The sequence below is a fragment of the Cellulomonas sp. GTC20042 genome (assembly GCF_055389595.1).
In genome coordinates, this window is record NZ_AP043678.1 from 2843081 (window position 1) to 2958423 (window position 115343).

A 115343-nucleotide genomic window follows, 5' to 3' on the forward strand; every position below is an offset into this window, starting at 1 on the left:
CATCGCCAGCAGCCGATACACCGCGAGCTCCTGGCGCCGGGACCACGACGTCACCCCGACGGCCAGTGCGACCACGACACCTCCGAGCAGTGCCGCCCACTGGCTCGTCCGGTGCGCGAGCGCCGACCGTGCGTCGGTGGTGAACGTGCCGACCGCCAGCTCCGGCCGGACCCGGAGGTCCTGCCCGGGGAACCATCCGGCGAGCGCCGCGGCGACGGCGACCTCCTGACCGGGATCGGCGCGCACCAGGCACTCCGCGACCGTGCCGGACGCGGGGACCGTGACGAGCACGGCGGCGTCGTAGGCCTCTCGCATCGCGCCGGACGACGCCACCGTGACAGCATCCGCCTGCGCGGCGACGCCGGAGTCGATGTCGCTCCAGGCCATCGCCGAGCCCTCGGTGAGCCCGAGGGTGGCTGCCAGGTCGCGACCGATCACCACGGACTCCCGGCCGGTCGGACCGCCACCGTCGTGGACGACCCGGATGAAGCCCGGCGTGACCTCCAGGATCGAGATCGTCGTGCCGGGGTCGGTGCTCGGGTGGGCACGTCGCACCCCAGACACCGCACCCGCGGACACCACCCCCGCGATCTGGCGGGCCGCCTCGCACCGGGCTGCCGGAACGCCGCCGGCCCCACCCTGACCGGCAGGGGTGACGGAGAGCGTCGTCAGCCCGGCGGCCACCTGGGCCCGCCACACCCCGCGCGCGGACCGCACCTCCGACATCGCGAACAGGCTGACAGCGGCGCCGAGCGTGACCGCGAGCAGAACCGTGAGCGCGGTGGCGACCGGTCGCGCCCGCAGGTTGCGCATGCCTTCCCGCAGGACCTCGACACGAGAGAAGCCGGCGGCCGGGCTCACCCGAGCAGCCTCAGACTCGTGTCGGCCCGCGCCGCGACGTGGGGGTCGTGCGTCGACACGATCACGGTCGTCCCGCTCTCCGCCGCAGTCAGCAGCGCGTCGACCACGGTCCGACGGTTCTCCTCGTCCAGCGACGCCGTGGGCTCGTCCGCGAGCACGATCGATGCCTGGTTCGCCAGCGCCCGCATGATCGTCACACGCTGCCGTTCGCCTCCGGACAGGTGGTAGGTGCGCTGCCCGGCCAGCGAGGACATCCCGAACCGCTCCATGAGGTCGGCAGCTCGCGAGCGCGAGCGGGCCGCCGACCACCCGATCGCCAGACCACCGAGCGCGATGTTGTCGAGCGCGGTCCGCGCCGGTAGCACCATCGGGTTCTGGGGGATGTGCGCGATCCGCCGGCCGGCCGTCCCCGCGACGGTGCCGCCGACAACGCGCTGACTGCCTGCGACCACGGCGAGAAGCGTCGACTTGCCCGCACCGGAGGGGCCGAGCACCGCCGACACCGAGGCGTCCGCGAAGGAGCACGACAGCGCGTCCAGCACGACCCGGTCACCGAAGGCCACGGTGATGTCGGTCAGGACGACCGGCACGGCTGCTCCGTCGAGGGTCCGGGCACGCGGACGCTCAGCCCTGCGAGGTCACCGACCACCACCACCGAGGCGGCATCACCCGAAGCCACGACCTCCACCTCCCGCTCCGCGGGCAGGCCGTCGCCTCGCGCACAGACGACCGTCATCCCCTCGACCGAGACCGCCAGCGCTGCTGCCGGCACCCCCGACCACCCGTCGGCACCCCGCGCGTGCAGGACCACCGGGAGGCTCGTCCCCTGCCCAGGAACCAGCCCGGAGATGATCCCGAGCCCGTCCTCGGCGAGCCGGTCACGTTCCGGCGCCAACGCGAGGGGCAGGTCTCCGTGACGCACCTCCTCGTCCGGACGCACGACGAGCAGGTCGATCGGCTCCCGAGCCGCGTGCTGATCGTCGTCGGCACCGAGGTCGACGACCGCGCTGCCCGCCGGCATGACGTAGGCGGCGGCGAGCCGTTCACGCTGCGCGGCAACCTCAGCGCCGGCAGCAGGTGCCGGTGCACCGACCTGCATCGGGACCGTGGCGACCACCACCTGCGTCGCGGGCAGGTAGACCACCCATCCGGGGTCGAAGACGGCGAGGTCACCCGCCCCGAGCGCGCCGGCGAGCGCCCGGATCCCCCGTTCTGTCGCCCGATCGGCCACCTCGCCCGGCGTCTGCTCGATCGCGGTCACGGAGGCGAGGAGGGTCTTGAGCCACGCCACGTCGGCACCCCGGTCGCCGCGCTGCACGGGCCGGTAGAACGCACCCGGGGCGTGCCAGGCGATCCGACGCACGCCGTCGATCGTCGCGACGTCGTCACCCGCAGCCAGGGTCGCACCGGGAGCGACGGCGACCGACTGCACGGTCCCCGTCCACGCGGGTGCGAGCACCGCTGGACCTGGCTCCCAACGCAACGAGAGGGTGGCGTGGCGGACGGTCTCCGCCGCCGGGGCCACCGGGACCCAGGCCGGTTCGTGCTCGACCTCGGACGCCCGCAGGTTCGCCTGCACGACGAGCAGCGCCGCGCACACCGGCAGCCCCACCCAGAGCGCGAGCCCGACGGCACCGGCGGGGCGCGCCCACCGGTGCCGTCCGACCGACCCGCTCACAGACCGAAGCCCATGACCGGGAAACGTTCCGGGTCGCCCGAGGAGCACACGTCGACCACCGCCGTCAGGCGGGCCTGATCCTCCGTCCCGAGCGGCACCAGGTCCTCGAAGCTGCGCTCGGTGCCGGTGATCTCCCAGCCCTGCGCGACCAGGCACTCCTGGATCATCGTCATCAGGCCCGGGTCCATCACGTCCTCGTTGACGAAGTCCCAGCCGACCGCCAGGTAGTGCAGCTCCTTGCGCAGGCAGTCGTCGGCCTCGCGGCCCGCGGTCACGCCGTAGAGCGGGTACCACCCGTCGACAGGGTTCGTGCCCTCGTCCCAGTACTCCAGCCCGTGCTCCGCGAAGCAGGCGAACAGCCGCTCCTTGGCCTGGCGGATCTCCTCGTGACTGATCTGCCCGTCTTCCAGCGCCGCCAGCTGCGCCGCGGAGGCATGGCCCTCGGCATCCCCGACGACGTCCGCGAAGGACTGCGGCGATCCGCCGACGATCCCACCGGCACCGCATGCCACCAGGACCGTGCCGAGCGCGAGGACGAGGAGCCCGGTGCGCAGCCGCCCTCTCACGAGTGCCTCGTGAACCAGCCGAGGTGGTGGTACCCGCCGGACGTCGCGGCGCCGTAGCGCTGCACGTGCGAGTAGCGGTCGGCGCCCGGCTGACGAGCGACCTCTGCCTGGTAGATCCGGAGCCCCGCGGAGACCGTGCACCACGCACCGTCCTCGGTCGTGGTGGCGTGGCTGTAGCCGTTGGAGTAGTACGACCGCCACGCCCAGCCCCCGCCGCACGCGCCACCGATGGCGTTCCCGGTCCCGAACGCGGCGGCCGGCACGATCGACGCCGCCACCAGCATGACCACAGCAGACGCGGTCCCGACGATCCTTGTCGCTCTCATGAGCGTGCTCCTCGCTGAACATGTGCCGCCTCGGTCAGCGGTCCGTCATCCAGGAGTAGCCAGGGCCACAGCACCGCTGCGCGCGAACCTGTGTGTTTTCCGTGGTCGCGCTGACCAGCGCACCCGCCGAGGAGACCGGAGAAGACGATCCGGCCAGGGACCGAGGTCCCTGATCACTGCGTCTGCCCGTCCGCCACCGCCCCGCCGGACCCGGCGCCCGGGCGACGAGGAGCCCGGGCGCCGGGTGCTCAGCCGCCCGTGACGGTGAACGTCGCCCGCAGCAGGTCCGTCGACCGCGAGGACCGCCCGACCCGCAGCTCGAACGCGCCGGGCTCGACCACCCGCCGGCCGCGGGCGTCCACGATCGTGCAGTCCGCCACCGGCACGGCGATCTCGACCTCGGCGTGCTCACCGGGGGCGAGCAGCACCTGGCGGTAGGCCTTGAGCTCCTGCTCGGCCCAGGACACCGAGGTCACGCGGTCGCTGACGTAGGCCTGCACGGTCTCGCGCACGGGCCGGTCGCCGGTGTTGCGCAGGGTGACGGTGGCGCGCACGACGTCGTCCGGCCCCACCTCGGCGGCGGCGAGGCGCAGGTCGGCGTAGGTGACCGTGGAGTACGACAGCCCCTCGCCGAACACGAAGGCCGGTCGCTGGGTGAGGTCGGCGTAGCGGTCGCCGTGCTGGCCGCGCACCTGGTTGTAGTACGTGGGCTGCTGGCCGACGTGCCGGGCGAAGGACAGCGGCAGGCGCCCCTCCGGCTCGATCAGCCCGAGCAGCAGCTCGGCGACCGCGCGGCCGCCCTGCATGCCGGGGCTGGCGGCCCAGACCAGCGCGGCGGCGTCCAGCGCGGAGCCCGGCAGCACCAGCGGCTTGGACGCGAGCAGCACCACGACGAGCGGCGTGCCGGTGGCCGCGAGCGCGTCGAGCAGGGCCGCCTGCCCGCCGACCAGCTCGAGGGTGGCGGTGGACCGGCCCTCGCCGACCAGCTCGATCCGGTCGCCGACCACGGCGACCACCACGTCGGCCCGGCGCGCGGCGGCGACGGCCTCGGCGATCTGCTGCTCGTCCGGGACCGCCGGCACCACCACCGGCGGGCGGGGCTGCCCGTCGGGGAAGGTGGCGCCCTCCGGGTCGGGCTCGAGGGTGAGGATCTCCGCGCCGGGGGTGTGCTCGACCTCCCAGCCGGCCGGCACGGCGGCGCGCAGGCCGTCGAGGACGGTGGTGATCATGTCCCGCGGCTGGCCGTCGGGCAGCCAGTCGGCCTGCCCGGAGGAGCCCGCCCAGTCGCCGAGCTGGGTCTGCGCGTCGTCGGCGAGCGGGCCGACCACCGCGATCCGGCGCAGCGGCGCAGGACCCGCGGGCACCGCGCGACCGTCCGGCCCCGCGACCGCACCGGGGTCGAGCAGCGGCAGCACGCCCTGGTTGCGCAGCAGCACCAGCGAGCGCCGGGCCACGTCGAGGTTGAGGGCGGCGTGCTCCGGTGCGGCGATCACCGCGGCCTGCACGGCCGGGTCGGGGCGGCGCGGGTCCTCGAACAGGCCGAGCCGGAACTTCAGCGCGAGGATCCGGGACACCGCGGGGTCGAGGTCGGCCTCGGTGAGCATCCCCTGCTCGATCGCCTGCAACGCGCCCTCGAAGAACAACGGCGTCGTCATGATCACGTCGTTGCCGGCCTTCACCGCGGCCGCGGCGGCGTGGGCGTGGTCCGGCTGCACCTGCTGCTCCCAGACCATCCGCCCGACGTTGTCCCAGTCGGTGACCAGGGTGCCGGTGTAGCCCCACTCGCCGCGCAGCACCTCGTCGAGCAGCCAGGAGTTCACCGTGATCGGCACGCCGTCGGTGGTCTGGTAGCCGAGCATGAAGGAGGCGCAGCCCTCGCGGGCGACCCGCTCGAAGGGCGGCAGGAACCAGGAGCGCAGCTTGCGCGGCGACAGGTCGGCCTCGGAGGCGTCCCGCCCGCCCTGCGTCTCGGAGTACCCGGCGAAGTGCTTGGCGGTGGCGAGCAGGGCGGTGCGGTCGCCCAGCCCGTCGCCCTGGTAGCCGCGCACCATGGCGGAGGCGAGCTCGCCGATCAGGAACGGGTCCTCGCCGAAGGTCTCGTCCACCCGGCCCCAGCGCAGGTCACGCGTGATGCAGAGCACCGGGCTGAACGTCCAGTGCGTGCCGGTGGCGGCAGCCTCCACGGCGGTGGCCCGGGCGACCCGTTCCACCAGCGCCGGGTCCCAGGTGGCGGCCATGCCGAGCTGGGTGGGGAAGATCGTGGCCCCGACCCAGAACGAGTGGCCGTGGATGCAGTCCTCGCCGATCAGCAGCGGGATCCGCAGCCGGGTGCGGTCGACGGCGGCGTGCGCCTGGGCGAGCTTCTCGGGCGAGGCGTGCAGCAGCGAGCCGGTCAGGCGGCGCAGCACGTGGTCGTCCACGTCGTCCCGGGCGTCGAGCTGGAGCATCTGCCCGACCTTCTCCTCGACCGTCATCCGGCCGAGCAGGTCGCGCACCCGCTCCTCGACGGGCAGCGCGGGGTCGAGGTAGCCGGCGACGGCGGCATCGGTACGAACGGTCACGAGGGGTCCTCCGGGGTGGGGCGGGACGGCTGGTCGGTGTGCGGGGCGGGATCGGGCGGATCACCCGGTCCGGCCGCGGCCGCGCCCGCACCGTCGGACCCCGCACCACCCGGGCGCGCCACCGCGCGCACCACGGTCGGCCCGCCGGCACGCAGCCCCTTCTTGCGCAGCGCGCGGGCGCGCTCCCCCGCCGACCGCAGCCGCGGGTTGACGTACTCGTCGATGCCGAAGTTGATCAACGAGAGTGCGGTGCCGAGCAGGGCGATGCACAGGCCCGCGGGCACGTACCACCACCAGAAGTCCGGGAACGCGCCGTTCTGCTGGGCCCAGTACAGGATCGTGCCCCAGTTGAGGTTGGTGATCGGGATGACGCCGATGAACGCCAGCGTGGTCAGCCCGAGCACGGCGGCGGTCACGGTGCCGACGAAGGACGAGGCGATGATCGCGGTGAGGTTCGGCAGCATCTCCACCGCGATGATCCGGTGCAGCGGCTCGCCGTTGGCCCGCGCCGCCTGCACGAAGTCCCGGTTGCGCAGCGACATGGTCTGCGCGCGCAGCACGCGCCCGCCCCACGCCCAGCCGGTGATCGCCAGCACCGCGGAGACCAGCAGCAGGCTCGGGTTGTCGTACTGCGAGGCCACGATGATCATCAGCGGCAGCGCCGGCAGCACCAGGAACACGTTGGTCAGCGCGGACAGCGACTCGCTCTTCCACCCACTGAGGTAGCCGGCGGTGACGCCGACCGCGACCGCGATCAGGGTGGCGATCACCCCGGCGGACAGCCCGACCACGAGCACCCCGCGGGTGCCGTAGACGATCTGGCTGAACACGTCCTCGCCCATGTGGGTGGTGCCGAGCCAGTGCGCGCCGGAGGGCGGCTGGCGCAGCGCGTCGAAGTCCTTGTCCAGCGGGCCGTAGGGGGCGATCAGGTCGCCGAAGACGGCCAGCAGCACGAAGAAGCCGAGGATCGCCAGGCCGGTCAGCGACTTGCCGTTGCGGAACATCGCGAAGCCGCGACCGAGCCGGGCGCCGAGGCCCTGCCCGCCCGACGTGCTCGGCGGGTTCGGCGCCGGGCCGCCTGCCTGGTCGGCGGGGGCCGTGGCGGTGGTGGTGGGGACGGTCATCGCTCAGCCCTCCATCTGCCGGGTGCGCGGGTCCAGGACGGCGTAGGCCACGTCCGCCAGGATGTTCGCGACCAGGACGGTCAGGGTGATCACCAGGAACAGGCCCTGCATCAGCGGGTAGTCCTTGGCGGTGGTGGCGTCGAGCAGCAGCTTGCCGACGCCCGGGTAGGAGAAGACGAGCTCCATCACCAGCGTGCCGCCGACGATGAAGCCGAGGGACAGCGCGAAGGACGAGAGCTGCGGCAGCACGGCGTTGCGGGCGGCGTAGCCGACCATCACCCGGCGCGGCGACAGGCCCTTGGCCTCGGCGACGGTCACGTAGTCCTCGTCGAGGACGGTCACCATCATGTTGCGCATGCCGAGCACCCAGCCGCCGAGGGAGGCGAGCACGATCGTCAGCGCCGGCAGCGTGCCGTGCTGGATCACCTGCCCGATGAACTCCGGGGTGAACGCCGGGACGCTGCCCTTGTCGTAGGCGTGCGAGGCGGGGAACCAGCCCAGGCCGGTGGAGAAGACCGCGATGGCGATCAGGCCCATCCAGAAGTACGGCACGGTGGAGAAGAACGTGGCGACCGGCACGATCGCGTCGGCGCGGGAGCCCCGCCGCCAGCCGATCCAGGAGCCGAGGCCGGTGCCGAGCACGAAGGACAGCACCGTGGCGATCCCGACCAGCCCGACGGTCCACGGCAGCGCCGTGCCGATCACCTCGGTCACCGGGGCCAGGCCCTTGGAGAACGACCGGCCGAGGTCGCCGCGGAGCAGCAGCAGCCAGTAGTCGCCGTACTGCTGGAGCAGCGACTTCCCGTCGTCCAGGCCGAACAGGGTGCGCAGCGAGGAGGCGGCCTCGGGGCTGATCCGCCCCTGGTTCTTGGCGAGGTACGCCGAGACCGGGTCGCCCTTCATCATGCGGGGCAGGAAGAAGTTGATCGTGATGGCCGCCCAGGCCGTGAACAGGTAGAACACGGTGCGGCGGAGGACGAATCTCACGGCGGTCAGCTCCTCGTGGCGGCCACGTCGCCGTCGGCCACCGGCCCGGCGAAGTGCGCGTCCGGGTCGGGCGAGGCGTCGCGCAGCGCGCGGGTGTACGGGTGGGAGGGGCGCAGGATCACGTCGTCGGCCGGGCCGCGCTCCACCACCGTGCCGTGGTGCAGCACCATGATCTCGTCGCTGAAGTGCCGGGCCGTCGCCAGGTCGTGCGTGATGTAGAGGACGCCGAGGTGCTGCTCGCGCTGCAGCTCGGCGAGCAGGTTGAGCACGCCGAGCCGGATCGACACGTCGAGCATCGACACCGGTTCGTCGGCCACCAGCAGCGCGGGACGCGAGGCGAGCGCCCGGGCGATGGCGACGCGCTGGCGCTGGCCGCCGGACAGCTCGTGCGGCCGGCGGTCCACCACCTCGGCGGGGTCCAGGTGCACCCGCTCCAGCAGCCGGTGCACCTCGGCCTCCACCTGCTCGGCGGGCACGACGTGGTCGAGCCGCAGCGGGCGCTCCACGTGGTGCCGGATGGTGTGGTAAGGGTTCAGCGAGGCGAACGGGTCCTGGAACACCATCCGCACCTGCTGCCGGTAGCGGCGCAGCGCGCGGCCGCGACGCGGGATCGGCTCCCCGTCCAGCAGCACCTGCCCGGAGGTGGCGCGCTCGAGCTGGGTGATGATCTTGGCGATCGTGGACTTGCCGCTGCCGCTCTGGCCGACCAGCGCGATCGTCTGCCCGGAGGTGAGCGTGAAGGACACGTCGTCCAGCGCGAGCATCTCGCCCGCGCCGCGCACGCGGTAGCGCTTGGTGACGCCGTCGAAGGTCAGGGTGCTCATCGGTCCTCGTCCCTCCCGGCGCCGGTGCGCACGAAGTCGCCGCGCTCGCCGGTCAGGCTCGGGAAGGAGCCGAGCAGGCGGCGGGTGTACGGGTGCTGGGCGTGGCGGTAGATGTGCTCGGCGGTGTCGAGCTCGACGATCCGCCCCTCGCGCATCACCGCGATCCGGTCGCTGATCTCCAGCAGCAGCGGCAGGTCGTGCGTGATGAACACGACCGAGAAGCCGAGCTCGCGGCGCAGGTCGCTGATCTGCTGGAGGATCTCCCGCTGCACCAGCACGTCGAGGGCGGTGGTGGGCTCGTCCATGATCATCAGCTGCGGCCGCAGGGCCAGCGCCATCGCGATCATCACGCGCTGGCGCATGCCGCCGGACAGCTCGTGCGGGAAGGACCGCAGCCGGTCCCGGCCCACGCCGACCATGTCGAGCAGGGCCGCGCACTCCTCGCGGCGCTCGGCCTTCGCCATCGCCGGCCGGTGCGCGCGGAACACGTCGTCCAGCTGCTTGCCGACCGAGATCACCGGGTTGAGGGCGTTCATCGCGCCCTGGAACACCATCGACACCTTGTCCCAGCGGAACGCGCGCATCTGCGCGTCGGTCAGGGTGGTGAGGTCCACGTCCTGCCCGGAGGCGTCGTGGAACACCGCCGACCCGCCCGCGATCACCGCCGGCGGCTTGAGCAGCCGCTGCACGCCGTAGGCCAGGGTCGTCTTGCCGCAGCCGGACTCGCCGGCCAGCCCGAGGATCTCGCCGCGGCGCACCGCCAGCGTCACCTCCTGGACCGCCGCCACCGGCGGGTCCACGTCGTACACCACGCTGAAGTCCGAGATCGTCAGCACGTCCGTCGTCACAGCACCGTCCTTCGTCGTCACCTGTCCTGACCGCAGGGCACGGCCGACCGGCAGCAGGGAGCCGGCCGGCCGTGCCCGCCGCGTCAGCCCGCGGCCTTCAGGCTGGTGAGGATGAGCGCGGCCGAGGGCTGCGTCGGGTCGGGGTTGGCGTACGGGTCGTCCTCGCCGGGCCAGCCCACGTAGGAGCGGGTGTTGTACTCGGCGATGAACGGGCGGGTGCCGATCGGCAGCGCGGGCACCTGCTCGACGAAGATCTTCTGCACCTCGGCCAGGGCCGCGGCACGGGCGTCGTCGTCGGTGGCGGTGGCGTAGGTGTTCAGCGCCGCGGTGGCCTCGGTGCTGTCGAAGCGGCCGAAGTTGAAGTCGGCGGTCTCGCCCATCGGGCGCAGCCACCGGCCGTCCATGATGTCGCTGTACAGGTCGTACGGCGTGGCGCCGGTGTCGGTCCAGTGCAGGATCGCCTGGAAGTCGCCCTCGCCCTTCATGGCCCACCAGGTGTCGGAGTCCGGCGTGTCCACGGCGGCCTCGACGCCGAGCGCGGCCGCCGAGTCGGCGATCAGGCTGATGCCGGTCACGTAGTCGCTCCAGCCCTGCGGGACGCTGAGCGTGAAGGACACCGGGGTGCCGTCCGGGTCGACCAGGGCGTCGCCGTCCCAGGTGTAGCCGGCGTCGGTCAGCACGTCCTTGGCGGCGTCGACGTCGACCTCGTAGGACTCGTCGGCGTACTCGTCCGAGATGAACGCGTCACCGGCCGGGGTCGGCAGGCCGGTCACCGAGGTCAGCTCCGGCACGCCGCCCTCGCGGGCGATCTGCTGGTGCTTGGTGCGGTCGACCACCAGGTTCATCGCCTGCCGGAAGGCCACGTCATCGAACGGCTTGGTCTCGGTGTTGACGAACATCGCGTCGATGCCCAGGCCCGCCGCCGCCCAGTAGACGTTGTCCTCGTCCTTGTCGAGGTACGCGGACTGCACGTTCGGGATGAAGGCCTGCGCCCAGTCGGCCTCGCCGTTGGCGAGCGCCGTGGTCAGCGCGGTGTTGTCGTTGTACGACACGTAGTACAGCGTCGGCACGGCGAGGTCGCCGCCCCAGTAGTCGTCCCGCGCGGTCAGCTCGACGCTCTGCGAGGAGAACTGGGTCAGCGTGTACGGGCCGGTGCCGACCGGCTCCAGGTTCTCGTCGGTGGTCGGGTCCGCCACGTCCTTCCAGATGTGCTCCGGGACGATCAGCTTGTGCAGCACCTTGTCCTGCTTGACGTACATCGAGGAGGCGAAGGTGATCGTGACCGTGCTGCCGTCGACGGTGACGTCCTGGACGCCGAGGGCGGCGTTGTCCAGCTCGGGGTTGTCGCGCAGCAGCGTGAAGGTGAAGGCGATGTCGTCGGCGGTGAAGTCCTCGCCGTCGTTCCAGGTGACGCCCTCGCGGGCCACCAGGTCGACCGCGGTGTAGTCGTCGTTCCAGGTGATCTCCTGGGCGAGCCACGGCGTGACGTCGGCGGTCGGGTCGACCAGGTTGACGATGCCGAGCGGCTCGAGGATCGCGTTGATGTAGCCGAGCTTCATGCCCGAGGCGTCACCCACCCACGGGTTGTTCGACTCGGTGGCGATGGCGCCGTCCGGCTTGGCGATGGTCAGCGCGGCTCCCCCGCCGCCGGTGCTGGTGCTGCCGCTGTCGTCACCGCCGCCGGAGCAGGCGGTCAGCGCCAGGGCGGCGGCCAGGCCGAGCGCGACCGCCGGGATCTTCACCCTCATGGTTTCTCCTTCGAAACGAGCCGTCCGCACCGGGTGGCCCGGACGGTCCTGCGCAGAGGTGCACGTCCACGTCACCACCGGGTGCCGCGCCGGGCCGTGCCGGGGACCACCGACCGGAGGCGACCTCGCCGCCGGCCTCAGAGCGTCCTCGCCCTGGTGATCCCCGTCGTCCGGGACCGTGCTGCTGGGAACCTTACTACACTGTCAGTAAGTCATTCCCCATCGGCAGGATCACGAGTTGGTCACGGGGTGGGACCCAGGGCGGGCCGACGGGCGAGCCCTAGAATCGCCCGGACGACCGCGCGGACGCCGACGTGCGCGGGGTGCCGGGTGCCCGGCAGGAGAGAGTGAGACAGCGATGACCTCGCAGAAGCGGGCCCCGCGCCCGCGGCCGGAGACCCTGGAGCGCCGTCGGCGCATCCTGAGCGCCGCCATGACCACCTTCGGCAGCAAGGGCTTCAACAAGGGGCCGCTGACCGAGATCGCCGAGCAGGTCGACATGACCCACGCCGGGATCCTGCACCACTTCGGGTCCAAGGACCAGCTGCTGCTGGAGGTGCTGAAGTTCCGCGACGAGTCCGACGTCGAGGGCTTCGACGAGAAGCGCATCCCGGACGGCGTCGAGCTGTTCCGCCACCTGGTGCGCACCGCCTTCGCCAACGAGCAGCGCCCCGGCATCGTGCAGGCCTACGCGGTGCTGTCCGCCGAGTCCGTCACCGACGACCACCCCGGACGCGCCTACTTCGAGGGCCGCTACGCCACCCTGCGCGGGGAGATCGCCGCCGCCTTCCGGCTGATGTGCGCCGAGCAGGGCGTCGAGGAGCCGGACACGATCGACCGCGCCGCCGCCTCGATCCTCGCCGTGATGGACGGGCTCCAGGTGCAGTGGCTGCTCAGCCGGGACGACGTCGAGCTCGCCCGGTCGTCGGAGTTCGCGATCGAGGCGCTGGTGGCGGCGGTGGTGCGACCGACGGGGTCGGTGCTGCGGGAGGGCTGAGGGCGGCGCGCGCCGCTCAGACCCCCTCGGCCTTGCGCGGCCGTCCGAGCAGCAGCCCGGCGAGGGCGTCCACGCCCAGCCCCTCGTGCAGCACCTGCACCACGGCGTCGGTGATCGGCATCTCGACCCCGGCGCGCTCGGCCAGGTCGAGCACCGAGCGGGAGGACTTCACGCCCTCGGCGGTGCCCCCGGTGGCGGCGATGGCCTGGTCGAGGGTCATGCCCTGGCCGATGTGCAGGCCGAGCCTGTGGTTGCGGGAGTCCGGCGAGGCGCAGGTCGCCATCAGGTCGCCCATGCCGGCCAGCCCGGGGAACGTCTCCGCGCGGGCGCCGAGGGCCAGGCCGAGCCGGGTGATCTCCACCAGCCCGCGGGTGATCACGGTGGCCATCGTGTTGTAGCCGAGACCGCGGCCCTGCGAGATGCCGACCGCGAGCGCGATGACGTTCTTCACCGCCCCGCACAGCTCCACGCCCACCACGTCGTCGTTGGTGTACGGGCGGAAGTAGCCGGAGGCGCAGGCCTGCGCGACGCGCTCGGCGGTGCCGGCGTCGGTGGAGGCGACCACGGTGGCGGTGGGCTGGCGGGCGGCGATCTCGGCGGCCAGGTTCGGCCCGGACAGCACGGCGACCCGCTCGTCCGGGATCCGCAGCGCGTCGGCGACGACCTGGCTCATCCGCTGGTCGGTGGCGAGCTCGACGCCCTTCATCAGCGAGACCGCGACGGCGTCCGGTCCGAACGATCCGGCGAGCGGCGTCAGCGTGGCGCGGGCGGACTGCGAGGGGATCGCCACGGCGACGATCTCGGCCCCGGCCAGCGCGGCGTGCGGGTCGGCGTCGGCGGTGACGGCCGCCGGCAGGTCGATGCCGGGCAGGTAGCGCTCGTTGCGGCCCTCGGCGGCGATCTGCGCGCACACCGCGGCGTCACGGCCCCAGACGGTCACCTCGCAGCCCGCGTCGGCGAGGACGGCGGCGAAGGTCGTCCCCCACGCGCCGGCGCCGAGGACGGTCGCCCGGGTCACGCGGCGGCGTCCGTGCCGGGGATGCCCTTGTGCGGGTCGCCCTGCTTGCGCATGTCGTACACCTGCGCGGGCGGGGTCTCGCCGCGCACCTCGGCCAGCAGGGCGGTGATCGCGGCCATCACGCGGCCGGTCGCCTCGCGCAGGGTCGCGGCGTCCAGCGGCCGGTCGTACAGGTCGGACAGGTCCACCGGCGGGCCGGCGACCACGGTGACCTTCTTCGGCGGGATCGGCTTGAACACCTTGCCGTAGCGGGCCAGCAGGTCCTGCGCGCCCCACTGCGCGATCGGCACCACCGGCGCCCGGGTCACCAGCGCCAGCCGGGCGACGCCGGTCTTGGCGAGCATCGGCCACAGGTCGGGGTCGCGGGTCAGCGTGCCCTCCGGGAACACCGCCACGCACTCCCCTGCCGCGAGCGCCTGCTCCGCCGCCGCCAGCGACCTGCCGGCGTCGGTGGTGTTGCGGAACACCGGGATCTGGCCCGTGGTGCGCAGCACCCAGCCGACCACCGGCACGGTGAACAGCGAGTGCTTGGCGAGGATCTTCGGCGCGTGCCCGTGGTCGTACAGGTAGTGCGCGAAGGTCACCGGGTCCAGGTTGGTGACGTGGTTGCCCGCCGCGATGAACCCCTGGCCGACCGGCAGGTTCTCCGCCCCGCGCCAGTCCCTGCGCTGGATGGCGTAGAGCAGGGGCCGCAGGAGGCGGGCGACGTTGCGGTAGGCGCGGTTCGAGCGGGGCGGGTGCACGGGAGCCGATGCTACCCGTGAGGTCGGGCGCAGCGGTCCGGACCACCGGGCGCCGGCTGTCGCCCCGGGCGATGACCTGGCAAGATCTGCACCGGGCCACGCCCGGCGTGCACCGTGAGGCGCACTGCCAGGGACGGCCCACCCGTGCGACGTTAGGACGCAGCGAGCTGCGCGGGAGGATCGCACGACGCCGCACCCCGGCGCCGTGCTCAGGCCCCCGGAACTCGATGACCTCCTCTGCTGCACCCCTGCCTCCGCACGGTCGGACGGCACCGCTCCCCACCCCCCTGCACCGCTCACCCGCACGCCGCCCGCAGGTGGGCGTGTGCGTGCCGCTGCCCGACGGCACGGCCTGGCGCTGGGACGACGAGGCCGCGCGCCTGCACGGGCTGGAGCCCGGCGTCGTGGTGCCCACCGACGCGCTGCTGCTGGCGCACTGCGCGGCCGAGCAGCGCCCGGGGCTGGCGGCGCTGCTGGCCGGAGGCCCGGAGCGCGCCGTCCGGTACCGGCTGGACGCCGCCGACGGCGCGCAGCGGCAGGTGCTGGCGGTCAGCACCGCCCCCGGCGAGCCGCCGCACCACCGCGCGACCGTGCTGCTGGTGGACCTGAGCGCCGAGGTCGAGGCGCTGGCCGGCGAGCGCGCCGACGCGATGCTCGCCGCAGCGGTCGCCTCCCGCGGCGTGATCGACCAGGCCAAGGCCGCGCTGGTGCTGATCTACGGGGTGGACGAGGAGCAGGCCTTCGACCTGCTGCGCTGGCACTCGGAGCACCTGAACGTCAAGGTCCGCGACACGGCCGCTGCGGTGATGGACGCGCTGCGCGGCACAGGGCCGTCGGTGCCGGACATGCGCGACACCGTCGACACCGTCCTCGCCCGCAGGGGCGGCGAGGAACCGGTCCCGGTGGCGGACCGCGGACCGGGGCGGGCCGGCCTGACGGTCACGCGGTCCGCCCCGGGCGCCCGGGTGGTGGTGCGGCTCGAGGGCGAGGTGGACGCGGCGACCGCGCCCGCGCTGGTGGCCGAGCTGCACGGCGCGCTGCAGGAGGTGGGGCGCCGTGGCGCGCTGGTGGTCGACCTGACGCAGGTGCACCGGCTGGGTCCGCTCGCCGCGCTGCACCTGGGGCGGCTGCGCCGGCGGGCCGAGCGGGCCGAGGTGTCGCTGCTGGTCCTGCCGCCGACCGCGCCGGTCCCGGTGCCCGTGGTCGGCACCGAGACGCCCGACGCGCGGCGGGACGGCGCCACGACCACACTGGGGTGACATGGCACGAGGGAGGACGATGACCGAGGTCGAGACGGACGCGGGCACCACCGCCGGGTGGCGCCTGGACGCGGTCGGCGCGCTGCACACCATGCTGCTGACCTCGATCGCCGTGGACGAGCTGCTGGACGCGGTGGTCGCCCACGCCGCCGAGCGCGGGGGCCCGCAGACCTCCGCCACGATCACCCTGCGGCACGGCACCGACGCGACGGTGGCCGCTGCCACCGACCGGCCGTCCGGCGCCTGCGACGAGGCCGAGCAGCGCACCGGCGTCGGCCCGTGCCTGGATGCCGCGCGCAGCGGTCGGCTGCTGGAGGTCCCGTCGATCGCCGAGGCCCGCACCTGGCCGGCCTGGCGGGACGCGGCGCTCGCCGGCGGCTTCGGCGCGGCGGCGGCCCTGCCGGCCTCGGTGCCCGCCGGTCCCGAGGTCGACCTCGCGCTCAACCTCTATCGTCCGGAGCCCGGGCGGTGGGACCCCGACGCGCTGGACGACATCGCCCGGTACGCCGAGGACGCCGCCCGTGCGGTCGCCCTGGCCGCCCGGTCCGCCCACCAGGTGCGCACCAACGCCGACCTGCAGCGGGCGATGGAGTCGCGTGCGGTGATCGACCAGGCGCTCGGCGTGGTGATGGCGCAGAACCGCTGCGACGCCGACCGGGCGTTCGCCATCCTGCGTCAGGCGTCCCAGCACCGGAACGCCAAGCTGCGCGACGTGGCGGCCGCGGTGGTCGCCGGCGTCGCCCGCGCCGGCGAGGCCAGCACGGCCCGCACGTTCCGCGAGCGCGCCTGAGCGACGGCGCTCAGCCAGGCCCGGGCCCGGTCAGGCCCGGTCGAACTCCGCGCCCAGCGCCGTCAGCTTCTCGGTGAACCGCTCGTAGCCCCGGTCGATCAGGCTGATCCCGCGCACCGCCGACTGGCCCTTGGCCGCCAGCGCCGCGATCAGGTGGCTGAACCCGCCCCGCAGGTCCGGCACCTCGATCTCGGCGGCGGCCAGCGGGGTCGGGCCGGAGATCACGGCGGAGTGGTAGAAGTTCCGCTGGCCGAACCGGCAGGGCCGACCGCCCAGGCACTCCTTGTAGACCTGGATCGTCGCGCCCATCCCGCGCAGGGCGTCGGTGAAGCCGAAGCGGTTCTCGTACACCGTCTCGTGCACGATCGACAGGCCCTTCGCCTGGGTCAGCGCGACCACCAGCGGCTGCTGCCAGTCGGTCATGAACCCGGGGTGCACGTCGGTCTCCAGCACGATCGAACGCAGGTCGCCGCCGGGGTGGAAGAACCGGATGCCGTCGTCGTCGATGGTGAACTCGCCGCCGACCTTGCGGAAGGTGTTGAGGAAGGTCGTCATCTCCGGCTGGGTGGCCCCGCGCACGTAGATGTCACCGCCGGTCGCCAGCGCCGCCGACGCCCAGGACGCCGCCTCGATCCGGTCCGCCAGCGCCGTGTGCTGGAAGCCGACCAGCCGGTCGACGCCCTCGATCCGGATGACGCGGTCGGTGTCGACCGAGATGATCGCGCCCATCTTCTGCAGGACGTTGATCAGGTCCATGATCTCGGGCTCGATCGCCGCGTTCGCCAGCTCGGTGATCCCCTCGGCGCGCACCGCCGTCAGCAGCAGCTGCTCGGTGGCGCCGACGCTCGGGTACGGCAGGGCGATCTTGGTGCCCTGGAGCCGGTGCGGGGCGCGGATGTGGATGCCGTTCTCACGCTTGTCCACCACGGCGCCGAACTGCCGCAGGATGTCCAGGTGGTAGTTGATCGGCCGGTCGCCGATCCGGCAGCCGCCGAGGTCGGGGATGAACGCCTCGCCCAGCCGGTGCAGCAGCGGGCCGCAGAACAGGATCGGGATGCGGCTGGACCCGGCGTGCGCGTCGATGTCCGCCACGTGCGCCGACTCGACGTCGGTGGGGTCGAGGTGCAGCGTGCCGCCCTCGGGGTCGGCGTCGACCTTCACGCCGTGCAGCTCGAGCAGACCGGTCACCACGCCGACGTCGCGGATCTGCGGGACGTTGCGCAGCACGCTCGGCGTCTCGCCGAGCAGGGCCGCGACCATCGCCTTGGAGACGAAGTTCTTCGCGCCGCGGACGGTGATCTCGCCGGAGAGCGGGGTGCCACCGTTGACGTAGAGCAGATCGGTCATCCCCCGATCCTCCCACGCACCTGTGCCCGCCCCGCGCGCCGCGCCCCGCGCGCGCCCTCAGACGCCGAGAGTGCACGAATGCAGGCTTCCCGGCTCGGGAAGCCTGCATCTGTGCACTCTCGGTGCGATGTCAGAGGCCGGGGCGGCGGCCGATCGCGACCTCGACGGGGCGGGCGGCCTTGATCGTGACCGGCGGCAGGTGCTTGGCCGGGAGCGTCTTCGGCCGCCAGGCGGCGCGCGTCTGCTCGAAGGCCGTGATGTCCGCCTCGTGCTGCAGGGTCAGGCCGATGTCGTCCAGACCCTCCATCAGGCGCCAGCGGGTGTAGTCGTCGAGGTGGAACCGGACCACCACGTCGTCGCAGGTGACGGTGCGCGAGTCCAGGTCGACGGTGATCTCGGTGCCGGGCTTGGTCTCGAGGATCTTCCAGATCAGCTCGATGTCCTCCTGGGCGACCTGCGCGGCCACCAGGCCCTGCTTGCCGGAGTTGCCGCGGAAGATGTCCGCGAAGCGCGCCGAGATCACGACCTTGAAGCCGTAGTCCTTGAGCGCCCAGACGGCGTGCTCGCGGGACGAGCCGGTGCCGAAGTCGGGGCCGGCGACCAGCACCGAGCCCGCGCGGTAGGCGTCCTGGTTGAGCACGAACGACGGGTCGTTGCGCCAGGCCGAGAACAGCGCGTCCTCGAAGCCGGTGCGGGTGACCCGCTTGAGGTAGACGGCCGGGATGATCTGGTCGGTGTCGACGTTGCTGCGGCGCAGCGGGACGCCGACGCCGGTGTGCTGGGTGAACTTCTCCATGAGCGTTCTCGCGTTCGGGTGCGTGGGGGCGGGGACGAGGGGGCGGGCGGTCAGGCCGGCTGGAGGTCCAGCGGCGAGCCGTCCGGCACCGGCACGTCCGGGCCGAGGTCGGAGACGGACGAGAGCGTGCCGCGGATCGCCGTGGCGGCCGCGACCAGCGGGGACACCAGGTGCGTGCGACCGCCCTTGCCCTGCCGGCCCTCGAAGTTGCGGTTGGAGGTGGACGCCGAGCGCTCCCCCGGGGCCAGCTGGTCCGGGTTCATACCCAGGCACATCGAGCAGCCGGCGTTGCGCCACTCGGCGCCGAAGTCCAGGAAGATCCGGTCCAGGCCCTCGGCCTCCGCCTGCAGGCGCACCCGCGCCGAGGACGGCACGACGAGCACCCGCACGGTCTCGGCCTTGGTCTTGCCCTGCACCAGCTTGGCGGCGGCGCGCAGGTCCTCGATCCGCCCGTTGGTGCACGAGCCGATGAAGACCGTGTCCACCGCGATCTCGCGCAGCGGCTGGCCCGGGGTCAGGCCCATGTACTCGATGGCGCGCTCGGCGGCGACCCGCTCGTTCGCGTCGGCGATCTCCTCCGGCACCGGCACCGTGGCCGACAGCGGCAGGCCCTGGCCGGGGTTGGTGCCCCAGGTGACGAAGGGCTCCAGCTCGGCGGCCTCGATGATCACCTCGGCGTCGAACTCGGCGTCGTCGTCGGAGCGCAGCGTGCTCCAGTAGGCGACGGCCTCGTCCCAGTCGGCGCCCTCGGGCGCGTGCGGACGGCCCTGGAGGTAGTCGAAGGTGGTCTGGTCGGGCGCGATCATGCCGGCACGGGCCCCGGCCTCGATCGACATGTTGCAGATCGTCATGCGCCCCTCCATCGAGAGGTCGCGGATCGCCTGGCCGCGGTACTCCAGGACGTAGCCCTGGCCGCCGCCGGTGCCGATCTTGGCGATGACGGCCAGGATGATGTCCTTCGCCGTCGCACCGAGCGGCAGGGCGCCGTTCACGGTGATCGCCATGGTCTTGAACGGCGCGAGCGGCAGCGTCTGCGTGGCGAGCACGTGCTCGACCTCGCTGGTGCCGATGCCGAACGCCAGCGCGCCGAACGCCCCGTGCGTCGAGGTGTGCGAGTCGCCGCAGACCACGGTCAGACCGGGCATCGTCAGCCCCAGCTGCGGGCCCACCTGGTGCACGATCCCCTGGTCGGCGTCGCCGAGGGAGTGCAGGCGGACCCCGAACTCCTTCGCGTTCGACCGCAGGGTGTCGATCTGGGTGCGGCTGGTCTCGTCCGCGATCGGCTGGTCGATGTCCAGCGTCGGGGTGTTGTGGTCCTCGGTGGCGAGGGTCAGGTCCGGGCGCCGGACCGGTCGACCGGCCAGCCGCAGACCCTCGAAGGCCTGCGGGCTCGTCACCTCGTGCACCAGGTGCAGGTCGATGTAGAGCAGGTCCGGTGCGCCGTCCGTGCCTCGTCGCACGATGTGGTTCTCCCACACCTTCTCGGCCAAAGTACCGGCCATGTCGCCGTCCTCTCATGCGCCCCGGCGAGGGGGTTGTCCGGGGGTCGTCGGTGAGTCGCACTTGCGTCTCAGCCTTCGAGACGCCAATATCGACCTATGGACAACTCTAGCGGAGTCGGCGTACTCGACAAGGCCGCCTCTGTCCTCAACGCCCTCGAGGCGGGGCCGGCCACCCTCGCCCAGCTCGTCAACGCCACCCATCTTGCCCGTCCGACGGCGCATCGGCTTGCCGTCGCGCTCGAGCACCACCGCCTGGTGGGTCGGGACATGCAGGGGCGTTTCGTGCTGGGACCGCGGCTGACCGAGCTCGCGAGCGCGGCGGGCGAGGACCGGCTGCTGGCAGCCGCAGGACCGGTGCTCACCGCCCTGCGCGACCACACCGGCGAGAGCGCGCAGCTCTACCGACGCCAGGGCGACCAGCGCATCTGCGTGGCCGCCGCCGAGCGCCCGATCGGCCTGCGCGACTCGATCCCGGTGGGCGCCACGCTCTCCATGACCGCCGGGTCCGCCGCGCAGATCCTGCTCGCCTGGGAGGAGCCGGACCGGCTGCACCGCGGGCTCCAGGGCGCGAAGTTCACCGCCACGATCCTGTCCGGCGTCCGTCGCCGCGGCTGGGCGCAGTCGGTGTCCGAGCGCGAGATCGGCGTCGCGTCGGTGTCGGCCCCCGTGCGCGGGCAGTCCGGGCGCGTCGTCGCCGCGGTGTCCGTCTCCGGCCCCGTCGAGCGACTGTCCCGGCAGCCCGGTCGCCTGCACGCCGCCGCCGTGGTCTCCGCCGCCAACCGGCTGACCGAGGTCCTGCGCCGCACCGCCGAGTAGCCACCCCCACCTCGCCCATCCCCGACGCCCCGCCCCCACCCACCCGGAGGCGGGGCGTCCGCGGGCCCACCCGCACCCGGGCCGCGAGTTCGGCGGTTCGGGCCGAGATCGGTGGTTCGGAGGCCGCTTTTTCGCACGAACCACCGAACTCACCAGGATCGCCGTGCACACCCGCTGCTGAGAGACGCGGGAAGCTCTCGCGTGTGCTGCTCACCGACGCGTGCACACCCGCACGCAGACGCAGAAAAGGCCGGCTGCCATTCGGCAACCGGCCTTTCTCTGTACCCCCAAGGGGATTCGAACCCCTGTTACCGCCGTGAGAGGGCGGCGTCCTAGGCCTCTAGACGATGGGGGCCTGGACCAGTCGTTCTCCGTGAGGATCTCGACTGCGGAACTACTCTACAGCAACCTGCTCGTCTCGAAAAATCCGCGCCGATCAGGCACATCATTCGCGACTCGCGCTGGGGTACCAGGACTCGAACCTAGACTAAGTGAACCAGAATCACTCGTGCTGCCAATTACACCATACCCCATGGGGGTATGACCTCCGATCCGCAGCCGACCCCTCACCCCTCGCACGCACGGCACCTCGGTACCGTCAGGAGGGAGTGGGGCCGACGTCCACCGGACGTCGTACCGAGCGAGAACATTACCGGAGCGCGGCGCCACCTCCAAACCGGACACCGGTCGCCCCGTCGCATCGCCCCGCGGCGCCGCACGTGCGAGGCTCGCACCGTGGACATCCCGCAGGAGAGCAGCACCCCCCGCACCCCCGAGCACCACGCCCGCCGCGCCGCGTCCTTCGGCCCGGCCGCCGGCGTCTACCAGGCGGTCCGCCCGTCCTATCCCGACGAGGCCGTCGCCTGGGTGCTCACCCCGGACGCGACCGACCTGGTCGACCTGGCCGCCGGCACCGGCAAGCTCACCGAGCGGATGCTGGCGGTGAGCGCGGACGTCCCGGGCCGGCACCTGATCGCGGTCGAGCCCTCCGAGGGGATGCGCGCGGCGCTGGCGCAGGCGCTGCCGGAGGTGGACGTGCGCGTCGGCACGGCCGAGGCCACCGGGCTCCCGGACGCGAGCGCGGACCTGGTGGCGGTCGGGCAGGCCTGGCACTGGTTCGACGAGCCGGCCGCCGCCGCGGAGGTGGCCCGGGTGCTGCGGCCCGGCGGCACGCTCGCGGTGATCTGGAACGAGCGGGACCTCGGCGTGGACTGGCTGGAGCGGTACGACGCGATCGTGCGCCGGGGCGACGAGATGGACTACCGGCACCCCGTTCCCACGCTGGGCGACGCGTTCGGGCCGGTGGAGCGCACCACGGTCCGCTGGTCGGACACGATGCGTCCCGCCGACCTGCGGGCGCTGGCCGCGAGCCGCTCGCACCTGCTGACGCTGCCGGAGGCGGAGCGCGAGGCGCTGCTGGCCGAGGTGGACGACCTGGCGGCGACGCACCCCGACCTGCGCGGGCACGACCTGGTGCCGGTGCCCTACGTCACCGAGGTGTACCGGGCCCGACGCCGCTGACCCGCGTCAGCAGACCCCGAGCACGTCCGGCAGCGCGTCCAGCGAGCGGATCACGATCTCGCCGGGCACCGGCTCCAGGCGCGCGGTGCCCTTGAGGCCGATCCCGGGGCGGTCCAGCCAGATGCCGAGCAGCCCGGCGGCGGTGGCGGCGCGGGCGTCCACGTCCAGCTCGTCGCCGACGTAGGCGGTGCGTTCCGGCGCGGTCCCGAGCCGGCGGCAGGCCTCGGCGAACACTCGGGGGTCGGGCTTGCCGACGCCGAGGGTGTCCACGCCCACCAGCACCTCGATCCGCCCGTGCAGGCCGACGGCGCGCAGCTTGCCGGTCTGGTACTCCGTGGCGGCGTTGGTCAGCGCACCGACGACGATCCCGGCGCCGAGCAGCCGGTCGAGCACGGCGGCAGCCTCGGGGTGCGCGGACCAGGCACCGGTGAACGCCTGCTCGAAGACGGCGTTCCACGCGTCGAAGCCGGCGTCGTCCAGCGGCGGCCCGCCGAAGGCGGCGTGCAGGTCGTTCGCCCGCGCCATGCGCTGGGACCGGTAGGTCTGCTCGCCCCGGGTGTAGGCGCGGTACCGGCCGTGGGCGTCGGTGCGCCAGTGGTCGGCCAGCGCCGCGATCTGCGGGTCGTCGAGGTGCGGCAGGGACGCGCGGGCGACGGCGGCCAGCGCCGCGGCGAAGGCGCCGTGGGTGTCGACGAGCGTGTCGTCGATGTCCAGCAGCACCCCGTCGACGCGGCGACCGCCGTCGCCCGGCGCCGTCACAGGCTCGCGCGCAGCGCCGCGATCCGGGCCAGCGTGGACTCCTTGCCGAGGATCTCCAGCGACTCGAACAGCGGCGGGGACACCCGGCGGCCGGAGACGGCCACCCGCAGCGGCGTGAAGGCGAACCGCGGCTTGATCCCGAGCCCGTCCACCAGGGCCCCCTGGAGGGCGTCCTGGGTGGCCTGCGTGGTGAAGCCGTCGGCCGGCAGGGCGTCCAGGGCGGCGACCGCGGCGTCCAGCACCTCGGCGGCGGACTCCTTGAGCGCCCCGCGGGCGTCGTCCTCGACCACGAGCGCGTCGTCGGCGGTGAGCAGGAAGCCGAGCATGCCGACGGCCTCGCCGAGCAGGGTCACCCGGGTCTGGATCAACGGCGCCCCGGCGTCGAGCAGCGCGCGGTGCTCCGGCGACAGGTCGGCGTAGGAGTCGGCGGGGACCAGGCCCGCGTGGTGCAGGTAGGGCACCAGGCGGTCACGGAAGTCCTCGGGCGCGAGCAGGCGGATGTGCTCGGCGTTGATCGCCTCGGCCTTCTTCAGGTCGAAGCGCGCCGGGTTCGGGTTGACGTCCGCGACGTCGAAGGCCTCGACCAGCTCCGCCACCGAGAACACGTCGCGGTCCGGGCCGATCGACCAGCCGAGCAGCGACAGGTAGTTGAGCAGTCCCTCGGGGGTGAAGCCGCGCTCCTTGTGCAGGAACAGGTTCGACTCCGGGTCGCGCTTGGACAGCTTCTTGTTGCCCTCGCCCATCACGTAGGGCAGGTGGCCGAACACCGGCATCACGTGGGCGACGCCCAGCTCGAGCAGCGCGCGGTACAGCACCACCTGGCGCGGGGTGGAGGACAGCAGGTCCTCGCCGCGCAGCACGTGGGTGATGTCCATCAGCGCGTCGTCGATCGGGTTGACCAGCGTGTACAGCGGGTGGCCGTTGGCGCGCACGATCACGTAGTCCGGCACCGAGCCGGCCTTGAAGGTGACGTCGCCGCGCACCAGGTCGGTGAAGGTGACGTCCTCGTCCGGCATCCGCAGCCGCAGCACGGGCTCGCGGCCCTCGGCGCGGTAGGCGGCCTTCTGCTCCTCGGTGAGGTCGCGGTCGAAGCCGTCGTAGCCGAGCTTGGGGTCGCGACCGGCGGCGCGGTGCCGGGCCTCGACCTCCTCCGGCGTGGTGAAGGACTCGTAGGCGTAGCCGCCCTCGAGCAGCCGGCGCGCGACGTCCCGGTACAGGTCCATCCGCTGCGACTGCCGGTACGGCTCGTGCGGGCCGCCGACCTCGACGCCCTCGTCCCAGTCCAGGCCGAGCCAGCGCAGCGCGGCGAGCAGCTGCTGGTAGCTCTCCTCGGAGTCGCGCGCGGGGTCGGTGTCCTCGATCCGGAACACGAAGGTCCCGCCGACGTGCCGGGCGTAGGCCCAGTTGAACAGCGCCGTCCGGATCAGGCCGACGTGCGGCGTGCCGGTCGGGGACGGGCAGAAGCGGACGCGAACAGGGGTGGTGTCGGCAGCGGGGCTCACGGGTCCCACCCTAGCGAGGGCGGGACCCCTCCCCCGACGCGTCAGCCCCGGCGCAGCACCGGGTTGCGCAGCGTGCCGATCTCCTCGACCTCGACCTCCACCACGTCGCGGTCCACGATCGGGCCCACGCCCGCCGGGGTGCCGGTGAGGATGATGTCGCCCGGCAGCAGCGTGACGACCTCGGAGATGTACGAGATCAGGTACGCGACGTCGAAGATCATCTGGGACGTGCGGCCGTCCTGCTTGGTCTCGCCGTTCACCCGCGAGCGCACCGCCAGGTCCTCGACGTCCAGGCCGGGCACGACCCACGGGCCGATCGGGCAGGAGGTGTCGAAGCCCTTGGCGCGCACCCACTGGCCGTCGGTGCGCTGGGCGTCGCGGGCGGTCACGTCGTTGGCGACGGTGAAGCCGAACACCTGGTCCAGCGCGCGCTCCGGGGAGACACCCTTGGTGACCTTGCCGATCACGACGGCGAGCTCGGCCTCGTAGGAGACGTCCTCGGTCCAGTCGGGCAGCACGATCGGGTCGTCCGGGCCGATCACCGCGGTGTTCGGCTTGAAGAACAGCAGCGGGGCGGCCGGCGTCTCGTTGCCCATCTCGGCGATGTGCGCGGCGTAGTTGCGGCCGACGCCGATGATCTTGGAGCGCGGGATCACCGGGGCGAGCAGCCGCACGCCGTCGCCGAGCGGGATCCGCTCGCCGGTGGGCTGCACCGGGGTGTAGATCGGGTCGCCGGTGATGACGACGAGCTGCTCACGACCCGGCTCGCCCTCGACCAGGGCGTAGCGGGGGTCGTCTCCGGTGGTGAACCTCGCGATGCGCACGGACGTCAGCCTATGCGGCCTCGGGCCGTGGCTCTGCACGACCGGCGGGTCAGACCCGCGCCAGCACCTCGCCGTGCAGCACCGCGAACCACCCGTCGGCGTGCGCGCCCCACTCCCGCCACCCGGCGGCCAGCTGCTCCAGCCCGACCTCGTCGGCGAGCGCGTGCTCGACGGCCTGGTGGGCGAAGTCGGAGGCGACGCAGCGCTCGGCCCAGAGCTCGGCCCACCACTGGCGGTCCTCGGGCGAGGAGTAGCACCAGACGCCCGCGGTGGCGGTCACGTCGTCCTGGGCGAACCCGGCCTCCAGCGCCCAGGAGCGCAGTCGGCGCCCGGCGTCCGCCTCGGCCCCGTTGGCCTGGGTGACCTCGTGGTAGAGCGCGGACCACTCGTCCAGCGCGGCCGACTGCGGGAACCAGGTCATGCCGGCGTAGTCGGCGTCGCGCACCGCCACCACCCCGCCGGGGCGCACCACCCGGCGCAGCTCGCGCAGGGCGGCGACCGGGTCGCCGAGGTGCTGGAGCAGCTGGTGGGCGTGCGCGACGTCCACGCTGCCGTCGGCGAAGGGCAGCGAGTAGGCGTCCGCCACCTGGAAGGTCACGTTGTCCACGCCGGCCTCGGCCGCGTCGGCGCGGGCGATCTCGATCACGCGCTCGGAGCGGTCGACGCCGATCACCGCACCCGGTGCGACGCGCCGCGCCAGGTCGACGGTCACCGTGCCGGGCCCGCAGCCGACGTCGAGCAGGGTCTGCCCGGGGGTCAGCGCGGGCAGCAGGTAGGCGGCCGAGTTCTCGGCGGTCCGCCAGCGGTGCGAGCGCAGGACGCTCTCGTGGTGGCCATGGGTGTAGACCTCGGCGGGCTGGGTCGCAGTCACGTCCCCGACTGTAGGCACGGACCCGGTCGGCGTTCCAGGTCGCGGTACCTCCCGTCCCGCGGACCGAGACGAGGCGTCGGCCGCTACCGTGTCCGCATGCAGCGGATCACCGGCGTCGACCTCGCGCGCGGCCTGGCGGTGATCGGCATGATCACGGCCCACGTCGGGCCCGGCGATGCGGACGACCCGTTCCCGGCGTCGCTGGCGCAGGTCGTCGACGGGCGGTCCGCCGCGTTGTTCGTGCTGCTGTCCGGGCTGTCGGTCGCGCTGATGTCCGGCGGACCGGCGACCGTGGTCGGCACCCGGCGGGTCCAGGTGCGCACCCGCCTGCTGGTGCGGGCGCTGCTGGTGCTGGCGATCGGCGCGGCGACCCTGGTGCTCGGCACCCCGATCGCGGTGATCCTGCCCACCTACGCGGTGCTGTTCGCCGTGGCCACCGCCGTGCTCGGCGCCGCCCCGCACCGGCTGCTGGTGGCCGCCGCCGTGGTGGCCGTCGCCGGACCGCTGGTGCACGTCGCCCTCCAGCCCGCGTTCGCGACGCTCCCCGGCCGCGAGTACACCGATCTGCTGGTCGGCGACTACTACCCGGCGGTGGTCTGGGTGGCGTACGTGCTGGTCGGGCTGGCCGTCGGCCGGATGGACCTGCGCTCGCCCCGGGTGCGGGGCTGGCTGCTCGGCGTCGGCACGGCGCTCGCGCTGCTCGGCCACGGCACGGCGGCGGTGCTCACCCGGGCGGTCGGCCCGTCGAGCCCGCTGTTCACGCTGGTCACCTCCGAGCCGCACAGCAGCACCACCCCCGAGGTGGTGGCGAACACCGGCGTCGCGCTCGGGCTGCTGGCGATCTGCCTCTGGCTCGGCGACCGGCTGCCCCGGCTGACCGCGCCGCTGGCGGCCACCGGATCGCTGGCGCTCACCGCCTACGTCGGGCACCTGGTCGCCATCGCGGCGCTCGGGACGACCGTGGTGTGGGAGCCCCGCACGTCGGTGTGGCTGGCGTTCCTGCTGGTCACGATCGGCGGGTGCTGGCTGTGGCGCAGCCTGTGGGGGCGCGGTCCGCTGGAGCGGCTGCTGCACGGGGTGGCCGCGCGGGCGTCCGACGTCTCCCCCGACACGCTCCCCCCGGCCCGCACGCCCTGAGTCGCGCGGCACGGCGCGTCCGCGCTCGCCGGCCGCAGCCGCCGAGAGTGCACGAACGCAGGCTTCCCGCCTGCTGAAGGGTGCATTCGTGCAACCTCGGCGCGACCTGCCGGCTCACGGCCACCAGAGGCGGCGGTCCCAGCGGTCGTCCTCGCGGCGGTAGACCAGCCGCATGTGCGCGCGGTCCGAGTCGCCCTGCCAGAACTCGACCTCCTCGGGCACGATCGACCAGATCTGCCAGTCCGGCACCACCAGCCGCGGGTCACGGTCGATCCGCGAGCGCGCGGCCACCACGGCCTCGGACATGTCGCCGACCGACTCCAGCTGCTCGCCGGGCCGGGAGGCCAGCGCGGCGGCGCGCGAGCTCGGCGACCGGGACAGGAAGTCCGCCGCGCACACCTGCGGGTCCAGCACCTCGGCGTGCCCGACGATCCGCACCTGCCGCCCGAGGCGCTGCCAGTAGAACGACGCGGCCACCCGCGGGTCGGCGGCGAGGTCGCGGGCTTTGCCGGTGCGGCCGTCGGTGGCGAACCGCCAGGTCCCCTCGGTGACGTCGGTGAGCAGCACGATCCGGGACGAGGGCGCGCCGTCCGGCCCGACGGTGGCGACGGTCATCGCGTGCGGCTCGGGCACGCCGGCGTCGACGGCGACGCCCAGCCACTCCACGAAGGCCTCGGCGGGGTCGGCGGAGACCGCGTACGGGTCGAAGTCCGGCAGCCCGCCGGTCAGCGCGGGCAGCGAGCGCAGCAGGTCGCGCGTCGAGGGTCGGGGCAGCACCGCTCCAGTATCCCGACCCGTCGGGCTCCGCGCCCGGGACCACCGGCCCGGCCTTGACAGGGGTTCGGGCCGCGCGCCAGACTCACCGCCAGTTCCTTTGAAACGCTTCAACCGAAGCATCCGGGTCGCACCGCGCCCGGGCGATCACCGTCGATCGAACAGGAGACAGAGCTCGATGGAGACCTCGCAGCAGGCACCGGTCATCCCCGGCCGGGTCTGGTACCGCACCACCGTCGCAGGCATGGCGTCGTACCTCGACGCGGCCGCGATCATCAGCACCGGCACCGCGCTGGTGCTCTACCAGGAGCCCCTCGGCCTCGGCACCGGCGACATGGGTCGGCTCTCGGCGCTGCTGACCTTCATGATCGCGATCGGCGCCCTGGTCGGCGGCCGGCTCGGCGACCTGTACGGCCGCCGCCGCGTGTTCATGACCACCATGGCCGTCTACACGGTCGGCGCGGCGCTGATGGTCGCCGCCACCGGCACCGGCCTGCTCTACGCGGGCGTGGTGCTGCTCGGCTTCGCGGTCGGCGCCGACCTGCCGGTCTCGCTGGCGATGATCGCCGAGGAGGCCCCCGAGGGCGCGCGCGGCAAGCTGGTCTCGTACTCGCACATCCTCTGGCTGGTCGGGATCATCGTGGCCCAGCTGCTCGGCATCGCGATCGGCGGCATGGGCATGACCGGCGGCCGGATCCTCTACGGGCACCTGACCGTGGTCGCGCTGGTCGTGATGGCGCTGCGCTCGCGGATGCCGGAGTCGCACCGCTGGGCCGCCGCGCACGCCGACGGCGCCGTCGCCTCCGAGTCGGTCGACCTGGGCACCCTCAAGCAGCTCGTCCGCGGGCCGTTCCTGGCCCCGATGATCGCGGTGGCGCTGTTCTACGCGCTGGTCAACGTCGGCGCGAACACCGGCGGCCAGTTCAACACCTACATCTGGGTCAACCTGGCCGGCTCCACCGTGCAGATCGCCTCGACGGTGTCCTTCGTGACCTTCGGCATCGCGTTCGCGGCGACCTACCTGCTGATGCGGATCGTGGACGGCAGCAACCGGATGCGCTGGTTCGCGGTCATGGCCGTGTTCTACACCCTGGGCTACGTGCTGCCGGCGGTCGCGGGCGTGCAGGTCTGGACGCTGATCACCATGGGCGTGATCGGGTCGATCGCCGGGGCCATCGCCGGTGAGCCGATGTTCAAGATCTGGGCGCAGGAGCTGTTCCCGACCCGCTTCCGCAGCACCGCGCAGGGCGTGATGATCGCGCTGACCCGCGTGGTCGCCGCGCTGGTCGCGCTGTGGACCCCCGCGCTGCTGGACGCCAGCCCGAGCATCCTGTTCTGGTTCGTCGCCGCGTGCATCGCGGTCGGCGGGCTGATCGGCGTGCTGTGGATCGCCCGCTACCCGCGGGTGGCCGACGAGGAGGAGGACCCGGCCACGGCACCCGCCGCCGCGCCGACCACCGTCTGACGGGCACCCGCACGACCCGCGCCGTGACCCGCCACCCGGGTCGCGGCGCGGCCGCACCACCCGCAGTCACCGCACCACCCCGGAACGGAGCACCATGACCGAGCAGCCCGCCTCCCCCGTCACCCTGTCGGCCCCCGAGGTCCGGGTGGAGCACCACCCGCAGCCCGCGCTCGGCATCGCCGAGGACCGCCCCCGGCTGTCCTGGTCGGTGACGAGCGCACCGCGGGGCTACCGGCAGGGCGGCTACGAGGTGGCGTGGCGGATCGGCCTGCCCGGCGGTCCGGTGCGCGCGGGATCGGCCGTCGTCGAGGGCGCCGATCAGGTGCTGGTGCCCTGGCCGGCACCGCCGCTGGCCCCGCGCGAGCGCGCCGAGGTCCGGGTCCGCACCCGGGACGCCGGCACCGGGGACCCCGGGCCGTGGAGCGAGCCGGTGGTCGCCGAGCGCGGGCCCGACCCGGAGCAGTGGGTCGCGCGGATGGTCGGCCCCGACCCGGCGACCGAGGGCGACCGCGAGACGCGTCCGGCGCCGCTGGTGCGCGGCGAGATCGACGTGCCGGGATCGGTGGTGCTCGCGGCGCGGCTGCGGATCACCGCGCACGGGCTGACCGAGGTCGAGGTCAACGGCGCACGGGTGGGCGCCGACGAGCTGCTGCCGGGCTGGACGCCGTACCACCAGCGACTGCGGGTGAGCACCTACGACGTGACCGACCTGCTCCGGCCGGGTCGCAACGCGATCGGCGGCTGGCTGGCGGACGGCTGGTTCCGCGGGCGCTTCGGCTTCGAGGGCGGCACCTGGGCGATCTACGGCGAGCACGTCGGGCTGCTCGCCCAGCTCGAGGTCACCACCGACACCGGCACCGTCGTGCTCGGCACCGACGAGACCTGGCGCACCGTCCCGGGGCCGCTCACCCGGGCGAGCCTGTACGACGGCGAGACCTACGACGCCCGGCTGCACCCCGCCGGCTGGTCGGAGCCCGGCTTCGACGACGCCGCCTGGCAGCCGGTGGTGGTGCACGACCTCGACCCCGCCGTGCTCGCCGCCCCCGACGGACCGCCGGTCCGCTGCACCGCCGAGATCACCCCGGTCGCCGTGACCGAGACCGCGCCCGGCACCTACCTGCTCGACCTCGGGCAGAACCACTCCGGACGGCTCCGGCTGCGGGTGCCCGCCGCCCCCGCCGGCACCGTGGTCCGCCTGCGGCACGCCGAGGTGCTCCAGGACGGCGCGCTGTACACCCGCACCCTGCGCGAGGCCGCCGCCACCGACGAGCTGATCACCGCCGGCGAGCCGATCGAGTGGGAGCCGCGCTTCACGGTGCACGGCTTCCGCTACGCGGAGATCAGCGGGTGGCCCGGCGCGCTCGCCCCGGACGCCGTCACCTCGCGGGTGCTGCACTCGGACATGGCGCGCACCGGGTGGTTCACGTCCTCCGACCCCGACCTCGACCGGCTGCACGAGAACGTGGTGTGGAGCCTGCGGTCCAACTTCGTCGACATCCCCACCGACTGCCCGCAGCGCGACGAGCGCCTGGGCTGGACCGGCGACATCCAGGCCTTCGCCCCGACGGCAGCCTTCCTCTACGACGTCTCCGGGTTCCTCGCCGACTGGCTGCGCACGCTGTCCGCCGAGCAGGAGCGCTTCGACGGCACCGCGCCGGTGTACGCGCCGTGGATCCCGGGCGGGGCGTTCTGGCGGCCGGACCAGGACATCGCCGGCTGGGGCGACGCGGCGACCCTGGTGCCCTGGGCGCTGCACGAGCGCACCGCCGACACCGACCTGCTCGCCCGTCAGCTGCCCGGCGCGGTGGCCTGGGTGGAGAAGATCGCGGCGCTCGCCGGCCCGTCCCGGCTGTGGGACACCGGGCTCCAGCTCGGCGACTGGCTCGACCCCACCGCCCCGCCGGAGGACCCGCTGCGGGCGCGCACCGACCCGCACCTGGTCGCCACCGCCTACCTGGCCCGCTCCGCGCAGGTGCTCGCCGACAGCGCCCGGGTGCTCGGACGTGCCGCCGACGCCGAGCGGTTCGACCGGCTGGCCGCCGAGGTGCGCACCGCCTACCAGGGCCGCTACCTCACCGCCGACCCGGAGCACGACACGCAGACCGCGCACGCCCTGGCGATCGTCTTCGACCTGCTGCCGGACGAGCCTGCGCGCCGGGCCGCCGGGGACCGGCTGGCGACGCTGGTGCGCGAGAACGGCGGGACCGTCGGCACCGGGTTCGCCGGGACGCCGCTGGTCACCGACGCGCTGAGCAGCACCGGGCACCTGGACGACGCCTACGCCCTGCTGCTCGGGCGCACCGGACCGTCCTGGCTGGCGATGGTCGACCTCGGCGCCACGACGATCTGGGAGCGCTGGGACTCGATGCTGCCGGACGGCACGGTCAACCCCGGCGACATGACGTCCTTCAACCACTACGCGCTGGGCTCGGTGGCGGACTGGCTGCACCGGGTGGTCGGCGGGCTGGCCCCGGCGGAGCCCGGGTACCGGCGGATCCGGGTGGCCCCGCGCCCCGGCGGCGGGCTGACCCACGCGTCGGCCCGGCACGTCACGCCCTACGGCGAGGCGTCGGTGGCGTGGCAGGTGGCGGGGGACGCGCTGGTGGTGCGGGCGCGGGTGCCGGTCGGGGCGACCGCGGAGGTGGACCTGCCGGGCGTGCCCGTGCGGGAGCTCGGGCACGGGGAGCACGTGCTGCGCGCGCCCCTGCGCTGAGCACTCGCTGACCCCCGCCGAGTTCGGTGGTTCCTGCGAAAAATGCGCCCCCGAACCACCGCACTCGGCCCGAACCACCGAACTCGCGGGAAGGGGCGAGCGCTCAGGGGGTGGAGGAGCGGAGGACGAGGTGGGGCTCGAGCAGGACGGACTCGTGGTGGTGGTCCGCGCCGTGGGCCTCGTCCATCACGAGCCTGGCGGCCTCGCGGCCCATCTGCTCGCCGGGCTGCGCCACGGTGCTCAGCGGCACGGGCAGGTCCCACGCGGCCTGGTTGTTGTCGTAGCCGATCACCGCGACGTCGCCCGGCACGGCGATCCCCTCGGCCAGGAACGCCTGCACCAGCCCCGCGGCCAGCAGGTCGGAGGCGGCGACCACCCCGTCCACCCGCCCGGCGCGCACCTCGGTCGCCAGGTCCGGGCCGATCTGCCAGCCGTCCTTCTGGTTGATCGCCGGCGGCTGCACCTCGCGCACCGGGCTCAGCCCCGCCTCGGCCAGCGCCCGGTGCCAGCCGATCTGCCGGTCGTGCACCGGACGCAGCACGTCGGGGCCGCCGACGAAGGCCAGCCGCCGTCGACCCGAGCCGATCAGGTGCCGGGTGGCCAGGTACCCGCCGAGCGCGTTGTCGGTGGCCACCGAGCAGAACCACTGCGCGGGCGCCGAGAAGTTCACCAGCACCAGCGGGCGGTCCCCGGCGCGCGCGCCGACCAGCGCCGCCATGTGCTCCTCGTCGGACAGCGTGACCATGCTGCCGGCGACGCCCAGCTCGTCGAACAGCTCCAGGTGCCGGATCTCGCGGCCGACCTCGGAGTCCCCGTCGGCGAGCACCACCCGCATCCCGGCGGCGTCCGCCTGCCGGCCGGCACCCCGCGCGATCTCCACGAACAGCGAGTTGGACAGGTCGGTGAGCACCAGCCCGATCGTGCCGCTGCGCCCGCGCGCCAGGGTGCTGGCCAGCCGGTTGGGCCGGTAGCGCAGCGCGCGGATCGCCTCCTCGACGCGCTCGCGGGTGGCCGGGGTGACGCGTTCCGGGTGGTTGAGCACGTGCGAGACGGTGCCCAGCGAGACACCGGCCCGCTCGGCCACGTCGGTCATCGACGACCGCCGGGTGCCACGCTCGCTCACGGGTGCGCTCCTCCACGCTCGGTCGGCCACCGGCCCGGACCGGGCCTGCGCCACCGTACCCGGAGCGTGCGCGCCGGTCCGCGCACCGCCGTCACGCCAGCGTGAGCAGCGGCTCCCCCGCTTGCACCGTCGTGCCGGGCTCGACCAGGCGGGTGACCGCCGACGGGTCCGCCTCCAGGCCGATCACCGGGCAGACCGCCGAGCGCTCGGTGCGCTCCACCGCCGCCGGGTCCCAGGTCACCAGCAGCTGGCCGGGCTCGACCTCGTCGCCCTCCGCCACGTGCAGCGTGAAGCCGGCGCCGGCGAGCTGCACCGTGTTGATCCCGAGGTGCACCAGCACCCCCCGCCCGCCCTCGGCGAGCAGCACGAAGGCGTGCGGGTGCAGCTTGACCACGGTCCCGGCGGTCGGTGCCAGCACGCGCTCCCCCGCCACCGGGTCGGGCTGCACGGCGATGCCGGGGCCGACGATCTCGCCGGAGAACACCGGGTCGTCCACGTCCGCGAGCGCCGTGACCATCCCGGTCACCGGGGCCAGCACGGTCAGCGCGGCCATCAGCGCAGGTCCTCGATGTCGGAGGCCAGCGTGTCCGCCTCCGGCCCGACGATCACCTGCACCGCGTTGCCGGAGCGCACCACCGCGATCGCCCCGGCGGCCTTGAGCGCGGGCTCGGACACCAGCGACGGGTCCTCGACCTCGACCCGCAGCCGCGTGATGCACGGTTCCAGGTCCAGGACGTTCGCGTCACCGCCGAGCCCCGCCAGGATCTGCTCTGCCTTGCTCATCTGCTGCTCCCTCGTCGCCATCGGCTCTGTCACATCAGGTCGGCCAGGTCGGTGGCGATCGTGTCGACCCGCGGGCCGATCACCACCTGCACCACCCGGCCGGAGATCATCACGCCGAAGGCGCCGGCGGCCCGCAGCGCACCGGCGTCCACCAGGCCGGGCTCCTTCACCAGCGAGCGCAGCCGCGTCGTGCACGGCTCGATCTCGTCGATGTTGGCCACCCCGCCGAGCCCGGCGAGGATCGCCGCCGCCTGCTCGGCGTCCCGGAGGTCGGTCGCGCTCTGCCCTGCTCGTCTCACCCGTCGTCCCCTGTCGTCGGTCGTGCTCCGCGAGGTACCAGGGTGGGCCCCGGCGCGCGCAGCGGCACCCAGACGCTGTACCGGTCGCCCCGGTAGCAGGCCCGGGAGTACACCACCGCGGTGTCGGCGCTGAACGTGCGCCGCTCGGCACGGAGCACCGCCCGCGACCCGCGCAGCGCGAGCAGCTGCTGCTCGGCGTCGGTGGCCTCGGAGGCGGTCAGCGTGTCCTCGCCCCACTCGGGCGCGAGCCCCTCGGCACGCAGCGCGTCGTACAGGCTCTCCGGCGGGCCGGCCCGGAACAGGTCGGGGGCCACGGCCACCGGCACCCACAGGTCCTCGATGCTCATGGGCGCGCCGTCGGCGTACCGCACCCGGTGCAGGTGGTGCATCGGCGCGCCGACCTCGACCCCCAGCGCCTCGGCGGCCGCGGCGGGGGCGGGCACGGTCTGCGCGTCGAGCACCTTGGTGTCCGGGCGCATGCCGCGGCGGGTCATCTCCTCGCCGAAGGTGGTCAGCCGCATCTCGAAGTCCATCCGGCGCGGGGCCACGAAGGTGCCGCGGCCCTGCTCGCGGACCAGGATCCCCTCGCCGACCAGCGCGTCGACGGCCTGGCGCACGGTCATCCGGGACACACCGAACCGGTCGCAGAGCGCCCGCTCGGACTCGATCGCGTCGCCGACGTCCAGCTCGCGCTCGACCAGCTCCAGCAGGTAGCGGCGCACCGCCAGGTACTTGTGCGGCGCCGGGGTGTCCGGCGTCTGCGTCTCGTCCACCGCTCCACCCTTCCACCTCGTCGCCGGTCCTCGTGCAGGGTTCCTCGGGCGGCCGCCGCTGTGAGGCTTGACACATCTTGAGGTCTAGACCACCCTCGGTGCAACTGGTCCAGACAAGTTGCTGCACGACGACGACAGCAGATGCCTGCCGCCGCGCTCACCCGGCCCCCGCACGCGACGGGCCGGGGTCCCCATCCCACGGATCCCCCAGCCCCACCGGATCCCCGGGGCACCACGGACGTGACCCAGGTGCCCCATCGTGACGAGGAGTGTGCCCATGACCGCCGCCACCGTCGACACCCCGAAGCGGGGTGTCCCCGGGCTCGCCCAGCTCCAGCGCATCGGGCGCTCGCTGATGCTGCCGATCGCCTCCCTGCCCGCCGCCGCGCTGCTGCTGCGTCTCGGCCAGGCCGACATGCTCGGCGCCGACGGGCTGGCCGCGCACGCGTCCTGGCTGCAACCGGTGGCCGACGTGCTCGCCGCCGCCGGCAACGCCCTGGTCGGCAACCTGCCGATCCTGTTCGCGCTCGGCGTCGCCGTCGGCTACGCCCGCAAGTCCGACGGGTCCACCGCGCTCGCGGCCCTGATCGGCTACCTGGTGTTCAAGGGCGTCGGCGACGCGCTGTCCCCGTACATCCTCGGCAAGCCCGACGCGGTGACCGCCGGCGGGGTGCTCGACGCCGCCGACCCCGCCGCCCTGGACGCCGCCGGCGCCGGTGACTACAACGCGCTGGTCACCCATGCGATCACCCAGGCGCTCGGTGCGCCCGGGCAAGAGCTGATCAACTACGGCGTGCTGGGCGGCATCGTGATCGGCCTGGTCACCGCACTGCTCTACCAGCGGTTCTACCGGATCAAGCTGCCGGCCTACCTGGCGTTCTTCGGCGGCCGCCGGTTCGTCCCGATCGTCACCGCCGGGGTCTCCGTGCTGATCGCCGTAGTCGGCGCCCTGATCTACCCCGCCTTCGACGCCGGCTTCACCTCCGTCGGCGAGTGGGTCACCGGCTCCACCGTGATCGGCGGCTTCGTCTTCGGCACCCTGAACCGCCTGCTGGTGCCGTTCGGCCTGCACCACCTGCTCAACTCGCTGCCGTGGTTCCAGTTCGGCGAGTACACCGACGCGAACGGCGCGGCGTGGAACGGCGACATCGCGCGCTTCCTGCACGGCGACCCCACCGCCGGCACCTTCATGACCGGCTTCTTCCCGATCATGATGTTCGCGCTGCCCGCCGCCGCCCTGGCGTTCGTGCACACCGCCAAGCCGAAGAACCGCAAGGCCATCGCCTCGATCATGGGCTCCGCGGCCCTGGTCGCCTTCGTCACCGGCGTCACCGAGCCGCTGGAGTTCGCCTTCGTCTACGTGGCGTACCCGCTGTACGCGATCCACGCGGTGCTCACCGGCACCTCGCTCGCCCTGGTGAACGCGCTCGGCATCCGGGACGGCTTCGGCTTCTCCGCCGGGGCGATCGACTACCTGCTCAACTTCCGGATCGCGAACCAGCCGCTGCTGCTGATCGTGATCGGGCTCGGGTACGCGGTCATCTACTACTTCCTGTTCCGCTTCGTGATCACCCGGTGGAACCTGCGCACCCCCGGGCGCGAGGACGATCCCGAGCTGGAGACCGCCGACGACGCGCTGGTCGACCTGGCGGTCGGCGACAACGGGGCCGGTCGCGCCGCGGGTGCCACCGCGGGGTCCGCCGAGAGCAGGCCGCCGGACACCCCGCGCGGCTGACGCCTGTCAGCGGGTAGCACCGAGGGCGGCGGTCCGGGTGATCCGGTCCGCCGCCCTCGTGCCGTGCGTCCGTCGCGCCCTGCGGCTCGACGCGCCTGCGCGTCACTCCAGGTCGTCGCGCTCCAGGAACGTCACCAGCGCCTGCAGCGCGGCCACCGCCTCGTCGCCGTCCACCTCGGTCGCCAGCACGACCTCGTCACCGTGGTGCGCACCGAGCGCCATCACGCCGAGGATGCTGGACGTCGGGACCGGCGTCCCGTCGACCTTGCGGATGGTCACCGGCACGGGCTGCTTGCCGGCCTCCGCCACGAACAGCGCGGCGGGCCGGGCGTGCAGGCCCTGGGCAGCGGCGACGACGACGTTCCGTTCCATGCGACGACCTCCGGTCTCAGGGGGAGCGCCCGACGAGGGGCACCCGGTCAGGGTAACTGGTCTGGACCAGCCTCGGTGGGAGCGGTGCCGCTCAGCGCGACCCGGCGCGGACGGCGTCCACCCCGCGGTTCGCCAGCGCGTCGGCGGCCTCGTTGCCCGGGTCGCCGGCGTGGCCCTTCACCCAGTGCCAGCGGATCGTGTGCCGGGCCACCTGCGCGTCGAGCTCCTGCCAGAGGTCCTGGTTCTTCACCGGCTTCTTGTCGGCGGTGCGCCACGAGTTCCGCTTCCACCCGGCGATCCACTTGGTCACGCCGTTCATCACGTACTGCGAGTCCACGTGCAGGTCGACCGAGCACGCCTGGTTCAGCGCGCGCAGCCCCTCGATCACCGCGGTGAGCTCCATGCGGTTGTTGGTGGTGAGCTCCTCGCCGCCGAACAGCTCGCGCTCGTGGCCGTTCGAGCGCAGCAGCGCCCCCCAGCCGCCGACCCCCGGGTTGCCCTTGCAGGCCCCGTCGGTCCACATCTCCACCGCAGGCGGGGTCGTCTCGCTCATGACCCGCCACCCTATCCGCGCCGCGCACGCACCCCGCGCCCGGTCGTCCGCCCGGCCGGCATGGAAGGATCGTCAGGTGCCCGAGCCCGTCCTGTCCCGCCGCCCGACCCTCGCCGACCGGGTGCCCGCCGACCCGAGCGACCCGGACGCCCTCTACGCGGCATTCACCGGCTGGGCCGCCGACCAGGGGCTGAGCCTCTACCCGCACCAGGACGAGGCCCTGCTGGAGCTGGTCACCGGCGCGCACGTGATCCTCTCCACGCCCACCGGCTCCGGGAAGTCGCTGGTCGCCACCGCCGCGCACTTCGTGGCCCTCACGCAGGGGCGTCGCACGTACTACACGGCTCCGCTCAAGGCCCTGGTCAGCGAGAAGTTCTTCGCCCTGGTCGAGGCGTTCGGATCGGCCAACGTCGGCATGATGACCGGCGACTCCGCGGTGAACCCCGATGCGCCGATCATCTGCTGCACCGCCGAGATCCTCGCGAACCAGGCGCTGCGCCAGGGCCCCGGCGCGGACATCGGCCAGGTGGTGATGGACGAGTTCCACTTCTACGCGGACCCGCAGCGCGGCTGGGCGTGGCAGGTGCCGCTGCTCGAGCTCACGCGGGTGCAGTTCCTGCTGATGTCCGCCACCCTGGGCGACGTCACGTTCTTCCGCGACGACCTGCTGCGCCGCACCGGCACCGAGGTCGCCGTGGTCGACGACGCCGAGCGACCGGTGCCGCTGACCTTCTCCTACGAGGTCGAGCCGTTGCACGAGCTGCTGGAGGAGCTGGTGCAGACCCGCCGCTCCCCCGTCTACGTCGTGCACTTCACGCAGAAGGAGGCCGTCGAGCGCGCGCAGGCGCTGCTGTCGATGACGCTCGCCAGCCGTGAGCAGCGCGACGCCATCGCCGCCGAGCTCGGCGCGTTCCGGTTCGGCCCCGGCTTCGGATCCACCCTGTCCCGGCTGCTGCGGCACGGCGTCGGCGTGCACCACGCGGGCATGCTGCCCAAGTACCGGCGGGTGGTCGAGCGGCTGACCCAGAAGGGGCTGCTCAAGGTGATCTGCGGCACCGACACCCTGGGCGTCGGGATCAACGTGCCGATCCGGACCGTGCTGCTGACCTCGCTGGTCAAGTACGACGGCACCCGCATGCGCCACCTGTCGGCGCGCGAGTTCCACCAGATCGCCGGGCGGGCGGGCCGTGCGGGCTACGACACCGTCGGCGAGGTGCTGGTGATGGCGCCGGAGCACGTGATCGAGAACCGCAAGGCGCTCGCGAAGGCGGGCGACGACCCGAAGAAGCTCAAGAAGATCGTCCGCAAGCAGGCGCCCGCCGGCTCGGTGAACTGGACCGACAAGACCTACGAGCGGCTGCGCGACGCCGAGCCCGAGCCGCTGACCTCGTCGTTCGGCGTCTCGCACGCGATGGTGCTCAACGTGCTCGCGCGCGGGGGCGACCCGGTCGAGACCATGAAGCACCTGCTGCTGGACAACCACGAGCCCGAGGCCTCCCGCGGGCGGCTGGTGCGGCAGGCGGTCGCGATCTACCGCTCGCTGCGTGCCGCCGGCGTGATCGAGCGCGTGGTCGAGCCCGGCCCCGGCCCCGCGCGGCTGCGGCGCACCGTGCGGCTGACGCAGGACATCCCGTCGACCTTCGCGCTGAACCAGCCGCTGTCGCCCTTCGCCTACGCCGCGCTCGACCTGCTGGACCGCGAGGACCCGGGCTACGCGCACGACGTGGTGTCGGTGATCGAGGCCACCCTGGACGACCCGCGCCAGGTGCTCGCCGCGCAGGAGAACCGCGCCCGGGGCGAGGCCGTCGCCGCGATGAAGGCCGAGGGCATCGAGTACGAGGAGCGGATGGCGCTGCTGGAGGACGTCACCTACCCGCGTCCGCTGGCCGATCTGCTGTCCGCGTCGTTCCAGGTGTACCGGCAGACCAACCCCTGGGTGGCCGACCACGAGCTGTCCCCCAAGTCGGTGGTGCGCGACATGCACGAGCGCGCCGCGACCTTCGCCGAGTACGTCTCGCTCTACCAGCTCGATCGCACCGAGGGCGTGCTGCTGCGCTACCTCGCCGACGCGTACCGCGCCCTGCGGCAGACCGTGCCGGAGGACGCCCGCACCGAGGAGCTGCACGAGATCGTCGAGTGGCTGGGCGAGCTGGTCCGGCGCACCGACTCCAGCCTGCTGGACGAGTGGGAGCGGCTGTCGCACCCGGAGGACCTGGACGACGCGACCTCCACCTCCTCCGAGCCGGACGACGACACCCCGCCGCCGGTCACCACCAACCGCCGGGCGTTCCGGGCGCTGGTGCGCGGCGCACTGTTCCGCCGGGTCGAGATGCTCGCGCGGGACGCCTTCGGGGCGCTCGCGGCGCTGGGCGACACGGACTCCGAGGACGCGCGGTGGACCGCCGAGCGGTGGGAGCAGGCGATCGACCCGTTCTACGACGACCACGACGAGATCCTCACCGGCCCGGCGGCGCGCGGACCGGCGCTGTTCCAGGTGGACGAGCGGCCGTCCGCCGACGGGGAAGCCGGGGCGAAGGGCCACCTGTGGCGGGTGCGGCAGGTGCTGGACGACCCGGACGGCGACCACGACTGGCGGATCGAGGCGCTGGTGGACCTGCCCGCCTCGGACGCCGAGGGAGCGGTGGTGCTGCGGGCGCTCGTGGTGGGTCCGCTCTGACCTGCACCTTCGCTTGACTCATTCCAGATAAGGGCAGCCAAACCTACGTTTTCGCAGGTCAGGGTCGCCTTTCCTTTGGTGACAGCACGTCAGAACCGGCCTACCGTGGTGGCATGAGCACGATCACCGGGCACCTCCTCGACCGTCCCCGCCCCGCCGAGCGGACCGCTGTCGACACCGGTCCGAGCGCGCCGGAGATCCCCACGGCGGGCCGGCTGAACTGGCTGCGCGCCGGCGTGCTCGGCGCCAACGACGGCATCGTCTCGGTCGCCGCCACCGTGGTCGGAGTCGCCGGTGCCGCCACCGGCACCGCCACCCTCGCGGTCGCCGGCATCGCCGCCCTGGTCGCCGGTGCACTGTCCATGGCCGCCGGCGAGTACGTCTCGGTCAGCAGCCAGCGCGACGCCGAGCAGGTCATGCGCGCCCACGGCGTGCTCGCCGAGGACGCCGACCTCACCAACCCCTGGCACGCCGCGCTGGCCTCGCTGGTCGCCTTCGTGATCGGTGGCGTGGTGCCGCTGCTCGTCGTGCTCGCCCCCTGGGGCGCGGGCCGGATCGTCGCCACCTTCGCCGCCGTCGTGCTCGCGCTCACCGTCACCGGCGCCGTCTCCGCCCGCCTCGGCGGCTCCCCCGCCGGCCGCGCCGTGCTGCGCAACGTGATCGGCGGATCGGTCGCGATGCTGGTGACCTACGGGATCGGCACCCTCGTCGGCCTCGCGGTCTGACGTGTCCCGCGCCCGGACCCGGACCGGGCGCACGTACCGTCCCGGCCCCACGATCCGTACCCTGGTCGGGTGAGCCGGCCCAAGCACGCCCCCTCGGGCACCCCCGCCCTGCACGCCCTCGCCGAGGCGGGCGTCCCGCACACCGCGCACCCCTACGAGCACGACCCCGCCAGCACCCTGGGCTACGGCCTGGAGGCCGCCGAGGTGCTGCGCGTCGAGCCCGAGCGCGTGTTCAAGACGCTGATGACCGCGGTGGACGGCACGCTCACCGTCGCGGTGGTCCCGGTCACCGGCAAGCTCGACCTCAAGGCCCTGGCCGCGGCGGTCGACGGCAAGAAGGCCGTCATGGCCGACCCGGCCGCCGCCGAGCGCGCCACCGGCTACGTGGTCGGCGGGATCTCCCCGCTGGGCCAGAAGGCCGCGCACCCGACCGTGCTGGACGAGACGATCTGGCTGTTCGACACCGTGTACGTCTCCGGCGGGCGACGCGGGCTGGACGTCGAGCTCGCCCCGGACGACCTGGTGCGGATGACCTCGGCCACCGTCGCCGCCATCGCGCGGGACTGAGCCCGCGTGCCGCTGTCCGACGCCGAGATCGCCGACGGCCCGCTGGTCCGGGTGGTCCGCGACGCGCTCGCCGGGGCGGAGGAGCACCGCGGGGCCACCGGTCTGCTCGCCGAGCGCGCGACGCCGGAGCACCTGCGCCCGCACCACCGCCGGTTCGCCGCCGAGGTCGCGCTGATCGACCCCGACCCGCGCCGCACCGTCGTCTACCGGATCCGCTCCCACGAGCACGCCCTGGCCGGCACCCACCGGCTGCCCGAGCTGACCGACCGGCTGGCCGTGAACGACACGGCGGTGCTGCTGCTCGCGGGCGGGCGGCTGACCGTCGACGAGGTGCGCGCCCACCTGCTCTCCGCCCCGGACCTGCCGTCGTCCAGCGGGCTCGGTCGCCAGGTGGTGCTGGTGCTGCGCGACGCCGGTGACGCCGCCGCAGCAGCGGCTGCCGCCGACGCGCTGGGGACCTGGCGCTGGCTCGGCTACCGCGACCTCGCCGCCCGCTGGGCCGATGCCGGTGACGTGACGTCGTTCTTCGCGCACTGGCGCGACTACCGCGCGGGCGAGGCCCGGCGGGACGTGGTGGCCCTCAAGGAACGCCTGGTCCGGGGCGTGGTCGGTCGGGACGGCTGGCAGGCGGGGGTCGACCTCGTGATCGGCGAGCGACGGCTCGGGCAGCAGTTCGTCTTCCCCGCGATCCGTGCCGCCGCCCCGACCACGCCGGAGGACGTCGCCGACCTGCTCGCGGGCCCGGCGGGCACCCACCTGACCGAGCTCGAGCACCTGGACCTGCTGGTGGCGGCGGTGCTGCGCGTCACCCCGCACGACCCGGAGCAGGAGCACCCGATGCTCACCGGGATCGTGGACCGGCTGATCGCCGTCGACCCCACCGTGGACCGCGCGACCATGCGCAGCCGGGACGCGCTGCTCTTCAGCACCTGGCCCGCGCAAGCCGACGCGGACACCCTGGCCCGCGTGCGGCGCGCCGTGCGCACCCCGGACTTCCGGGCGCAGCTGACCCGGCTGCCCCGGGAGGTGCCGCTCGGTCGGACGGGCTCGCGCCGCTGATCGGCCGCACCCACCGGCTAGGGTCGGTGCCATGACGAGCACGACCGGGCTGGCGGAACGACTGGCCCGGGTCCGGTCCCGGATCGCCGCCGCCGAGCAGGCCGCCGAGCGCCCGGCGGGCTCGGTGCGGCTGCTGCTCGCCACCAAGACCCTCGACGTCGCCACCGTGCGGGCCGCGCTGCTCGCCGACATGGCCGCCACCGCCACCACCGCGGGGGCCCCGCGCCGCGCGCTCGTCGGCGAGAACCGGGTGCAGGAGCTCACCGCCAAGGCCCCGGGCCTGGAGGACCTGGCACCCGAGCTGTGCGTGATCGGGCCGCTCCAGTCCAACAAGGTCAACGCCGCGCTGCGCTGGGCGTCCTGCGTGCAGTCGGTGGACTCGGCGGCGCTGGCCGAGCGGCTGGACCGCCGGTGCACGGAGCTCGACCGCAGCCTCGACGTGCTGGTGCAGGTGAACGTCTCCGGGGAGCCGACCAAGAGCGGCGTCTCCCCCGCCGACGCCCCAACCCTGGTCGCCGCCGTCGCCGCGCTGCCTCGGCTCCGGCTGCGCGGGTTCATGACGGTGGGCGCGCGCTCCGACGACGAGCGGGTGGTGCGCGCCGGCTACACCGTGCTGCGCGAGCTGCGGGACAGCACCGTCGCCTCCGGGCTGCCCGGCACCGGCGAGGCCGTCGAGCTGTCGATGGGGATGAGCGGCGACCTGGAGGCGGCCGTCGCCGAGGGCGCCACGATCGTGCGGGTCGGGACCGCCGTCTTCGGCGCGCGGCCGGCGGTGGCCGTGATCACGGCAGGCGCGCGATGAGCGATCCGTTGAGCGGGGCGGAGCCGACCAGCGGAGCGGGCCGGGATCACGCAGCAGGTCCGGAGCGTGCGGCGCTGCCCGACCACCCCGACCCCGACCGCCGGTTCCCGCGCGCGGTCTACCGGCACGGCACCGAGCCGGACGCGCGGTTCTCCCTCGCCAACGAGCGCACCTTCCTCGCCTGGCTGCGGACCTCGCTGGCGCTGCTGGCCGGTGGCGTGGCCCTGGAGGCGCTGGACCTGCCGCTGCACCCCGGCCTGCGGCTGGCCGCCGCGGTGGTGCTGGTCGCGCTCGGGGTGCTCGCCCCCGTGCAGGCCTGGGTCGGCTGGGCCCGCACCGAACGGGCGCTGCGCGAGCGTCGACCGCTGCCCGCCCCCGCACTCAGCGGGCCGCTGGCGGTGGGGCTGCTGCTCGCCGGGGTGCTCGTGCTGCTGGGGATCGTGCTGCCGTGACCGCGCCGCTGGACGGCCCGCCCCTGGACGGCCCGCCGCCGGGGGTGCAGCCGGAGCGGACCTCGCTGGCCTGGCAGCGCACGGCGCTGGCGCTGGCCGTCGGCTCGCTCGGGGCCGGACGCCTGCTGTCCGACCCGATCGGCCCGGTGGCGTGGCTGCCGGCGACGCTCGGCGTGGTCCTCGCGGTGCTGCTCGCCCGCACCGGCGCACGACGGGCGCTGCGCTGGGCGGCGGTGCTGGACGCGCGACCGGGCGCGACCTCACCCGGCGGCCGCACGATCGCGCTGGCCGCCGCCGGGACGCTGCTGCTCGGGATCGCCGCGGCGGTGCTGGTCGCCACCGCCTGAGCGGCCGTCAGCGCCCGTAGGCGGCGAACGCCCGGTCGGTGGGCACGATCTGCTTGCCGAGCGGCACCAGCGAGACCGGGATCATCTTGAGGTTCGCGACGGCGAGCGGGATGCCGATGATCGTCACCGCCTGCGCCGCTGCGGTGGTCAGGTGGCCGATCGCCATCCACCAGCCCGCCACGAGGATCCAGATCACGTTGCCGATCGTGGACATCGCGCCGGCGCTCGGCCGGTCGACGATCGTGCGACCGAACGGCCACAGCGCGTAGCCGGCCATCCGGAACGACGCGATGCCGAACGGGATGGTGATGATGAGCACGCAGCAGATCACACCCGCGAGCACGTAGCCCAGCGCGAGCCAGAACCCGCCGAGCACCAGCCAGATGATGTTGAGGAGCGCCTTCACGGGGTCCAGCCTGCCGCACCGGAGAGGTCCGTGGGGAGGGGGTGAGACCCTGATCCGACCCTGATCCTCGGACCACCGCGCCTCACGGCACGGTGCCTGACAGCGCGCCTCACGGCACGCGCGCAGTCCACTCCGGGTTGCCGAACTTCTCGGTGACCAGCTGCTCGGCGCGGGCCAGCTCCTCGGGGCGCAGCTCGCCGTCCACCGCGCGGTAGCGGGAGCGGAAGTACGCGTCGAAGGCCTCGATGACCTTCTCCCGGGGCAGGCCGGTCTGCGAGCGCACCGGGTCGACGCGCTTGTTCGCGCTGGTGGTGCCCTTGTCGGACAGCTTCTCGCGGCCGATCCGCAGCACCTCGAGCATCTTGTCCGCGTCGATGTCGTAGGCCATCGTCATGTGGTGCAGCACGGCGCCGCCGGCCAGCCGCTTCTGCGCGGAGCCGGCGATCTTGCCCGCCGGGGAGGCGACGTCGTTCAGTCCCGCGAAGGACGCGCGCACCCCGACCTCGGCCAGCGCACCGATCACCCAGTCGTCCAGGAACCGGTAGGACTGCTCGAAGGACAGCCCGTCCACCAGCGATGCCGGCACCACCAGCGAGAAGGTGATGCAGTTGCCGGCCTCCATGAACATGGCCCCGCCGCCGGAGATCCGGCGCACCACGGTCACGTCGTGCTTGGCGACGCCCTCGGGGTCGACCTCGTTGCGCAGCGACTGGAACGAGCCGATGAACACCGCGCGCTCGTTCCACTCCCAGAACCGCAGGGTGGGGCCGCGACGGCCGGCGGCGAGCTCCTCGGTGAGCACCTGGTCCAGCGCGCCGAGCACGGCGGGCGGCAGCGGCCCGGGGTGGATCACCTCGAAGGTGTGGTCCTGCCAGCCGGTCGCGTGGCCGAGGGCGCGGCGGACCGCGATGGCGACGGACTCCGCGGAGAAGCCGATCATCTCGACCGGGGTGTCCAGCGTGCCGTCGTGCTCCGCCCGGTGCAGGGCGTCCTCGATCGCCGTGGTCAGGTCGGCGACCCGCGCGTCGGCCGGCCGGCCGGTCAGCGCCGCGTCGATCACGCCGAGCGCGGCGTCCGGCTCGAGGAAGAAGTCCCCGCTGACGCTCACCTGGGCGAGCGTCCCGTCGACCACCTCCACGTCCGCCGCCACGAGCTTGCCACCAGGGACCTTGTACTCGCCTCGCACGTCCTCGATCCTAGGCCCGTCGCCGGGTGCTCGGCACCGGGTTCACCGCGGCGCGATCCCCCGGTTCCGCAGGCCCCAGATCGCCGAGTCGGTCAGCGCCTCCCAGGACGCCTCGATCAGGTTCGGCCCCACGCCCACGGTGCTCCACGCGGTCGCGCCGTCGCTGGTCTCGATCAGCACGCGGGTGACCGCGTCGGTGCCGTGCATCGCGTCGAGGATGCGCACCTTGAAGTCGATCAGCTCGAAGCCGGCCAGCTCCGGGTACACCCGCAGCAGCGCGAGCCGCAGCGCGTGGTCCAGCGCGTTGACCGGGCCGTTCCCCTCGCCGGTGGCGACGATCCGCTCGCCCCCGGCGTGCAGCTTGACGGTGGCCTCGGCGGTGGCGGTGGTGCCGCGCGAGCCGGCACGCTCCACGATCGCGCGCCAGGACTCCACCCGGAAGTACGCGGGGCGCCCGCCCTCGACCTCCTCGGCGAGCAGCAGCTCGAAGGACGCGTCCGCGGCGTCGTAGGTGTAGCCCTGCGCCTCCGCGTCCTTGACCCGTGCGGTGACCCGGGTGAGCACGTCGGGGCGGTCGGACAGGTCGAAGCCCAGCTCGCGACCCTTGAGCTCGATCGACGCGCGCCCGGCCATCTCCGAGACGAGCATCCGCATGTCGTTGCCGACGGCCTGCGGGTCGATGTGCTGGTACAGGTCGGGGTCCACCCGGATCGCCGAGGCGTGCAGGCCGGCCTTGTGCGCGAAGGCGCTCACGCCGACGTAGGGCTGCCGGGCGAAGGGCGCGATGTTGGTGATCTCGCTGACCGCGTGCGCGATCCGGGTCATCTCGCGCAGGCCGCCAGAGCCGTCGGCGGGCGGCACCAGCACCGGCCGCCCGGTCTTGAGCTCGAGGTTCGCCACCACCGACAGCAGGTCCGCGTTGCCGGTGCGCTCGCCGTAGCCGCTGACGGTGCCCTGCACGTGCACGCAGCCGGCCTCGATCGCGGCGAGGCTGTTCGCCACCGCGCAGCCGGAGTCGTTGTGCGCGTGCATGCCGAGCCGGGCGCCCTCGCCGATCGACGCCCGCAGCGCCCGCACCACGTCGGCCACCCCGGAGGGCAGCATCCCGCCGTTGGTGTCGCAGAGCACCACGGTCTCCGCCCCCGCCTCGACCGCGGCGAGCACCACGTCGCGGGTGTAGGCGGCGTCGTACCGGTACCCGTCGAAGAAGTGCTCGGCGTCCACCACCACCCGCCGGCCCTCGCCGGCGAGCAGCCGCACCGAGTCGGCGACCATCGCCAGGTTCTCCTCGCGGGTGGTGCGCAGCGCCCGCTCCACGTGCCGGACGTCGCTCTTCGCGACCAGGGTGACCACCGGCGCCTCGGAGTCGAGCAGCGCGCGCAGCTGCGGGTCGTCCCAGGCGCGCACCCCGGGCTTGCGGGTGGCGCCGAAGGCCGCGAGCACCGCGTGCCGCAGGTCGAGCTCCTTGGCGGCGCGGGCGAAGAACTCGGTGTCCTTGGGGATCGCGCCCGGCCAGCCGCCCTCGATGTACCCGACGCCGAGCTCGTCCAGCAGCGGGGCGATGGCGAGCTTGTCCTGGACGGACAGGTTCATGCCCTCCTGCTGCGCGCCGTCGCGCAGGGTGGTGTCGTACACGTCGAACGCGGCCGGCCCGCTCGGCGCGCCCTGCGGGGCGTGCAGGTAGCCGGACGGGACGGGGTCGGTGCTGCTCACGGGGGACTCTTCTCGACTGGGGCGACGGTGCGGGTCGTCGGGGGTCGTGACTGGCCGTGCCAGACGATTCTCCGCCGAGGGCGCGCGCCTCACGCGAGGCGGTGCATCCAGGCGTGGGGGTCGGCGGCGCGGCCGTACTGGATGTCGGTCAGGCGGGTGCGGATGCTCTGCATGACCGGACCGGCGGAGCCGTCACCCACAGTCTGGTCGAAGTCGGTGCCGGCGAGGCGGCCGATCGGGGTGACCACCGCCGCCGTGCCGCAGGCGAACACCTCGGCGATGCTGCCGTCGGCGAGGCCGGCGAGCAGCTCGGTGAGCGGGATGTCGCGCTCGTGCACCGCGCGGCCGTCCTCGGTGAGCAGCTGCAGGATCGACGAGCGGGTGACGCCCTCCAGGATCGACCCGGTGAGCCGCGGCGTGGAGACGGAGCCGTCGGCCCCGACCACGAACACGTTCATGCCGCCGAGCTCCTCGAGCAGGGTGCCGGTGGCCGCGTCGAGGAAGCAGACCTGCTCGCAGCCCCGGGCGTAGGCCTCCTGCTGCGGGAGCAGGCTGGCCGCGTAGTTGCCGCCGCACTTGGCCGCCCCGGTGCCGCCGGCGCTGGCGCGCGCGTAGTCCTGGGACACCCAGATCGACACCGGCTGCACGCCCCCGGCGAAGTACGAGCCCACCGGCGAGGCGATCACCAGGTACTCGGCCTGGAGGCTGGGGCGCACGCCGAGGAACGCCTCGGAGGCGTACATGAACGGGCGCAGGTAGAGGCTGGTCTCCTCCCCCGACGGCACCCAGTCCAGGTCGGTGCGCACGAGGGCGGTGATCGACGCGAGGAAGTCCTCGGTGGACAGCTCGGGCAGCGCGAGGCGGCGGGCGGAGCGCTGGAGCCGCTCGGCGTTGGCCCACGGGCGGAACGTCCACACCGAGCCGTCGTCGTGGCGGTACGCCTTGAGGCCCTCGAAGATCTCCTGCGCGTAGTGCAGCACCGCGGTCGCGGGGTCGAGCTGGAGCGGTCCGTACTTCTCGATCCGGTGGTCGTGCCAGCCGAGGCCCTGCGTCCACGAGACGCGCGCCATGTGGTCGGAGAAGACCGTGCCGAACTTCGGGGTGGCCAGCAGGGACTCGCGCTCGGCGTCGGGCCGGGGGGTGTCGGTGCGACGGATCGCGAAGGAGGACAGGTCGGTCGTGTCGGAGATGCTCATCAGTCTGCGGCCTTTCACCAGGATTCGGTCTGACGGTACCTGGGGCGACGGCCGGATGGACAGGCGCGGCGACGCCCCTCGACGCGGGTCGAGGGGCGGGCGCGAGGGCGATCAGCCGGCGATGCGCCCGGCGAGGTCCTTGCCCACCTCGGCCGTCGACCGTACTCGCCCGGCGCGCTCGAGCACGTCGGCGGCGACGGCGGCCTCCACGCGGGCCGCGGCGTCGGCGTGGCCGAGGTGGTCGAGCAGCAGGGCGACGGACAGCACGGTGGCGGTCGGGTCGGCCTTGCCCTGGCCGGCGATGTCCGGGGCGGAGCCGTGCACCGGCTCGAACATGCTCGGCGCGGTGCGGTCCGGGTTGATGTTGGCGGAGGCCGCGAGGCCGATCCCGCCGACGATCGCACCCGCGAGGTCGGTGAGGATGTCGCCGAACAGGTTGTCGGTGACGATCACGTCGAAGCGCGCCGGGTCGGTGACCAGGAAGATCGTGGCGGCGTCCACGTGCAGGTAGTCCACGGTGACGTCCGGGAACTCGGCGTTGACGGCCTCGACCGTGCGGCGCCACAGGTGGCCGGCGTGCACGAGGACGTTGTGCTTGTGCACCAGCGTGAGCTTCTTGCGCGGGCGGGCGGCGGCGCGGGCGAAGGCGTCGCGGACCACGCGCTCCACGCCGAAGGCGGTGTTGACGCTGACCTCGTTGGCGACCTCGTGCGGGGTGCCGGTGCGGATCGCGCCGCCGTTGCCGACGTACGGGCCCTCGGTGCCCTCGCGCACCACCACGAAGTCGATCTCGCCCGGCGTGGCCAGCGGCGAGGTCACCCCCGGGTAGAGCTTCGCGGGACGCAGGTTGACGTAGTGGTCCAGGGCGAAGCGCAGCCGCAGCAGCAGCCCGCGCTCCAGCACGCCGGAGGGCACGCTCGGGTCGCCGATCGCGCCGAGCAGGATGGCGTCGTGGCCCCGGATCGCGTCCAGGTCGGTGTCGGTCAGGGTCTCGCCGGTGGCGTGCCAGCGGCGCGCGCCCAGGTCGAAGGCCGTGGTGCTGACCGTGGTGCCGGTGCCGGACAGGGCCGCGTCGAGCGCGAGGAGCCCCTGCTCCACGACCTCGGTGCCGATGCCGTCACCCGCGACGACCGCCAGGTTGATCTGCTGCGCCATGTCTCCCACCCTAGTGCGGCGTCCCATCAGCCGGGACGCTCTTCTCACATGTCGGACGCGCTCCCGGTCGCGCTCTCGGTGGCCGCGACGCCCCGGTCGCCCGGCCGCGGGTACAGCACCTCGAAGGTCTCGGTCACCACCGGCATCCGCGGATCGACGGCATCGACGCCCAGCACCCGGGCCCAGAACTCCTCGTGCTCCGCGCGCCAGGAGGCGAGCGTGCGGTCGCCCTCCCCCTCGGCCGCCGCATGCTCGGCGGTGACCTCGTCGAGGGGCACCGTGGCGACGGTCTTCGTCCGGATCAGCACCCGGGGGTGCCCGGCGGAGTCCAGCACGATCGACAGGTCGCCCTTCACCGGCAGCGGCTCGTCGGCCTGCTCGTACTCGGCCAGCGCGCCGGAGGTGGCGGTCTTGGTGCCGTCCAGCACCAGCGCGAGCAGCGCGTCGGCCGTCGCGGCGTCGTCCCCGAAGGACCAGGTCGGCGGCACCACGGAGCCGTGCACGCCCAGGCCGGTCACCACGCCGGTCCGCACCACGCCGGCACGGACCCGGGCCACCTCCCAGAACGCGAGGATCTCGTCGGCGGTGGTCGCGTCGTCGCTCATCGGCCCATCCTCCCCCATCGATCCGGTCCCGGGACGCCCGAGGGGCCCCGTGCGCTCGGCACGAGACCCCTCGGACGATCGCGGGATCAGCGAGCCGCAGAGCCCTCGACGTAGTCGGTGTCCGACGGCTTGACCCAGGCGAACAGCTTGCGCAGCTCGCGGCCGACCGGCTCGATCGGGTGGTTCTGGCCCTTGGCGCGCAGCGCGGCGAACTCCGGGGCGCCGGCATCCTGGTCGGCGATGAAGCGCTCCGCGAAGACACCGTTCTGGATGTCGGCGAGCACGGCCTTCATGTTCTCCTTCACCTCGGGCGTGATCACCCGGGGGCCGGAGACGTAGTCGCCGTACTCGGCGGTGTCGGAGACGGACCAGCGCTGCTTGGTGATGCCGCCCTCCCAGATCAGGTCGACGATCAGCTTGAGCTCGTGCAGCACCTCGAAGTACGCGACCTCCGGCTGGTAGCCGGCCTCGGTCAGGGTCTCGAAGCCGTACTGGATCAGCTGCGAGACACCGCCGCAGAGCACGGCCTGCTCGCCGAACAGGTCGGTCTCGGTCTCCTCGGTGAAGGTGGTCTTGATGCCGGCGGCGCGCAGGCCGCCGATGCCCTTGGCGTAGGACAGCGCCAGCGCCCAGGCGGAGCCGGAGGCGTCCTGCTCGACGGCGACGATCACCGGCACGCCACGGCCGTCGACGTACTCGCGACGCACCAGGTGGCCCGGGCCCTTGGGGGCGATCATGACGACGTCGTGACCGGCCTCGGGGGTGATGTAGCCGAAGCGGATGTTGAAGCCGTGGCCGAAGACCAGCGCGGCGCCGTCCTGGAGGTTCGGGGCGATCTCGTCGCGGTACAGGTGACGCTGCACCTGGTCCGGCGCCAGGATCACGACCACGTCGGCGCCCTTGACGGCCTCGGCGACGGTGGCGACCGCGAGGCCCTCGTTCTCCGCCTTCGCCCGCGAGGCGGAGCCCTCGCGCAGGCCGACGGTCACCTCGACGCCGGAGTCGCGCAGGTTCAGCGCGTGCGCGTGCCCCTGGCTGCCGTACCCGATGACGGCGACCTTCTTCCCCTGGATGACCGACAGGTCGGCGTCGTCGTCGTAGAACAGCTCAGCCACGATGGTTCTCCTTGGTGCGTGTTGGTAGATGCGACGTGCGGTGGTGTCAGGCGGTACGGGCGACGCGCTCGAGGGCGCGGTCGGTGATCGAGCGCGACCCGCGGCCGATGGCCACGATGCCGGACTGCACGATCTCGCGGACCCCGAAGGGCTCCAGGGCGGCGAGCAGCGCGGTCAGCTTGGCCGGGCTGCCGGTGGCCTCGATGGTCACGGTGTCCGGCACGACGTCGACGACGTGCGCGCGGAACAGGTCGACGACCTCCAGCACCTGCGTGCGCACGGGGCCCTCGGCGCGGACCTTGACCAGCAGCAGCTCGCGCTGCACGGAGGCGGCGTCCTCGAGCTCGACGATCTTGATCACGTTGATCAGCTTGTTCAGCTGCTTGGTCACCTGCTCGAGCGGCAGCTCGTCCACGTCGACCACGACGGTGATCCGGGAGATCTCCTCGTGCTCGGTGGGGCCGACGGCGAGGGAGTGGATGTTGAAGGACCGCCGGGCGAACAGGCCGGCGACGCGGGTGAGCACGCCGGGCTTGTTCTCCACCAGCACGGAGAGCGTGTGTCGGGTCATGACAGGTCCTCAGTCCTCACGGTCCCACGCCGGGCTGATGCCCCGCGCGTACTGGATGTCGTCGTTCGGCACGCCCGCGGCGACCATGGGCCACACCATCGAGTCGCGCGAGACGGTGAAGTCCACGACCACCGGCTGGTCGTCGATCTGCATCGCCCGCTCGATCGTGGCGTCCACGTCGGCCAGCGACTCGCAGCGCAGCCCGACGGCCCCGTAGGCGTCGGCCAGCTTGACGAAGTCGGGCACCCGCGCGGTGCCGTGACCGGTGTGCAGGTCGGTGTTGGAGTAGCGCGACTCGTAGAACAGGGTCTGCCACTGCCGGACCATGCCGAGCGAGGAGTTGTTGATCACCGCCACCTTGATCGGGATGTCGTTGATCGTGCAGGTGGCGAGCTCCTGGTTGGTCATCTGGAAGCAGCCGTCGCCGTCGATCGCCCACACCGTGCGGCTCGGGTCGCCGACCTTCGCGCCCATCGCGGCGGGCACCGAGAAGCCCATGGTCCCCAGGCCGCCGGAGTTGATCCACGAGTTCGGCCGCTGGTAGCGGATGAACTGCGCGGCCCACATCTGGTGCTGCCCCACGCCGGACACGAAGATCGACTCCGGCCCGGAGATCTCGCCGATCCGGGAGATCACGTGCTGCGGGGCGAGCTGGCCGTCGCTCGGCTCGTCGTAGCCCAGCGGGAAGGTCTCGCGCCAGGAGTCGATCTGCCGCCACCAGGCCTCGAGGTCGGGCTTGCCGTGGTGGCCGTGCTCGCGAGCCAGCTCGGGCAGCAGGTCGGCGATCACCTCGCGCAGGTCGCCGACGATCGGCACGTCCGCGGTGCGGTTCTTGCCGATCTCGGCCGGGTCGATGTCCGCGTGCACGATCGTGGCGTTCGGGGCGAAGCTCGACAGCTTGCCGGTGACCCGGTCGTCGAAGCGGGCGCCCAGCGCCACCACCAGGTCGGCCTTCTGCAGCGCGGCCACCGCGGCGACCGTGCCGTGCATGCCGGGCATGCCCAGGTGCTGCGGGTGGGTGTCGGGCAGCGCGCCGCGGGCCATCAGCGTGGTCACCACGGCGGCACCGGACTCGTCGACCAGGCGGCGCAGCTCGGCCGAGGCGCCGGAGCGGATCACGCCGCCGCCGACCATCAGCACCGGGCGGCGCGCGGTGGCGAGCAGCCGGGCTGCCTCGCGGATCTGCTTGGCGTGCGGCTTGGTCACCGGGTGGTAGCCCGGCAGGTCCAGCGTCTGCGGCCAGGTGAACGTGGTCTGCGACTGCATCGCGGACTTGGCGATGTCGACCAGCACCGGGCCGGGGCGGCCGGTGGAGGCGATGTGGAAGGCCTCGGCGATCACCCGGGGGATGTCGTCCGGGTCGGTCACCAGGTAGTTGTGCTTGGTCACCGGCAGGGTGATGCCGACGATGTCGGCCTCCTGGAACGCGTCGGTGCCGATCAGCGCGGCGCCGACCTGCCCGGTGATCGCGACCAGCGGGATCGAGTCCATGTTCGCGTCGGCGATCGGCGTCACCAGGTTGGTCGCGCCGGGCCCGGAGGTCGCCATGCAGACGCCGACCCTGCCGGTGGCGTGCGCGTAGCCGGCCGCCGCGTGACCGCCGCCCTGCTCGTGCCGGACCAGGATGTGCCGGAGCCGGGTGGAGTCCATCAGCGGGTCGTAGGTGGGCAGGATCGCGCCGCCGGGGATGCCGAAGACGACCTCGGCACCGGCCTCCTCGAGGGAGCGGACGATCGACTGCGCGCCGGTGACCTGCTCGGAGAGGACGGGGCGGACCGCGGGCTCGGAGGACTCGCGTCCCTCGGGCTGCGGGACGGCTGCGGGAGCCGGCCTGCGGGGCGGTGCCGGGTGGGGGCCCTGGACCATCGGTGTCTCCTGGCTGCTGCGGGTGGGACGTGCGGGATCGTCATGAGTGGTGCAGGCCGCGTCTGGCAACAAAAAACCCCTCGGGCCCACCGAGGAGGGCCGATCGAGGGGTGCGCGCAGACGAGACCTCGCGGGTGGCCTAGTCGGCGCGCTCCGGAAGGACTACTACGACGATCGTCTGCATGTCCGGCACATTACGCCCGGCGCCGCGTCGTGTCACGCCGCGCCCGAGTCGTCTCACATCGTGGTTCCTGAGTCCGCCTGTCGAACGTGGAGCGGAGGGGCGCGCGGCCTCCCCGCCGGGCGGCCCGGGCGGCCGTAGCCTCGGGCGATGAGCACCGACGCCCGCCGCCGCCCCGTCCCGCTCGGCCGCCGCCTCGTGCTGCGCGGTCGCCGTCCCGCTCTGCCCGGCGCCGCCGCGCTGCTCGCCGCCGCGCTGCTCGCCGGCTGCGCGGGCACCTCCGGCGACGAGGACGTCGTGCCCTCCCCGACCGCCCCGACACCCTCGCGCTCCGCCGAGCCCTCCCCCATGCCGAGCGCCACCGAGGACGCCGGGGACGGGGCCGACGACGGCGCCACGGACGCAGGGGCCCCGGACTGGGCCACGCCCAGCACCGACGCCGACCCCTCCGCCGACGCCCGGCTCACCGTGACCGGCATCCGGGTCGGCGCGCACGAGGGCTTCGACCGCGTCGTGGTGGACCTGGCCGGCACCGGCACCCCCGGCTGGCACGCGCAGGTCGACCGGCAGGCGGTGGTGGACCCCACCGGCGAGGTGCTCGACCTCGGCGGCGAGGCCGCGCTCACCGTCTACCTGACCGGCATGGGCTACCCCTTCGAGACCGGCGCCACCGAGCTCGCCGCCGGCACGGTCACCCCCGGGGTGACGGTCGTGACGGGTGTCGGCTTCGACGGGACCTTCGAGGGGCAGTCGCCGGTGTACGTCGGGCTGAGCGCCGCCGACGTACCGTTCCGGGTCTTCGTGCTCACCGACCCGACCCGGCTCGTCGTGGACGTGCAGCGCTCGATGGCCTGACGGCCGGGCCCCGGGGACCGCACCGCACGGCCGCGCGATCCCCGGCGCCGCGTGATCCCCGGGACGCCCGGCCCGCGTCACCCGCGCCGGACCACCCGCGCCTCCCACGGACGCAGCGTCGTCGGCTCCCCCGCGTCCGGGTAGGAGCCGAGCACCAGCGTGCCCCAGCCGCCGTCCGCGCTGACCGGCCACTCCTCGCCGAGGTCGAGCGCCCGCTCCTCGCCGGAGACGTTCACCACCACCAGCAGCGTGTCCCCGTCCAGCGAGCGCGTGAAGGCGTAGACCTGCTCGTCCTCGGGCAGCAGCATCGTGAAGTCGCCCAGCGCCACCGTCGGGTCCTCGTGCCGCAGCGCGACCAGCCGCCGGTAGTGATGGAACACCGAGTCCGCGTCGGCGCGCTCGGCGGCGGCGTTCACCTGCTGGTACCCGGCGGCGACCTCCAGCCAGGGCGTGCCGGTGGTGAAGCCCCCGTGCGGCGAGTCGTCCCACGCGACCGGCGTGCGCGCGTTGTCGCGGCTCATCGCGGCGAGCCCGGCGAGCAGCTGCTCGTCGGTGGCGGTGCCCAGCGCCCTGCTCTGCGCCACGTGCCGCACCGACTCGATGTCCTGGTACTGGTCGAACCGGGTGAAGTGCGCGTTCGTCATCCCCAGCTCCTCGCCCTGGTAGACGTACGGCGTGCCGCGGTGCAGGTGCAGCAGCGTCGCCAGCGCCTTCGCCGACTCCCGGCGGTAGCGGCCGTCGTCGCCGAACCGCGAGACCACGCGGGGCTGGTCGTGGTTGTCCCAGTAGAGGCTGTTCCAGCCCTGGTCGGCAAGGCCCGCCTGCCAGCGCCCGAACGTCGCCTTGAGATCGGTCAGCCGCAGCGGGCGCGGGTCGAACTTGCCGCCCGGGCCGTGGTCCAGGCCCATGTGCTCGAACTGGAACACCATGTCCACCTCGGCGCGCGCCGGGTCGGTGAACAGCCGGGCGTCCTCCACGGTCACCCCCGGCATCTCCCCCACGGTGATCAGCGCGGCGTCCCGGCCGGCGAACACCTCCCGGTGCATCTCCTGCAGGAACTCGTGGATCCGCGGGCCGCTGGTGTACGAGGCCGAGCCGTCGCCCCACACCCCGGCGATCACCGGGCCGTCCGGCAGAGCGGTGTCCTTGGAGATCAGGTTGATCACGTCCATCCGGAAGCCGTCGACCCCGCGGTCCAGCCACCAGCGCATCATCGCGTAGACCGCCTGCCGCACCTCCAGGTTCTCCCAGTTGAGGTCCGGCTGCTTGCGGCTGAACAGGTGCAGGTAGTACTCGTCGGTCGCCGGGTCGAGCTCCCACGTCGACCCGGAGAAGAACGAGTGCCAGTTGGTCGGCTCCGCGCCCGGGTGCCCCGCCGTCATGCCCTCGCGGGCGGGCCGCCACCAGTACCAGTCCCGCTTCGGGTCGTCGACGCCCGACCGGCTCGCCAGGAACCAGGGGTGCTCGTCGCTGGTGTGGTTGACCACCAGGTCCATCACCAGCTTCATCCCGCGCGCGTGCATCGCCGCCAGCAGCTCGTCCAGGTCGGCCAGCGTGCCGAAGGACGGGTCGACGTCCTGGTAGTCACTGATGTCGTAGCCGTTGTCGTCCTGCGGGGAGCGGTAGATCGGCGACAGCCACACCACGTCCACGCCCAGCGCGCTCAGGTGGTCCAGCCGGTCCAGGATCCCGCGCAGGTCGCCGATCCCGTCACCGTTCGAGTCGGCGAACGAGCGCGGGTAGATCTGGTAGACGACGGCGCGGGTCCACCACGGGGCGTCTTCGACGGTGAAGGTCATGGTCACGAGCCTGGCACGAGGGTGCGACAGGCCGCACGGCGGCGCGCGGGGCGGTCGTGGTGTCCGGGTCGGCGCGGTCCCGCCCGTCCTCAGATCAGCACGGCCCCGGTCGACGCGGACTGCACCAGCTTCGCGTACTTGGCGAGCACCCCGCGGGTGTAGCGCGGCGGCAGCGGCGCCCAGCCCTCGGCGCGCGCGGCGAGCTCCTCGGCGTCCACCAGCAGGTCGAGGGTGGCGTTCGCGACGTCCAGCCGGATCCGGTCGCCGTCGCGCACGTACGCGATCGGCCCGCCGTCCACCGCCTCCGGCGCGACGTGGCCGACGCACAGGCCGGTGGTGCCGCCGGAGAAGCGGCCGTCGGTGAGCAGCAGCACGTCCTTGCCCAGCCCGGCGCCCTTGATCGCCCCGGTGATCGCCAGCATCTCGCGCATGCCGGGGCCGCCCTTGGGGCCCTCGTAGCGGATCACCACGACGTCGCCGGCCTGGATCGTGCCGTCCTCCAGCGCGTCCAGGGCGGCCCGCTCGCGCTCGAACACCCGCGCGGTGCCCTCGAAGACGTCCGCGTCGAAGCCCGCGGACTTCACCACGGCGCCCTCGGGGGCCAGCGAGCCGTCCAGGATCGTGATGCCGCCGGTGCGGTGGATGGGGTTGTCCAGCGCGCGCAGGATCTTGCCGTCCGGGTCCGGCGGGGCGATGTCGGCCAGGTTCTCCGCGACGGTCTTCCCGGTGACGGTCAGGCAGTCGCCGTGCAGCAGGCCGGCGTCCAGCAGGGCCTTCATCACCACCGGCACCCCGCCGATCCGGTCCACGTCGGCCATCACGTAGCGACCGAAGGGCTTGAGGTCGCCCAGGTGCGGCACCCGCGCGGCCACCCGCGTGAAGTCGTCCAGGGTCAGGTCGACCTCGGCCTCGTGCGCGATGGCCAGCAGGTGCAGCACCGCGTTGGTGGACCCGCCGAAGGCCATCACCACCGCGATGGCGTTCTCGAAGGCGGGCTTGGTCATGATCTGCCGGGCGGTGATCCCCTGGCGCAGCAGCGCGACGACCGCCTCGCCGGACTTGTGCGCGAAGGCGTCGCGGCGGCGGTCGGCGCTCGGCGGGGCGGCCGAGCCGGGCACCGACATGCCGATCGCCTCGGCCACCGACGCCATGGTGTTCGCGGTGTACATGCCGCCGCAGGCGCCCTCGCCGGGGCAGATCGCCCGCTCGATCCGGTCCAGGTCGCCCGTGCTCATCAGCCCCCGCGCGCAGGCACCGACCGCCTCGAAGGCGTCGATCAGCGTGACGTCCTTCTCGGTGCCGTCCTCGAGCTTCACCCAGCCCGGCATGATCGACCCGGCGTAGAGGAACACGCTGGCCAGGTCGAGCCGCGCGGCCGCCATCAGCATCCCGGGCAGCGACTTGTCGCAGCCCGCCAGCAGCACCGAGCCGTCCAGCCGCTCCGCCTGCATCACGGTCTCCACCGAGTCCGCGATGATGTCCCGGCTCACCAGCGAGAAGTGCATCCCCTCGTGGCCCATCGAGATCCCGTCCGACACCGAGATCGTGCCGAACTCCAGCGGGTAGCCGCCCGCCGCGTGCACCCCGCCCTTGACCGCCTGCGCGAGGCGCTGCAAGGACAGGTTGCACGGCGTGATCTCGTTCCACGAGCTCGCGACGCCGATCTGCGGCTTGACCCAGTCGTCGTCCCCCATGCCGACGGCGCGCAGCATCCCGCGCGAGGCGGTGGCCTCGATGCCGTCGGTGACCTGGCGCGAACGGGGCTTGATGTCGGGCTGGTCGCTCATGGCCCGACTGTAGGCGCGTCCGCGCGGATCAGCGACGGATGCGGCTGACGTCCCGCACGGCACCCCGATCGGCGCTGGTCGCCATCGCCGCGTACGCCTGGAGCGCGGGCGAGACGTAGCGGTCGCGGTCCACCGGCTGCCACGGGTGCTCGCTGGCCTCCATCTTGCGGCGGCGCTCGGCCAGCACCTCGTCCGGCACGTTCACCCGGATCACCCGGGTCTCGACGTCGATCTCGATCTCGTCGCCGTCCTCGACCAGCCCGATCGTGCCGCCGGCCGCCGCCTCGGGGCTGACGTGCCCGACCGAGATGCCGCTGGAGCCGCCGGAGAACCGGCCGTCGGTGATCAGCGCGCAGACCTTGCCCAGGCCCCGGCCCTTGATGAAGGACGTCGGGTAGAGCATCTCCTGCATGCCGGGGCCGCCGGCCGGGCCCTCGTAGCGCACCACGACGACGTGGCCGGGCTCGACCTGCTTGGTGAGGATCTTCTCGACGGCCTCGTCCTGCGACTCGCAGACCAGCGCGCGCCCGACGAAGTGGAACACGTCCGGGTCGATGCCGGCGGTCTTGATGATCGCGCCGTCCTCGGCCAGATTGCCGCGCAGCACGGCCAGCCCGCCCTCGACCGTGTAGGCGTGCGGCACGTCGCGGATGCAGCCCGCCGCGCCGTCGGTGTCCAGCGACTCCCACACGTTCGAGGTGGAGAACGCCTGCGTGGTGCGCACCCCGCCGGGGGCCGCGTGGAACAGCGCCTGCGCGCGCTCGGAGGCCTTGCCGCCGCGGATGTCCCACTCGTCCAGCCAGGCGCGCAGCGTCGGGGTGTGCACGCTGGTCACGTCGTGGTCCAGCAGACCACCGCGGTCCAGCTCGCCGAGCAGCGCGGGGATGCCGCCCGCCCGGTGCACGTCCTCCATGTGGTAGTCCGGGTGGTTCGGCGCGACCTTGGCCAGGCAGGGAACCCGGCGGCTGATCGCGTCGATGTCGGCCAGGGTGAAGTCGACCTCGGCCTCCTGCGCGGCGGCCAGGATGTGCAGCACCGTGTTGGTGGAGCCGCCCATCGCGACGTCCAGCGCCATCGCGTTGCCGAAGGCCGCCCGGGTGGCGATCCCGCGCGGGGCCGCGGTGTCGTCCTCGTCGTCGTAGTACCGGCGGGCCAGGTCGACGATCGTGCGGCCGGCCTCCAGGAACAGCTCGCGCCGGGCGCTGTGGGTGGCCAGCGTGGAGCCGTTGCCGGGCAGCGACAGGCCGAGCGCCTCGGTCAGGCAGTTCATCGAGTTCGCGGTGAACATGCCGGAGCAGGAGCCGCAGGTCGGGCAGGCGTTCTCCTCGACGCTGGCGAGCGCCCGGTCGGAGACGTTGTCGTCCGCGGAGTAGTTGATCGCGTTGATCAGGTTGAGGTGGGTCTTCGCGACGCCGTCGGCGATCACGGCCTTGCCGGCCTCCATCGGCCCGCCGGACACGAAGATCACCGGGATGTTCAGCCGCAGCGCCGCGTTGAGCATGCCGGGCGTGATCTTGTCGCAGTTGGAGATGCACACCAGCGCGTCGGCGCAGTGCGCCTGCACCATGTACTCCACCGAGTCGGCGATCAGGTCGCGCGAGGGCAGCGAGTAGAGCATCCCGGCGTGGCCCATGGCGATGCCGTCGTCCACCGCGATCGTGTTGAACTCCTTGGCGACGCCGCCGGCCTCCTGGACCGCCGAGGCGACGAGGTCGCCCATGTCCTTGAGGTGCACGTGGCCGGGGACGAACTGCGTGTAGGAGTTCGCGATGGCGATGATCGGCTTGCCGAAGTCCTCCGAGCCCATGCCGGTCGCACGCCAGAGCGCGCGGGCACCGGCCATGTTGCGGCCGTGGGTGGACGTACGGGAGCGCAGGGGACGGCTCACGTGGACACTCCTTCACACGCAGGGCGTCACCGAGGCGGCGACGTGGCGGCCACCGTACGTCGCGTCCGGCGGATCGGCGTCGGGCGTCCGACCTGTGATCCACGGGCGCGGACACCCGCGGGACGAGCGGTCCGCGGGCCGTCGGTCGGGCCCGCCGCCCAGGTCGCGGGACCGGCGCCGCCGGGCGCCGGACGGGCGCGGATCAGGAGTCGGGGCGGTCCTGCCAGGTGCAGATGCAGGCCTCGTTGCCCTCGGCGTCGGCCAGCACCCAGAACGCCGGCGCCCGGTCGGCGGAGACCACGTGCCCGCCGGCCGCCACCGCCGCCGCCACCCGCGCCTCGGCCTCGTCGTGCGGCACGGTGACGTCCAGGTGGATCCGGTTGCGCTGCGGGCGCGGCGCGTCCATCTGCTGGAACCAGTAGGCAGGTGCCAGGCCGGCCGGGTCGACCAGCGCGTCGTTGTCCGGCGCGTCGCTCTCCGGCACGTAGCCGAGCACCGCCTGCCAGAACGGCAGCACCGCCGGGATGTCCAGGGCGTCGATCGCCACCTCCTGCGCGACGAGTGCGCCGGGGTCGCCCGTGAGGTCGAGGTCGTCCGCGATCGCGGTCACCTCCTGCGCCAGGGCGACGTCCCGCGCGGTCAGCCCGCCGACGTCGTGCGAGGTGGTGCGCACGTGCACCAGCCCGTAGCGCAGGTCGAGGTCCGGATGATGGCCCAGGTCGTCGGCGGCGCGCGCCACCCTCGCCACCAGCGCGGCTCCGGCGGCGAGGTCCGGGGCGCGGAAGACGGCGTGCAGGCTGCGCAGCAGCACCCGCCAGTGCCGCTGGTCCACCTGTGCGGTGGCCGCCGAGGACGTGAGGACCTGCTGCGGATCGACCATGTCCGCCAGCGTGCCACGCGGGTGCGACACCGGCACCCGGTGTTGCGGTTGACGTAGCGTCAGCTCCTAGCGTCGATCGGGTCGGCGGAGAGACCGCCGACGGAGGCGAGGAGGAGCGGTCGTGACCAGCGAGCGGTGGACCACCGCCGAGGTCGCCCGGCTGTCCGGCGTGACCTCGCGCACCCTGCGGCACTACGACGCGATCGGCCTGCTGATCCCGGCCGGCAGCACCCACGGCGGCCAGCGGCTGTACGGGCGGGCGGAGCTGCTGCGGCTGCAGCAGGTGCTGGTGCTCCGCGAGCTCGGGGTCGGCCTGCCGCAGATCGCGACGGCGCTGGATGCCGAGGACGGGCCCGACGCCCGGCTCCGGCTGCTCCGCGAGCACCACGACCGGCTGCTGGCCGAGCGCGACCGCTTCGACCGGCTGGCCCGCACCGTCGCCTCCACCCTCGAGTCCCTGGAAGGGGGCGGCACCATGTCCGCAGCCGATCTGTACGAGGGCTTCGACCACCGGCGGTACGAGCCCGAGGCGCGCGAGCGCTGGGGCGACGCGGCCGTCGACCGCAGCACCGCGAGCTGGGAGTCGATGACCGCCGAGCAGCGCACCGCGCACCAGCAGGAGGGCGACGCCGTCAACGCCGCCCTGGCCGAGCGGATGGCCGCCGGCGTCCCCGTCACCGACCCCGCGGTCCGCGCCCTCGTCGCCCGGCACCACGCCTGGGTGTCGCTGTTCTGGACCCCGGACGCGTCGGCCTACGTCGCCCTCGCCGCGATGTACGTGGACGACCCGCGGTTCGCCGCCACCTACGACGCGGTGGCGCCGGGGCTCGCGGTCTACCTGCGGGACGCGGTCGCCGCGCACGCCGCCGAGGTGGCCGGGGGCTGATCCGCGGCGCGTCCGGCGGGGTCGGCGGGCCTCGTCCGGTGCGGCGCGGCCGGCGCGGCGCCGGCGGGTCGCGACGGGCGCGGGACCAACGGCCCAGGCGCCCGTGCGACCTGCGGGAGAGGCTGGCTGCAGAGCCGGACCAGACGGTCGCCCTCCGGGGCGGTCGCCGGGCCACCCGCCCACGGTCCGCAGGATGCCTGGTGACGTCGATCCGTCCTCAGGTACCCCCAGTCGAGGCACCACTGACTCATCGCCCGGGTCGGTGGTGCCTCGACCTGTTCCCGGGTCGCACCCGCGCGCCCCGCTGGCTACCGTGGCGCCGATGACCGCCGTCCACTGGTTCCGCCGCGACCTGCGCCTCGGCGACAACCCCGCCCTGGACGCCGCCTCCCGCGCGGCCGACGGCGAGGTGCTCGCGCTCTACGTGCTCGACCCCCGGCTCTGGGCCTCCTCCGGTGCACCGCGCCTGGCCTACCTGGTCCGCAGCCTGGCCGCGCTGGATGCGGCGCTCGACGACCGTCTGCACGTGCTGCGCGGCGACCCCCGCGACGTGCTGCCCCAGGTCGTCCGGGCGGTCGACGCCGCGTCCGTGCACGTCACCGGCTCCTGCGAGCCCTACGGCACCCGGCGCGACACCGCCGTCGAGCGGGCGCTGGACGTCCCGCTGGTCGCCACCGGATCCCCCTACGCGGTCACCCCGGGGCGGGTGCGCAACGGCTCCGGCGACCCGTACCAGGTGTTCACGCCGTTCCGCCGCGCCTGGGCCGACCACGGTTGGCACTCCCCCGCGCCCGACGCGGGCACGCTGACCGGGCGCACCCGGTTCCTGCACCTCGACGGCGGCCTCACCCTGCCCACGGTCGACGTGCCGGAGGGGGTCACCCTGCCGGAGGCGGGCGAGCGCGCCGCCCTGGACCGGTGGGCCGCGATGCTGGAGGGACCGCTGGCCGACTACGCCGACGAGCGCGACCGCCCCGACCTCGACACCACCTCCCGGCTGTCGGTGCCGCTGAAGTGGGGCGAGGTGCACCCGCGCACCCTGCTCGCCGACCTGGCGCACCGGCGCGGCCCCGGGGCGGAGACCTTCCGCTCGCAGCTCGCCTGGCGCGATTTCCACGCCGACGTGCTGCACCACCACCCGGACGCCGCGCACCGCTCGCTGCGCGCGGTGGTGCCGGAGGACTCCTGGGCCCGCGACGGCGCCGAGGAGCGCGCGCTGGCGGCCTGGATGGCCGGGCTGACCGGCTACCCGCTGGTCGACGCCGGGATGCGCCAGCTGCTCGCCGAGGGGTGGATGCACAACCGGGTGCGGATGGTCGTCGCGTCGTTCCTGGTCAAGGACCTGCACGTGCGCTGGCAGCGCGGGGCCGCGCACTTCCTGGACCGGCTGCTGGACGGCGACGTGGCGCAGAACCAGCTCAACTGGCAGTGGGTGGCCGGCACCGGCCGCGACGCCGCGCCGTACTTTCGGGTGTTCAACCCGGTGACCCAGGGCACGAAGTTCGACCCGGACGGGACCTACGTCCGGCGCTGGGTGCCCGAGCTGCGCGGGATCCCGGGGCGCGCGGTGCACGAGCCGTGGACGCTGCCGCGATCCGCCGCCCCGGACTACCCGGAACGCCTGGTCGACCACGCCGTCGAACGCCAGGTCGCCCTCGACGCCTACGGCCGGCGCTGAGCACCCCGGGACCACGGTCCCGGCTCTCGACGCCCCGCGCGGCACCGGATCCGCCACGGCGGGCCGCACGTCCCATGAATGCCTAGGACCCAGGTCCCGATCCCGACGTCGCGCCGCACACCGGAACCGCTTCCGAACACACTTTCTGCACATCCGGGACCTTCGACCCGGGACGCAGCGGAGTCGAAGGGCCACATTGGGAAAACCATCACAAAGATGGCACCCCGTCGACATGAAGGCCGCACCATGACCGCCACCACCACCCCCCGCACCGACGCTGGCTCGGTGACCCTGCCCCTGCAGGAGGACGTCGTCAGCTCGGTGCGCGCCCGTCGCCTCCTCGCCACCCTGCGCCTCACGACCGGCTTCATCTTCCTGTGGGCGTTCCTCGACAAGACCTTCGGCTTCGGCTACTCGACCGCGTCCGAGGCCTCCTGGATCAACGGCGGCACGCCGAGCCAGGGCTTCATGACCCACGCCGCGATCGGTCCGTTCAAGGACGTCTTCGCCAACCTCGCCAGCCCCGTCACCGACGTGCTGTTCATGCTCGGCATGCTGGGTGTCGGCGCGGCCGTCATGCTCGGCATCGGCACCCGCGTCTCCGCGTGGGCCGGCTCCGCGATCATGCTGATGATGTGGGTGGCCGAGTGGCCGCTCCAGTCCGGCTCGACCAACCCGCTGATCGACTACCACATCATCTACGCGCTGGCCCTGATCGTCGTCGCGCTGACCTTCTCCGGCGACACCTGGGGCCTCGGCCGCTGGTGGAAGTCGCTGCCGATCGTGCAGAAGAACCGCTGGCTGGTCTGAACCACCCCGCACCGCACGCGGCCCCGGTCCCCTCGCAGGGACCGGGGCCGTCGTCGTTCCCGGGGGGGCGCTCACGCGGCGCGGAGCGCTCGAGGCCCGACTACGCAGCGCGGAGCGCGCGGTACTCCTCCTCGAGCATCGCCATGATGATCGCGTCGCACCAGCCCTCGCCGTCGCGGTAGGCGTCCCGCCGCCGGCCCTCCACGCGGAAGCCGATGTTCTCGTACAGCGAGTACGCGCGGGCGTTGATGCTCAGCACGTCCAGCTCCACCCGGTGCAGGCCGATCCCGTCGAAGGCCAGCCCGAGCACCAGCTCGATCGCCTCCGTGCCGTAGCCGCGACCCCGGTACGCCGGGCGCATCACCAGGCGCAGGTTCGCGCTGCCCAGCGCCTCGTCGATGTCGTTCAGCACGATCTCGCCCAGGTACTCGTCCGAGCCGTTGGCGGTGATCGCCAGGTCGATCCGGTCCGGCTGCTCCGAGATCGTCGCGCACCAGCGGTCGATCTGCTCTCGGGTGAACACCGCCGTCGTGCCGGTGGTACGACGGCCGGCGGGGTCGCTGACCATGTCCCACATCGCCTCGGCGTCGTCCGCGCGCACCGGGCGCAGACGGATCATCTCGCCCTCGAGCGTCGGCTTCTCCATGGGGGCCTCCTGTCCTCGTGCACCGATGCTAGGCAGCCGGGGTCACCGGCATGTTTCTGGGGCGGGCGCGCCGTGTCACGCCTCGCCCGCACGCGGCGACGCGCGGCCCCGGAGACCTCCCGGAACCGCGCGTCGGCGCTCACGTGGCCTCAGGCCTGCACGCGCTCCAGCACGAGCTCACGGACCCGTCCGGCGTCGGCCTGCCCGCGGGTGGCCTTCATCACCGAGCCGATGATCGCGCCGACCGGACCGAGGTTGCCCGAGCGGATCTTCTCCGCGATGTCGGGCTGCGCGGCGAGTGCGGCGTCGATCGCCTCGAGCAGCGGGCCGTCGTCCGAGACGACCTCCAGCCCGCGCGCGACCACGACCGCCTCCGGGTCGCCCTCGCCGGCCAGCACGCCCTCGAGGACCTGACGGGCCAGCTTGTCGTTGATCCGCCCCGAGTCGACGAGCCCCTGGAGCTCACCGATCTGCGCCGGGGTGATCGGCAGCTCGCCGAGCTCGACCTCCTGCGTCTTGGCGGTGCGGGCCAGCTCGCCCATCCACCACTTGCGGGCGGCGGCCGGGCTCGCGCCCGCGGCGACGGTGGCCTCGATCAGCTCCACGGCACCGGCGTTGACCACGTCGCGCATCTCGGCGTCGGCGTAGTCCCACTCGCCCTGCAGGCGACGACGGCGGGCCGACGGCATCTCCGGCAGCGCGGCGCGGATCTCCTCGACCCACTCCCGCGAGGGGGCGACCGGCACCAGGTCCGGCTCCGGGAAGTACCGGTAGTCCTCGGCGTCCGACTTCACGCGGCCCGAGGTGGTGATCCCGGTGTCCTCGTGCCAGTGCCGGGTCTCCTGGATCACCGTGCCCGCGGCGTCGAGCACCGCGGCCTGCCGGCTGATCTCGTAGCGGACCGCGCGCTCCACCGAGCGGAACGAGTTCACGTTCTTGGTCTCGGTGCGGGTGCCCAGCGGGGACTGAGGCGTCGGGCGGATCGACACGTTGACGTCGGCGCGGACGTTGCCGCGCTCCATCCGCGCCTCGGAGACGTCCAGCGCACGGAAGATGTCCCGCAGCGCCTGCACGTAGGCACGGGCGACCTCGGGGGCACGCTCACCGGCACCGGTGATCGGGCGGGTGACGATCTCCACCAGCGGGATGCCGGCACGGTTGTAGTCGACCAGCGAGTACTCCGCGCCCTGGATGCGCCCGGTGGCGCCGCCGACGTGGGTGTTCTTGCCGGCGTCCTCCTCCATGTGCGCGCGCTCGATGTCCACGCGGAACACCGTGCCGTCCTCCAGCTCGACGTCCAGGTACCCGTCGTGGGCGATCGGCTCGTCGTACTGCGAGGTCTGGAAGTTCTTCGGCACGTCCGGGTAGAAGTAGTTCTTCCGCGCGAACCGGCAGGACTCGGCGATCTCGCAGTTCAGCGCGAGGCCGATCCGGATCGCGTGCTCGACCGCGGTGCCGTTGACGGCGGGCAGCGCGCCCGGCAGGCCGAGGGAGACCGGCGAGACCGCGGTGTTCGGCTCGGCGCCGAAGGTCTGCGGCGCGGAGTCGAACATCTTGGTCTTCGTGCCGAGCTCGACGTGGACCTCGATGCCGATCACCGGGTCGAACCGGGCCACGGCCTCGTCGTAGTCGACCAGGTCGACGGTCTGGGTGCTCACTCGCCCACCTCCAGCTCCGGGGCCTTCGCGAGCAGCGGGCCCTCCCAGCTCGTCTCCAGCAGCGCCTCGAGCGCGGCGCCCACGCGGTACAGCCGGTCGTCGGCCTTCGCCGGGGCCAGCACCTGGAAGCCGACGGGCAGCCCGTCGTCCGACAGGCCGTTCGGCAGCGACAGCCCCGGCACGCCGGCGAGGTTCGCCGGGATCGTCGCGACGTCGTTCAGGTACATCGCCAGCGGGTCGTCCAGCTTCTCGCCGAGCTTGAACGCCGTGGTCGGCGCCGTCGGGGAGACCAGCACGTCCGCCTGCGCGAACGCCGCGGCGAAGTCGCGCTGGATCAGCGTGCGGACCTTCTGCGCGCTGCCGTAGTAGGCGTCGTAGTAGCCCGCCGACAGGGCGTAGGTGCCCAGGATGATCCGGCGCTTGACCTCGTCACCGAAGCCGGCGCCCCGGGTCGCGGCCATCACGCGCTCCGCGGTGACCGGGCCCTCGGAGGGCTCGACGCGCAGGCCGAAGCGCATGCCGTCGAACTTCGCCAGGTTGCTGGACGCCTCGGACGGCAGGATCAGGTAGTAGGCGCCGAGCGCGTACTCGAAGTGCGGGCAGGAGACCTCGACGATCTCCGCACCGGCGTTGCGCAGGATCTCCAGCGACTCCTCGAAGCGCGCCAGCACGCCGGGCTGGTAGCCCTCGCCCTGCAGCTCGCGGATCACGCCGACGCGCACGCCGGTCAGGTCGCCGGTGGCACCCAGGCGGGCGGCCTCGACCAGGCTCGGCAGCGGCTCGCGGATCGAGGTGGAGTCGCGCGGGTCGTGCCCGCCGATCAGCTCGTGCAGCAGCGCGGAGTCGAGCACCGTGCGCGTGACCGGACCGGCCTGGTCCAGCGAGGACGCCAGCGCGATCAGCCCGTAGCGGGACACCGAGCCGTAGGTCGGCTTGACGCCCACCGTGCCGGTGACGGCCGCCGGCTGACGGATCGAGCCGCCGGTGTCGGTGCCGATCGCCAGCGGGGCCTCGTAGGCGGCGACCGCGGCGGCCGAGCCACCGCCCGAGCCACCGGGGATCCGGTCCAGGTCCCACGGGTTGTGCGTGTTGCCGTACGCGGAGTGCTCGGTGGAGGAGCCCATCGCGAACTCGTCCATGTTCGTCTTGCCGAGGATCGGCAGACCGGCGGCCTTGATCCGCTCGACCAGGGTCGCGTCGTACGGCGGCACCCAGCCCTCGAGGATCTTCGAGCCGGCCGTGGTCGGCAGACCCTTCGTCACCACGACGTCCTTGACCGCGATCGGCACGCCGGCCAGCGGGTGCAGCTCCTCGCCGGCGGCGCGGCGGGTGTCGACGTCGCGGGCGGTGGCCAGGGCCTCCTCGCCGGAGACGTGCAGGAACGCGTGCACGGCGGGCTCGACGGCGGCGATCCGGTCCAGGTGGGCGGAGGTCGCCTCGACGCTGGACACCTCGCCGGAGGTCAGGGCGTCGGCGAGCGCGGCCGCCGACAGGCGGGTCAGGTCGGTCATCTCACTCCTCCCCGAGGATCTGCGGGACGAGGAACTTGCCGTCCTCGGAGGCCGGCGCACCCGCCAGCACGTCGGCCTGGGCCAGCGGGGGCTCGGGCACGTCGTCGCGGAACACGTTCGTCATCGGCAGCGGGTGGCTGGTCGCGGGGACGTCGGGCGTCGCGACCTCGCTGACCCGGGCGACCGACTCGACGATGACGTCGAGCTCACCGGCGAGCCGGTCGAGCTCCTCAGACGTCAGGTCGATCCGCGCCAGGCCCGCGACGCGCGCGACCTCGTCACGAGAGAGGGAGGACATGCCGGTCAGTCTAGACGTGGCGCGACCTCCGGCGGTGCTGGGAGGACCGGTGCCGTGAGGCGTGGGCCGCCGGTGCGCGCCCACGCGCCCGCTCAGACCCGGGCGGCCGTGACCAGCGCGAGCACCGCGTCGGCGTAGGCGTCGGCCGCGTCCTCGGCCACGAAGCCGCGCTCCGGGCCGCCGGGCAGCTCGGCGACCACCTGGAAGGTGCCGTCCAGCGCGCGGGCCAGGCTGCGGAACGTCCCGCCCAGCAGGTCGCGCAGCTGGTCCTCCCGTGGCAGCCACACCGCGTCGTCCTGGGTCACCGAGTCCAGCGCCCACTCCGTCGTGCCGTTGAAGCCGAGCACGGTGCCGGTCGGGTAGTCGTGCGCCTCGATCGTCATCTCGCTGATCGTGAAGACCTCGCCCGCCAGCGCCGGCCGGTCGATGACGAACCGGTCCCCCGATCTCGGCGTCCAGCGCAGCCCGGCCGCGCGCAGCCGCTCCGCACGCTCGATCGCGATCATCGCGCCAGTATGGCCGCGCGGCGGGGCCGACGCCCGTGGACGGGGACCGCAGCGCGCGTGGTCGGCCGCGCGGTGCTCAGCGCTCGCGGTAGTGGTACCGCTCGGCCGGGCGGAAGCCCTGCTGGGCGTAGAGCGTCGCCGCCCCGGCGTTCTCCACCTCGACCTGGAGGAACGCCCGCCGAGCCCCGCGCTCCGCCGCCGCGGCCAGCGCGCGTTCGGTCAGCAGCCGGCCGATCCCGCGCCGCCGGGCGTCCGGGGCGACCATCAGGCAGGACAGCCCGACCCAGTCCTCCGCGAGCGCCGCGCGCAGCACGCCGACCACCCGCTCCCGCGCCGAGACGTCCACCGCGGTCAGGTACAGCGCCCGCGATCCGGTGACCACCGCCCGCGCGGTCTCCCGGTCCACGCCGCCCGACGCGGCCTTCACCGCGAGCCAGCCGTCCAGCCATGCCTCGTCCGGCGCGTCGGCGATCCCGACCCGCAGGTGCGCGGGAGCCGCGAGCGGTCCCCCGGGGATCTGCTGCGGCTGCACGACCATGGCTTCCGCACCCTCGTCGGGCGTACCGGCGGCGTGCGGCTGCGCCTCCCCACCCGCATCCCGCGTACCGGCGTGCAACCGCGCACCCACGTCCGGCGCGGCGAGGTCGCGCACGAGCACGTCCGTGGTGGCGGCCACGGCGTACCCGAGACCGTCCAGCACGGCGTCCAGCCCTGCGGGCGCGCCCGCGCAGATCCGGAACACCGGCGGCAGCCCCGCCTCGACCAGCACCGCCGAGGTCCGGGCCACCGCGTCCTCCAGCGCAGCGGTCCGGGCCGCCGCGTCGTCCAGCGTTGGCGTGCCGACCGCGTCCGGCGCCGCACCGACCGGCGCGCCGATCGGCAGCACCGAGTTCGCGCGCCGGGTGAACCCGCCGGAGATCCCCACCCGCCAGCCGTCGACCACCCGGGAACGCGCGGGCACCCAGGTCGCGGCCTCGACCAGCGCACCCGGGGCGTCCGGCGCCCGCCAGGTCAGCACGCGCAGCGCCACGCCCTCGTGCGCCCAGTCGCGCTCCGGCGCCGCCACGAAGCCGAGCCGCCGGTACAGCCGGTGCGCGGTGGGCATGGAGTCCAGCGTGGACAGCGCCACGTTCCGGGTCCCCCGCGCCACCGCCTCGCGCAGGGCGGCCACCACCAGCCGTTCCGCGACACCGCGCCGCCGGGCCTCCGGGGCGACCGCGAGCATCCGCAGCTCCACCTCGCCCGGCCCGGCGACCTCGGCGTAGGACGAGCCGTACGGGGCCAGGGTCAGCGTGCCGATCACGACGTCGCCGGTGACGGCGACCAGCAGCACGGCCTCGCGCGCCCGCCGCTCCGCGTCCCGCAGCTCGACCTCGTACCCGTCGTCCTCGTCCAGCAGCCGGTCCGCGTGGTACGCCTCGGCGGTCAGCGCCCCGGCCTGCGTCAGGTCGTCCGCACGCGCGACCCGCACCTGCACGGGCGCGGGCACCGCCCCGCCGGGCGTCGCCGCGCCACCCACGACGGCACCGTCCCCGCTCATGCCTCCTCCGTCGCCGTGCTCGTCGTCGCGTCCTCGGCCACCGCGTCCTCGTCGGCCCCGTCCGCCGCGTCCTCGTCCGCCGGCACGTCGCCCACCGCCGCCGGTCCCCCGGCGAGCAGGGCGGTGAACCCGTCCTCGTCCAGGATCCGCAGCCCGAGCTCGCGCGCCTTCGTCTCCTTCGACCCGGCGTTCTCCCCGACCACCACGTAGTCGGTCTTCTTCGACACGCTCCCCGCCGCCTTGCCGCCGCGGCTGAGGATCGCCTCCTTCGCCCCGTCGCGGCTGTACCCGCCGAGGCTGCCGGTCACCACGACGGTCAGCCCGGCCAGGGTCGCGCTGACCGACTCGTCGCGCTCGTCCGCCATGACCACGCCGTGCTCGCGCCAGCGGTCCACGATCTCCCGGTGCCAGTCCTCGGCGAACCAGTCGGCGATCGACCCGGCGATCGTCGGGCCGACGCCCTCGACCTCGGCGAGCCGCGCGGCGGCGTCCTCCTCCTCGAGCAGCGTGAGCAGGGCGTCCATCGACCCGAGCTGCTGGGCCAGCGCCCGGGCGGAGGTGGGGCCGACGTTGCGGATGCTCAGCGCGACGAGCACCCGCCACAGCGGCTTGGTCTTGGCGGCCTCGAGCTCGTCCAGCAGCGTGATCGCCTGCTTGGACGGCTCGCTGTCCGGCAGCACGCGTCCCTCCTCCTCGGCGGCACGCAGCTGGGCCTTGGTCCAGGTGAGCTGGCGGCGGAACGGGGCACGTCGGCGCACCACGCCGTCCTCGTCGGCCTTGGGCTCGCCGGTCTCGGCGTCGCGGACGATCACCTCGACCTCCTGCAACGCGCGCAGGCTCTGCGCGCGGATCGCCTGCCGCACGTCCTCCGGGGCGTCGAGCGGGTAGCCGACCAGCGCGAACAGGTCGGCCTCGTTGGCCACCGGCGGGTGCGCGGGCACCTCGGGCTGGGTGAGCGCGGCGGCGGTGACCTCGCCGAGGGCCTCGACGTCCAGCGCCCCGCGCGAGCCGATGTGCTCCACCCGGCCCCGGACCTGCGCCGGGCAGGTGCGGGCGTTCGGGCACCGCTGGTCCACGTCGCCCTCGCGCATGGACCGCAGCGTGGCGCCGCACTCCGGGCAGGTGGTCGGCATCTCCCAGGCGGGGTGCAGGCCGTCGTTCTCGACGCCCTCGACCGGCCCGACGATCTCCGGGATCACGTCGCCGGCCTTGCGCAGCACCACCATGTCGCCGGGTCGCACGTTCTTGGCGGCGACGACGTCCTTGTTGTGCAGGGTGGCCATGGCGACGGTGGACCCGGCGACGCGCACCGGCTCCATCACGCCGTAGGGGGTGACCCGACCGGTGCGGCCGACGTTGACCCGGATCTCCAGCAGGCGGGTGAACACCTCCTCCGGCGGGTACTTGAAGGCGATGGCCCACCGGGGGGCGCGGCTGGTGGCGCCGAGCCGACGTTGCAGGGCGAGCTCGTCCACCTTGACGACGATCCCGTCGATCTCGTGCTCGAAGGAGTGCCGGTGCTCGGCGACCTCGTCAATCCGGGCGCGCACGTCGGCCAGCCCGGTCACCACCCGCGAGTGCGGCGAGACCGGCACGCCCCAGCCCGCGAGCAGGTCGTAGACCTGGGACTGCCGCTCGATGCCGGCGCCGGTCGAGCCGTCCGCCCAGCGCAGGGCGCCGACGCCGTGCGCGTAGACGCTCAGCGGCCGCGAGGCGGTGACCCGGGGGTCCTTCTGCCGCAGCGAGCCGGCGGCGGCGTTGCGCGGGTTCGCGAACGGCGCCTTGCCGGCACGCACCTGGGCCTCGTTCAGCCGCTCGAAGACCTCCACCGGAAGGAACACCTCGCCGCGCACCTCGAGCTGCTGCGGGTGGGTGGCCGGGTCGCCGGCGAGCACCCGGGGCACGGAGCCGATGGTGAGGACGTTGAGCGTGACGTCCTCGCCGGTGCGGCCGTCGCCGCGGGTGGCGGCACGCACCAGCCGGGCGGGGCCGTCGTCGGTGCGCTCGTAGAGCAGGGCGATCGCGAGCCCGTCGATCTTCAGCTCGGTCAGGTAGTGCAGCGGCTCGTCCTCGGTCAGCTCAAGGTCGCGGTGCACCCGCTCGGCCCAGGCGCCGAGCTCCTCGGTGGAGAAGGCGTTGTCGAGCGAGAGCATCCGCTCCACGTGGTCGACCGAGCGGAACTCGGTGGAGAAGGTGCCGCCGACGCTGAGGGTCGGCGAGTCGGCGGGCCGGTAGCCGTACCGCTCCTCCAGAGCCTCGAGCCGGCGCAGCGTCGTGTCGTACTCGGCGTCGCTGGCGAGCGGGGCGTCCCGCAGGTAGTAGGCGAACTGGAGCTCGCGCACGCGGTCGGCGAGCCGGTCGTGCAGCGCCCGCACACCGGCCTCGTCCAGGTCGAGGTCCTGGTCGGGGCGCTGACCAGGGTCCTGACCCGTGAGGGCGGCGAGGGCGGGGCGGTCGTCGGCTGCGGGCGTGTTCACGAGCGACATCATCTCGCGGACGTCCGACATGCACCGGTCAGGCGGCGGCGAGCCCGAGCAGCCGGTCGACGGCCGGCAGCAGGCGCGCCCAGCCGTCGGCGGCGATCTCGAGCGCCTGGTGCTCGCCGTCGCCGACGTAGAGCCACAGGGTGCGCTCGCCGACCCGGCGGTGCAGGCACAGCCCGAGGTCGGCGGGGCGCTCGCGCTCCCGCCGGGCGCCGAGCAGCGGCTCCAGCTCGACGACGGGCACGGTGAGCCAGGTGCTCACGTGCTTGCGGTCGTGCTCGTGGTCGTCGGCGGCGTGCCGGACGACGCACCACGGCGGGCAGGGCTCGGCGAGCCAGGGCGGGGTGTCGACGACGGTCCTCACGGGTTCCTCCTGCGTCCGGTGCCGCGAGGTCCCGACCGGTCCCCGCGTCCTGCCGACCACGATCGACGCAGGCACTGACACCGGAGGTTCGTCATCCACAGGAGCGTCCCGGCGCCGACCCTGGGGACGACGGGGCGGTGGCGCGCCATCACGCGGCGAACCCGCCGACCGCCCGTTCCGGCAGGTCGCGGCACGCCGTGCACGACACGCCGTGCACCTCCCGGCCGACCGGCGCCGCGGGGGTGTCCCGCGGGGTGCGCGCCGCCGCTACGACCCGGGCCGGAGCAGCTCGTCCGGGTCGATGCCGAGCCCGGCGGCCAGCCGCTCCACCGAGCGCAGCGTCAGGTTCCGCTCACCCCGCTCGACACCGCCCAGGAACGTCCGGTGCACGCCGAGCACGTCGGCGAGCTGCTCCTGGCTCAGCCCGCGTCCGCGACGGATGCGCCGCACGACCCGGCCGACCCTCTGCTGCAGCTCGCCGTCCATCTGGACAACAGTGGTTCCTCGCTACTGATCTGTCTACACACCTATCAGTATCATCCCGCACGTCAGAGAAGCGCCAGACCTGCGCTCTCGTGCAGGGGTCAGTCCGAGGCGGCGAGCAGGGTCAGCGGGTCGAGCCCGAGGCCGGCGGCCAGCCGCTCGACCGACTGGAGGGTGAGGTTGCGCTCGCCGCGCTCCACCCCGCCCATGTAGGTGCGGTGCACCCCGAGCTCGTCGGCCAGCTCCTCCTGGCTGAGACCACGGTCGAGCCGGATCCGTCGGACGTTCTGACCCAGGGTTCGCTGCAGTGCGCCTTCCATGCCACCCACCGTCGCGGAGTCGCTACTCGAGCGTCTACAGACTGATCGGTAGCACGTCCTGGTCAGCGGCCCTCGCCGGGCCGCCGCCCGTTGCAGCGTGGCGCTCAGAGCCGCCCACGCCGGGCCGCGAGCGCCGTGCCGCCGACCACCAGCACCCCGCCGCCGATCGCCACCAGCGCACCGATCACCACGGCGTCCGGCACCGAGGACAGCACGACCTCCTGCCGCCCGTCGGCGGTGTCCCAGGCGCACACCGAGCGCGCCGGCAGCAGCGAGGTCGAGAGCGTCGCCCCGTCGGTGCCCTCGGCGGCCGCGGAGGTGCAGGTGCCATCGTCCGCCAGACCGGTGCTCAGCGATCCGCTGACCAGCACCACCCAGACCACGACCAGCGTGATCAGGCCGAGCAGCGCCGCCCCGGAGCCGCCGAGCAGCAGCAGCGAGCGGCGCAGGCTCCACTGCGCGCGGCGTCGCGGCGGCCGCACCGGCCTCCGCATCCCCGCACCCGCGCCCGTCGTGCCGTCCGTCCCCGTCACCGTCACTCCTCTGCCCGTTCGGCGACCAGGGAGGCCGCTCGCACCACCGAGGCCAGCACGTCGCGGGCCTCCCCCGCACCGCCACCGGCACCCCGCGCACCGGCGCCCGCTGCGCCCGCAGCGCCACCGGCGCCCGCACCGGGCACCACCGGCGGCGCCAGCAGCACCACGTCGCGCAGCCGCGCCCGCTCCAGGCCCACGCGGCCCCAGCCGTCGAGCACCGACTCCGCCACCCCGCGCACGTCCGGCCCCGCGCACTGCGAGGTCGCCGGCCGGGTCACCTGCGCCCACAGCGCCGTGCCCTGCTCCACCGCCTCGGCCACCCGCTCCCAGCGGCGCTCGTCCAGACCCGCCACCTCGACGCCCACCGCGTCCGGCCGGGCCGCCCGCGCCACCGGCAGCACGTCGCCGCCGGCGCCCACGTGCACCACCACCCGCTCCGCACCCGCCGCGCGCAGACCCTCGACCACCCGGGCCAGCCGCTCGGCGGCGGCGCCGCCCGGCACGGCACGCAGCCGCGCGTAGCCGGAGAACGTCGGCAGCACCCCGGCGACCACGGCGGCCAGCGCCGGCTCGTGCACCAGCACCGTCGGCGCCGACCCCGGCACCGAGCGGCGCACGGCGGCGAGGTGCTCGGCCACGCCGGCGACCAGCGACTCGGTGATCTCCTCGACGGCGCCCTCGTCGGCCAGCGCCCGGTCGCCCCGGGCCAGGTACACCGAGGCCGCCAGGGTCAGCGGGCCGCACATCGGCAGCACCAGCGGTCCGGTCCAGCCGTGCGCGGCCACCGCCATCACGTCCACCCGCTCGGCGCGCGCCGCGGCGAGCCGCTGGGCGTCCCGTCCGGGCCGGTCGGCCAGCCGCCAGCCGTGCGGGCCGAGCTCGGCCGGCAGCTCCACCAGCAGCGCCAGGCCGTCCGCGGCGGCGAGGGAGTCCCCCGGGCCGCGCTCGGGCAGCCGGACCAGCCAGGGCAGCCCGTCCAGGCCGTCGCGCAGGTCGGTCAGGTCGCCCAGCACCGTCTGCTGCGCCACCAGCCGCTCGGTGCCCGGCCAGGGCCCGACCCCGGCGACCCCGGTCACGGGGCGGGCACCGCGGCCGGAGCCGCCTCGACCCGCACCGCACCGTCGCCCGCAGCCACCGCCGCGCCCGACCCCGCCGCGCCCGGCACCAGCGCCCGCCCGGCGTCCTCCACCGTCGCCTGCCCCAGCACCGCCGTGCCGTCCGCACCGCCGTAGAGCACCACCGACTGCCCGGCCGCCACCCCGCGCAGGTCGCCGCCGCGCACCTCGACGTGCAGCACCCCGTCGACCGCCCGGGCCCGCACCGGCACCGGCGCCCCGTGCGCGCGCACCTGCGCCGCGCAGTCCACCCAGCCGACCGGCGGCTCGCCGAACCACACCGGCGCGGTCGCCGTCAGCCGGTCCACCGCGAGCGCCTCCGCGCCGCCGACCACCACCCGGTTGGACACCGGCTCGATCGCCAGCACGTACCGGGGCCGTCCGTCCGGCGCCGGGCGCCCGAGGTGCAGGCCCTTGCGCTGCCCGATCGTGAACCCGTACGCCCCCTCGTGCTCGCCGAGCACGGTGCCGTCGGCGTCCACGATCTCCCCCGGCTGCGCGCCCAGGCGGTCGCGCAGGAACCCGCGGGTGTCGCCGTCCGCGACGAAGCAGATGTCGTAGGAGTCCGGCTTCGCGGAGACGCCGAGCCCACGCGCGGCCGCCTCGGCGCGCACCTCGTCCTTGGAGGCGACGTCGCCGAGCGGGAACAGCGCGCGCGCCAGCCGCTCGGGGCCCATCACGGCCAGCACGTAGGACTGGTCCTTGGCGAGGTCGGCGGCGCGGGACAGCGTGGGCCGCCCGGCCGCGTCGACCCCGGCGCGGGCGTAGTGCCCGGTGCACACCGCGTCGAAGCCGAGCGCCAGCGCCTTGTCCAGCAGCGCGTCGAACTTGATGTGCTCGTTGCAGCGCACGCACGGGTTGGGCGTGCGACCGCGCTGGTACTCGGCGAGGAAGTCCGCGACGACCGTCTCCTCGAAGCGCTCGGACATGTCCCACACGTAGTACGGGATGCCCAGCACGTCTGCGGCACGGCGCGCGTCCCCGGCGTCCTCGATCGAGCAGCACCCGCGCGAGCCGGTGCGCATCTGCGCGCGGGACCGGGACAGCGCCATGTGCACGCCGACCACCTCGTGCCCGGCGTCCACCGCCCGGGCCGCCGCCACCGCGGAGTCCACCCCGCCGGACAGCGCCGCCAGCACCCGCATCAGGCGACCCCCGCCGTCGTCGTGCGCCCGGCCATCCCGGCCGCCCGCGCCCGCTCGACCACGCCGGGCAGCACCGCGAGCAGCGCGTCCACGTCCGCCGCGGTGGAGGTCCGGCCCAGGCTGAACCGCAGCGCGCCGCGGGCCTCCGGCTCGGGCAGCCCCATCGCGAGCAGCACGTGGCTGGGCTGCGGCACCCCCGCCTGGCAGGCCGACCCGGTGGAGCACTCCACCCCGGCCGAGTCGAGCAGGTACAGCAGGGAGTCGCCCTCGCAGCCCGGGAAGGTCAGGTGCGCGTTGGCGGGCAGCCGGCCCTCGCCCGGCTCCGCCCCGCGCAGCACGGCCGTCGGCACCGCGGCCCGCACGCCCGCGAGCAGCGCGTCGCGCAGCGCACCGACCCGTTCCGCGTGCTCCGCCCGCCCGGCCACCGCCGCCTCGACCGCCACCGCGAAGGACGCGATCGCGGGGGTGTCCAGCGACCCGGACCGCACGCCGCGCTCCTGCCCGCCGCCGTGCAGCACCGGCACCAGGTCCAGCCCGCGCCGGGCCAGCAGCGCGCCGACCCCCACCGGCCCGCCGACCTTGTGCCCGGACACCGTCATCGCGTCCAGCCCGGAGGCGGCGAAGTCCACCGGCACCTGGCCGACGGCCTGCACCGCGTCGCTGTGCACCGGGATCCCGTACCGGCGGGCCAGCGCCACCACCTCGGCGACCGGCTGCACCGTGCCGACCTCGTTGTTCGCCCACATCACCGAGATCAGCGCCGTGCTCGCCGCGTGCGCCTCCAGATCCGCACGCAGCGCGTCCAGCCGCAGCCGGCCGTCGCCGTCCACCGGCAGCAGCACGATCTCCGCGCCGGCGTGCTCGGCCAGCCAGAACGCCGGGTCCAGCACCGCGTGGTGCTCCACGGCGGAGACCAGCACCCGGCGCCGTGCCGGGTCGGCCGCGGTGCGTGCCCAGAAGATGCCCTTGAGCGCGAGGTTGTCGGCCTCGGTGCCGCCGCCGGTCAGCAGCACCTCGCTCGGGCGGGCGCCCAGGGCGGCGGCGATCCGCTCGCGCGACTCCTCCACGGTGCGCCGGGCGGCGCGGCCGGAGGTGTGCAGCGAGGACGGGTTGCCGGTCCTGCCGAGGTGCTCGACGAGCGTGGCGACCGCCTCCGGGGACATCGGCGTGGTCGCCGCATGGTCCAGATATGCGCTCACGTCCCCGAGTCTACGAACGACTTTGGCAAGATGAGCCCCGTGAGTGCCCCCGACGCGACGACGCCTCCCCTGGCCTTCAGCGGCCAACGCCTGGACTGGCGCGACCTGCCGCGATCGGTCCGCACCCGGATCACGGACCTCGCGGGCGCCCAGGTGACTGCCGAGACCAGCGCCACCACCGGGTTCAGCCCCGGCTTCGCCGCGGTGCTCGAGCTCGCCGACGGCCGCGGGGTGTTCGTCAAGGCGGTGTCGCCGGAGCAGAACCCCGAGTCCCCCGAGCTGGCCCGGCAGGAGATCCGCGCCGCCGCCGCGCTGCCCGCCGGGGTGCCCGCGCCCGCCCTGCTCTGGTCGGACGACGACGGCGACTGGGTCCTGCTCGGCTTCGAGGTCGCTCCCGGCCGGCCGCCGCTGCTGCCCTGGGAGCCGGCCGAGCTGCGCCAGGTGCTCGACGCGATGCAGGCGCTCGCCGCCGCCGAGCCTGTGCCGGGCCACGACCTGCCCCAGATCGCCGAGCAGCTGGTCGAGCAGTTCCAGGGCTGGCGCACGCTCGCGTCCGGGCCGGACGACGCCTTCGCCCCGCTGGACGACTGGGCCGACGGCACCGGCGCCTGGGTGCGCGAGCACCTCGACCGGCTGATCGCGTGGGAGTCCGACGCGGTGGCCGCGGCCGCGGGCACCGCCCTGGTGCACGGGGACCTGCGCGCCGACAACGTGCTGATCGACCACGACCACGGCCGCGTCGCGCTGATCGACTGGCCGCACGCCGCGGTGGGCGCACCCTGGCTCGACCTCGCGTTCATGCTGCCGAGCGTCGCCATGCAGGGCGGCGGCCGCCCGCAGGACCTGTTCTGGGCGGAGCCGGTGGCGTCCGGCCTGGACCCGGCGCAGCTGCGCGCCACGGTGGCCGGCCTCGCCGGGTACTTCGTCCGCGGCGCCCTGCTGCCCGCGCCGGTGGGCATCCCCAACCTGCGCGCGTTCCAGCGGGCGCAGGCGGAGCAGGCGCTGGCCTGGCTGCGCGACCTCGTCTGAGACCGCGCAGCCCGGCGTCACCGTGGCCGCGGGTCAGCGCAGCCGGCGCAGCTCCGCGGTGAGCGCGGGGACCACCGTGAACAGGTCCCCGACGATCCCGTAGTCCGCGATCTCGAAGATCGGCGCCTCCGGGTCGGGGTTGATCGCCACGATCGTGCCCGAGGCCTGCATGCCGCCCCGGTGGTGCACCGCGCCGGACACCCCGGCCCCGATGTACAGCCGCGGGGACACCGTCACCCCGGTCTGACCGATCTGCGCCTCGTGGCCGATCCAGCCCTCGTCGGTGGCCACCCGGGTCGCGCCGACCGCCGCGCCGAGCACGTCGGCCAGCTCCTCCAGCGGCCCGAAGTCGCCCTCGGTGCCGCGCCCGCCGACCACCACGGTGTCCGCGGAGGCGAGGTCCGGGCGGTCCGAGGGCGCCACCGGCGTCCGCTCCACCACCTCGACCCGCACCGCCCGCGCGGGCACGTCCAGGTCGATCGCCCGCACCTCGGGGGTGCTCGGGGCCTCGGCCGGGACCGCCGGGACCGCACCGGCCTTGACCATCACGACCGCCAGCGGGGTCAGCACCGCGCAGCGTGTGGTCCAGGTGCCTGCCAGCACCGTCTTGGTGGCGACCACCCGGCCTTCGGCGTCCCGCTCGACCGCGGAGGCGTCGGTGACGACACCGGCACCGGTGGCCACGGCCAGCCGCGCCACCGCCTCCTTGTTCTCGAAGGTCGAGACGGTCAGCACCGTGCCCGACCCGGCGGCGTCCACCGCCGCGCGCAGCGCCTCGGCCAGCACCGGCGTCAGCTGCGGGTCGGCGTCACCGGTCCGCACCGCGTGCACGGTGCTCACCCCGTACCGGCCCAGCACCTCCAGCGTCGCGGCGTCCGGGGCGTCGGCGCCGACCCACACGCCGTCCACCCGGTCGCCGAGCCCGCGCGCGATCGTCGCCAGCTCCAGCACCGCGGGCCGCAGCACGCCGTCCGGCTCGGACCGGTCCAGCAGCACCAGCACCGTCGTCCCGCTCACCGTGCCTCCTCCGGGGCCCGGCGCACGAGCCCGTTCTCCACCAGGTACGCGGCCAGCGCCGCCCCGGCCGTGCCGTCGTCCGTCACCAGCACCCGGTCCGTGCGCGGCGGGCGCGGCGACGCCTCCACCACGGCGGTGCGCGCGCCGGCGGTGCCGACGGCGGCCGGGTCCAGGCCGTGCTCCACCAGGTCGTCGACGGTGAGCGCCTCGACCTTCTTCTTGCGGGCGGCCATGATCCCGGCGAACGCGGGGTAGCGCGGCTCGTTGGCCCGGTCGGTCACCGAGACCAGCGCGGGCAGCGGCGCGCGCAGCACCTCGGTCGCGTGGTCCAGGTCGCGGCGGACCGTGACGACGCCGTCGGCCAGCGTGACCTGCGCGGCGAGCGTGAGCTGCGGCAGGTTCAGCAGATCCGCGAGAGCCGCGGGCAGCAGCGAGGTCAGCCCGTCCAGGCCGGCCATGCCGGTGACCACCAGGTCGACGTCGCCCACCCGGCGCACGACCGCGGCGAGCACCGCGGCGGTGCCGAACACGTCGGAGCCCGCGATCGCGTCGTCCACCACGTGCACCGCGGCGTCGGCGCCGAGCTGCAGCCCGCGACGCACCGCGTCCTCCGCGTCGTCCGGACCGACGGTCACCACGACCACCTCGGCCTCGCCGCCGGCGTCCCGGACCTGCTCTGCCAGCACGACCGCCGCCTCGACGGCGTTCTCGTCCAGCTCGTTGATGGTGCCCTCGCCGTCGTCGCGGACGAGCAGGCCGTCGGCCCGCAGCGCCCGGTCGGACTGGATGTCGGGCACGTGCTTGACGCACACCACGATCTTCACCCGAGGAACGTTACCCGCTGGGGAAGGCTGACCTCACCTGCACCTCCGGCGGATCCGGACCAGCGGGTGATCTGCACGCGGGGACATCTGCCTGTCACCTGCTCGGGCCAGAATGGACCCGTGACGCCCCCTGCCCCCGCCCGCCCCGCGCCGCCCCGCCTCGGCGTGCACGTGACCGACGACGGCATCGAGATCGGCGTGCTCGCCCCGCACGCCGAGGCCGTCGACCTGTGCCTGCTCGATCCCTACCCCGGTGCGCCCGGCGGTCACGCCGAGCGCCGGATCCGCCTGGACGGCCCCGACCTCGGCGTGTTCTCCGCCCGGGTGCCCGGCGTCCGGCCCGGCCAGCGCTACGGCCTGCGCGCGCACGGCGCGTGGGACCCGGCGGCGGGCCTGCGCTACAACCCGGCCAAGCTGCTGGTCGACCCGTACGCCTACGGGCTGGCCGGCGAGGTGTCCTTCGGGCCGGAGACCTACGGGCACGTGGTGGACGACGCCGCCGAGGGCGACCCGTACGGCCCGGCCGACCCGCGCGACTCCGCGGCGCACGTCCCGCACGGCGTGGTGATCGACCGCCGCCCCGGCCACCGCGGCCCGGCCGGTGACGCCGTCGACCCCGCCGCGAACCGCCCGTACACGCCGTGGGACCGCACCCTGGTCTACGAGGCGCACGTGCGCGGCCTCACCCTGCGCCACCCGGAGGTCCCCGCGGACCAGCGCGGCACCTACGCGGCGCTGGCCCACCCCGCCGTGGTCGAGCACCTGCTCACCCTGGGCGTCACCGCCGTCGAGCTGCTGCCGGTGCACGCGTCCTCCTCCGAGCCGCACCTGGTCGCCAGGGGCCTGAGCAACTACTGGGGCTACAGCACCCTCGGCTTCTTCGCCCCGCACCCCGGCTACGCCACCCGAGCCGCGCAGGACGCCGGCCCCGCCGCCGTGCTGGACGAGCTGCGCACCGCCGTGCACGCGCTGCACGCCGCCGGGATCGAGGTGCTGCTCGACGTGGTCTACAACCACACCGCCGAGGGCGGCCTGCCCGGCCAGCACCTCAGCCTGCGCGGCCTGGACTCCGCGGCGTACTACCTGCACGACGGCGGGCACCCGGCGGCGCTCGCCGACGTGACCGGCACCGGCAACACCCTCGACTTCCGCCGGCCCGAGGTGGTCCGGCTCGCGCTGGACTCGCTGCGGTACTGGGCTCAGGAGGTCGGCGTGGACGGCTTCCGCTTCGACCTGGCGGTCACCCTCGGGCGCGGGCACGCCGGCTTCGACCCCGACCACCCGTTCCTGGTCGCGGCGGGCACCGACCCGGCGCTGCACGGACTCAAGCTGATCGCCGAGCCGTGGGACGTCGGGCCGGGCGGCTGGCGCACCGGCCAGTTCCCGCCGCCGTTCGCCGAGTGGAACGACAAGTTCCGCAACTCGGTGCGCTCGTTCTGGCTGGCCGATCCCGGTCGCGCCGCGCACGGCCTGCCCGAGCACCGGGTCCGCGACCTCGCCACCCGCCTGTCGGGATCGGTGGACCTGTTCGGCCACTCCGACCCGCCGCTGGCCCGCGGCCCGCGCGCCTCGATCAGCTACGTCACCGCGCACGACGGCTTCACCCTGGCCGACCTGGTGGCCTACGAGCACAAGCACAACCAGGCCAACGGCGAGGACAACCGGGACGGCTCGGACGACAACCGGTCGTGGAACCACGGCGTCGAGGGCCGCGTCGGCACCGACTCGGTGGCCGTCGACATCGTGCCGCTGCGCCGCCGGTCGATCCGCAACCTGCTCGCCACGCTGCTGCTGTCCGCCGGCACCCCGATGCTCACCGCCGGCGACGAGATCGGCCGCACCCAGCGCGGCAACAACAACGCCTACTGCCAGGACTCCGAGCTGTCCTGGCTGTCCTGGGACGTCACGGGCTGGCGCGCCGACCTGCTCGCCACCGCCCGGCACCTCACCGCCCTGCGCCGGGCGCACCCCGCGCTGCGCAGCACGAGGTTCTTCACCGGACGCCCGCGCGAGGAGCGCCGTCCCGACCTCGCCCGCCCCGATCTCACCTGGTTCGACCCCACCGGCGACCCGTTCACCTACGAGCGCTGGCACGACGCCGACCTGCGCACCCTGCAGATGCTGCGCGACGTGGACGGCGACGCGGTGCTGCTGGTGATCAACGGTGCGCTCGACCCGGCGGACGTCGTGCTCGCCGACGACCGGCCGACCACGTGGACCCTGGCCTGGGACTCGACCTGGGAGCACCCCGACGAGGCGCGCACCTCCGCGATCAACGGGGCGCTGCGCGCCGGCTCCGGCAGCCGCGTCGTGCTGGAGCCGCTCAGCCTGCGGGTCTACACGGCCTGACCCCGCCGCGCAGGCCCGCCCCGTAGGCCCGCCGCGTGACCGCCCCGCGCCCGCGCACGACCCACGCGTTCCGGCCCCGCGCACGCCGGAGGGCCGGGCGCACGCCGGAGGGCCGGGCGCACCCGCACCCGGCCCTCCGTCACGCACGTCCCGCGGCGGCGTCAGCCCGCGTTCGCCACCAGCCCCACCTCGGCCACCGAGGCGAGCCCGGCGTGCCGCGGCACCACGCGCACGCTGTACCCGAACGGCCCGGAGGCGTCCAGCAGCACCTCGCCCGCGAAGGCGTGCCGCCCGGCCTCGTAGGACTCCGCGAGCGCCAGCGGGTCGACCGTGAAGGACGCCAGCTCGTCGGACTCGGACACCCGGCCGTGCACGACCTGCACCTCGACGTCCGCCGGGTCCAGGTCACCCAGGGACACGTAGGCCTTGACGTGCAGCGCGTCGCCGACCTGCGGCACCTCGCCGACGCCGCCGGACTCGACGTGGTCCACCCGCACCTGCTGCCAGCCCGCGCGCACGCGGCCCTTCCAGGCGGCGAGCTCGCGTGCGCCGGTGAACCCGGTGCCGCCCGCGAGCGCCCGGCCGGCCACCGTCGCCGGCAGGTACAGCCGGTCCACGTAGTCGGCGACCATGCGGGTGGCCTGCACCTTCGGGCCGAGGGTGGCCAGCGTGTGCCGGACCATCTCCAGCCAGCGGCCGGGCAGCCCGTCGGCGTCCCGGTCGTAGAACCGCGGGGCCACCTGGTGCTCGATCAGGTCGTAGAGCGCGGCGGCCTCCAGGTCGTCCCGGTGGTCGGGGTCCTCGACGCCGTCGGCGGTGGGGATCGCCCAGCCGTTCTCGCCGTCGAACCACTCGTCCCACCAGCCGTCCAGGATCGACAGGTTGAGCCCGCCGTTCAGGGCCGCCTTCATCCCGGAGGTGCCGCAGGCCTCGAGCGGGCGCAGCGGGTTGTTCAGCCAGACGTCGCAGCCCGGGTAGAGGGTCTGCGCCATGGCGATGTCGTAGTTCGGCAGGAACACGATCCGGTGCCGCACGCCCGCCTCGTCGGCGAACCGCACGAGCTGCTGGATCAGCCGCTTGCCCTGGTCGTCGGCGGGGTGGGACTTGCCGGCGATCACCAGCTGCACCGGCCGCTCGGGGTGGGTGAGCAGCGCGCGCAGGCGGTCGGGGTCGCGCAGCATCAGCGTGAGGCGCTTGTAGGTCGGCACCCGGCGGGCGAAGCCGATCGTCAGCACGTCCGGCGACAGCACGTCGTCCACCCAGCCGAGCTCGGCCGGGCTGGCGCCGCGGCGGGCCCACGAGGCGCGCACCCGGCGGCGGGCGTCCTCGACCAGCTGGGCGCGCAGCGTGCGGCGCATCTGCCACAGCTCGGCGTCGGTGATCGCGTCGGTGCGCAGCCAGCCGTCACCGGTGGCGATCTCGTCGTGGGTCAGCCGGGACCCGGCCAGGTCCACCAGCCGGCGGTCCACCCACGTCGGGGAGTGCACGCCGTTGGTGACCGAGGTGATCGGCACCTCGACGTCGTCGAAGCCCGGCCACAGCCCGTTGAACATGCCGCGGGAGACCTCGCCGTGCAGCAGCGAGACGCCGTTGGCGCGTCCCCCGAGCCGCAGGCCCATCACCGCCATGTTGAACATGAGCGGGTCGCCGCCCTCGTAGTCCTCGGCGCCGAGCGCCAGCACCCGCTCCACCGGAACGCCCGGGGCCGCGTTGCTGCCGCCGAAGTACTGCTGCACCAGGGACGCCTCGAAGCGGTCGATGCCCGCGGGCACCGGCGTGTGGGTGGTGAACACCGTCGCGGCGCGCACCGCCTCCAGCGCCTCGGCGAAGCCCAGGCCCGCGCCGTCGACCAGCTCGCGGATCCGCTCCACCCCGAGGAACCCGGCGTGGCCCTCGTTGGTGTGGTAGACCTCCGGCTCCGGCGCACCGGTCAGCCGCGACCACAGCCGCAGCGCGCGCACGCCGCCGACGCCGAGCAGCAGCTCCTGCTGGAGCCGGTGCTCGCCACCGCCGCCGTACAGCCGGTCGGTGACCTTGCGGGCGGCCTCGTCGTTCTCCGGCACGTCCGAGTCGAGCAGCAGCAGCGGCACCCGGCCCACGGTCGCGTTCCACACGTGCGCGTGCAGCGTGCGGTCGCCGGGCAGCGCGATCCGGATCACCGCGGGGGTGCCGTCCTGCTCGCGCAGCAGCGTCAGCGGCATGCCGTCCGGGTCGAGCACCGGGTAGGTCTCCACCTGCCAGCCGTCCCGGGTCAGCGACTGCTTGAAGTACCCGGCGCCGTACAGCAGGCCCACGCCGATGATCGGCACGCCCAGGTCGGACGCGCTCTTCAGGTGGTCGCCGGCCAGGATCCCGAGGCCGCCGGAGTACTGCGGCAGCACGGCGGTGATGCCGAACTCCGGGGAGAAGTAGCCGATCGCGGCGGGCAGCTCGGGGTGCCCGGCCTGCTGGCGCTGGTACCAGCGGGGCGCCTGGAGGTACTCGTGCAGGTCGGCGACCGCCGCGCGCACGGCACCCACCACGTCCGGGTCGGCGGCGAGCTCGGCCAGGCGCTCGGGGCGCAGCGCACCGAGGAGCGCGACCGGGTCGCCCTGCACCTCGGCCCACAGCGCGGGGTCGATCTGCTCGAAGAGGTCGCGGGTCGGGGCGTGCCACGACCAGCGCAGGTTGTGCGCCAGCTCGTCCAGGTCGGCGAGCGGGGCGGGCAGCGACGTGCGGACCGTGAATCTGCGGATGGCTCTCACACGGTCGAGCGTACGCAGGTCGAGCCCCCGTCGAACAGCCCTTCGGTCCCCCACGGACACCGGACGGACCCGCACGGGTGCACCCGTCCGCGCACGTCGCACGCCTGCGGCCTCGTGTCCGGATGCCCGACGCCCCGCGCAGTGGATAGGTTCGTGCTGTGACTCAGACCTCGGCGCCCCGGGACCCCGCCCCTCGCCGCTCCCGCGAGCGCACCGCCGGTGCCGCCGCCCCCGCCCGTCCGCAGCCGGTGCTCGGCCACCCGCCGATCGGCCGGATCCCGGTGGTCGACGTCTCCCCCGTGGTCGAGGGCGGCCGCTGGCCGGCGAAGGCCACCGTCGGCGAGGCCGTGCCGGTGCGTGCCACCGTCTTCCGCGAGGGCCACGACGCCGTCGCCGCCACCGCCGTGCTGGTCGGGCCGGACGGCACCGATCGCGCCCGCGGCCTGATGGTCGACATCGCCCCCGGCCTGGACCGGCTGGAGGCGCACCTCGTCCCGGACGAGCCCGGCCGCTGGGGGCTGCGGGTCGACGGCTGGTCCGACCCCTACGCCACCTGGGCGCACGACGCCGCGATCAAGGTCGCCGCCGGGGTGGACGTCGAGCTCATGCTCGAGGAGGGCGCCCGGCTGCTGGAGCGCGCCGCCGCCCGCACCGCCGACGACACCGGCACGGGAGTCCCCGAGGCGCACCGCCGCACCTGGCAGGACGCCGTGGTGGCCCTGCGCGACACCGGCCGCCCGGCCCCCGCCCGGCTGGCCGCCGGTCTCGGCGAGGACGTGCGCGACGCGCTCGCCGCCCACCCGCTGCGCGACCTGCTCAGCCCGTCGCCGGTGTACCCGCTGGTGGTGGACCGCCCGCTGGCGCTCGCCGGCGCCTGGTACGAGATCTTCCCGCGCTCGATCGGTGCCACCTACGACCCGGCCACCGGCACCTGGACCTCCGGCACGCTGCGCACCGCCGCCGAGGACCTGCCGCGGATCGCCGGCATGGGCTTCGACGTCGTCTACCTGACACCGATCCACCCGATCGGCACCACGCACCGCAAGGGCCGGAACAACACCCTGGAGACCCGCCCCGGCGATCCCGGCTCCCCGTACGCGATCGGCTCGCCGGACGGCGGCCACGACGCGATCGAGCCGTCGCTGGGCACCTTCGCGGACTTCGACGCCTTCGTCGCCCGCGCCCGGGACCTCGGCATGGAGGTCGCCCTCGACCTCGCCCTCCAGTGCTCCCCGGACCACCCGTGGGTCGCCGAGCACCCGGAGTGGTTCACCACCCGCGCCGACGGCACGATCGCCTACGCCGAGAACCCGCCGAAGAAGTACCAGGACATCTACCCGCTGAACTTCGACAACGACCCCGAGGGCATCGCCCACGAGGTCCGCCGGGTGCTCCAGGTGTGGATCGACCACGGCGTCACCGCGTTCCGCGTGGACAACCCGCACACCAAGCCGCTCTCGTTCTGGGAGTGGCTGCTCGCCGACGTGCGCGCCGCCCACCCCGAGGTGGTGTTCCTCTCCGAGGCGTTCACCCGCCCGGCGATGATGCTCAACCTCGGGCGGATCGGCTTCCACCAGTCGTACACGTACTTCACCTGGCGGAACACCAAGGAGGAGGTCGCCGAGTACCTCGCCGAGGTGTCCGGCGAGCAGGGCGCGTGGATGCGCCCGAGCTTCTGGCCGACCACCCACGACATCCTCACCCCGACCATGCAGACCGGCGGTGCGGCCGGGTTCGCCCTGCGCGCGGTGCTCGCCGCGCTGGGATCACCCACCTGGGGGATCTACACCGGCTACGAGCTGGTCGAGGACGTGCCGCGCCCCGGGGTCGAGGAGCAGATCGACAACGAGAAGTACGAGTTCAAGCCGCGCGACTGGGCCGCCGCCGAGGACCTCGGGATCGCCCGGCTGCTGACCTCGCTCAACGCGATCCGCGCCGCGCACCCCGCGCTGCGCCAGCTGCGCAACCTCACCGTGCACCCGACCACCGATCCCTCGCTGGTCTGCTTCTCCCGGCACCTGCCCGCGCACCTGTCCCCCACCGGCGTCGCCGACACCGTGCTCGTGGTGGTCAACCTCGACCCGCACGCCGCCCACGACGGCGTGCTCGAGCTCGACCTCGCCGCGCTCGGGCTGGACCCGGGATCCCCGGACGCCCGGTTCGTCGCGCACGACGTGCTCTCGCAGGAGGTCTACGCGTGGGACGGCCGGCCGTGGGTGCGGCTCGACCCGCAGGCACGGGTGGCGCACGTGATCCAGGTGGAGCGGGTGTGACCCCCGCGGGCGGGACGGGCGGCGTGCCGGTGCCGCCCGCGAGCGCGGTGCGGCCCGCGTCCGCGCGCCCCGCCTCCCCGCCCACCGGGCAGATCGCGGTCGGCGCCCTGCCCGCCCGCCGCCGGCCCGAGGTGCCGGCCGGTGCGCCCGTCGCCGATCCGCCCGGCCACCCGGCCGCCGACCCGGCCCGCCCCGGCCTGCGCGAGGACCCGGACTGGTACCGCACCGCCGTGTTCTACGAGGTGATGATCCGCTCGTTCTCCGACTCCTCGGGCAGCGGCAGCGGCGACCTGCGCGGGCTCACCGAGCGGCTGGACTACCTGCACTGGCTCGGGGTGGACTGCCTCTGGCTGCCGCCGTTCTACCCCTCACCGCTGCGGGACGGCGGCTACGACGTCGCCGACTACACCGCCGTGGCCCCGCAGTACGGCACCCTGGACGACTTCACCGACCTGGTCGCGCAGGCCCACGAGCGCGGGATGCGCGTGGTGGTCGACCTGGTGATGAACCACTCCAGCGACCAGCACCCCTGGTTCCAGGCCTCGCGCTCCGACCCGGACGGCCCCTACGGCGACTTCTACGTCTGGGGCGACGACCCCACCCGGTACCAGGACGCCCGGATCATCTTCGTCGACACCGAGACCTCCAACTGGACCTTCGACCCGGTGCGCCGGCAGTACTTCTGGCACCGGTTCTTCAGCCACCAGCCGGACCTCAACTTCGACAACCCGCGTGTGGTCGACGCCATGATGGACGTCGCCCGGTTCTGGCTGCGCCTCGGGGTCGACGGTTTCCGCCTGGACGCGGTGCCCTACCTGTACGAGCGGGACGGCACCAGCTGCGAGAACCTGCCGGAGACGCACACCTTCCTGCGCGACCTGCGGGCGATGATCGACGCCGAGTTCCCGGGCCGGATCATGCTCGCCGAGGCCAACCAGTGGCCGCAGGACGTCGTGCACTACTTCGGCACCGAGGCCGAGCCCGAGTGCCACATGTGCTTCCACTTCCCGGTGATGCCGCGGATCTTCTACGGCCTGCGCGACCAGCGCGCCACCGCGATCGTGGACATCCTGGCCGACACCCCGGCGATCCCGGCGGGCGCCCAGTGGAGCACCTTCCTGCGCAACCACGACGAGCTCACCCTCGAGATGGTCTCCACCGAGGAGCGCGCGTCCATGTACGGCTGGTACGCCCCGGACTCCCGGATGCGCGCCAACATCGGCATCCGGCGCCGGCTCGGCCCGCTGCTGGACGACTCGCGCAAGGAGGTCGAGCTGGCCCACGCGCTGCTGCTGTCGCTGCCGGGCAGCCCGTGCCTGTACTACGGCGACGAGATCGGCATGGGCGACAACATCTGGCTGCCCGACCGCGACGCCGTGCGCACGCCGATGCAGTGGACGCCGGACCGCAACTCCGGCTTCTCCACCGCCGACCCCGGCCAGCTCTACCTGCCGGTGATCCAGTCGCTGGTGCACCACTACAACAACGTCAACGTCGAGGCGCACCTGGCCCAGCCGACCTCGCTGCTGCACTGGGTGCGCGGCATGCTCGCCGTGCGCCGTCGGTACTCCGCGCTCGGTCGTGGCGACTTCACCGTGGTCCCCGGCGACAACGACGCCGTGCTCGCCTTCCTGCGCCGCACCCCCGAGCAGACCGTGCTCGTCGTCGCCAACCTCGCCTCGACCGCCCGCGCCAGCACCCTGCGGCTCCCGGACCTGCCGGGCGCCGCCCTGCACGACGTCTTCGGTGGCTCCGCGTTCCCCGCGGTCGGCGCCGACGGCACGCTCTCCCTCACCCTCGGATCACGCGACTTCTACTGGCTGGCGGTGACCTGATGACCGAGCGACGGGTCGAGCACGAGGCGCGCGACGACGCGCTGGCCGCGCTGCTGGGGCCGTGGCTGCCGGCCCGGCGCTGGTTCCCGGTCAAGGGCACCGCCGCCCGGATCGAGGCCGTCGGCGGGACCACCCTGACCGACCCCGAGCACGAGGCCGAGGTCCGGGTGCTGCTGGTCCGGGCCGCCGCCTCCGGCGCCGGGGCGGTGCTCCAGGTGCCGCTGGTGCTGCTGCCGGCGGACGTCGTCGCGCCGGGCGCCGACGGTGACCCCGCGCTGGTCGGGACCCTGCCGGACGGCACCACGGTGCTCGACGGCGCCGGCCACCCCGCCTTCCTGCGCGCCTGGATCGCCGCCGCCGACCTCGCCGACGCGGGTCTTGCGCACACCCCGCACCTGGGCGCCCCGCGCGTGCTGCCCGGCGAGCAGTCCAACACCTCGGTGATCCTGCCCGGGGCCGGCCCCGACGGCAGCACCGCCATGCTCAAGGTCTTCCGCGGGCTGTCCGACGGCGCCAACCCCGACGTCGACGTCCCGCGTGCGCTGGCCGGCACCGGGTGGACCCACGTGCCCCGTCCGCTCGCCTGGATGAGCGCCGCGTGGCCGGATCCCCCTGAGCGGGGCGAGGGGCGCGAGGGGCGCGCGGGCTCCGACCCGGACGGCGGGGTCGTAGACGGCGGCGTGGCGCACGGCCACCTCGGCGTGCTGTCCGTGTTCGTGCCCGGGGCCACCGACGGCTTCGAGCTCGCCTGCGACCTCGCCGCGCGCGGGGAGTCCTTCGCCGACCTCGCCGAGGACCTCGGCGCCGTGGTCGGGCAGATGCACCGCGCGCTCGCTGCCGCGCTGCCGGTGGGCGGGGGCGGGGGTGAGGCCGGTGCGCCGCCGGCCGCCGATCCCCTGCCGCCGGCCGATGCCGCGCTGCCAGCCAATCCCGCGGCCCCGGCCGATGCCGCGCCGGCGGCCGATCCCGACGCACCCGCGGCGCCCGGCCGCGACACCCTCGACGACGCCGCCACCGCCGCCGGAGCCCTGCGCGACCGCTTCGCCTGGGCGTCCGCCGCCGTGCCCGAGCTGCACCGGCACGCCGCTGCCGTCGACCGCCTCGCCACGGCCACCGCCGCCCTGCACGACCTGCCGCCGCGCCAGCGCGTGCACGGCGACCTGCACCTCGGCCAGGTGCTGCGCGGCGACGGCACCTGGTACGTCCTCGACTTCGAGGGCGAGCCGCTCGTCCCCGTCGCCCAGCGCACCCGCCCCGACCTGGCGCTGCGCGACGTCGCCGGGATGCTGCGCTCGATCGACTACGCCGCCGCCGTCGGCCACGCACGCCCGGGATGGGCCGCCGACGCCCGCCGCGCGCTTCTCGCCGGCTACGCCGCCCGGTCGGCCCCGATCGGCCCCGCCCTGCGCGACCACCTGCTCCGCGTGCTCGAGCTCGACAAGGCGCTGTACGAGGCCGTCTACGAGGCGCGCAACCGGCCCACCTGGACCGCGATCCCCCTCGACGCGATCGAGCGCCTGCTCGGCTGACCGCGACGCGCCGACCAGCACCTGCGCGCCGTGTCCCTGCGCGAGCGGCCCGGTGGTGGTTGGGTAGGGACATGGATCGCCCGGCCGAGACGTCGCCCGTCACCGTGGACCCCGGAACCCTGCGCGCCGTCGCGTCGGGCACCTTCCACGATCCGCACTCCGTGCTCGGCGCGCACCTGACCGGCAGCGGTCTGCTCGTGCGCACCCTGCGCCCGCTCGCCGACTCCGTGGTGGTCGTCACCGCCGCCGGCCGCACCCCCGCCGAGCACGTGCAAGACGGCATCTGGGCCGCCCTGCTGCCCGATCGCGAGGTCGTCGACTACCGGCTCGACGTCACCTACGGCGCCGACACCACGCGGGTCGACGACCCCTACCGCTACCTGCCCACCGTCCAGGAGCTGGACCGGCACCTGATCCGCGAGGGCCGGCACGAGCAGCTGTGGACCGTGCTGGGCGCGAACGTGCACCGCTACCCCGGTGCGCTCGGCGAGGTCGAGGGCACCGCCTTCGCGGTCTGGGCGCCCAACGCCCGCGCCGTGCGCGTCGTCGGCGACCTCAACCACTGGCAGGGCGTCAGCCACGCCATGCGCTCCCTCGGCGACTGCGGCGTGTGGGAGATCTTCGTCCCCGGTGTCGGCGCCGGTGCGCGCTACAAGTTCGAGATCCTCGGCTCCGACGGGCACTGGCGGCAGAAGGCCGACCCGCTCGCCAAGGGCACCGAGGTCCCGCCGGCCACCGCCTCCGTCGTGGTGGAGTCGGTGTTCTCCTGGGGCGACGCCCCGTGGATCGAGAACCGCCGCACCCACGACGCCCACGGCGGCCCGATGAGCATCTACGAGGTGCACCTCGGCTCGTGGCGGCAGGGCCTGTCCTACCGCGACCTCGCCTCCCAGCTCACCGAGTACGTGCTCGACCTCGGCTTCACCCACGTGGAGTTCCTGCCGGTCAGCGAGCACCCCTTCGGCGGGTCCTGGGGCTACCAGGTGTCCTCGTACTACGCGCCGACCTCCCGGTTCGGCCACCCCGACGACTTCCGGTACCTGGTCGACACCCTGCACCGCGCCGGGATCGGCGTGCTGCTCGACTGGGTGCCGGCGCACTTCCCCAAGGACGAGTGGGCGCTCGCCCGCTTCGACGGCGGACCCCTGTACGAGCACCCGGACCCGCAGCGCGGCGAGCAGCCCGACTGGGGCACCTACGTCTTCGACTTCGGCCGCGCCGAGGTCCGCAACTTCCTGGTCGCCAACGCGACCTACTGGCTGGAGGAGTTCCACGTCGACGGGCTGCGGGTCGACGCCGTGGCCTCCATGCTCTACCTCGACTACTCCCGCCAGCCGGGACAGTGGACCCCCAACGCGCACGGCGGCCGGGAGAACCTGGAGGCCATCTCCTTCCTGCAGGAGACCAACGCCACCGCCTACCGCCGCAACCCCGGTGTCGTCATGATCGCCGAGGAGTCGACAGCCTGGCCGGGCGTCACCAGCCCCACCGACGGCGGCGGGCTCGGGTTCGGGCTCAAGTGGAACATGGGCTGGATGAACGACACGCTCCGCTACCTCGCCGAGCAGCCGATCAACCGGCGCTACCACCACAGCGAGGCCACGTTCTCGCTGGTGTACGCGTTCTCCGAGCACTTCGTGCTGCCGCTCAGCCACGACGAGGTGGTGCACGGCAAGGGCTCGATCATGCGCAAGATGCCCGGGGACGACTGGCAGCAGCGCGCCGGTGTCCGGGCGCTCCTTGCGTACCAGTGGTCGCACCCCGGCAAGCAGCTGCTGTTCATGGGCACCGAGTTCTCCCAGGGCACCGAGTGGGCGGAGTCCCGCTCGCTCGACTGGTACCTGCTGGACCACGCCCCGCACCGCGGCGTGCAGTCCGCCGTGCGCGACCTCAACCGCTTCTACCGCGAGCACCCCGCCCTGTGGGCGCTGGACCACTCGCCGCAGGGCTTCGAGTGGATCGACGCCAACGACGCCGACCACAACGTGCTGGCCTACCTGCGCCGGGACGACCAGGGCGGCGTCGTGGCCGTGGTGGTGAACTTCTCCGGCGTGCCGCACGAGTCCTACCGGCTCGCGCTCCCCCAGGGCGGTACCTGGATCGAGGCGCTGAACACGGACGCCACGGAGTACGGCGGCTCGGGTGTCGGCAACCTCGGCGCCGTCGAGGCCCGTCCCGAGCCGCACCACGGGCGCGCGTTCTCCGCCACCCTGCGCGTGCCGCCGCTCGGCGTCCTCTTCCTCACCCCCGCCTGAGACCACACCCCTCGGCGAAGTAGGACTCCGCGGTACCACCACGGCAGCAGCCGACGTCGGTGATCGCGGGTGTGCCCCGGTGTCGGAGACGCGCACTGCCGTTCAGCACGGCCTCCCGCGGCCTGCGGCCCAGCCTGACAGCCTGCCGAGCCCCGCCATTTGTGCGTCTGCCCGTGTCACGGACCTGGCGTCAGGACACCGCGACCCCGCGTATGAATGCGCCCGGATTCCGATGCGCCCGGAAGCGAACGGCATACCCGCAGACGCCCCTGTCACGGCGGCCGGCTCGCAGCGACCAGACTCGCGTCCACAGGCGAGAGTGCCCCGCACCATCATCACAGAGCCCAGTCCGGCACCCGTCCTGAGCGATGTCCGGGTACGACGAAGAGCCACCCCCGCAAGGGGGTGGCTCTTCGTGAAATGGTGTCCGGCGGCGTCCTACTCTCCCACACCCTGGCGAGTGCAGTACCATCGGCGCTGAAGGGCTTAGCTTCCGGGTTCGGAATGGGACCGGGCGTTTCCCCTTCGCTATGACCGCCGTAACTCTGTCGAACTTGTCAAACACAGGCCACCAACCCGCACGCAAGGCGCGTTTAGGGGTGGGTGTTCGCGGTTCGGGAACCGCACAGTGGACGCGACACATCAAAAAGTGTTGTGGTGAAGTTGTCGGCTTATTAGTACCGGTCAGCTGCGGCAGTCGTTAGTCCTGCCTTCCACATCCGGCCTATCTACCCGGTGGTCTAGCCGGGAGCCTCTCAGACCCGAAGGTCCGTGGAAACCTCATCTTGAAGCAGGCTTCCCGCTTAGATGCTTTCAGCGGTTATCCCTTCCGAACGTAGCCAACCAGCCGTGCTCCTGGCGGAACAACTGGCACACCAGAGGTTCGTCCGTCCCGGTCCTCTCGTACTAGGGACAGCCCTTCTCAAGTTTCCTGCGCGCGCAGCGGATAGGGACCGAACTGTCTCACGACGTTCTAAACCCAGCTCGCGTACCGCTTTAATGGGCGAACAGCCCAACCCTTGGGACCTACTCCAGCCCCAGGATGCGACGAGCCGACATCGAGGTGCCAAACCATGCCGTCGATATGGACTCTTGGGCAAGATCAGCCTGTTATCCCCGGGGTACCTTTTATCCGTTGAGCGACGGCGCTTCCACAAGCCACCGCCGGATCACTAGTTCCGACTTTCGTCCCTGCTCGACCTGTCAGTCTCACAGTCAAGCTCCCTTGTGCACTTGCACTCGCCACCTGATTGCCAACCAGGCTGAGGGAACCTTTGAGCGCCTCCGTTACATTTTAGGAGGCAACCGCCCCAGTTAAACTACCCACCAGGCACTGTCCCTGATCCGGATCACGGACCGAGGTTAGATATCCAGAGCGACCAGAGTGGTATTTCAACGTTGACTCCACCGACACTGGCGTGCCGGCTTCACAGTCTCCCACCTATCCTACACAAGCCGCACCGAACACCAATACCAAGCTATAGTAAAGGTCCCGGGGTCTTTCCGTCCTGCTGCGCGTAACGAGCATCTTTACTCGTAGTGCAATTTCGCCGAGTTCGCGGTTGAGACAGCGGGGAAGTCGTTACGCCATTCGTGCAGGTCGGAACTTACCCGACAAGGAATTTCGCTACCTTAGGATGGTTATAGTTACCACCGCCGTTTACTGGGGCTTAAATTCTAAGCTTCGCCTTGCGGCTGACCCGTCCTCTTAACCTTCCAGCACCGGGCAGGCGTCAGTCCGTATACATCGTCTTGCGACTTCGCACGGACCTGTGTTTTTAGTAAACAGTCGCTTCCCCCTGGTCTCTGCGGCCCTCCACGCTGCCCCGGGCAAGCCGGTTCACGTTTCAGGCCCCCCTTCTCCCGAAGTTACGGGGGCATTTTGCCGAGTTCCTTAACCACGATTCACTCGATCGCCTTAGTATTCTCTACCTGACCACCTGAGTCGGTTTAGGGTACGGGCGGCTAGAACCTCGCGTCGAAGCTTTTCTCGGCAGCATAGGATCACCCAATCATCCAGCATACGCTGTCACCATCGGTTCTCAGGCTTCACGAGTGGCGGATTTGCCTACCACTCACCCTACGGCCTTGGACGTGGACTACCATCGCCACGCTGGGCTACCTTCCTGCGTCACTCCTGTTAATACGCTTACCTACTACCGGATCGGGTCACGCGCTCCCCCACACGGTGCTCCCCGAAGGAAGCGGTGCGTGGGCTCGGGCGCTTAGCATCACCGGGCTCGGTATGGGCGGTTCTTCGCCGGTACGGGAATATCAACCCGTTGTCCATCGACTACGCCTGTCGGCCTCGCCTTAGGTCCCGACTTACCCAGGGCGGATTAGCCTGGCCCTGGAACCCTTGGTCATTCGGCGGACGGGTTTCTCACCCGTCATTCGCTACTCATGCCTGCATTCTCACTCGTGTGGCGTCCACCACTGGGTTACCCCGCAGCTTCACCCGCCACACGACGCTCCCCTACCCATCCACACGTCTGAACCACGAAGGCTGAACTGTTGTGTGAATGCCACAGCTTCGGCGGTATACTTGAGCCCCGCTACATTGTCGGCGCGGAATCACTTGACCAGTGAGCTATTACGCACTCTTTCAAGGGTGGCTGCTTCTAAGCCAACCTCCTGGTTGTCTGTGCAACTCCACATCCTTTCCCACTTAGCATACGCTTAGGGGCCTTAGCTGGTGGTCTGGGCTGTTTCCCTCTCGACTACGGAGCTTATCCCCCGCAGTCTCACTCCCGCGCTCTCACTTACCGGCATTCGGAGTTTGGCTAACGTCAGTAACCTGGTAGGGCCCATCGGCTATCCAGTAGCTCTACCTCCGGCAAGAAACACGCGAGGCTGCACCTAAATGCATTTCGGGGAGAACCAGCTATCACGAAGTTTGATTGGCCTTTCACCCCTAACCACAGGTCATCCCCCCGGTTTTCAACCCAGGTGGGTTCGGTCCTCCACGCGGTCTTACCCGCGCTTCAACCTGCCCATGGCTAGATCACTTCGCTTCGGGTCTAGAGCACGCGACTGTATCGCCCTATTCGGACTCGCTTTCGCTACGGCTTCCCCACACGGGTTAACCTCGCCACGTACCACTAACTCGCAGGCTCATTCTTCAAAAGGCACGCCGTCACCCCTGCTAGGGAGGCTCCGACGGATTGTAGGCACACGGTTTCAGGTACTATTTCACTCCCCTCCCGGGGTACTTTTCACCTTTCCCTCACGGTACTTGTCCGCTATCGGTCACTAGGTAGTATTTAGGCTTAGCAAGTGGTCTTGCCAGATTCACACGGGATTTCTCGGGCCCCGTGCTACTTGGGATCCCCTTCGGGAGGCCATGCCATTTCGTCTACGGGGGTACCACCCTCTGTGCCGGGCCTTTCAATGCCCTTCGACTATGACACGACTTTCTGACTCCCTGCTGACTCGGCAGAATCAACTGAAAGGTCCCACAACCCCGCACACGCAACGCCTGCCGGCTTGACACGCATACGGTTTGGCCTGATCCGCTTTCGCTCGCCACTACTCACGGAATATCTCTTCCTGCCGGTACTGAGATGTTTCACTTCCCGGCGTTCCCTCCACACACCCTATATATTCAGGTGCGGGTCACACGACATGACTCGTGCGGGGTTTCCCCATTCGGACATCCTCGGATCACGGTTCGTTTGCCAACTCCCCGAGGCTTATCGCAGGCTACAACGTCCTTCTTCGGCTCCTAGTGCCAAGGCATCCACCCTGTGCCCTTAAAAACTTGACCACAAAGACACTACTTCAAAAGATGCTCGCGTCCACTGTACAGTTCTCAAACAACGAACGATCCCCGACCTTACGCCAGCGCCTACCCAACACCGTTCACCTCGCGGTGAGCTGGTGGGCGGTTCGACCGACCGACCGGACCCGTCAGAAGCAACACCCCAAAGCGGGCTGTTCCCTCAGGACCCAACAGCGTGCCTGAGCGACCCATCCCCTGACCGACTATGCGAGGTTCCACCCACCGAAGCGGGGTACTGACGCGGCGCCGACCCGAAACGAGTCACCGTAGTTGATGTTCCACCCATGAGCACCACCCCAGACGCGAACGGCCTGAGCATGGTCTCTGCACACCCCCCTGAGCCACTACAGCATCAGGGGCGATGTGCAGAAGCTCCTTAGAAAGGAGGTGATCCAGCCGCACCTTCCGGTACGGCTACCTTGTTACGACTTAGTCCCAATCGCCAGTCCCACCTTCGACGGCTCCCCCCACAAGGGTTGGGCCACCGGCTTCGGGTGTTACCGACTTTCGTGACTTGACGGGCGGTGTGTACAAGGCCCGGGAACGTATTCACCGCAGCGTTGCTGATCTGCGATTACTAGCGACTCCGACTTCATGGGGTCGAGTTGCAGACCCCAATCCGAACTGAGACCGGCTTTTTGGGATTCGCTCCACCTCGCGGTATCGCAGCCCTTTGTACCGGCCATTGTAGCATGCGTGAAGCCCAAGACATAAGGGGCATGATGATTTGACGTCATCCCCACCTTCCTCCGAGTTGACCCCGGCAGTCTCCTATGAGTCCCCACCATCACGTGCTGGCAACATAGGACGAGGGTTGCGCTCGTTGCGGGACTTAACCCAACATCTCACGACACGAGCTGACGACAACCATGCACCACCTGTACACCGACCTTGCGGGGCAACCATCTCTGGAAGTTTCCGGTGTATGTCAAGCCTTGGTAAGGTTCTTCGCGTTGCATCGAATTAATCCGCATGCTCCGCCGCTTGTGCGGGCCCCCGTCAATTTCTTTGAGTTTTAGCCTTGCGGCCGTACTCCCCAGGCGGGGCACTTAATGCGTTTGCTGCGGCACGGAACTCGTGGAATGAGCCCCACACCTAGTGCCCAACGTTTACGGCATGGACTACCAGGGTATCTAATCCTGTTCGCTCCCCATGCTTTCGCTCCTCAGCGTCAGTTGCGGCCCAGAGACCTGCCTTCGCCATCGGTGTTCCTCCTGATATCTGCGCATTCCACCGCTACACCAGGAATTCCAGTCTCCCCTACCGCACTCTAGTCTGCCCGTACCCACTGCAAGCCCGAGGTTGAGCCTCGAGTTTTCACAGCAGACGCGACAAACCGCCTACGAGCTCTTTACGCCCAATAATTCCGGACAACGCTTGCGCCCTACGTATTACCGCGGCTGCTGGCACGTAGTTAGCCGGCGCTTCTTCTGCAGGTACCGTCACTTGCGCTTCTTCCCTGCTGAAAGAGGTTTACAACCCGAAGGCCTTCATCCCTCACGCGGCGTCGCTGCATCAGGCTTGCGCCCATTGTGCAATATTCCCCACTGCTGCCTCCCGTAGGAGTCTGGGCCGTGTCTCAGTCCCAGTGTGGCCGGTCGCCCTCTCAGGCCGGCTACCCGTCGTCGCCTTGGTAGGCCATCACCCCACCAACAAGCTGATAGGCCGCGAGCCCATCCCTGACCGATAAATCTTTCCAGACGCATCAGATGCCTGAACGTCACATATCCAGTATTAGACCTCGTTTCCAAGGCTTATCCCAGAGTCAGGGGCAGGTTACTCACGTGTTACTCACCCGTTCGCCACTGATCCAGCGGAGCAAGCTCCACCTTCACCGTTCGACTTGCATGTGTTAAGCACGCCGCCAGCGTTCGTCCTGAGCCAGAATCAAACTCTCCGTAAATGTCTACATGGCAACCACCCACCGAAGCAGGCGATCCACCGACACACGAAACGACCCACCACCGCTGGCGATGACGGATCAGTCAAATTCGGCTTGATTATGAGAACCAACCCCGACGGAAGTAGAGGTCAGTCCTCAGTCAAAGCCAAGACCCACCACTTGAAGCAACCCTCCCCGAACGGGAAAGACCACCCGAGCGATGAACCATCTTGGCATCAACTACTAGGCACACTGTTGAGTTCTCAAAGAACAGACGCGCATCCCCACTCACCCTTGCGGGCTCCTGGCCGGAGGCAACCGTTCAAACTTATCCGATCCGCCTCAGCCGGTCAAGTCCGCGTTGCGGGCCGTTCCTGCCGTGGCTGGATCATCCTCGACGCGCCGGTGCACGGGGCACACTGTGTCCCGTGCGGGTCGTACGAGGGGGTGGTCGCCCTGCGGGACCAGCCACCGGGGTTCGATCCCTCGGTGTCCGTTCCTCCCTGCCGGGCTGACTTCGAGAACATTACGCAGCCCCTGGTCAGCACGTCAACTCGGCTCCCCGTGACGGCGGTCACGGTGGCTCGGCACCCGGCGGATCTCCGGGTCGCGACCCCCGACACGCCGCGAGCCCGGCCGACCGTCAGGTCAGCCGGGCTCGGGATGCGCGCGGCATCCTCAGTACAGGGCGCTCGCCAGTGCGCGACGGGCGGCGGGCACCCGCGGGTCCTCGGCACCGACGACCTCGAACAGCTCGACCAGGCGCACCCGCACGCGCTCGCGCTCGGGGCCGGCGGTGGAGCGGATCACGTCGATCAGCCGGTCGAAGGCGTCCTGCACCTGTCCCCCGAGCACGTCGAGGTCGGCGACCGCCAGCTGGGCGTCCACGTCCTGCGGCGCGTCGGCGGCCGCCGTGCGCACGGCGGCCAGGTCGGCGTCCCGGGTGCGGCTGAGCAGACCGACCTGCGCGAGACCGGCCCGGGCCATGTCGTCCCGGGGGTTCTCCCGCAGCGCCTGCTCGTAGGCGGCGGCCGCCGCGTCGAGGTCGTCCCGCTCGATCGCGTCGTAGGCGGCCTGGTGCAGCGGGGGCAGCGGCGGCTCCTCCGGCTCGGGCTCCACCGGCTCCGCCTCGCCCTGGGCGGGGACGGTCCCGGTGATGCCGTTCGCGGCGGCGGCCTCGAGCAGCTGGTCCAGCACGCCGCGCACCTGGTCGATCGCCGGCGCTCCCTGGAACAGGGGCAGCGGCTGCCCGGCCAGCACGGCCACGACGGCCGGCACGGACTGGGTCTGGAACGCCGCCGCCACCTGCGGCTCGGCCTCCGCGTCGATCCGCGCGAGCAGCAGCCGTCCGGCGTACTCCTCCGCGAGCGCCCCGAGGTCGCGCGCCAGGGTCAGGGCGTTCTCGCTCCACGACGCCCACAGCAGCACGACCACCGGGTGCTCGGTCGAGGACTGCACCAGCGCCGGGAAGCCGGCGGTGTCCACGTCGACCACGTACGGACCGGCGACCGGGAGGCCACCCGGCGTGCCCGGGGGCGGCGCGGGCGTCCGACCGAGGCCGGACAGGTCGATCGCGCCGCGGACGTCGAGTCGCGGCTGGGGTGCCGAGTTCTGGCTCATGCTCTGCTGCTCCTGCTCTCGCGTGCTCTCACTCGCCCGTGACCGACGTCCGGGCGTGCTCCGCCGCCAGGACCTGCACCTGCTGCGCGCCCCCGGCGGGCGGGACGTACAGCGCGACCACGTCGGTCCAGGTGCGGACCAGGTTGGACGAGACGCTCGGCCGTCCGGCGAGCGCGGCGTCGAAGGGATCGTTCAGGGTGATGCTGCCCTGGCTCAGCGTCGCGGTGGTCACCGTGGACAGCTGCGCCACCACGATCGCGCCGCCGTCGGCCGTGCGCAGGGCGGTCAGCTGGTCGGCCACCGGTGCCACCGTCTCGGAGACCGTCGCGACCGCTTGCAGGCTGGCGACGGTCTGCTCGCGGGCGGTCAGCAGGGCGGTCCGGAAGAAGTCCGCCGGGAAGGTCGCGGCGAACGCCGAGGCGTCCCCGTTCGTCAGGACGTCCGCGTACTGGGCCACCGCGTCCGTCGGTGTGAGGAGCAGGGTGGCGTCGTCGGCCGCGACCGGCGCGCTGCCCTCCTCGGCCTTGGCCGTCGCCGGCATCTGCGTGCCCTGGCCGAGCCGTGCCCACGCCCACAGGCGGTACGGCTCACGCGGCCCGGTCTGCTGGAGGACCAGCAGCAGCGGTGCCTGGAGGTCGGCGGGCTGCTCGGTCACGACCATCTGCGTGCGCGGCCAGGTGTCGGTGTCCGGGACCACCGTGGTCTGGGCCACCGTGGGGATCACCACCGGCACGCGCTCACCGGCGGTCGCCACGGCACGCTGGTACTCGGCGGTCCGGATCGCCAGCGCGGGACCGCTGAGCCGTGCGGCGAGCAGGGCGGGGTCCTGGGCGGCGTCCCCTGCCGCCAGCACCTCGCCGATCTGATCGAGCACCCGGGTGGACTGCGCCACCGTCGTCGCGGGCGGCGGGACCGCCGGGGCGGCGTCCGGGGTCGGCTGCGGCACCGGGTTCGCACATCCCGCGAGCGCCAGCACGGCGGTCACGGCGAGGGCGGTCAGGGCGCTGCGGCGACGTGCGCGGCTCATCGGTCCTCCTGCGATCGGTCGTCCGGGGTGCTCGGCGGGGTGTCACCGGTCGGCGGCTCCCCCTCCGCGGTGAAGCCCCACATCCGACGCCAGGCGTCCGCACGCTGAGCCCGCGCGGCGCCGTCCTCGTCGGCGGTGGCCGGAGGCAGCGGGCCGGGCCCGGCAGCAGCACCCGAGGGCGTCGTCCCACCGGGAGCGGCGGGGCCGGACGGCCGCCCGGGGATCGGCGTCCACGAGGTCGCGGCGCGCGGTGCGGCGGCGGCGCTCGGCGCCGGTGCCGGCGTCTCGGGGGTCGCCGCGGGCGCGGTGGCCTCCTCGCTCCCCCGGCCCCGACGGCCGAGCAGCGACCCCAGACCGCGTCGGCGGGCGGGAGCGGCCGTCGGCGTCTCGGGCTCGGCGGAGGCCGGCGCGGGGCCGGCGGTCGGAGCGCCCGACCGGGCGGCGGGTGCCGGAGCGGCGGGCGCAGGGGTCGCCGTCGCGGCGACGGCGGGCGCGACCCGCGCGGAGGCCGACGCACCGGGCACCCCGGCGGAGGGAGCAGGGGCGGGCGCAGGTGCGGGGGCGGCCGGCGACGGCGTCCCCGACGGAGTGGCCCCGCGCGACGGCGCAGCATCGGGCGACGGTGCGGGTGCCTCGGGCCGGACCGCACCGGTGGCCGACGGCGGCACGGGCGACGACGGGGTGGTCGGCACCGCGGGGAGGCCCCGGACGGGGGTCGCGCGCTCCGCCTCGGTGGGCGTGACGACGGGCACCGCCCCGGTGACCGGCGGGGCGACGACGGGCAGGGCGCCGGTCGCCGGACGGCGGCCACGACGCTTGGCCTCGGCGGCCGCCGCTGCCTCGGCCTCGCGGATCCGCCGCCGGGTGAGCGGCTGACCGGCGACCGGCACGGCACCCGTCACCGGAGCGCCGGGTGCCGCAGCGTCCGGGGAGGACGTCGTCGGCGACAGGCTGACCGTGCCGATCGTCCGAGCCACCGGCGCGGAGGCCGGGGGTGTCGGCGCGGGCGTGACGGCGGCGATCATGCCGGTGGAGACGTCGTGCCAGTCGGCGTCCGGGCCGAGGCGCGACCGGCGCCAGATCCGCACCCACAGCACGGCGGACACCGCGATCAGCAGCACGCCGACCGCCACCCCGGGCCACAGCCACGGAGTCGTGACGGTCTGCGGCCAGGACAGCTCCAGCGTCGGGGCGGTGTCGCCCAGGGAGACCGCGATCAGCGACCAGCGACCAGGCTGCTCGGTCCAGCGCAGCGACGCGGTGCCGTCGCCGCCGGTCTCGACGATCCACAGGTCGGAGCCGGTCGGGTCCGCCGTCTGCGTCGCCGCGGCCGCGGCGTCCTGCGTGGCGTCGGCGCTCGGGGCGGGCTCGGTGGCGTCGGCGGTGGCCGCGGGATCCGCGGCGGGCTCGGTGCCCACCGGCGGCTCGCCGGTGACGGTGGCCAGGGTGTGCCAGTCGGACAGGCCGGTGACGCGGGCGTAGGGGTCGGTGCCGATCCAGGCGTCGACGTCGGTGTCCCGGCCGATGGCGAGGACGACGGGGTCGTCCCCGGCGCTGACCGTGACGGTGACGGGGTCGCCGGCGAGCTCGAGCACCCCGGGGTCGGTCACCAGGGTGCGGGCGTCGTCGACGGTGGCCGCGGCGACGAGCGGGTCGTCAGCACGCCAGGCCGTGGCCGAGGCGACACCGAGCGCCGCGGCCGCGACACCGAGCACACCGAGCAGGGCGGCGATGAGTCGCTGGAGCACGCATGATCCTCTCGAACGTGACGGCCCAGGATAGGCGAGCCACCTCGGTGCCGGGCACCGGAGCGCTCACGACCTCGTCGCGCGGGCACCACGCAGACGGTGTCCCCCGCACCCGTCGCCCGGATACGCTGACCGACGGACGACGGGGCGGACCGAGCCCCGACCCCCGTCAGCACGGGGCGTCCGCCCGCAAGCACGCTCGCAGGAGGAACCCCCGTGTCAGACGACCGTACGCCCTTCCCGGTGGTCAACTTCCGTGGGTACGACCGCGCACCGGTGGACGCCCGGATGTCCGAGCTGGAGCACTCGCTCGTCGACGCCCGTTCGCAGGTCGCCTCGCTGGACGAGCGCGTGCTCCAGATCTCCGGCGAGCTGTCCGAGGCGCACCGCCAGCTGCGCGAGGCCGAGCGCCCGACGTACTCCGGCCTGGGCTCGCGGATCGAGATGCTGCTGCGGTCCGCCGAGGAGCAGTCCTCCGACGTCGTGCAGCAGGCGAACGCGCAGGCCTCGGACGCGCTGGCCCGGGCCCGGCTGTCGGCCGGCCAGCTGCGGGCGCGGGCGGAGAACGAGGTCGCCGAGCTGCTCGCCACCGCTCGCCGCGAGGCCGCCGAGGAGCGGTCGAACGCGCACACCGAGGCGGAGAGCGCCCTGTCCGGCGCCCAGCGACGGGCCGAGGAGCTGGTCGGTTCCGCCGAGCGCGAGGCCGCACGGATCCAGACCGCCATCGCCACCGAGGAGAGCGAGCGCCGCGCGACCCTCGAGCGCGAGATCGGCACGCTGCGCGCCACCGCCGAGCGCGAGACCACCGAGCTGCGGATCCGCACCGAGCAGGCCGCCGAGGAGCTGCGCTCGTCCACCGAGACCAGCACCACCGCGCTGCGCGCCGAGGCCGAGCGCTACGACCAGGACCTGCGCCAGCGTGCGGACGCCGAGACCACCGCCCTGCGCCAGCGGGTCACCGGCGAGCTGGCCGAGCTGCGCACCGAGGCCGAGCGCTGGTCGGCCATGCAGCGCTCGCTGGCCGCCACCGAGATCGCCCAGGCCCGTCAGGTGGCCGGCGACGAGATCACGTCGCTCCGGACCGAGGCGCAGGCCTACGCCGACAGCACCCGGTCGGCCGCCGAGCGCGCCGCCACCGAGCTCCAGCAGCGGGTGACCGCGGAGACCGCCGCCCTGCGCACCGAGGCCGAGCAGTACGCCGGCTTCGTCCGTGCCTCCGCCGACCGCGAGACCGGCGAGCTGCGTGCCACGGTCGCCGACGAGGTCGCCGCCCTGCGCCAGGAGACCGAGCAGGCCGTGACCGCGCAGCGTGCCGAGGCCGAGCAGTACGCCGCCGACCTGCGCGCCACCGCGGAGCGGGAGACCGCCGAGCAGCGCGGGCGCGCCGAGCAGGAGGTCGCCGCGCTGCGGTCGCTCACCGAGCGCGAGACCACCGAGCTGCGCGAGCGCACCGAGCGGGAGGCCGCCGAGCTGCGCGACCTCACCGCGCGGGAGACCGCCGAGCAGCGTGAGGCAGCCCGGCTCGAGGCCGAGCGTCAGGTGACCGAGGCCGGCCGCGCGGCGGAGGACCTGCGCACCACCACCCGCGCCGAGGCGGACGCCCTGCTGGCGCAGGCCCGGCAGGCGCTCGCCGACGCCGAGCTGTCGATCGTGGCGCAGCGGGAGGCCGCCGAGCGCGCCGACGCCGAGCGGCACGCGACGGTCCGCGCCGAGACCGAGAAGCTGGTCGCCGACGCCGAGGCGCACGCCGCGGACGCCGAGCAGCGCGTGGCCAAGGCGCTGGAGCAGGCCGAGAAGATCCGGGTCGACTCCCAGCAGCAGGCCAAGGAGCTGCTGGGCAACGCCCGGCAGAACGCCGACCGGGTGGTCGCCGAGGCCCGCGAGCACGCCGAGAAGACGCTGTCCGAGTCGATGACCGAGGCCGAGCGCGAGCGCACCACCGCGCAGCGTCAGGTGGAGGACCTCAACCGGCAGCGCGAGTCGATCACCAGCTACCTGGACGAGCTGCGCAACCTGCTCGGCTCGGACCCGGTGCCGAACAAGCAGACGCTGGAGCGCGCCGACGCCGCGCAGGCGCAGTTCGACTCCCGCCAGGCGGCCCGTCCCGCGGTGCGCCCGGCCCGGGGTGCCAAGGGCCGGCCGGCCCCGGTGTCCGCCGCCGGTGCGGCACCCGCGGCGCAGGCCGAGGTGACGCCGGAGAAGCCGGCCGAGCAGGCGGCGGACGAGGCGAGCGTCGCGACCCCGGCGTCCGGCACGGCGACGGCCCCGGCCGAGAGCCCTGCCGCGCAGGATGAGGGCGCCGCGGCCGGGACGCAGCAGGAGGCCGCACCCGCCCCGGCGAAGGATGCCGAGACCGCGGAGACGGCCGCGGACGCGCCGGCTGAGGACGCGAAGCCCACGAACGAGCAGCCCACGACCGAGCAGCCCGCGGACGAGGCTCCCGCCGAGCGGTGAGCACCACCGACGACGACTGGCGCGCCCGGCGGCGCGAGGCGGCCGACGCCCACGAGGCGGCCCTCCTCGCCCGCCGGCGCGCCGAGTCGGACCGGGCGCGGGCGCTGATCCAGGCGTTCGTCGCCGACGCCGCCGCGCGCGGGGTCGAGCCCGTGCCGCTGCGGGCCACCGGCTACGGCGGACGCGGGCGGTTCCGCACGCCGCTGCGGGGCTGGTACCTGCGGCGGGACGAGACCGTGGCGGTGGGGACCGACGGCGAGTTCTACGTGCTCACCGTGCCCACGTCGATGGCAGCCCGGCTGCGCGGGGTGCAGCCGGAGCCGCAGGACCCGCCGCTGGTGCTCGGCGCCGGGGGCAAGGACGGCGAGTCGCTGGACCTGCCGATCGCGCTCGCCCGCGCGCTCGGCGACGCGGCCTGACCGCCGCCGCGGGCTCGGCCACGCCGCCGGACGCGCACCACACGCCCGGCGGTGCGGCCCGACGGACCCGACGCCGCCACACCTCGGCAGACGCGGCCGCGCCGCACCCGCACCGGCGCGCCTCGGCAGCGCCCGCGCGGATCAGCCCCGCGCCACCACCCGCGCGACGAGGTCGGCCAACGCCGCCGCGACCGGCGCCGGGGCCTCGACCGCGGTGAGGTGGCCTGCGCCGGGCACCACCACCGGCGTCACGCCGAGGGCGTCCGCCATGTGCTGCGCCTGCGCGAGCGGGGTGGCGACGTCCTCGTCGCCGACGAGCACCAGCGCCGGGACCCCGCGCGCGGCGAGGTCGACCAGCACGGCGGTGCGATCCGGGCGGGCCGCCATCGCGCGCTGCGACCAGGCGACACCGGCGGGCGCCTGGGCGAGGATCCAGCCTGCGACGCGCTCGGCGATGCCGGGGTCACGCCGCCGGGTGGTGGGACCGAGCAGGGCGGAGGCCATGGGCAGCACTTCGTCCACGGTGCCGCCGTCCTCGACGGTGGTGGCGACCCGCAGGCGGTTGGCCCGCGCCTCGGGGGCGTCGGCGACGGACTTGGTGTCGAGCAGACCGAGGCCCGCGACCAGGTCGGGGTGCCGCTCGGCGAGCGCGAGGGCGACGTAGCCGCCCATCGACAGGCCCGCGACGACCACCCGGTCCAGGCCGGCGGCGTGCAGCGCCTCGGCCACGGCGTCGGCGGAGGCCTCGATCGACGGCTCGGGCAGCGGGCTCGACGCGGCGGCGCCCATGCCGGGCAGGTCGGGGGCGAGCACCGGGACGTCCACGGCGGCGGCGACCTCGGCCCACATGCTGCTGTCTACCGGGAAGGCGTGCAGCAGCACCAGCGGCAGGCCCTCGCCCGCGCGCAGGGTGTGCAGGGGCAGGGTCATGCGTCCTCCTCCGGCCGGCCCGCGTCGGTGCCCTGGGCGACCGGGCCGTCCCAGGTGGTCGGCAGCGGGAGGGTGACCGCGGGGTTGACCCGCGCGACGATCTCGTCCAGCACGCGGCGCACGGACTGCTCCCCCACCCACAGGTGGCGCGCGCCGTCGACGCCGATCACCTCGGCCTGGTGCACGCGGGAGAACCGGCGGCGGGCCTCCTCCGGGCGCAGGTAGTCGTCCAGCTCGGGCACCAGGGCGACCAGCGGACGGCCGTCGGCGTCCCAGGCGTCGAGGTCGGCGTCGGTGGCGCGGTGCAGCGGCGGCGACAGCAGGATCGCGCCCTCGACCACCGGGTCGAGCCCGTGCATGAGCGCGAGCTCGGTGCCGAACGACCAGCCGACCAGCCAGGGGTGCGGCAGGTCGCGGAACTCGGCGAGCTCGATGGCGGCGTGCACGTCGAAGCGCTCGCTGCGGCCCTCGTCGAAGGCGCCCTCGCTGGTGCCGCGCGGGCTGGACGTGCCGCGGGTGTTGAACCGCAGCACGGCGACGTCGGCCAGCGCAGGCAGCCGCCAGGACGCCTTGCGCAGCACGTGGGAGTCCATGTAGCCGCCGTGCGTCGGCAGCGGGTGCAGGGTGACCAGCGTCGCGGCGGGCGTGCGCGGGGTGCCGTCCGGGTCGACCGGCAGGGCGAGCTCGCCGACCAGGGTCAGACCGTCGGCGGTGTGCAGCTCGACGTCCTCGCGGTGCGCGGGCAGGACGGACAGGGAACGGATCGGGGCGGGGGTCGCGGTGGTCATCGCCGTCGAGCGTAGTCCCGGCGCGCGGGACGGGCGCCGCACGGGTCGCACGCGGTGAGCGTCGCCGTGCGGGGTGGTCGACGGATCCGTCGACCCGGTTCAGCGGCGGCCGGGGCGGCGGCGCAGGCGCGCCTGCCAGCACGCGGTGTGCCAGTGCCGACGGTCCGCCAGCGCGTGCTCGGCGCCGAACATGCCGTCGGCGGCCCAGGCGACCAGGTGCGGGGTGCCGGGGGCGATCAGCTGGTCGCAGCCGGGGCAGCGGAAGGACTTCTCGGAGCCCCCGACGCGCTGCACGGTCCACTCGCCGTCCGCGCCGGACTCCGCGCGTCGCCCGCCGGAGGCGCGGTCCAGGTCCAGCGGCACGTGCTCGCTGGCGTAGGGGCGCTTGCTCGATCGACGTCCGGAGGGCACGCCCCATCATCTCCCGGACGCGACGCGGGCCGCGTCCGGCACCCAGGAGGCACCGGACGCGGCCCGTGGTCGCAGCGCGGTCAGGCGAGGTCGGCGGCTGACTCCGCGGGGGCGATCGTGCCGGTGCGGACCAGCTCGCGGTACCAGAGCGCGGAGTCCTTCGGCGTGCGGACCAGGGTGTCGTAGTCCACGCGGACCACGCCGAACCGGCGGTCGTAGCCGTAGGCCCACTCGAAGTTGTCCATCAGCGACCAGACGAAGTAGCCGCGCACGTCGACGCCGGCGTCCATCGCGGCGCCCACGGCGTCGATGTGGTCGTGCAGGTACTCGACACGGGGCAGGTCGTGCACCCGGCCGTCCGCGCTGACCTCGTCGGCGAAGGCGGCGCCGTTCTCGGTGACGGCCATCGGCATCGTCGGGTAGCGGCGGTGCAGCGAGACCAGCAGCTCGGTGAGGCCGCCGGGCTCGATGTTCCAGCCCATCGCGGTGTGCGGGCCAGGCAGCGGCAGCCACTCGACGTCGTCACAGCCGACCCACGGGCTGACCGGCGAGGACTTGTGGCCGTCGGGGCCGGGCTTGCCGTCGCCGGCCGGCGGGGTGCCGCGGCGGACCTTGCCGGTGGAGTAGTAGTTGACGCCCAGCAGGTCGATCGGCTGGTGGATGGTCTCCAGGTCGCCGTCCTGCACGAAGGACCAGTCGGTGAGGTGCGCGGTCTGCGCGAAGACCTGCTCCGGGTAGCGGCCCTCGAGCAGCGGCTGGAGGAACACCTCGTTGGCGACGGTGTCGATCTCGGCGAGCGCGGCGACGTCCTCGGGGCTGTCGGTGGCGGCGCGGGTGACGTGCAGGTTCAGCGTGATCGACACGGGGGTGTCGGCACCGAGCACCTCGCGGATCGCGCGGGCGGCCAGGCCGTGCGCGAGGTTGAGGTGGTGCACGGCGGCCAGCGCGGCGGCGGGCTCCTCGCGGCCGGGGGCGTGCACGCCGGAGCCGTAGCCGAGGTAGGCGGAGCACCACGGCTCGTTGAGGGTGGTCCACAGGGTGACCTTGTCGCCCAGGGCCTCGGCGACGATCCGGGCGTACTCGGCGAACTTGATCGCGGTCTCGCGGTTGGCCCAGCCGCCCTCGTCCTCCAGTGCCTGCGGGAGGTCCCAGTGGTAGAGCGTGACGACCGGGGCGATGCCGGCGGCGACCAGGCGGTCGACCAGGTCGGAGTAGAACGCGAGGCCCTCGGCGTTGGCCGGGCCGGAGCCGGTGGGCTGGATGCGCGGCCAGGCGATCGAGAGCCGGTAGGCCTGGAGCCCGAGGTCCTGCATGAGGGCGACGTCCTCGGGGACCCGGTGGTAGTGGTCGGCGGCGACCGCGCCGGTGTCGCCGTTGAGCACGGCGCCCGGGCGGGCGGAGAACGTGTCCCAGATCGACGGTCCGCGACCGCCCTCGGCGACGGCGCCCTCGATCTGGTACGCGGCGGTGGCCGAGCCCCAGAGGAAGTCGGCGGGGAACTGGCGTCCGGACGGACGGGACGTGCTCATGGCGATCCTTCTCATGACGGCTGGACGGCGGTGTCGAAACGATACGATAACAGCGTGGGAACGCTCCCGCGACCCCTGCGGCCACGGTGCGATGCGCCGAGAGGGCACGACATGCCGGCTCGCTGGTGCGGGACGCGGCGTGTCGTGCCCTCTCGGTGGTGAGACGGACGACCGGATCAGGTCAGGCGGGCAGATCCAGGGTCAGCGCGGCACCCGTGGCGGCCACCGGGGCGCCGAGGCCGACGGCCACGGACCACTCGGACGGGACGGCGCCCGCGGCCTCGACGGTGACCGTGCTGCCGGCACGGCGGACGTGGAAGTCCACGGCCCCCGCGGTGCCGAGCACCGTGGTCGTCGAGTCGTGCCCGTCCTCGACCGCGAACAGCCGCAGGGTGACGCCCTCGGCGTGGTCGTAGTCCGGGCGATCGGTGCGCGCGCCCACCGGCAGCACCGTGCCGGGACGGACCAGCAGCGGCAGCGAGTCGAAGCCGTGCTGCTGGCGGTGCCAGCGCGGGCCCTCGACGGTGCCGCCGTCCAGCAGCGAGGTCCAGGTGCCCTCCGGCACGTAGACGTCCACCGCCCCGTGGTCGTTGAACACCGGCGCGACCAGCAGGGACTCCCCGAGCATGTACTGCGTGTCGACGGTGGCGGCGCCGACCTCCTCCGGGAACTCCAGCACCATCGGTCGCATCATCGGCACGCCGTCGGTGTGCGCCTCACGGCCCGCCGCCGACAGGTACGGCATGAGCGACAGCTTGAGCTCGGTGAACCGCTGGGTGACCTTGACGGCCTCCTCGTCGAAGGCCCACGGCACGCGGTACGAGTTCGAGCCGTGCAGGCGCGAGTGCGAGGACAGCAGGCCGAACGCCAGCCAGCGCTTGAACACCGCGGCGTCCGGGGTGCCCTCGAAGCCGCCGATGTCGTGCGACCAGTAGCCGAAGCCGGAGGACGCCAGCGACAGGCCGCCGCGCAGCGACTCCGCCATCGAGACGAACGTCGACTCGCAGTCGCCGCCCCAGTGCACCGGGAACTGCTGCCCGCCGGCGGTGGCCGAGCGCGCGAACAGCACCGCCTCGCCCTCGCCGCGCACGTCCTCCAGCAGGTCGAAGACGGCCTTGTTGTAGAGGTGCGTGTAGTAGTTGTGCATCTGCTCGGGCTCGGCGCCGTCGTGCCAGACGACGTCGGTCGGGATCCGCTCGCCGAAGTCGGTCTTGAACGCGTCCACGCCGATGTCGAGCAGCGCCCGCAGCTTGCCCTGGTACCAGGCGGTCGCCTCGGGGTTGGTGAAGTCGACCAGCGCCATGCCGGCCTGCCACAGGTCCCACTGCCAGACGGAGCCGTCGGCGCGCTTCACCAGATAGCCCAGGCGCTTGCCCTCCTCGAACAGGTAGGAGCGCTGGGCGATGTACGGGTTGATCCACACGCACACCCGCAGGCCGCGGTCGTGCAGCCGGCGGACCAGGCCCTCCGGGTCCGGGAACGTCGCCGGGTCCCAGACGAAGTCGCACCAGTGGAACTTGCGCATCCAGAAGCAGTCGAAGTGGAACACCGACAGCGGCAGGCCGCGCTCGGCCATCCCGTCGATGAACGACATGACCGTCTTCTCGTCGTACGACGTGGTGAAGGAGGTCGACAGCCACAGGCCGTAGGACCAGTCCGGCACCCGCGCCGGGCGACCGGTGAGCGCGGTGTAGCGGCGCAGCACGTCCTTGGGGGTCGGGCCGCCGATCAGGTAGTACCGCAGCCGCTGGCCCGGCACGCTGAACTGCGTGCGCGAGACGACCTCGGAGCCGATCTCGAAGGAGACCGCGCCCGGGTGGTCGACGAAGACGCCGTAGCCCGCGTCGGTCAGGTAGAACGGCACGCTCTTGTACGCCTGCTCGGAGGACGTGCCGCCGTCGGCGTTCCAGGTGTCGACCGACTGACCGTTCTTGACGAAGGCGGTGAACCGCTCGCCCAGGCCGTAGACGTGGTCGTTCACGCCGAGGTCGAGCTGCTCGCGGACGTAGGCCTCGCCGTCGGCGTCGGTGATGATGCCGACGCCGCGCGACGTCGAGGAGGTGACGACGCGGCCGTCCACCTCGAGGTCGAGCCGCCACTCCCCCGCGGTCGCCACCCGGGCGGTCACGTTGCCGCTGGTGAGCGAGGCGCGCGGGTCGTCCTCGGTCGGGCCGGCGACCACCACGTGCGGGGCGTCGTCGGCGATCTCGAAGGCCGGGCCACGGTCGGCGCCGCCCTGGTGGTGCTCGATCGTCACGCCGATCACGCCCTCCGCGGGCGAGTCGAGCGTCACGGTGACGAGCGGGCTGTTCAGGGTGTCGCCCCGGGTCTCGAGGCGGCCGGTCCCGGCGTAGGCCGTCAGCCCGCGCTCGCCGGTGACGACCTCGTCGACCGCACGCGGCCGCAGGATCGTGACACCGGGCAGGGTCTGCCAGTAGCCGTCGGTGAACTTCATGGAGTCTCGCTGCTCTCTGCGTCGTGCCGTCGGCGCCCCTCGCGCCGTCGGGCTGCTACTTGACGGCGCCCGCGGTGATGCCGCGGGTGAGGGTCCGCTGGAAGATGAGGAAGAAGATGACCGCCGGGATCATCGAGACGAGGGCGCCCGCGTTGGTCGTGGGGGCGTCCATCATCCGGTCGCCCTGCAGGGACGCCAGCGCCACCGGGATCGTCTGCGTCGCGTTGGTCGTCAGCATGACCAACGGGATGAAGAACTCGTTCCAGGTCCAGATGAAGAAGAAGATCACCAGCACCGACAGCGTCGGGCGGACCACCGGGAACACGATCGAGCGCAGCGTGCGCCACTTGCCCGCGCCGTCCAGGGCCGAGGCCTCCAGCAGCGCCGGCGGGAACGTGCCGAGCACCGAGGACAGCAGGTAGGTGCCGAAGGCCGCCTGGATGACGGTGAAGATGATGATGATCGACCACTGGTTGTTGGACAGGCCGACCTTCTGCGCCATCTGGAACAGCGGGTAGACCAGCACCTCCTGCGGCAGCATGTTCGCCAGCAGGAACAGGGTGACGATCGACATCCGGCCCTTGACCTTGCCGACGCCCAGCGCGTACGCCGAGAACAGCGACAGGGTGGTGCCGAGGATCGCGACCGCGCCGGAGATCCAGATCGAGTTGACCAGCTTCTCCGGGAAGTTGACCCGGTTCCAGAAGTCGACCAGACCCTGGGTGTAGAACTCGCCCGGCCAGCTCAGCGGACCGTTGGTGGAGTAGTCCTGCGGGGACTTGAAGGCGTTCAGGATCATGATGATGAACGGCACCATCATGACCAGGGCGACCAGCACGGCGCCGGCCAGCACGAACCAGCGCGCGGCACCGCGACGGTGCCGGCGGTCGGTGTCGGTGGCCTTCGTCGTGCCGGAGCCGGGGCGTCCGGCGGGGCCCTGGGCGCCGCCCGCGGGCAGCGTCTCGATCGCGGTGGCCATCAGCGACCCTCCTCCTCGCGGCGGGCGCTGCGGGCCTGCAGCACCATGATGACGACGGCGACCAGGATGATCAGCAGCGTCAGGACGTTGGCGATGGCGGCGCCGTAGCCGACCTTCGACTTGTCGAAGAAGTTCAGGTACGAGTAGTAGCTCGGCACCAGGGTCGAGCTCTCCGGCCCGCCACGGGTCAGCACGTAGATCGGTCCGAACACCTTGAGGGCCGCGACCGTGCAGGTGAGCGTGATGACGAAGGTCTCCGGCTTGATCTGCGGGATCGTGATCGCCCGGAAGCGGTGCCACCAGCCGGCGCCGTCGAGCTCGGCGGCCTCGTACAGCTCGGGGTCGACGCGCTGGAGCGCGGACATGAAGATGACCACCGGGTAGCCGATCTGGATCCAGATCAGCACGAGCATCACCGTCGGCAGCGCGGTGCTGGTCGAGCCCAGCCAGTTCGGCGGGT

Annotated in this window: 96 protein-coding genes, 2 tRNA genes and 3 rRNA genes (2 of these 101 running past the window's edge); 28 read left to right on the forward strand and 73 right to left on the reverse strand. The window is 73.4% G+C overall.

The features are described from left to right. The 11 genes from ACZ5HG_RS13215 to ACZ5HG_RS13265 form a co-directional block, all read right to left on the reverse strand. A protein-coding gene (locus ACZ5HG_RS13215; RefSeq protein ID WP_464176991.1) for a hypothetical protein crosses the window boundary here: on the reverse strand, window positions 1-861 show its 5' portion. Its footprint begins 240 nt before the window's first position; only the first 861 of its 1101 coding nucleotides appear in the window; the start codon lies at window positions 859-861; its stop codon lies off the left edge, out of view. After that, window positions 858-1451, reverse strand: coding sequence for an ABC transporter ATP-binding protein (locus ACZ5HG_RS13220; RefSeq protein ID WP_464176993.1), 594 nt, complete (start codon window positions 1449-1451; stop codon window positions 858-860). Before ACZ5HG_RS13220 ends, ACZ5HG_RS13215 begins: the two co-directional genes overlap by 4 nt. Continuing rightward, complete coding sequence (locus tag ACZ5HG_RS13225; protein ID WP_464176995.1) at window positions 1436-2587, reverse strand: hypothetical protein; 1152 nt, start codon at window positions 2585-2587, stop codon at window positions 1436-1438. The genes ACZ5HG_RS13220 and ACZ5HG_RS13225 overlap by 16 nt, the downstream gene beginning before the upstream one ends. Beyond that, window positions 2536-3105, reverse strand: coding sequence for a hypothetical protein (locus ACZ5HG_RS13230; RefSeq protein ID WP_464176997.1), 570 nt, complete (start codon window positions 3103-3105; stop codon window positions 2536-2538). Before ACZ5HG_RS13230 ends, ACZ5HG_RS13225 begins: the two co-directional genes overlap by 52 nt. Next, complete coding sequence (locus tag ACZ5HG_RS13235; protein WP_464176999.1) at window positions 3102-3431, reverse strand: hypothetical protein; 330 nt, start codon at window positions 3429-3431, stop codon at window positions 3102-3104. Before ACZ5HG_RS13235 ends, ACZ5HG_RS13230 begins: the two co-directional genes overlap by 4 nt. 248 nt (window positions 3432-3679) lie before the next feature. Continuing rightward, on the reverse strand, window positions 3680-5992 hold the full coding sequence (locus tag ACZ5HG_RS13240; RefSeq protein WP_464177001.1) for an exo-beta-d-1,3/1,6-glucosidase: 2313 nt from the start codon (window positions 5990-5992) through the stop codon (window positions 3680-3682). Next, complete coding sequence (locus ACZ5HG_RS13245; protein ID WP_464177003.1) at window positions 5989-7116, reverse strand: ABC transporter permease; 1128 nt, start codon at window positions 7114-7116, stop codon at window positions 5989-5991. Before ACZ5HG_RS13245 ends, ACZ5HG_RS13240 begins: the two co-directional genes overlap by 4 nt. A 3-nt stretch (window positions 7117-7119) precedes the next feature. Then, window positions 7120-8103, reverse strand: a complete 984-nt coding sequence (locus ACZ5HG_RS13250; protein ID WP_464177005.1) for an ABC transporter permease — start codon at window positions 8101-8103, stop codon at window positions 7120-7122. 5 nt (window positions 8104-8108) lie between these two features. Continuing rightward, entirely contained in the window at window positions 8109-8927 is an 819-nt protein-coding gene (locus tag ACZ5HG_RS13255) for an ABC transporter ATP-binding protein (RefSeq protein WP_464177007.1), read from the reverse strand. Beyond that, window positions 8924-9775: an ABC transporter ATP-binding protein gene (locus tag ACZ5HG_RS13260; protein ID WP_464177008.1), complete on the reverse strand. Its 852-nt coding sequence runs from the start codon at window positions 9773-9775 to the stop codon at window positions 8924-8926. Before ACZ5HG_RS13260 ends, ACZ5HG_RS13255 begins: the two co-directional genes overlap by 4 nt. A gap of 83 nt (window positions 9776-9858) precedes the next feature. Then, window positions 9859-11523, reverse strand: a complete 1665-nt coding sequence (locus ACZ5HG_RS13265) for an ABC transporter substrate-binding protein (protein ID WP_464177010.1) — start codon at window positions 11521-11523, stop codon at window positions 9859-9861. A gap of 358 nt (window positions 11524-11881) precedes the next feature. Between ACZ5HG_RS13265 and ACZ5HG_RS13270 the strand changes: the two genes are divergently transcribed. Next, window positions 11882-12520, forward strand: a complete 639-nt coding sequence (locus tag ACZ5HG_RS13270; RefSeq protein ID WP_464177012.1) for a TetR/AcrR family transcriptional regulator — start codon at window positions 11882-11884, stop codon at window positions 12518-12520. 16 nt (window positions 12521-12536) lie between these two features. On the opposite strand, the gene ACZ5HG_RS13275 is transcribed toward ACZ5HG_RS13270, so the two are convergent. Further along, window positions 12537-13538: an NAD(P)H-dependent glycerol-3-phosphate dehydrogenase gene (locus tag ACZ5HG_RS13275; protein WP_464177014.1), complete on the reverse strand. Its 1002-nt coding sequence runs from the start codon at window positions 13536-13538 to the stop codon at window positions 12537-12539. Continuing rightward, the gene (locus ACZ5HG_RS13280) at window positions 13535-14281 is read right to left on the reverse strand and encodes a lysophospholipid acyltransferase family protein (RefSeq protein WP_464177016.1); all 747 of its coding nucleotides are present in this window, start codon (window positions 14279-14281) and stop codon (window positions 13535-13537) included. Before ACZ5HG_RS13280 ends, ACZ5HG_RS13275 begins: the two co-directional genes overlap by 4 nt. A gap of 329 nt (window positions 14282-14610) precedes the next feature. On the opposite strand from ACZ5HG_RS13280, the gene ACZ5HG_RS13285 reads away from it, so the two are divergent. Further along, window positions 14611-15540, forward strand: a complete 930-nt coding sequence (locus tag ACZ5HG_RS13285; RefSeq protein WP_464177018.1) for an ANTAR domain-containing protein — start codon at window positions 14611-14613, stop codon at window positions 15538-15540. A gap of 19 nt (window positions 15541-15559) precedes the next feature. Further along, window positions 15560-16330 carry a GAF and ANTAR domain-containing protein gene (locus tag ACZ5HG_RS13290; protein WP_464177020.1) on the forward strand — a complete coding sequence of 257 codons (771 nt, stop codon included), beginning with the start codon at window positions 15560-15562 and terminating at the stop codon, window positions 16328-16330. 30 nt (window positions 16331-16360) lie between these two features. Here ACZ5HG_RS13290 and murA read toward each other — a convergent pair whose 3' ends face one another. The 3 genes from murA to leuC form a co-directional block, all read right to left on the reverse strand. Then, complete coding sequence (murA, locus tag ACZ5HG_RS13295) at window positions 16361-17677, reverse strand: UDP-N-acetylglucosamine 1-carboxyvinyltransferase (RefSeq protein ID WP_464177022.1); 1317 nt, start codon at window positions 17675-17677, stop codon at window positions 16361-16363. A 130-nt stretch (window positions 17678-17807) separates the two neighbouring features. Further along, complete coding sequence (gene leuD, locus ACZ5HG_RS13300; RefSeq protein WP_464177024.1) at window positions 17808-18473, reverse strand: 3-isopropylmalate dehydratase small subunit; 666 nt, start codon at window positions 18471-18473, stop codon at window positions 17808-17810. A 50-nt stretch (window positions 18474-18523) separates the two neighbouring features. After that, the gene (gene leuC, locus ACZ5HG_RS13305; RefSeq protein ID WP_464177026.1) at window positions 18524-19975 is read right to left on the reverse strand and encodes a 3-isopropylmalate dehydratase large subunit; all 1452 of its coding nucleotides are present in this window, start codon (window positions 19973-19975) and stop codon (window positions 18524-18526) included. A gap of 96 nt (window positions 19976-20071) precedes the next feature. Here leuC and ACZ5HG_RS13310 point away from each other — a divergent pair, with 96 nt between their 5' ends. Then, window positions 20072-20791, forward strand: coding sequence for an IclR family transcriptional regulator (locus tag ACZ5HG_RS13310; RefSeq protein ID WP_464177028.1), 720 nt, complete (start codon window positions 20072-20074; stop codon window positions 20789-20791). 282 nt (window positions 20792-21073) lie between these two features. On the opposite strand, the gene ACZ5HG_RS13315 is transcribed toward ACZ5HG_RS13310, so the two are convergent. Beyond that, window positions 21074-21146, reverse strand: a tRNA-Glu gene (locus ACZ5HG_RS13315). Window positions 21147-21252: 106 nt separating this feature from the next. Continuing rightward, window positions 21253-21324 (reverse strand) — tRNA-Gln (locus ACZ5HG_RS13320). 202 nt (window positions 21325-21526) lie between these two features. Between ACZ5HG_RS13320 and ACZ5HG_RS13325 the strand changes: the two genes are divergently transcribed. After that, window positions 21527-22312 carry a class I SAM-dependent methyltransferase gene (locus tag ACZ5HG_RS13325; RefSeq protein WP_464177030.1) on the forward strand — a complete coding sequence of 262 codons (786 nt, stop codon included), beginning with the start codon at window positions 21527-21529 and terminating at the stop codon, window positions 22310-22312. Window positions 22313-22318: 6 nt separating this feature from the next. Here ACZ5HG_RS13325 and ACZ5HG_RS13330 read toward each other — a convergent pair whose 3' ends face one another. From ACZ5HG_RS13330 to ACZ5HG_RS13345, 4 genes are read right to left on the reverse strand one after another with little or no spacing between them, the layout of a single operon-like run. Continuing rightward, window positions 22319-23071, reverse strand: a complete 753-nt coding sequence (locus tag ACZ5HG_RS13330) for an HAD family hydrolase (protein ID WP_464177032.1) — start codon at window positions 23069-23071, stop codon at window positions 22319-22321. Continuing rightward, a complete protein-coding gene (gene gltX / locus ACZ5HG_RS13335; RefSeq protein ID WP_464177034.1) occupies window positions 23068-24573 on the reverse strand; it encodes a glutamate--tRNA ligase in 1506 nt (501 codons plus the stop codon). Before gltX ends, ACZ5HG_RS13330 begins: the two co-directional genes overlap by 4 nt. Before the next feature lie 41 nt (window positions 24574-24614). Then, on the reverse strand, window positions 24615-25397 hold the full coding sequence (locus tag ACZ5HG_RS13340) for a fumarylacetoacetate hydrolase family protein (protein ID WP_464177036.1): 783 nt from the start codon (window positions 25395-25397) through the stop codon (window positions 24615-24617). A 49-nt stretch (window positions 25398-25446) separates the two neighbouring features. Continuing rightward, on the reverse strand, window positions 25447-26268 hold the full coding sequence (locus ACZ5HG_RS13345; protein WP_464177039.1) for a class I SAM-dependent methyltransferase: 822 nt from the start codon (window positions 26266-26268) through the stop codon (window positions 25447-25449). A gap of 96 nt (window positions 26269-26364) precedes the next feature. On the opposite strand from ACZ5HG_RS13345, the gene ACZ5HG_RS13350 reads away from it, so the two are divergent. After that, on the forward strand, window positions 26365-27405 hold the full coding sequence (locus ACZ5HG_RS13350; RefSeq protein ID WP_464177041.1) for a heparan-alpha-glucosaminide N-acetyltransferase domain-containing protein: 1041 nt from the start codon (window positions 26365-26367) through the stop codon (window positions 27403-27405). Between the two features lie 114 nt (window positions 27406-27519). Here the strand turns inward: ACZ5HG_RS13350 and ACZ5HG_RS13355 are convergent, their stop codons facing one another. After that, window positions 27520-28182 (reverse strand): pyridoxine/pyridoxamine 5'-phosphate oxidase, encoded by a 663-nt coding sequence (locus ACZ5HG_RS13355; protein WP_464177044.1) that lies wholly within the window; start codon window positions 28180-28182, stop codon window positions 27520-27522. A gap of 175 nt (window positions 28183-28357) precedes the next feature. Here ACZ5HG_RS13355 and ACZ5HG_RS13360 point away from each other — a divergent pair, with 175 nt between their 5' ends. After that, the gene (locus tag ACZ5HG_RS13360; RefSeq protein WP_464177046.1) at window positions 28358-29644 is read left to right on the forward strand and encodes an MFS transporter; all 1287 of its coding nucleotides are present in this window, start codon (window positions 28358-28360) and stop codon (window positions 29642-29644) included. A 94-nt stretch (window positions 29645-29738) separates the two neighbouring features. Then, entirely contained in the window at window positions 29739-32357 is a 2619-nt protein-coding gene (locus ACZ5HG_RS13365; protein WP_464177048.1) for an alpha-L-rhamnosidase, read from the forward strand. A gap of 103 nt (window positions 32358-32460) precedes the next feature. Here ACZ5HG_RS13365 and ACZ5HG_RS13370 read toward each other — a convergent pair whose 3' ends face one another. The 5 genes from ACZ5HG_RS13370 to ACZ5HG_RS13390 all read right to left on the reverse strand — a co-directional run bounded on the left by ACZ5HG_RS13370 (window position 32461) and on the right by ACZ5HG_RS13390 (window position 35335). Next, window positions 32461-33480: a LacI family DNA-binding transcriptional regulator gene (locus ACZ5HG_RS13370; RefSeq protein ID WP_464177050.1), complete on the reverse strand. Its 1020-nt coding sequence runs from the start codon at window positions 33478-33480 to the stop codon at window positions 32461-32463. Between the two features lie 91 nt (window positions 33481-33571). Further along, on the reverse strand, window positions 33572-34033 hold the full coding sequence (locus ACZ5HG_RS13375; RefSeq protein WP_464177052.1) for a PTS sugar transporter subunit IIA: 462 nt from the start codon (window positions 34031-34033) through the stop codon (window positions 33572-33574). Next, complete coding sequence (locus ACZ5HG_RS13380) at window positions 34033-34263, reverse strand: glucose PTS transporter subunit EIIB (protein WP_464177054.1); 231 nt, start codon at window positions 34261-34263, stop codon at window positions 34033-34035. The genes ACZ5HG_RS13375 and ACZ5HG_RS13380 overlap by 1 nt, the downstream gene beginning before the upstream one ends. A gap of 29 nt (window positions 34264-34292) precedes the next feature. Next, complete coding sequence (locus ACZ5HG_RS13385) at window positions 34293-34562, reverse strand: PTS transporter subunit EIIB (RefSeq protein WP_464177057.1); 270 nt, start codon at window positions 34560-34562, stop codon at window positions 34293-34295. After that, window positions 34559-35335, reverse strand: coding sequence for a GntR family transcriptional regulator (locus tag ACZ5HG_RS13390; protein WP_464177059.1), 777 nt, complete (start codon window positions 35333-35335; stop codon window positions 34559-34561). The genes ACZ5HG_RS13385 and ACZ5HG_RS13390 overlap by 4 nt, the downstream gene beginning before the upstream one ends. 277 nt (window positions 35336-35612) lie before the next feature. Between ACZ5HG_RS13390 and ACZ5HG_RS13395 the strand changes: the two genes are divergently transcribed. Then, window positions 35613-37070: a PTS transporter subunit EIIC gene (locus tag ACZ5HG_RS13395; RefSeq protein ID WP_464177061.1), complete on the forward strand. Its 1458-nt coding sequence runs from the start codon at window positions 35613-35615 to the stop codon at window positions 37068-37070. A 102-nt stretch (window positions 37071-37172) separates the two neighbouring features. On the opposite strand, the gene ACZ5HG_RS13400 is transcribed toward ACZ5HG_RS13395, so the two are convergent. Then, on the reverse strand, window positions 37173-37442 hold the full coding sequence (locus ACZ5HG_RS13400) for an HPr family phosphocarrier protein (protein ID WP_464177063.1): 270 nt from the start codon (window positions 37440-37442) through the stop codon (window positions 37173-37175). A 91-nt stretch (window positions 37443-37533) separates the two neighbouring features. Next, window positions 37534-37995 (reverse strand): ribonuclease HI, encoded by a 462-nt coding sequence (gene rnhA, locus ACZ5HG_RS13405; RefSeq protein ID WP_464177066.1) that lies wholly within the window; start codon window positions 37993-37995, stop codon window positions 37534-37536. Between rnhA and ACZ5HG_RS13410 the strand changes: the two genes are divergently transcribed. The 7 genes from ACZ5HG_RS13410 to ACZ5HG_RS13440 all read left to right on the forward strand — a co-directional run bounded on the left by ACZ5HG_RS13410 (window position 37994) and on the right by ACZ5HG_RS13440 (window position 44624). Then, window positions 37994-40672 carry a DEAD/DEAH box helicase gene (locus tag ACZ5HG_RS13410; protein ID WP_464177068.1) on the forward strand — a complete coding sequence of 893 codons (2679 nt, stop codon included), beginning with the start codon at window positions 37994-37996 and terminating at the stop codon, window positions 40670-40672. The two genes, rnhA and ACZ5HG_RS13410, sit on opposite strands and share 2 nt — an antisense overlap. A gap of 113 nt (window positions 40673-40785) precedes the next feature. Continuing rightward, on the forward strand, window positions 40786-41397 hold the full coding sequence (locus ACZ5HG_RS13415) for a VIT1/CCC1 transporter family protein (RefSeq protein WP_464177070.1): 612 nt from the start codon (window positions 40786-40788) through the stop codon (window positions 41395-41397). Between the two features lie 69 nt (window positions 41398-41466). Further along, complete coding sequence (gene ybaK / locus ACZ5HG_RS13420; RefSeq protein ID WP_464177072.1) at window positions 41467-41964, forward strand: Cys-tRNA(Pro) deacylase; 498 nt, start codon at window positions 41467-41469, stop codon at window positions 41962-41964. Between the two features lie 6 nt (window positions 41965-41970). Further along, window positions 41971-43023: a hypothetical protein gene (locus ACZ5HG_RS13425; RefSeq protein ID WP_464177074.1), complete on the forward strand. Its 1053-nt coding sequence runs from the start codon at window positions 41971-41973 to the stop codon at window positions 43021-43023. Between the two features lie 31 nt (window positions 43024-43054). Continuing rightward, complete coding sequence (locus ACZ5HG_RS13430; RefSeq protein ID WP_464177076.1) at window positions 43055-43825, forward strand: YggS family pyridoxal phosphate-dependent enzyme; 771 nt, start codon at window positions 43055-43057, stop codon at window positions 43823-43825. Continuing rightward, window positions 43822-44277 (forward strand): YidH family protein, encoded by a 456-nt coding sequence (locus ACZ5HG_RS13435; protein ID WP_464177078.1) that lies wholly within the window; start codon window positions 43822-43824, stop codon window positions 44275-44277. The genes ACZ5HG_RS13430 and ACZ5HG_RS13435 overlap by 4 nt, the downstream gene beginning before the upstream one ends. Further along, the gene (locus ACZ5HG_RS13440; protein ID WP_464177080.1) at window positions 44274-44624 is read left to right on the forward strand and encodes a DUF202 domain-containing protein; all 351 of its coding nucleotides are present in this window, start codon (window positions 44274-44276) and stop codon (window positions 44622-44624) included. Before ACZ5HG_RS13435 ends, ACZ5HG_RS13440 begins: the two co-directional genes overlap by 4 nt. A 7-nt stretch (window positions 44625-44631) precedes the next feature. Here the strand turns inward: ACZ5HG_RS13440 and ACZ5HG_RS13445 are convergent, their stop codons facing one another. The 9 genes from ACZ5HG_RS13445 to ACZ5HG_RS13485 form a co-directional block, all read right to left on the reverse strand. Continuing rightward, window positions 44632-45030 carry a YccF domain-containing protein gene (locus ACZ5HG_RS13445; protein ID WP_464177082.1) on the reverse strand — a complete coding sequence of 133 codons (399 nt, stop codon included), beginning with the start codon at window positions 45028-45030 and terminating at the stop codon, window positions 44632-44634. Between the two features lie 109 nt (window positions 45031-45139). After that, window positions 45140-46216 (reverse strand): lipoate--protein ligase family protein, encoded by a 1077-nt coding sequence (locus tag ACZ5HG_RS13450; RefSeq protein WP_464177084.1) that lies wholly within the window; start codon window positions 46214-46216, stop codon window positions 45140-45142. 42 nt (window positions 46217-46258) lie between these two features. Beyond that, window positions 46259-47896 (reverse strand): citramalate synthase, encoded by a 1638-nt coding sequence (cimA, locus tag ACZ5HG_RS13455; RefSeq protein ID WP_464182158.1) that lies wholly within the window; start codon window positions 47894-47896, stop codon window positions 46259-46261. 122 nt (window positions 47897-48018) lie between these two features. Beyond that, window positions 48019-49125, reverse strand: coding sequence for a branched-chain amino acid aminotransferase (locus tag ACZ5HG_RS13460; RefSeq protein ID WP_464177086.1), 1107 nt, complete (start codon window positions 49123-49125; stop codon window positions 48019-48021). A gap of 111 nt (window positions 49126-49236) precedes the next feature. Beyond that, complete coding sequence (locus tag ACZ5HG_RS13465) at window positions 49237-50280, reverse strand: 3-isopropylmalate dehydrogenase (RefSeq protein WP_464177088.1); 1044 nt, start codon at window positions 50278-50280, stop codon at window positions 49237-49239. Window positions 50281-50324: 44 nt separating this feature from the next. Then, a complete protein-coding gene (locus ACZ5HG_RS13470; RefSeq protein ID WP_464177090.1) occupies window positions 50325-50885 on the reverse strand; it encodes an ASCH domain-containing protein in 561 nt (186 codons plus the stop codon). Window positions 50886-50971: 86 nt separating this feature from the next. Next, complete coding sequence (gene ilvC, locus ACZ5HG_RS13475; RefSeq protein WP_464177092.1) at window positions 50972-52000, reverse strand: ketol-acid reductoisomerase; 1029 nt, start codon at window positions 51998-52000, stop codon at window positions 50972-50974. 46 nt (window positions 52001-52046) lie between these two features. After that, a complete protein-coding gene (gene ilvN / locus ACZ5HG_RS13480; RefSeq protein WP_464177094.1) occupies window positions 52047-52571 on the reverse strand; it encodes an acetolactate synthase small subunit in 525 nt (174 codons plus the stop codon). Between the two features lie 9 nt (window positions 52572-52580). After that, a complete protein-coding gene (locus ACZ5HG_RS13485) occupies window positions 52581-54437 on the reverse strand; it encodes an acetolactate synthase large subunit (RefSeq protein WP_464177097.1) in 1857 nt (618 codons plus the stop codon). Window positions 54438-54768: 331 nt separating this feature from the next. Here ACZ5HG_RS13485 and ACZ5HG_RS13490 point away from each other — a divergent pair, with 331 nt between their 5' ends. Next, window positions 54769-55473 (forward strand): AMIN-like domain-containing (lipo)protein, encoded by a 705-nt coding sequence (locus tag ACZ5HG_RS13490; RefSeq protein WP_464177099.1) that lies wholly within the window; start codon window positions 54769-54771, stop codon window positions 55471-55473. Between the two features lie 77 nt (window positions 55474-55550). Here ACZ5HG_RS13490 and ACZ5HG_RS13495 read toward each other — a convergent pair whose 3' ends face one another. The 4 genes from ACZ5HG_RS13495 to ACZ5HG_RS13510 form a co-directional block, all read right to left on the reverse strand. Continuing rightward, on the reverse strand, window positions 55551-57272 hold the full coding sequence (locus ACZ5HG_RS13495; protein ID WP_464177101.1) for a glycoside hydrolase family 13 protein: 1722 nt from the start codon (window positions 57270-57272) through the stop codon (window positions 55551-55553). Window positions 57273-57361: 89 nt separating this feature from the next. Continuing rightward, the gene (gene ilvD / locus ACZ5HG_RS13500; protein WP_464177103.1) at window positions 57362-59059 is read right to left on the reverse strand and encodes a dihydroxy-acid dehydratase; all 1698 of its coding nucleotides are present in this window, start codon (window positions 59057-59059) and stop codon (window positions 57362-57364) included. Between the two features lie 28 nt (window positions 59060-59087). Next, on the reverse strand, window positions 59088-60902 hold the full coding sequence (ilvD, locus tag ACZ5HG_RS13505) for a dihydroxy-acid dehydratase (RefSeq protein ID WP_464182159.1): 1815 nt from the start codon (window positions 60900-60902) through the stop codon (window positions 59088-59090). Window positions 60903-61149: 247 nt separating this feature from the next. Beyond that, the gene (locus ACZ5HG_RS13510; protein WP_464177105.1) at window positions 61150-61827 is read right to left on the reverse strand and encodes a VOC family protein; all 678 of its coding nucleotides are present in this window, start codon (window positions 61825-61827) and stop codon (window positions 61150-61152) included. 121 nt (window positions 61828-61948) lie between these two features. Here ACZ5HG_RS13510 and ACZ5HG_RS13515 point away from each other — a divergent pair, with 121 nt between their 5' ends. The 3 genes from ACZ5HG_RS13515 (at window position 61949) to ACZ5HG_RS13525 (ending at window position 65201) form a co-directional block, all read left to right on the forward strand. Further along, on the forward strand, window positions 61949-62713 hold the full coding sequence (locus ACZ5HG_RS13515) for a MerR family transcriptional regulator (protein WP_464177107.1): 765 nt from the start codon (window positions 61949-61951) through the stop codon (window positions 62711-62713). Window positions 62714-63035: 322 nt separating this feature from the next. Next, the gene (locus tag ACZ5HG_RS13520; protein ID WP_464177109.1) at window positions 63036-64391 is read left to right on the forward strand and encodes a cryptochrome/photolyase family protein; all 1356 of its coding nucleotides are present in this window, start codon (window positions 63036-63038) and stop codon (window positions 64389-64391) included. 246 nt (window positions 64392-64637) lie between these two features. Then, on the forward strand, window positions 64638-65201 hold the full coding sequence (locus ACZ5HG_RS13525) for a DoxX family protein (RefSeq protein WP_464177112.1): 564 nt from the start codon (window positions 64638-64640) through the stop codon (window positions 65199-65201). 100 nt (window positions 65202-65301) lie between these two features. Here ACZ5HG_RS13525 and ACZ5HG_RS13530 read toward each other — a convergent pair whose 3' ends face one another. The 14 genes from ACZ5HG_RS13530 to ACZ5HG_RS13595 form a co-directional block, all read right to left on the reverse strand. Then, on the reverse strand, window positions 65302-65847 hold the full coding sequence (locus ACZ5HG_RS13530) for a GNAT family N-acetyltransferase (RefSeq protein WP_464177114.1): 546 nt from the start codon (window positions 65845-65847) through the stop codon (window positions 65302-65304). Window positions 65848-65996: 149 nt separating this feature from the next. Next, the gene (gene gatB / locus ACZ5HG_RS13535) at window positions 65997-67505 is read right to left on the reverse strand and encodes an Asp-tRNA(Asn)/Glu-tRNA(Gln) amidotransferase subunit GatB (RefSeq protein ID WP_464177116.1); all 1509 of its coding nucleotides are present in this window, start codon (window positions 67503-67505) and stop codon (window positions 65997-65999) included. Further along, the gene (gene gatA, locus ACZ5HG_RS13540) at window positions 67502-69016 is read right to left on the reverse strand and encodes an Asp-tRNA(Asn)/Glu-tRNA(Gln) amidotransferase subunit GatA (RefSeq protein WP_464177118.1); all 1515 of its coding nucleotides are present in this window, start codon (window positions 69014-69016) and stop codon (window positions 67502-67504) included. Before gatA ends, gatB begins: the two co-directional genes overlap by 4 nt. Before the next feature lies 1 nt (window position 69017). Continuing rightward, a complete protein-coding gene (gatC, locus tag ACZ5HG_RS13545) occupies window positions 69018-69314 on the reverse strand; it encodes an Asp-tRNA(Asn)/Glu-tRNA(Gln) amidotransferase subunit GatC (protein ID WP_464177120.1) in 297 nt (98 codons plus the stop codon). A 92-nt stretch (window positions 69315-69406) separates the two neighbouring features. Beyond that, the gene (locus tag ACZ5HG_RS13550) at window positions 69407-69820 is read right to left on the reverse strand and encodes a pilus assembly protein CpaE (RefSeq protein ID WP_464177123.1); all 414 of its coding nucleotides are present in this window, start codon (window positions 69818-69820) and stop codon (window positions 69407-69409) included. Between the two features lie 76 nt (window positions 69821-69896). After that, the gene (locus tag ACZ5HG_RS13555) at window positions 69897-71360 is read right to left on the reverse strand and encodes a GNAT family N-acetyltransferase (protein ID WP_464177126.1); all 1464 of its coding nucleotides are present in this window, start codon (window positions 71358-71360) and stop codon (window positions 69897-69899) included. Further along, window positions 71357-73846, reverse strand: a complete 2490-nt coding sequence (gene ligA, locus ACZ5HG_RS13560; RefSeq protein ID WP_464182160.1) for an NAD-dependent DNA ligase LigA — start codon at window positions 73844-73846, stop codon at window positions 71357-71359. The genes ACZ5HG_RS13555 and ligA overlap by 4 nt, the downstream gene beginning before the upstream one ends. 28 nt (window positions 73847-73874) lie before the next feature. After that, the gene (locus tag ACZ5HG_RS13565; RefSeq protein ID WP_464177129.1) at window positions 73875-74207 is read right to left on the reverse strand and encodes a DUF6907 domain-containing protein; all 333 of its coding nucleotides are present in this window, start codon (window positions 74205-74207) and stop codon (window positions 73875-73877) included. 267 nt (window positions 74208-74474) lie between these two features. Continuing rightward, the gene (locus tag ACZ5HG_RS13570; RefSeq protein ID WP_464177131.1) at window positions 74475-74693 is read right to left on the reverse strand and encodes a helix-turn-helix domain-containing protein; all 219 of its coding nucleotides are present in this window, start codon (window positions 74691-74693) and stop codon (window positions 74475-74477) included. Between the two features lie 98 nt (window positions 74694-74791). Next, the gene (locus tag ACZ5HG_RS13575; protein ID WP_464177134.1) at window positions 74792-75010 is read right to left on the reverse strand and encodes a helix-turn-helix domain-containing protein; all 219 of its coding nucleotides are present in this window, start codon (window positions 75008-75010) and stop codon (window positions 74792-74794) included. A gap of 104 nt (window positions 75011-75114) precedes the next feature. Continuing rightward, window positions 75115-75543, reverse strand: coding sequence for a hypothetical protein (locus ACZ5HG_RS13580; protein WP_464177136.1), 429 nt, complete (start codon window positions 75541-75543; stop codon window positions 75115-75117). Between the two features lie 2 nt (window positions 75544-75545). After that, entirely contained in the window at window positions 75546-76622 is a 1077-nt protein-coding gene (locus tag ACZ5HG_RS13585; RefSeq protein ID WP_464177138.1) for a uroporphyrinogen decarboxylase/cobalamine-independent methonine synthase family protein, read from the reverse strand. Beyond that, window positions 76619-77806 (reverse strand): tRNA 2-thiouridine(34) synthase MnmA, encoded by a 1188-nt coding sequence (mnmA, locus tag ACZ5HG_RS13590; RefSeq protein ID WP_464177140.1) that lies wholly within the window; start codon window positions 77804-77806, stop codon window positions 76619-76621. Before mnmA ends, ACZ5HG_RS13585 begins: the two co-directional genes overlap by 4 nt. Next, window positions 77806-79005, reverse strand: coding sequence for a cysteine desulfurase family protein (locus ACZ5HG_RS13595; RefSeq protein ID WP_464177142.1), 1200 nt, complete (start codon window positions 79003-79005; stop codon window positions 77806-77808). The genes mnmA and ACZ5HG_RS13595 overlap by 1 nt, the downstream gene beginning before the upstream one ends. A gap of 30 nt (window positions 79006-79035) precedes the next feature. On the opposite strand from ACZ5HG_RS13595, the gene ACZ5HG_RS13600 reads away from it, so the two are divergent. After that, a complete protein-coding gene (locus ACZ5HG_RS13600; RefSeq protein WP_464177144.1) occupies window positions 79036-80034 on the forward strand; it encodes a phosphotransferase family protein in 999 nt (332 codons plus the stop codon). Between the two features lie 33 nt (window positions 80035-80067). Here the strand turns inward: ACZ5HG_RS13600 and ACZ5HG_RS13605 are convergent, their stop codons facing one another. Further along, window positions 80068-81051 (reverse strand): electron transfer flavoprotein subunit alpha/FixB family protein, encoded by a 984-nt coding sequence (locus ACZ5HG_RS13605; protein WP_464177147.1) that lies wholly within the window; start codon window positions 81049-81051, stop codon window positions 80068-80070. Next, window positions 81048-81875, reverse strand: coding sequence for an electron transfer flavoprotein subunit beta/FixA family protein (locus tag ACZ5HG_RS13610; RefSeq protein WP_464177149.1), 828 nt, complete (start codon window positions 81873-81875; stop codon window positions 81048-81050). The genes ACZ5HG_RS13605 and ACZ5HG_RS13610 overlap by 4 nt, the downstream gene beginning before the upstream one ends. Window positions 81876-81995: 120 nt before the next feature. Between ACZ5HG_RS13610 and glgX the strand changes: the two genes are divergently transcribed. Continuing rightward, a complete protein-coding gene (gene glgX, locus ACZ5HG_RS13615; protein ID WP_464177152.1) occupies window positions 81996-84224 on the forward strand; it encodes a glycogen debranching protein GlgX in 2229 nt (742 codons plus the stop codon). A 161-nt stretch (window positions 84225-84385) separates the two neighbouring features. On the opposite strand, the gene glgP is transcribed toward glgX, so the two are convergent. Further along, window positions 84386-86968 (reverse strand): alpha-glucan family phosphorylase, encoded by a 2583-nt coding sequence (gene glgP, locus ACZ5HG_RS13620; RefSeq protein WP_464177154.1) that lies wholly within the window; start codon window positions 86966-86968, stop codon window positions 84386-84388. Between the two features lie 158 nt (window positions 86969-87126). Here glgP and ACZ5HG_RS13625 point away from each other — a divergent pair, with 158 nt between their 5' ends. From ACZ5HG_RS13625 to glgB, 4 genes are all read left to right on the forward strand, one after another. After that, window positions 87127-89241: an alpha-1,4-glucan--maltose-1-phosphate maltosyltransferase gene (locus tag ACZ5HG_RS13625; protein ID WP_464177157.1), complete on the forward strand. Its 2115-nt coding sequence runs from the start codon at window positions 87127-87129 to the stop codon at window positions 89239-89241. Window positions 89242-89288: 47 nt separating this feature from the next. Next, the gene (gene treS, locus ACZ5HG_RS13630; RefSeq protein ID WP_464182161.1) at window positions 89289-91076 is read left to right on the forward strand and encodes a maltose alpha-D-glucosyltransferase; all 1788 of its coding nucleotides are present in this window, start codon (window positions 89289-89291) and stop codon (window positions 91074-91076) included. Then, complete coding sequence (locus ACZ5HG_RS13635) at window positions 91076-92605, forward strand: maltokinase N-terminal cap-like domain-containing protein (protein WP_464177159.1); 1530 nt, start codon at window positions 91076-91078, stop codon at window positions 92603-92605. Before treS ends, ACZ5HG_RS13635 begins: the two co-directional genes overlap by 1 nt. Before the next feature lie 71 nt (window positions 92606-92676). Then, on the forward strand, window positions 92677-94860 hold the full coding sequence (glgB, locus tag ACZ5HG_RS13640; protein WP_464177161.1) for a 1,4-alpha-glucan branching protein GlgB: 2184 nt from the start codon (window positions 92677-92679) through the stop codon (window positions 94858-94860). Window positions 94861-95285: 425 nt separating this feature from the next. On the opposite strand, the gene rrf is transcribed toward glgB, so the two are convergent. From rrf to ACZ5HG_RS13670, 6 genes are all read right to left on the reverse strand, one after another. After that, a 5S ribosomal RNA gene (rrf, locus tag ACZ5HG_RS13645) occupies window positions 95286-95402 on the reverse strand. 112 nt (window positions 95403-95514) lie between these two features. Beyond that, window positions 95515-98626: ribosomal RNA gene (locus tag ACZ5HG_RS13650) — 23S ribosomal RNA — on the reverse strand. Between the two features lie 395 nt (window positions 98627-99021). Beyond that, a 16S ribosomal RNA gene (locus tag ACZ5HG_RS13655) occupies window positions 99022-100544 on the reverse strand. Together the 16S, 23S and 5S rRNA genes form the textbook arrangement of a ribosomal RNA operon. A gap of 657 nt (window positions 100545-101201) precedes the next feature. After that, complete coding sequence (locus ACZ5HG_RS13660) at window positions 101202-102143, reverse strand: co-chaperone YbbN (protein WP_464177163.1); 942 nt, start codon at window positions 102141-102143, stop codon at window positions 101202-101204. A gap of 28 nt (window positions 102144-102171) precedes the next feature. Continuing rightward, complete coding sequence (locus ACZ5HG_RS13665; protein ID WP_464177165.1) at window positions 102172-103170, reverse strand: DUF8094 domain-containing protein; 999 nt, start codon at window positions 103168-103170, stop codon at window positions 102172-102174. Continuing rightward, window positions 103167-104918 (reverse strand): hypothetical protein, encoded by a 1752-nt coding sequence (locus tag ACZ5HG_RS13670; RefSeq protein WP_464177168.1) that lies wholly within the window; start codon window positions 104916-104918, stop codon window positions 103167-103169. Before ACZ5HG_RS13670 ends, ACZ5HG_RS13665 begins: the two co-directional genes overlap by 4 nt. A gap of 216 nt (window positions 104919-105134) precedes the next feature. Here ACZ5HG_RS13670 and ACZ5HG_RS13675 point away from each other — a divergent pair, with 216 nt between their 5' ends. After that, window positions 105135-107372 carry a coiled-coil domain-containing protein gene (locus tag ACZ5HG_RS13675; RefSeq protein ID WP_464177170.1) on the forward strand — a complete coding sequence of 746 codons (2238 nt, stop codon included), beginning with the start codon at window positions 105135-105137 and terminating at the stop codon, window positions 107370-107372. Beyond that, window positions 107369-107791 carry a hypothetical protein gene (locus ACZ5HG_RS13680; protein ID WP_464177173.1) on the forward strand — a complete coding sequence of 141 codons (423 nt, stop codon included), beginning with the start codon at window positions 107369-107371 and terminating at the stop codon, window positions 107789-107791. Before ACZ5HG_RS13675 ends, ACZ5HG_RS13680 begins: the two co-directional genes overlap by 4 nt. 141 nt (window positions 107792-107932) lie before the next feature. Here ACZ5HG_RS13680 and ACZ5HG_RS13685 read toward each other — a convergent pair whose 3' ends face one another. The 7 genes from ACZ5HG_RS13685 to ACZ5HG_RS13715 form a co-directional block, all read right to left on the reverse strand. Next, complete coding sequence (locus ACZ5HG_RS13685; protein ID WP_464177175.1) at window positions 107933-108721, reverse strand: alpha/beta fold hydrolase; 789 nt, start codon at window positions 108719-108721, stop codon at window positions 107933-107935. Further along, window positions 108718-109509, reverse strand: a complete 792-nt coding sequence (locus ACZ5HG_RS13690) for an alpha/beta hydrolase (protein WP_464177177.1) — start codon at window positions 109507-109509, stop codon at window positions 108718-108720. The genes ACZ5HG_RS13685 and ACZ5HG_RS13690 overlap by 4 nt, the downstream gene beginning before the upstream one ends. A 99-nt stretch (window positions 109510-109608) precedes the next feature. Beyond that, the gene (locus ACZ5HG_RS13695) at window positions 109609-109920 is read right to left on the reverse strand and encodes a hypothetical protein (RefSeq protein WP_464177180.1); all 312 of its coding nucleotides are present in this window, start codon (window positions 109918-109920) and stop codon (window positions 109609-109611) included. A gap of 80 nt (window positions 109921-110000) precedes the next feature. Beyond that, on the reverse strand, window positions 110001-111449 hold the full coding sequence (locus ACZ5HG_RS13700; RefSeq protein WP_464177182.1) for a glycoside hydrolase family 1 protein: 1449 nt from the start codon (window positions 111447-111449) through the stop codon (window positions 110001-110003). Between the two features lie 181 nt (window positions 111450-111630). Further along, entirely contained in the window at window positions 111631-113904 is a 2274-nt protein-coding gene (gene yicI, locus ACZ5HG_RS13705; RefSeq protein ID WP_464177184.1) for an alpha-xylosidase, read from the reverse strand. Window positions 113905-113959: 55 nt separating this feature from the next. After that, entirely contained in the window at window positions 113960-114883 is a 924-nt protein-coding gene (locus ACZ5HG_RS13710) for a carbohydrate ABC transporter permease (protein WP_464177187.1), read from the reverse strand. Next, a protein-coding gene (locus tag ACZ5HG_RS13715) for a carbohydrate ABC transporter permease (RefSeq protein WP_464177189.1) crosses the window boundary here: on the reverse strand, window positions 114883-115343 show its final stretch. The gene runs 487 nt beyond the window's last position; the window shows 461 of its 948 coding nt (coding positions 488-948); the start codon falls outside the window, past its right edge; its stop codon occupies window positions 114883-114885. Before ACZ5HG_RS13715 ends, ACZ5HG_RS13710 begins: the two co-directional genes overlap by 1 nt.

Excerpts from the sequence above, each read along its gene's own strand:
- ACZ5HG_RS13520 (WP_464177109.1), top strand. The coding sequence starts at position 63,036 with ATGACCGCCGTCCACTGGTTCCGCCGCGACCTGCGCCTCGGCGACAAC.
- ACZ5HG_RS13550 (WP_464177123.1), bottom strand. The coding sequence starts at position 69,820 with ATGATCGCGATCGAGCGTGCGGAGCGGCTGCGCGCGGCCGGGCTGCGC.
- ACZ5HG_RS13510 (WP_464177105.1), bottom strand. The coding sequence starts at position 61,827 with ATGGTCGATCCGCAGCAGGTCCTCACGTCCTCGGCGGCCACCGCACAG.
- ACZ5HG_RS13290 (WP_464177020.1), top strand. The coding sequence starts at position 15,560 with ATGACCGAGGTCGAGACGGACGCGGGCACCACCGCCGGGTGGCGCCTG.
- glgB (WP_464177161.1), top strand. The coding sequence starts at position 92,677 with ATGGATCGCCCGGCCGAGACGTCGCCCGTCACCGTGGACCCCGGAACC.
- ligA (WP_464182160.1), bottom strand. The coding sequence starts at position 73,846 with ATGTCGCTCGTGAACACGCCCGCAGCCGACGACCGCCCCGCCCTCGCC.
- ACZ5HG_RS13525 (WP_464177112.1), top strand. The coding sequence starts at position 64,638 with ATGACCGCCACCACCACCCCCCGCACCGACGCTGGCTCGGTGACCCTG.
- ACZ5HG_RS13265 (WP_464177010.1), bottom strand. The coding sequence starts at position 11,523 with ATGAGGGTGAAGATCCCGGCGGTCGCGCTCGGCCTGGCCGCCGCCCTG.
- ACZ5HG_RS13700 (WP_464177182.1), bottom strand. The coding sequence starts at position 111,449 with ATGAGCACGTCCCGTCCGTCCGGACGCCAGTTCCCCGCCGACTTCCTC.
- ACZ5HG_RS13400 (WP_464177063.1), bottom strand. The coding sequence starts at position 37,442 with ATGGAACGGAACGTCGTCGTCGCCGCTGCCCAGGGCCTGCACGCCCGG.
- mnmA (WP_464177140.1), bottom strand. The coding sequence starts at position 77,806 with ATGCGGGTGCTGGCGGCGCTGTCCGGCGGGGTGGACTCCGCGGTGGCG.
- ACZ5HG_RS13380 (WP_464177054.1), bottom strand. The coding sequence starts at position 34,263 with ATGAGCAAGGCAGAGCAGATCCTGGCGGGGCTCGGCGGTGACGCGAAC.
- ACZ5HG_RS13245 (WP_464177003.1), bottom strand. The coding sequence starts at position 7,116 with ATGACCGTCCCCACCACCACCGCCACGGCCCCCGCCGACCAGGCAGGC.
- ACZ5HG_RS13685 (WP_464177175.1), bottom strand. The coding sequence starts at position 108,721 with ATGACCCTGCCCCTGCACACCCTGCGCGCGGGCGAGGGCCTGCCGCTG.
- ACZ5HG_RS13495 (WP_464177101.1), bottom strand. The coding sequence starts at position 57,272 with ATGACCTTCACCGTCGAAGACGCCCCGTGGTGGACCCGCGCCGTCGTC.
- ACZ5HG_RS13470 (WP_464177090.1), bottom strand. The coding sequence starts at position 50,885 with ATGAGCGACGACGCGACCACCGCCGACGAGATCCTCGCGTTCTGGGAG.
- leuD (WP_464177024.1), bottom strand. The coding sequence starts at position 18,473 with ATGGAGAAGTTCACCCAGCACACCGGCGTCGGCGTCCCGCTGCGCCGC.
- ACZ5HG_RS13415 (WP_464177070.1), top strand. The coding sequence starts at position 40,786 with ATGAGCACGATCACCGGGCACCTCCTCGACCGTCCCCGCCCCGCCGAG.
- ACZ5HG_RS13465 (WP_464177088.1), bottom strand. The coding sequence starts at position 50,280 with ATGGCGCAGCAGATCAACCTGGCGGTCGTCGCGGGTGACGGCATCGGC.
- gatA (WP_464177118.1), bottom strand. The coding sequence starts at position 69,016 with ATGACCGACCTGACCCGCCTGTCGGCGGCCGCGCTCGCCGACGCCCTG.
- ilvD (WP_464182159.1), bottom strand. The coding sequence starts at position 60,902 with ATGGCCGGTGCCCGCGCGCTCTGGCGTGCGACCGGCATGGGCTCGGAG.
- ACZ5HG_RS13310 (WP_464177028.1), top strand. The coding sequence starts at position 20,072 with ATGGACAACTCTAGCGGAGTCGGCGTACTCGACAAGGCCGCCTCTGTC.
- ACZ5HG_RS13660 (WP_464177163.1), bottom strand. The coding sequence starts at position 102,143 with ATGAGCCAGAACTCGGCACCCCAGCCGCGACTCGACGTCCGCGGCGCG.
- ACZ5HG_RS13555 (WP_464177126.1), bottom strand. The coding sequence starts at position 71,360 with ATGAGCGGGGACGGTGCCGTCGTGGGTGGCGCGGCGACGCCCGGCGGG.
- ACZ5HG_RS13430 (WP_464177076.1), top strand. The coding sequence starts at position 43,055 with ATGACGAGCACGACCGGGCTGGCGGAACGACTGGCCCGGGTCCGGTCC.
- rnhA (WP_464177066.1), bottom strand. The coding sequence starts at position 37,995 with ATGAGCGAGACGACCCCGCCTGCGGTGGAGATGTGGACCGACGGGGCC.
- ACZ5HG_RS13360 (WP_464177046.1), top strand. The coding sequence starts at position 28,358 with ATGGAGACCTCGCAGCAGGCACCGGTCATCCCCGGCCGGGTCTGGTAC.
- ACZ5HG_RS13490 (WP_464177099.1), top strand. The coding sequence starts at position 54,769 with ATGAGCACCGACGCCCGCCGCCGCCCCGTCCCGCTCGGCCGCCGCCTC.
- ACZ5HG_RS13710 (WP_464177187.1), bottom strand. The coding sequence starts at position 114,883 with ATGGCCACCGCGATCGAGACGCTGCCCGCGGGCGGCGCCCAGGGCCCC.
- ACZ5HG_RS13235 (WP_464176999.1), bottom strand. The coding sequence starts at position 3,431 with ATGAGAGCGACAAGGATCGTCGGGACCGCGTCTGCTGTGGTCATGCTG.
- yicI (WP_464177184.1), bottom strand. The coding sequence starts at position 113,904 with ATGAAGTTCACCGACGGCTACTGGCAGACCCTGCCCGGTGTCACGATC.
- ACZ5HG_RS13270 (WP_464177012.1), top strand. The coding sequence starts at position 11,882 with ATGACCTCGCAGAAGCGGGCCCCGCGCCCGCGGCCGGAGACCCTGGAG.
- ACZ5HG_RS13485 (WP_464177097.1), bottom strand. The coding sequence starts at position 54,437 with ATGGTCCAGGGCCCCCACCCGGCACCGCCCCGCAGGCCGGCTCCCGCA.
- ACZ5HG_RS13395 (WP_464177061.1), top strand. The coding sequence starts at position 35,613 with ATGACCGCCGCCACCGTCGACACCCCGAAGCGGGGTGTCCCCGGGCTC.
- ACZ5HG_RS13665 (WP_464177165.1), bottom strand. The coding sequence starts at position 103,170 with ATGAGCCGCGCACGTCGCCGCAGCGCCCTGACCGCCCTCGCCGTGACC.
- gatC (WP_464177120.1), bottom strand. The coding sequence starts at position 69,314 with ATGTCCTCCCTCTCTCGTGACGAGGTCGCGCGCGTCGCGGGCCTGGCG.
- ACZ5HG_RS13350 (WP_464177041.1), top strand. The coding sequence starts at position 26,365 with ATGCAGCGGATCACCGGCGTCGACCTCGCGCGCGGCCTGGCGGTGATC.
- ACZ5HG_RS13410 (WP_464177068.1), top strand. The coding sequence starts at position 37,994 with ATGACCCGCCACCCTATCCGCGCCGCGCACGCACCCCGCGCCCGGTCG.
- ACZ5HG_RS13365 (WP_464177048.1), top strand. The coding sequence starts at position 29,739 with ATGACCGAGCAGCCCGCCTCCCCCGTCACCCTGTCGGCCCCCGAGGTC.
- leuC (WP_464177026.1), bottom strand. The coding sequence starts at position 19,975 with ATGGCCGGTACTTTGGCCGAGAAGGTGTGGGAGAACCACATCGTGCGA.
- ACZ5HG_RS13600 (WP_464177144.1), top strand. The coding sequence starts at position 79,036 with ATGAGCCCCGTGAGTGCCCCCGACGCGACGACGCCTCCCCTGGCCTTC.
- murA (WP_464177022.1), bottom strand. The coding sequence starts at position 17,677 with ATGACCGATCTGCTCTACGTCAACGGTGGCACCCCGCTCTCCGGCGAG.
- ilvN (WP_464177094.1), bottom strand. The coding sequence starts at position 52,571 with ATGACCCGACACACGCTCTCCGTGCTGGTGGAGAACAAGCCCGGCGTG.
- ACZ5HG_RS13575 (WP_464177134.1), bottom strand. The coding sequence starts at position 75,010 with ATGGAAGGCGCACTGCAGCGAACCCTGGGTCAGAACGTCCGACGGATC.
- ACZ5HG_RS13690 (WP_464177177.1), bottom strand. The coding sequence starts at position 109,509 with ATGACCACCGCGACCCCCGCCCCGATCCGTTCCCTGTCCGTCCTGCCC.
- ACZ5HG_RS13375 (WP_464177052.1), bottom strand. The coding sequence starts at position 34,033 with ATGGCCGCGCTGACCGTGCTGGCCCCGGTGACCGGGATGGTCACGGCG.
- ilvD (WP_464177103.1), bottom strand. The coding sequence starts at position 59,059 with ATGAGCGACCAGCCCGACATCAAGCCCCGTTCGCGCCAGGTCACCGAC.
- ACZ5HG_RS13635 (WP_464177159.1), top strand. The coding sequence starts at position 91,076 with ATGACCGAGCGACGGGTCGAGCACGAGGCGCGCGACGACGCGCTGGCC.
- ACZ5HG_RS13460 (WP_464177086.1), bottom strand. The coding sequence starts at position 49,125 with ATGAGCATCTCCGACACGACCGACCTGTCCTCCTTCGCGATCCGTCGC.
- ACZ5HG_RS13435 (WP_464177078.1), top strand. The coding sequence starts at position 43,822 with ATGAGCGATCCGTTGAGCGGGGCGGAGCCGACCAGCGGAGCGGGCCGG.
- ACZ5HG_RS13255 (WP_464177007.1), bottom strand. The coding sequence starts at position 8,927 with ATGAGCACCCTGACCTTCGACGGCGTCACCAAGCGCTACCGCGTGCGC.
- ACZ5HG_RS13570 (WP_464177131.1), bottom strand. The coding sequence starts at position 74,693 with ATGGACGGCGAGCTGCAGCAGAGGGTCGGCCGGGTCGTGCGGCGCATC.
- ACZ5HG_RS13530 (WP_464177114.1), bottom strand. The coding sequence starts at position 65,847 with ATGGAGAAGCCGACGCTCGAGGGCGAGATGATCCGTCTGCGCCCGGTG.